This is a genomic window from Paraburkholderia kururiensis JCM 10599 = LMG 19447 (assembly GCF_003986935.1).
GTDB lineage: Bacteria > Pseudomonadota > Gammaproteobacteria > Burkholderiales > Burkholderiaceae > Paraburkholderia > Paraburkholderia kururiensis.
Genome location: NZ_RJZE01000002.1, coordinates 57,672 through 171,668, shown reverse-complemented (window position 1 = coordinate 171,668; position 113,997 = coordinate 57,672). Strand labels below are relative to the sequence as shown.

Annotated in this window: 103 protein-coding genes and 6 tRNA genes (2 of these 109 running past the window's edge); 82 read left to right on the top strand and 27 right to left on the bottom strand. The window is 65.0% G+C overall.

What is annotated here, in order from left to right; translation table 11 throughout:
• The 8 genes from PKKP23_RS02945 to PKKP23_RS02910 all read left to right on the top strand — a co-directional run.
• Positions 1–324, top strand: partial view of a 3',5'-nucleoside bisphosphate phosphatase gene (locus tag PKKP23_RS02945; protein ID WP_126875726.1) — the final stretch only. It extends 507 nt beyond the left edge of the window; the window shows 324 of its 831 coding nt (coding positions 508–831); the start codon falls outside the window, past its left edge; its stop codon occupies positions 322–324.
• A gap of 144 nt (positions 325–468) precedes the next feature.
• On the top strand, positions 469–1,104 hold the full coding sequence (locus PKKP23_RS02940) for an L-threonylcarbamoyladenylate synthase (protein ID WP_017778020.1): 636 nt from the start codon (positions 469–471) through the stop codon (positions 1,102–1,104).
• Positions 1,105–1,132: 28 nt separating this feature from the next.
• Complete coding sequence (locus tag PKKP23_RS02935; protein ID WP_126875725.1) at positions 1,133–1,798, top strand: site-2 protease family protein; 666 nt, start codon at positions 1,133–1,135, stop codon at positions 1,796–1,798.
• A gap of 4 nt (positions 1,799–1,802) precedes the next feature.
• On the top strand, positions 1,803–3,005 hold the full coding sequence (locus tag PKKP23_RS02930) for a tryptophan--tRNA ligase (protein ID WP_026122090.1): 1,203 nt from the start codon (positions 1,803–1,805) through the stop codon (positions 3,003–3,005).
• 3 nt (positions 3,006–3,008) lie between these two features.
• The gene (locus PKKP23_RS02925) at positions 3,009–3,659 is read left to right on the top strand and encodes a class I SAM-dependent methyltransferase (RefSeq protein WP_240658708.1); all 651 of its coding nucleotides are present in this window, start codon (positions 3,009–3,011) and stop codon (positions 3,657–3,659) included.
• A 44-nt stretch (positions 3,660–3,703) separates the two neighbouring features.
• Entirely contained in the window at positions 3,704–4,627 is a 924-nt protein-coding gene (dapA, locus tag PKKP23_RS02920; protein ID WP_126875724.1) for a 4-hydroxy-tetrahydrodipicolinate synthase, read from the top strand.
• Positions 4,628–4,754: 127 nt separating this feature from the next.
• A complete protein-coding gene (gene bamC / locus PKKP23_RS02915) occupies positions 4,755–5,894 on the top strand; it encodes an outer membrane protein assembly factor BamC (protein ID WP_026122092.1) in 1,140 nt (379 codons plus the stop codon).
• A gap of 8 nt (positions 5,895–5,902) precedes the next feature.
• Positions 5,903–6,676 carry an MBL fold metallo-hydrolase gene (locus tag PKKP23_RS02910; RefSeq protein WP_126875723.1) on the top strand — a complete coding sequence of 258 codons (774 nt, stop codon included), beginning with the start codon at positions 5,903–5,905 and terminating at the stop codon, positions 6,674–6,676.
• Positions 6,677–6,773: 97 nt separating this feature from the next.
• Here PKKP23_RS02910 and PKKP23_RS02905 read toward each other — a convergent pair whose 3' ends face one another.
• On the bottom strand, positions 6,774–7,472 hold the full coding sequence (locus PKKP23_RS02905) for a Bax inhibitor-1/YccA family protein (protein WP_017778027.1): 699 nt from the start codon (positions 7,470–7,472) through the stop codon (positions 6,774–6,776).
• Between the two features lie 272 nt (positions 7,473–7,744).
• Here PKKP23_RS02905 and ndk point away from each other — a divergent pair, with 272 nt between their 5' ends.
• From ndk to PKKP23_RS02820, 17 genes are all read left to right on the top strand, one after another.
• A complete protein-coding gene (gene ndk / locus PKKP23_RS02900; RefSeq protein WP_017778028.1) occupies positions 7,745–8,170 on the top strand; it encodes a nucleoside-diphosphate kinase in 426 nt (141 codons plus the stop codon).
• Between the two features lie 110 nt (positions 8,171–8,280).
• On the top strand, positions 8,281–9,438 hold the full coding sequence (gene rlmN / locus PKKP23_RS02895; protein ID WP_126875722.1) for a dual-specificity RNA methyltransferase RlmN: 1,158 nt from the start codon (positions 8,281–8,283) through the stop codon (positions 9,436–9,438).
• Between the two features lie 243 nt (positions 9,439–9,681).
• Positions 9,682–10,800, top strand: coding sequence for a RodZ domain-containing protein (locus PKKP23_RS02890; protein WP_126875721.1), 1,119 nt, complete (start codon positions 9,682–9,684; stop codon positions 10,798–10,800).
• An 88-nt stretch (positions 10,801–10,888) separates the two neighbouring features.
• Positions 10,889–12,205, top strand: coding sequence for a flavodoxin-dependent (E)-4-hydroxy-3-methylbut-2-enyl-diphosphate synthase (gene ispG, locus PKKP23_RS02885; protein WP_126875720.1), 1,317 nt, complete (start codon positions 10,889–10,891; stop codon positions 12,203–12,205).
• 20 nt (positions 12,206–12,225) lie between these two features.
• Complete coding sequence (hisS, locus tag PKKP23_RS02880) at positions 12,226–13,566, top strand: histidine--tRNA ligase (RefSeq protein WP_126875719.1); 1,341 nt, start codon at positions 12,226–12,228, stop codon at positions 13,564–13,566.
• A gap of 57 nt (positions 13,567–13,623) precedes the next feature.
• The gene (locus PKKP23_RS02875; protein WP_126875718.1) at positions 13,624–14,253 is read left to right on the top strand and encodes a tetratricopeptide repeat protein; all 630 of its coding nucleotides are present in this window, start codon (positions 13,624–13,626) and stop codon (positions 14,251–14,253) included.
• Between the two features lie 69 nt (positions 14,254–14,322).
• Positions 14,323–15,468: an outer membrane protein assembly factor BamB gene (gene bamB, locus PKKP23_RS02870; RefSeq protein ID WP_026122096.1), complete on the top strand. Its 1,146-nt coding sequence runs from the start codon at positions 14,323–14,325 to the stop codon at positions 15,466–15,468.
• Positions 15,469–15,826: 358 nt separating this feature from the next.
• Positions 15,827–17,164: a ribosome biogenesis GTPase Der gene (gene der / locus PKKP23_RS02865; RefSeq protein ID WP_017778035.1), complete on the top strand. Its 1,338-nt coding sequence runs from the start codon at positions 15,827–15,829 to the stop codon at positions 17,162–17,164.
• Between the two features lie 140 nt (positions 17,165–17,304).
• The gene (gene hfq, locus PKKP23_RS02860) at positions 17,305–17,541 is read left to right on the top strand and encodes an RNA chaperone Hfq (RefSeq protein ID WP_033352116.1); all 237 of its coding nucleotides are present in this window, start codon (positions 17,305–17,307) and stop codon (positions 17,539–17,541) included.
• Positions 17,542–17,599: 58 nt separating this feature from the next.
• On the top strand, positions 17,600–18,847 hold the full coding sequence (gene hflX / locus PKKP23_RS02855) for a GTPase HflX (RefSeq protein ID WP_126875717.1): 1,248 nt from the start codon (positions 17,600–17,602) through the stop codon (positions 18,845–18,847).
• Between the two features lie 60 nt (positions 18,848–18,907).
• Positions 18,908–20,278, top strand: coding sequence for an FtsH protease activity modulator HflK (gene hflK, locus PKKP23_RS02850; RefSeq protein WP_126875716.1), 1,371 nt, complete (start codon positions 18,908–18,910; stop codon positions 20,276–20,278).
• Positions 20,279–20,289: 11 nt separating this feature from the next.
• A complete protein-coding gene (gene hflC / locus PKKP23_RS02845; RefSeq protein WP_126875715.1) occupies positions 20,290–21,192 on the top strand; it encodes a protease modulator HflC in 903 nt (300 codons plus the stop codon).
• Between the two features lie 35 nt (positions 21,193–21,227).
• Positions 21,228–21,419, top strand: a complete 192-nt coding sequence (locus PKKP23_RS02840; RefSeq protein WP_017778040.1) for a DUF2065 domain-containing protein — start codon at positions 21,228–21,230, stop codon at positions 21,417–21,419.
• A 152-nt stretch (positions 21,420–21,571) separates the two neighbouring features.
• On the top strand, positions 21,572–22,723 hold the full coding sequence (locus PKKP23_RS02835) for an ATP phosphoribosyltransferase regulatory subunit (RefSeq protein ID WP_017778041.1): 1,152 nt from the start codon (positions 21,572–21,574) through the stop codon (positions 22,721–22,723).
• A 218-nt stretch (positions 22,724–22,941) separates the two neighbouring features.
• A complete protein-coding gene (locus PKKP23_RS02830; protein ID WP_126875714.1) occupies positions 22,942–24,288 on the top strand; it encodes an adenylosuccinate synthase in 1,347 nt (448 codons plus the stop codon).
• Positions 24,289–24,304: 16 nt separating this feature from the next.
• Positions 24,305–24,862 carry a phosphoribosyltransferase gene (locus PKKP23_RS02825; protein WP_017778043.1) on the top strand — a complete coding sequence of 186 codons (558 nt, stop codon included), beginning with the start codon at positions 24,305–24,307 and terminating at the stop codon, positions 24,860–24,862.
• Between the two features lie 359 nt (positions 24,863–25,221).
• Positions 25,222–27,108, top strand: coding sequence for a potassium transporter Kup (locus tag PKKP23_RS02820; RefSeq protein ID WP_017778044.1), 1,887 nt, complete (start codon positions 25,222–25,224; stop codon positions 27,106–27,108).
• A 153-nt stretch (positions 27,109–27,261) separates the two neighbouring features.
• Here the strand turns inward: PKKP23_RS02820 and PKKP23_RS02815 are convergent, their stop codons facing one another.
• Complete coding sequence (locus PKKP23_RS02815) at positions 27,262–29,610, bottom strand: Tex family protein (RefSeq protein WP_126875713.1); 2,349 nt, start codon at positions 29,608–29,610, stop codon at positions 27,262–27,264.
• A gap of 166 nt (positions 29,611–29,776) precedes the next feature.
• Between PKKP23_RS02815 and PKKP23_RS34395 the strand changes: the two genes are divergently transcribed.
• The 3 genes from PKKP23_RS34395 (at position 29,777) to PKKP23_RS02800 (ending at position 33,346) form a co-directional block, all read left to right on the top strand.
• Positions 29,777–30,688 (top strand): colicin transporter, encoded by a 912-nt coding sequence (locus PKKP23_RS34395; RefSeq protein ID WP_420873180.1) that lies wholly within the window; start codon positions 29,777–29,779, stop codon positions 30,686–30,688.
• A 110-nt stretch (positions 30,689–30,798) separates the two neighbouring features.
• Positions 30,799–31,032, top strand: coding sequence for a DUF465 domain-containing protein (locus PKKP23_RS02805; RefSeq protein ID WP_017778047.1), 234 nt, complete (start codon positions 30,799–30,801; stop codon positions 31,030–31,032).
• A gap of 61 nt (positions 31,033–31,093) precedes the next feature.
• Positions 31,094–33,346 (top strand): DNA repair helicase YoaA, encoded by a 2,253-nt coding sequence (locus PKKP23_RS02800; RefSeq protein WP_126875711.1) that lies wholly within the window; start codon positions 31,094–31,096, stop codon positions 33,344–33,346.
• A gap of 149 nt (positions 33,347–33,495) precedes the next feature.
• On the opposite strand, the gene PKKP23_RS33705 is transcribed toward PKKP23_RS02800, so the two are convergent.
• Complete coding sequence (locus PKKP23_RS33705) at positions 33,496–33,756, bottom strand: hypothetical protein (RefSeq protein ID WP_081601951.1); 261 nt, start codon at positions 33,754–33,756, stop codon at positions 33,496–33,498.
• A gap of 229 nt (positions 33,757–33,985) precedes the next feature.
• The gene (locus tag PKKP23_RS02785) at positions 33,986–35,224 is read right to left on the bottom strand and encodes a cupin domain-containing protein (protein WP_126875873.1); all 1,239 of its coding nucleotides are present in this window, start codon (positions 35,222–35,224) and stop codon (positions 33,986–33,988) included.
• Positions 35,225–35,256: 32 nt separating this feature from the next.
• Here PKKP23_RS02785 and PKKP23_RS02780 point away from each other — a divergent pair, with 32 nt between their 5' ends.
• Positions 35,257–35,802, top strand: a complete 546-nt coding sequence (locus PKKP23_RS02780) for an FKBP-type peptidyl-prolyl cis-trans isomerase (protein WP_126875710.1) — start codon at positions 35,257–35,259, stop codon at positions 35,800–35,802.
• 51 nt (positions 35,803–35,853) lie between these two features.
• Here the strand turns inward: PKKP23_RS02780 and PKKP23_RS02775 are convergent, their stop codons facing one another.
• From PKKP23_RS02775 to PKKP23_RS02760, 4 genes are all read right to left on the bottom strand, one after another.
• A complete protein-coding gene (locus PKKP23_RS02775; protein ID WP_420873187.1) occupies positions 35,854–37,134 on the bottom strand; it encodes a hypothetical protein in 1,281 nt (426 codons plus the stop codon).
• The gene (gene mutS, locus PKKP23_RS02770; RefSeq protein ID WP_126875708.1) at positions 37,121–39,841 is read right to left on the bottom strand and encodes a DNA mismatch repair protein MutS; all 2,721 of its coding nucleotides are present in this window, start codon (positions 39,839–39,841) and stop codon (positions 37,121–37,123) included. The genes PKKP23_RS02775 and mutS overlap by 14 nt, the downstream gene beginning before the upstream one ends.
• 422 nt (positions 39,842–40,263) lie before the next feature.
• Positions 40,264–41,562, bottom strand: coding sequence for a lysophospholipid transporter LplT (lplT, locus tag PKKP23_RS02765; RefSeq protein ID WP_017778053.1), 1,299 nt, complete (start codon positions 41,560–41,562; stop codon positions 40,264–40,266).
• A gap of 253 nt (positions 41,563–41,815) precedes the next feature.
• A complete protein-coding gene (locus tag PKKP23_RS02760) occupies positions 41,816–42,613 on the bottom strand; it encodes an inositol monophosphatase family protein (protein ID WP_126875707.1) in 798 nt (265 codons plus the stop codon).
• Between the two features lie 320 nt (positions 42,614–42,933).
• Here PKKP23_RS02760 and PKKP23_RS02755 point away from each other — a divergent pair, with 320 nt between their 5' ends.
• Positions 42,934–43,800: an RNA methyltransferase gene (locus tag PKKP23_RS02755; RefSeq protein ID WP_420873186.1), complete on the top strand. Its 867-nt coding sequence runs from the start codon at positions 42,934–42,936 to the stop codon at positions 43,798–43,800.
• A gap of 246 nt (positions 43,801–44,046) precedes the next feature.
• A complete protein-coding gene (cysE, locus tag PKKP23_RS02750; protein ID WP_126875706.1) occupies positions 44,047–44,925 on the top strand; it encodes a serine O-acetyltransferase in 879 nt (292 codons plus the stop codon).
• Positions 44,926–44,983: 58 nt separating this feature from the next.
• On the opposite strand, the gene PKKP23_RS02745 is transcribed toward cysE, so the two are convergent.
• The 4 genes from PKKP23_RS02745 to PKKP23_RS02730 form a co-directional block, all read right to left on the bottom strand.
• The gene (locus PKKP23_RS02745; protein WP_126875705.1) at positions 44,984–45,781 is read right to left on the bottom strand and encodes a UDP-2,3-diacylglucosamine diphosphatase; all 798 of its coding nucleotides are present in this window, start codon (positions 45,779–45,781) and stop codon (positions 44,984–44,986) included.
• A gap of 75 nt (positions 45,782–45,856) precedes the next feature.
• Positions 45,857–46,351, bottom strand: a complete 495-nt coding sequence (locus PKKP23_RS02740; protein ID WP_017778058.1) for a peptidylprolyl isomerase — start codon at positions 46,349–46,351, stop codon at positions 45,857–45,859.
• Positions 46,352–46,517: 166 nt separating this feature from the next.
• Positions 46,518–47,099, bottom strand: coding sequence for a peptidylprolyl isomerase (locus PKKP23_RS02735; RefSeq protein WP_026122101.1), 582 nt, complete (start codon positions 47,097–47,099; stop codon positions 46,518–46,520).
• 90 nt (positions 47,100–47,189) lie between these two features.
• Positions 47,190–47,888: a tetratricopeptide repeat protein gene (locus PKKP23_RS02730; protein ID WP_126875704.1), complete on the bottom strand. Its 699-nt coding sequence runs from the start codon at positions 47,886–47,888 to the stop codon at positions 47,190–47,192.
• Between the two features lie 225 nt (positions 47,889–48,113).
• Between PKKP23_RS02730 and cysS the strand changes: the two genes are divergently transcribed.
• From cysS to PKKP23_RS02600, 25 genes are all read left to right on the top strand, one after another.
• Positions 48,114–49,511, top strand: coding sequence for a cysteine--tRNA ligase (gene cysS / locus PKKP23_RS02720; protein WP_126875702.1), 1,398 nt, complete (start codon positions 48,114–48,116; stop codon positions 49,509–49,511).
• 45 nt (positions 49,512–49,556) lie between these two features.
• Complete coding sequence (locus tag PKKP23_RS02715) at positions 49,557–50,648, top strand: DNA-3-methyladenine glycosylase family protein (RefSeq protein WP_126875701.1); 1,092 nt, start codon at positions 49,557–49,559, stop codon at positions 50,646–50,648.
• 150 nt (positions 50,649–50,798) lie between these two features.
• Positions 50,799–51,770, top strand: coding sequence for an acetyl-CoA carboxylase carboxyltransferase subunit alpha (locus PKKP23_RS02710; protein WP_017778063.1), 972 nt, complete (start codon positions 50,799–50,801; stop codon positions 51,768–51,770).
• 55 nt (positions 51,771–51,825) lie between these two features.
• Positions 51,826–53,256 (top strand): tRNA lysidine(34) synthetase TilS, encoded by a 1,431-nt coding sequence (gene tilS, locus PKKP23_RS02705; protein ID WP_126875700.1) that lies wholly within the window; start codon positions 51,826–51,828, stop codon positions 53,254–53,256.
• 486 nt (positions 53,257–53,742) lie between these two features.
• Positions 53,743–54,993: an aspartate kinase gene (locus tag PKKP23_RS02700; RefSeq protein ID WP_017778065.1), complete on the top strand. Its 1,251-nt coding sequence runs from the start codon at positions 53,743–53,745 to the stop codon at positions 54,991–54,993.
• A gap of 226 nt (positions 54,994–55,219) precedes the next feature.
• Positions 55,220–55,313: transfer RNA gene (locus PKKP23_RS02695), tRNA-Ser, on the top strand.
• Between the two features lie 300 nt (positions 55,314–55,613).
• Complete coding sequence (locus PKKP23_RS02690) at positions 55,614–56,480, top strand: polysaccharide deacetylase family protein (protein WP_126875699.1); 867 nt, start codon at positions 55,614–55,616, stop codon at positions 56,478–56,480.
• A 537-nt stretch (positions 56,481–57,017) separates the two neighbouring features.
• Complete coding sequence (locus tag PKKP23_RS02685) at positions 57,018–57,746, top strand: beta-ketoacyl synthase chain length factor (RefSeq protein WP_126875698.1); 729 nt, start codon at positions 57,018–57,020, stop codon at positions 57,744–57,746.
• Positions 57,730–58,524, top strand: coding sequence for a lysophospholipid acyltransferase family protein (locus tag PKKP23_RS02680; protein ID WP_126875697.1), 795 nt, complete (start codon positions 57,730–57,732; stop codon positions 58,522–58,524). The genes PKKP23_RS02685 and PKKP23_RS02680 overlap by 17 nt, the downstream gene beginning before the upstream one ends.
• Positions 58,499–58,798 carry a phosphopantetheine-binding protein gene (locus tag PKKP23_RS02675; protein ID WP_017778069.1) on the top strand — a complete coding sequence of 100 codons (300 nt, stop codon included), beginning with the start codon at positions 58,499–58,501 and terminating at the stop codon, positions 58,796–58,798. The genes PKKP23_RS02680 and PKKP23_RS02675 overlap by 26 nt, the downstream gene beginning before the upstream one ends.
• Before the next feature lie 3 nt (positions 58,799–58,801).
• Complete coding sequence (locus tag PKKP23_RS02670; RefSeq protein WP_126875696.1) at positions 58,802–59,053, top strand: acyl carrier protein; 252 nt, start codon at positions 58,802–58,804, stop codon at positions 59,051–59,053.
• Entirely contained in the window at positions 59,053–59,754 is a 702-nt protein-coding gene (locus tag PKKP23_RS02665; RefSeq protein ID WP_126875695.1) for a COG4648 family protein, read from the top strand. The genes PKKP23_RS02670 and PKKP23_RS02665 overlap by 1 nt, the downstream gene beginning before the upstream one ends.
• Positions 59,751–61,511: an ApeI family dehydratase gene (locus PKKP23_RS02660; protein ID WP_126875871.1), complete on the top strand. Its 1,761-nt coding sequence runs from the start codon at positions 59,751–59,753 to the stop codon at positions 61,509–61,511. Before PKKP23_RS02665 ends, PKKP23_RS02660 begins: the two co-directional genes overlap by 4 nt.
• Positions 61,508–63,223, top strand: coding sequence for a glycosyltransferase family 2 protein (locus tag PKKP23_RS02655; protein WP_126875694.1), 1,716 nt, complete (start codon positions 61,508–61,510; stop codon positions 63,221–63,223). The genes PKKP23_RS02660 and PKKP23_RS02655 overlap by 4 nt, the downstream gene beginning before the upstream one ends.
• Complete coding sequence (locus PKKP23_RS02650) at positions 63,210–64,802, top strand: HAL/PAL/TAL family ammonia-lyase (RefSeq protein WP_126875693.1); 1,593 nt, start codon at positions 63,210–63,212, stop codon at positions 64,800–64,802. The genes PKKP23_RS02655 and PKKP23_RS02650 overlap by 14 nt, the downstream gene beginning before the upstream one ends.
• Positions 64,799–65,230, top strand: coding sequence for an acyl-CoA thioesterase (locus PKKP23_RS02645; protein ID WP_126875692.1), 432 nt, complete (start codon positions 64,799–64,801; stop codon positions 65,228–65,230). Before PKKP23_RS02650 ends, PKKP23_RS02645 begins: the two co-directional genes overlap by 4 nt.
• Positions 65,218–65,925, top strand: a complete 708-nt coding sequence (locus PKKP23_RS02640; RefSeq protein WP_126875691.1) for a LolA family protein — start codon at positions 65,218–65,220, stop codon at positions 65,923–65,925. The genes PKKP23_RS02645 and PKKP23_RS02640 overlap by 13 nt, the downstream gene beginning before the upstream one ends.
• The gene (locus PKKP23_RS02635; RefSeq protein ID WP_126875690.1) at positions 65,925–68,345 is read left to right on the top strand and encodes an MMPL family transporter; all 2,421 of its coding nucleotides are present in this window, start codon (positions 65,925–65,927) and stop codon (positions 68,343–68,345) included. The genes PKKP23_RS02640 and PKKP23_RS02635 overlap by 1 nt, the downstream gene beginning before the upstream one ends.
• Complete coding sequence (locus PKKP23_RS02630; RefSeq protein ID WP_126875689.1) at positions 68,342–69,541, top strand: beta-ketoacyl-[acyl-carrier-protein] synthase family protein; 1,200 nt, start codon at positions 68,342–68,344, stop codon at positions 69,539–69,541. Before PKKP23_RS02635 ends, PKKP23_RS02630 begins: the two co-directional genes overlap by 4 nt.
• An 8-nt stretch (positions 69,542–69,549) precedes the next feature.
• Positions 69,550–70,047 carry a hotdog family protein gene (locus PKKP23_RS02625; RefSeq protein WP_126875688.1) on the top strand — a complete coding sequence of 166 codons (498 nt, stop codon included), beginning with the start codon at positions 69,550–69,552 and terminating at the stop codon, positions 70,045–70,047.
• A complete protein-coding gene (locus tag PKKP23_RS02620) occupies positions 70,044–70,769 on the top strand; it encodes a 3-ketoacyl-ACP reductase FabG2 (protein WP_126875687.1) in 726 nt (241 codons plus the stop codon). The genes PKKP23_RS02625 and PKKP23_RS02620 overlap by 4 nt, the downstream gene beginning before the upstream one ends.
• Positions 70,769–71,995, top strand: coding sequence for a beta-ketoacyl-ACP synthase (locus PKKP23_RS02615; protein WP_126875686.1), 1,227 nt, complete (start codon positions 70,769–70,771; stop codon positions 71,993–71,995). Before PKKP23_RS02620 ends, PKKP23_RS02615 begins: the two co-directional genes overlap by 1 nt.
• Positions 71,992–73,293, top strand: coding sequence for a beta-ketoacyl synthase N-terminal-like domain-containing protein (locus PKKP23_RS02610; protein ID WP_126875685.1), 1,302 nt, complete (start codon positions 71,992–71,994; stop codon positions 73,291–73,293). The genes PKKP23_RS02615 and PKKP23_RS02610 overlap by 4 nt, the downstream gene beginning before the upstream one ends.
• Positions 73,290–73,748 carry a YbjQ family protein gene (locus PKKP23_RS02605; protein WP_126875684.1) on the top strand — a complete coding sequence of 153 codons (459 nt, stop codon included), beginning with the start codon at positions 73,290–73,292 and terminating at the stop codon, positions 73,746–73,748. Before PKKP23_RS02610 ends, PKKP23_RS02605 begins: the two co-directional genes overlap by 4 nt.
• Before the next feature lie 17 nt (positions 73,749–73,765).
• Positions 73,766–74,206, top strand: coding sequence for an excinuclease ABC subunit A (locus tag PKKP23_RS02600; RefSeq protein ID WP_017778084.1), 441 nt, complete (start codon positions 73,766–73,768; stop codon positions 74,204–74,206).
• Positions 74,207–74,287: 81 nt separating this feature from the next.
• Here the strand turns inward: PKKP23_RS02600 and PKKP23_RS02595 are convergent, their stop codons facing one another.
• Positions 74,288–75,025, bottom strand: coding sequence for a class I SAM-dependent methyltransferase (locus tag PKKP23_RS02595; protein WP_126875683.1), 738 nt, complete (start codon positions 75,023–75,025; stop codon positions 74,288–74,290).
• Between the two features lie 117 nt (positions 75,026–75,142).
• Here PKKP23_RS02595 and PKKP23_RS02590 point away from each other — a divergent pair, with 117 nt between their 5' ends.
• A complete protein-coding gene (locus PKKP23_RS02590; RefSeq protein ID WP_126875682.1) occupies positions 75,143–76,399 on the top strand; it encodes an NAD(P)/FAD-dependent oxidoreductase in 1,257 nt (418 codons plus the stop codon).
• Between the two features lie 60 nt (positions 76,400–76,459).
• Positions 76,460–77,062 carry a LysE family translocator gene (locus tag PKKP23_RS02585; protein ID WP_126875681.1) on the top strand — a complete coding sequence of 201 codons (603 nt, stop codon included), beginning with the start codon at positions 76,460–76,462 and terminating at the stop codon, positions 77,060–77,062.
• Between the two features lie 38 nt (positions 77,063–77,100).
• Here the strand turns inward: PKKP23_RS02585 and zwf are convergent, their stop codons facing one another.
• Entirely contained in the window at positions 77,101–78,576 is a 1,476-nt protein-coding gene (gene zwf / locus PKKP23_RS02580) for a glucose-6-phosphate dehydrogenase (protein ID WP_026122108.1), read from the bottom strand.
• 289 nt (positions 78,577–78,865) lie between these two features.
• Positions 78,866–79,717 (bottom strand): MipA/OmpV family protein, encoded by an 852-nt coding sequence (locus PKKP23_RS02575; RefSeq protein ID WP_017778089.1) that lies wholly within the window; start codon positions 79,715–79,717, stop codon positions 78,866–78,868.
• Positions 79,718–80,141: 424 nt separating this feature from the next.
• Here PKKP23_RS02575 and PKKP23_RS02570 point away from each other — a divergent pair, with 424 nt between their 5' ends.
• Positions 80,142–80,504: a hypothetical protein gene (locus tag PKKP23_RS02570; protein ID WP_026122109.1), complete on the top strand. Its 363-nt coding sequence runs from the start codon at positions 80,142–80,144 to the stop codon at positions 80,502–80,504.
• A gap of 208 nt (positions 80,505–80,712) precedes the next feature.
• Here the strand turns inward: PKKP23_RS02570 and fabI are convergent, their stop codons facing one another.
• The gene (fabI, locus tag PKKP23_RS02565) at positions 80,713–81,504 is read right to left on the bottom strand and encodes an enoyl-ACP reductase FabI (RefSeq protein WP_126875680.1); all 792 of its coding nucleotides are present in this window, start codon (positions 81,502–81,504) and stop codon (positions 80,713–80,715) included.
• 108 nt (positions 81,505–81,612) lie between these two features.
• Between fabI and PKKP23_RS02560 the strand changes: the two genes are divergently transcribed.
• The 5 genes from PKKP23_RS02560 (at position 81,613) to PKKP23_RS02540 (ending at position 88,251) form a co-directional block, all read left to right on the top strand.
• A complete protein-coding gene (locus PKKP23_RS02560; RefSeq protein WP_420873179.1) occupies positions 81,613–83,595 on the top strand; it encodes an extracellular solute-binding protein in 1,983 nt (660 codons plus the stop codon).
• Between the two features lie 78 nt (positions 83,596–83,673).
• A complete protein-coding gene (locus PKKP23_RS02555; protein ID WP_017778093.1) occupies positions 83,674–84,711 on the top strand; it encodes a microcin C ABC transporter permease YejB in 1,038 nt (345 codons plus the stop codon).
• 28 nt (positions 84,712–84,739) lie between these two features.
• The gene (locus PKKP23_RS02550) at positions 84,740–85,819 is read left to right on the top strand and encodes an ABC transporter permease (RefSeq protein ID WP_126875678.1); all 1,080 of its coding nucleotides are present in this window, start codon (positions 84,740–84,742) and stop codon (positions 85,817–85,819) included.
• Positions 85,816–87,462 (top strand): ABC transporter ATP-binding protein, encoded by a 1,647-nt coding sequence (locus tag PKKP23_RS02545; protein WP_126875677.1) that lies wholly within the window; start codon positions 85,816–85,818, stop codon positions 87,460–87,462. The genes PKKP23_RS02550 and PKKP23_RS02545 overlap by 4 nt, the downstream gene beginning before the upstream one ends.
• 114 nt (positions 87,463–87,576) lie before the next feature.
• On the top strand, positions 87,577–88,251 hold the full coding sequence (locus tag PKKP23_RS02540) for a C40 family peptidase (protein WP_026122110.1): 675 nt from the start codon (positions 87,577–87,579) through the stop codon (positions 88,249–88,251).
• 238 nt (positions 88,252–88,489) lie between these two features.
• Here the strand turns inward: PKKP23_RS02540 and PKKP23_RS02535 are convergent, their stop codons facing one another.
• A complete protein-coding gene (locus tag PKKP23_RS02535) occupies positions 88,490–89,575 on the bottom strand; it encodes a patatin-like phospholipase family protein (RefSeq protein ID WP_420873185.1) in 1,086 nt (361 codons plus the stop codon).
• 358 nt (positions 89,576–89,933) lie between these two features.
• Between PKKP23_RS02535 and gltX the strand changes: the two genes are divergently transcribed.
• The 7 genes from gltX to PKKP23_RS02500 all read left to right on the top strand — a co-directional run bounded on the left by gltX (position 89,934) and on the right by PKKP23_RS02500 (position 92,901).
• Complete coding sequence (gltX, locus tag PKKP23_RS02530) at positions 89,934–91,343, top strand: glutamate--tRNA ligase (protein WP_126875676.1); 1,410 nt, start codon at positions 89,934–89,936, stop codon at positions 91,341–91,343.
• Between the two features lie 106 nt (positions 91,344–91,449).
• Positions 91,450–91,525 (top strand) — tRNA-Ala (locus PKKP23_RS02525).
• A 181-nt stretch (positions 91,526–91,706) separates the two neighbouring features.
• Positions 91,707–91,782: transfer RNA gene (locus PKKP23_RS02520), tRNA-Glu, on the top strand.
• Positions 91,783–91,863: 81 nt separating this feature from the next.
• Positions 91,864–91,940, top strand: a tRNA-Asp gene (locus tag PKKP23_RS02515).
• 59 nt (positions 91,941–91,999) lie between these two features.
• Positions 92,000–92,075, top strand: a tRNA-Glu gene (locus PKKP23_RS02510).
• A gap of 86 nt (positions 92,076–92,161) precedes the next feature.
• Positions 92,162–92,238: transfer RNA gene (locus PKKP23_RS02505), tRNA-Asp, on the top strand.
• A gap of 198 nt (positions 92,239–92,436) precedes the next feature.
• Complete coding sequence (locus PKKP23_RS02500; RefSeq protein WP_026122111.1) at positions 92,437–92,901, top strand: GNAT family N-acetyltransferase; 465 nt, start codon at positions 92,437–92,439, stop codon at positions 92,899–92,901.
• Between the two features lie 101 nt (positions 92,902–93,002).
• Here PKKP23_RS02500 and PKKP23_RS02495 read toward each other — a convergent pair whose 3' ends face one another.
• Positions 93,003–93,902, bottom strand: coding sequence for an AraC family transcriptional regulator (locus tag PKKP23_RS02495; RefSeq protein WP_126875675.1), 900 nt, complete (start codon positions 93,900–93,902; stop codon positions 93,003–93,005).
• Positions 93,903–94,139: 237 nt separating this feature from the next.
• On the opposite strand from PKKP23_RS02495, the gene rraA reads away from it, so the two are divergent.
• Both rraA and PKKP23_RS02485 read left to right on the top strand, forming a co-directional pair.
• Entirely contained in the window at positions 94,140–94,631 is a 492-nt protein-coding gene (gene rraA, locus PKKP23_RS02490; RefSeq protein WP_017778103.1) for a ribonuclease E activity regulator RraA, read from the top strand.
• Between the two features lie 16 nt (positions 94,632–94,647).
• Positions 94,648–95,058, top strand: coding sequence for a gamma-glutamylcyclotransferase family protein (locus tag PKKP23_RS02485; protein ID WP_126875674.1), 411 nt, complete (start codon positions 94,648–94,650; stop codon positions 95,056–95,058).
• A 126-nt stretch (positions 95,059–95,184) separates the two neighbouring features.
• Here the strand turns inward: PKKP23_RS02485 and aceB are convergent, their stop codons facing one another.
• Positions 95,185–96,777 (bottom strand): malate synthase A, encoded by a 1,593-nt coding sequence (aceB, locus tag PKKP23_RS02480; protein ID WP_126875673.1) that lies wholly within the window; start codon positions 96,775–96,777, stop codon positions 95,185–95,187.
• Positions 96,778–96,871: 94 nt separating this feature from the next.
• Positions 96,872–97,672, bottom strand: a complete 801-nt coding sequence (locus PKKP23_RS02475) for a haloacid dehalogenase type II (protein WP_420873184.1) — start codon at positions 97,670–97,672, stop codon at positions 96,872–96,874.
• A gap of 143 nt (positions 97,673–97,815) precedes the next feature.
• On the opposite strand from PKKP23_RS02475, the gene PKKP23_RS02470 reads away from it, so the two are divergent.
• Together PKKP23_RS02470 and PKKP23_RS02465 are read left to right on the top strand one after the other, a co-directional pair.
• A complete protein-coding gene (locus tag PKKP23_RS02470; RefSeq protein WP_017778107.1) occupies positions 97,816–98,724 on the top strand; it encodes a LysR family transcriptional regulator in 909 nt (302 codons plus the stop codon).
• Between the two features lie 184 nt (positions 98,725–98,908).
• On the top strand, positions 98,909–99,343 hold the full coding sequence (locus PKKP23_RS02465) for a universal stress protein (protein ID WP_026122112.1): 435 nt from the start codon (positions 98,909–98,911) through the stop codon (positions 99,341–99,343).
• A gap of 302 nt (positions 99,344–99,645) precedes the next feature.
• On the opposite strand, the gene aceA is transcribed toward PKKP23_RS02465, so the two are convergent.
• From aceA to PKKP23_RS02450, 3 genes are all read right to left on the bottom strand, one after another.
• Positions 99,646–100,956, bottom strand: a complete 1,311-nt coding sequence (aceA, locus tag PKKP23_RS02460) for an isocitrate lyase (RefSeq protein WP_017778109.1) — start codon at positions 100,954–100,956, stop codon at positions 99,646–99,648.
• A gap of 418 nt (positions 100,957–101,374) precedes the next feature.
• A complete protein-coding gene (locus PKKP23_RS02455; protein WP_126875671.1) occupies positions 101,375–103,036 on the bottom strand; it encodes a DEAD/DEAH box helicase in 1,662 nt (553 codons plus the stop codon).
• 375 nt (positions 103,037–103,411) lie between these two features.
• Positions 103,412–103,681 (bottom strand): acyl-CoA-binding protein, encoded by a 270-nt coding sequence (locus PKKP23_RS02450; RefSeq protein WP_017778111.1) that lies wholly within the window; start codon positions 103,679–103,681, stop codon positions 103,412–103,414.
• Between the two features lie 139 nt (positions 103,682–103,820).
• On the opposite strand from PKKP23_RS02450, the gene tsaB reads away from it, so the two are divergent.
• Genes tsaB through PKKP23_RS02430 form a run of 4 tightly spaced genes read left to right on the top strand, consistent with a single transcriptional unit; the run spans position 103,821 to position 107,356 of the window.
• Complete coding sequence (gene tsaB, locus PKKP23_RS02445; RefSeq protein ID WP_126875670.1) at positions 103,821–104,663, top strand: tRNA (adenosine(37)-N6)-threonylcarbamoyltransferase complex dimerization subunit type 1 TsaB; 843 nt, start codon at positions 103,821–103,823, stop codon at positions 104,661–104,663.
• Complete coding sequence (gene rimI / locus PKKP23_RS02440) at positions 104,660–105,154, top strand: ribosomal protein S18-alanine N-acetyltransferase (RefSeq protein WP_126875669.1); 495 nt, start codon at positions 104,660–104,662, stop codon at positions 105,152–105,154. The genes tsaB and rimI overlap by 4 nt, the downstream gene beginning before the upstream one ends.
• Positions 105,141–106,178 carry a uracil-DNA glycosylase gene (locus tag PKKP23_RS02435; protein WP_126875668.1) on the top strand — a complete coding sequence of 346 codons (1,038 nt, stop codon included), beginning with the start codon at positions 105,141–105,143 and terminating at the stop codon, positions 106,176–106,178. The genes rimI and PKKP23_RS02435 overlap by 14 nt, the downstream gene beginning before the upstream one ends.
• Positions 106,175–107,356, top strand: coding sequence for a DUF1853 family protein (locus tag PKKP23_RS02430; protein ID WP_240658700.1), 1,182 nt, complete (start codon positions 106,175–106,177; stop codon positions 107,354–107,356). Before PKKP23_RS02435 ends, PKKP23_RS02430 begins: the two co-directional genes overlap by 4 nt.
• A gap of 21 nt (positions 107,357–107,377) precedes the next feature.
• Here the strand turns inward: PKKP23_RS02430 and thiD are convergent, their stop codons facing one another.
• Positions 107,378–108,184, bottom strand: coding sequence for a bifunctional hydroxymethylpyrimidine kinase/phosphomethylpyrimidine kinase (gene thiD, locus PKKP23_RS02425; RefSeq protein ID WP_126875667.1), 807 nt, complete (start codon positions 108,182–108,184; stop codon positions 107,378–107,380).
• A gap of 28 nt (positions 108,185–108,212) precedes the next feature.
• Positions 108,213–109,520: a lysophospholipid transporter LplT gene (gene lplT / locus PKKP23_RS02420; RefSeq protein ID WP_017778115.1), complete on the bottom strand. Its 1,308-nt coding sequence runs from the start codon at positions 109,518–109,520 to the stop codon at positions 108,213–108,215.
• A gap of 221 nt (positions 109,521–109,741) precedes the next feature.
• Between lplT (PKKP23_RS02420) and alr the strand changes: the two genes are divergently transcribed.
• The 3 genes from alr (at position 109,742) to PKKP23_RS02405 (ending at position 112,653) form a co-directional block, all read left to right on the top strand.
• Entirely contained in the window at positions 109,742–110,812 is a 1,071-nt protein-coding gene (alr, locus tag PKKP23_RS02415) for an alanine racemase (protein ID WP_126875666.1), read from the top strand.
• Between the two features lie 3 nt (positions 110,813–110,815).
• On the top strand, positions 110,816–112,192 hold the full coding sequence (radA, locus tag PKKP23_RS02410) for a DNA repair protein RadA (RefSeq protein WP_126875665.1): 1,377 nt from the start codon (positions 110,816–110,818) through the stop codon (positions 112,190–112,192).
• A 197-nt stretch (positions 112,193–112,389) separates the two neighbouring features.
• Positions 112,390–112,653, top strand: a complete 264-nt coding sequence (locus tag PKKP23_RS02405) for a DUF2866 domain-containing protein (RefSeq protein ID WP_026122114.1) — start codon at positions 112,390–112,392, stop codon at positions 112,651–112,653.
• 70 nt (positions 112,654–112,723) lie between these two features.
• Here PKKP23_RS02405 and PKKP23_RS02400 read toward each other — a convergent pair whose 3' ends face one another.
• Positions 112,724–113,863: a CaiB/BaiF CoA transferase family protein gene (locus PKKP23_RS02400; RefSeq protein WP_240658698.1), complete on the bottom strand. Its 1,140-nt coding sequence runs from the start codon at positions 113,861–113,863 to the stop codon at positions 112,724–112,726.
• A gap of 72 nt (positions 113,864–113,935) precedes the next feature.
• Positions 113,936–113,997, bottom strand: the final stretch of a protein-coding gene (locus PKKP23_RS02395; RefSeq protein WP_126875866.1) for an ATP-binding cassette domain-containing protein. 1,870 nt of this gene lie beyond the right edge of the window; 62 of the gene's 1,932 nt are visible here — the last part of the coding sequence; the start codon falls outside the window, past its right edge; the stop codon is at positions 113,936–113,938.

Genomic DNA, 113,997 nt, shown 5'->3' with positions numbered 1-113,997 from the left:
GCCAAACTCGAGGACGCCCTCCGGTGGATCAAAGGCGCGGGCGGTGAGGCCGTGATCGCGCACCCAGGCCGCTACGGCTATTCGCCGCTGGAGTTCGACGCGCTTTTCGGCGAATTCATCGACTTGGGCGGTAAGGCGATCGAAGTGGTGACCGGCAGCCACACGCCGGACCAGTACGCCGAATACGCCGCCGTGGCGCGTCGTTACGGTTTCGAAGCGTCGCGCGGGTCGGACTTCCACGCGCCGGGACCGGACAGCATCGAACTCGGCAGCCTGCCGCCGTTGCCCGACTACCTGACACCGGTCTGGGAACGCTGGCTGTGATGGCGTGCTGCGAACGGCGCGCCCGTTCGTCCGTCTTTGCCCATCTTTGCCTGTCTTCAGCCGGCGCGCTCGCCCATCGGTCCGGCCAACACCAGTCGGCACGGCTGGCCAGCGTCCCGCAGCGGACTTCCTGAACTCCGACCCATGTCCCAATACTTCCGGCTTCACCCCGACAATCCGCAGCCGCGGCTCGTCAAGCAGGCGGTGCAGATCATCAACGACGGCGGCCTCGTCGCGCTGCCTACCGATTCGAGCTACGCGCTCGCCTGCCATCTCGACGACAAGCAGGCCGTCGAGCGCCTGCGGCGCATTCGTGGACTCGACGAACGTCAGCTGCTTTCGCTGCTCGTGCGCGATCTCTCGGAACTCGCGAACTTCGCCATGGTGGACAACCGCCAGTACCGGCTGATCAAGTCGGTCACGCCGGGCCCGTATGTGTTCGTGCTGCAGGCGACGAAGGAAGTGCCGCGGCGGCTCTCGCATCCGTCGCGCAAGACCATCGGCCTGCGCGTGCCCGATCACGCGATTACGCTCGCGATCCTCGCAGAATTAGGCCAGCCGCTCATCGGCTCCACGCTGATTGTGCCGCCCGACACCGCGCCGCTCAACGATCCCGAGGAAATCCGCGAGCGGCTCGAAAAGCAGATCGATCTCGTCATCGACGGCGGCGCGTGTCCGTGCGAGCCGTCCACGGTGATCGATCTGACGGGCGAAACGCCGGTGCTCGTGCGCGCCGGTCGCGGCAGTCTCGCGCCGTTCGGGCTCGAAGAGACGGCATGAGGGCGCCGCCCGGATACAATAGCCCGCTATGGATTCTTCCTTGATACAGACCATCGTCGTCTACGCGCTGCCCGTCATCTTCGCCATCACGCTGCACGAGGCGGCCCACGGCTACGTCGCACGCCTGCTGGGCGACAACACCGCCTACATGATGGGCCGCGTGTCGTTCAACCCGATGCGGCACATCGATCCGCTCGGCACCATCGCGATCCCGCTCGTGCTGTATTTCCTGACCAGCGGCGCGTTCATGTTCGGCTATGCCAAGCCCGTGCCCGTCACGTTCCGCAATCTGCGCGATCCGCGCTGGGGTAGCCTGTGGGTCGCACTCGCGGGGCCCGCGTGCAACTTCATCCAGGCGCTCATCTGGGGCGTGTTCGGCGTGGTGCTCGCGGTGCTGGCCGTCGACGAGCCGTTCTTCACGCGCATGGCCGCGGCCGGCGTGGGCGTCAATCTCGTGCTCGGCGTGCTGAACCTGTTTCCGCTGCCGCCGCTCGACGGTGGCCGCGTGCTCGCCGCGCTGCTGCCGGCGCGCCAGTCGATTGCGCTTTCCCGCCTCGAGCCTTATGGCTTTTTCATCGTGATGGCGCTCGTGGTCACCGGCGTGCTGACGAGGTTCTGGCTTCAGCCGCTCGTCGCGCTCGGCTACGCCGCGATCACCGCAATTCTGACTCCCCTTGTTTCGCTCTTTTCATAACACCATGTTCCCAGACCGTATCTTCTCCGGCATGCGACCCACGGGGTCGCTGCACCTCGGCCACTACCACGGCGTGCTGAAAAACTGGGTTCGGCTGCAGTCCGAGTACCCGTGCTTCTTCTGCGTGGTCGACTGGCACGCGCTCACCACGCACTACGAAACGCCGGAGGTGATCGAGGGGAACGTCTGGGAAGTGCTGATCGACTGGCTCGCTTCGGGCATCGATCCGGCCCAGGCCACGCTCTTCATCCAGAGCCGCGTGCCCGAACACGCGGAACTCGCGCTGCTGCTCGGCATGAGCACGCCGCTCGGCTGGCTCGAACGCGTGCCGACCTACAAGGAGCAGATGGAGAAGCTCAAGGACAAGGACCTCTCGACCTACGGCTTTCTCGGCTATCCGGTGCTGATGGCGGCGGACATTCTGCTGTACCGCGCCTCGCTCGTGCCCGTGGGCGAGGACCAGGTGCCGCACGTCGAGATGACGCGCGAGATCGCGCGCCGCTTCAACTACATGTACGGCCGCGAGCCGGGCTTCGAGGAGAAGGCGCTCGAAGCGGCGAAGAAGCTCGGCGGCAAGCGCGCCAAGCTCTACCACGAACTGCGCAACGCGTACCAGCAGGAGGGTGACGACGAGGCGCTCGAACAGGCGCGCGCCATGCTGCAGGAGTCGCAGAGCCTCTCGATGAACGACCGCGAGCGGCTGTTCGGCTATCTGGAAGGCGCACGCAAGATCATCCTGCCCGAGCCGCAGGCGCTGCTCACCGAAGCGTCGCGCATGCCGGGTCTCGACGGCCAGAAGATGTCGAAGTCGTACGGCAACACCATCGGCCTGCGTGAAGATGCCGAAACGATCACGAAGAAAGTGCGCACCATGCCGACCGACCCGGCGCGCGTGCGTCGCACCGACCCGGGCGATCCGGACAAGTGCCCGGTCTGGCAACTGCATCAGGTCTACACGGACGAGACGACGCACGAATGGGTGCAGAAGGGCTGTCGCTCAGCGGGCATCGGTTGCCTGGAGTGCAAGCAGCCGGTGATCGAAGGCATTCTGCGTGAGCAGCAGCCGATGCTCGAGCGCGCGCAGAAGTACATGGACGACCCGTCGCTGCTGCGCGCGATTGTCGCCGACGGCTGCGACAAGGCCCGCAAGTTCGCCACCGAGACGATGCGCGACGTCCGCGAGGCCATGGGTCTCGCGTACAGCTGATAAATGGCTTCGATGTCCGGCTGTGGGGCGAATCCCAGTGGCGCGAGCGGCGGCCGCGCGTCTGGCGACGGCTCGCTGGCCGCAGCGCCCGAGCCGTCGCGCTGGGTGCGCCGCTGGGCGCATCTCGTGAGCCCCGGTGGCCCGGTGGTCGACGTTGCATGCGGCAGCGGACGGCACGCGCGCTGGTTCGCCTCGCGCGGCCATCCTGTCCTCGCCATCGACCGCGACGCCGCGGCGCTCGCCGCCTTGCGCGATGAGGCCGGCATTGTGACCGTGCAGGCCGACATCGAGAGCGGCCCATGGCCCCTCGACGATGGTCGCAAATTTGCCGCCGTGATCGTCACGAACTATCTGCACCGGCCGCTCTTCGCACGCTTGCTGGATTCGCTTGCGCCAGGCGGGGTGCTGCTCTACGAAACCTTCGTGCAGGGCAACGAGACGGTGGGCAAGCCGTCGAATCCCGCGTTTTTGCTCGCGCCGGGGGAACTGCTCGATGTGGTGCGGCCGCGTCTGCGCGTGGTCGCGTTTCAGGACGGTTTTCTCGCCACGCCTCGGCCGGCGTTCGTGCAGCGGATCTGCGCAGTTCTGGTGCCAGAACGGCACGCCGACTCCGCGGAATCCTTACCTCCCGCTCGTTACGATCTGGCTGGCTAATCCGTTACAATCCCGGTTTATCCGATTAATTTGACTGGCGTTTCATGGCTAACGGCACTCAGGACGGCATTATTTTCCGCGGCAGCATCCCCGCGATCGTCACCCCCATGCACGAAGACGGCAGCCTCGACCTGCCGGCGTTCCGCAAGCTGATCGACTGGCATGTGGAAGAGGGCACGGATGCGCTGGTAGTCGTGGGGACGAGCGGCGAATCCGCCACGCTGTCGGTCGAAGAACACATCCTGATGGTCAAGACCGCGGTGGAGCACACGGCGGGCCGCATTCCCGTGATCGCGGGCTCGGGCGGCAATTCGACGGCCGAGGCCATCGAGCTGACCGAGCGGGCCAAGGCCGTAGGCGCCGACGCCACGCTGCAGGTGGTGCCGTACTACAACAAGCCCACGCAGGAAGGCATCTATCGCCACTTCCGCAAGATTGCCGAGACGGTGGACCTGCCGGTCATCCTGTACAACGTGCCGGGGCGTACGGTGGCCGATATGTCGAACGAGACGATTCTGCGTCTCGCCGACGTGCCCGGCATCGTGGGGGTGAAGGACGCGACGGGCAATATCGACCGCGCGGCGCATCTCATCAAGGCCGCGCCGGCCGGTTTCTCGATTTTCAGTGGTGACGACCCCACCGCGATCGCGCTGATGCTGCTGGGCGGCCACGGCAATATTTCCGTAACGGCCAACGTGGCGCCGCGCGCCATGAGCGACCTGTGCAAGGCCGCGCTTGCCTGCGACGTCAAGACGGCACGCGCCATCCACCTGAAGCTGCTTTCGCTGCACAAGAACCTGTTCATCGAATCGAACCCGATTCCGGTGAAGTGGGCACTCGAGGCGCTGGGGCGCATCGAAGGCGGTATCCGGCTGCCGCTCACGCCGCTCGACGCCCGCTATCACGAGGTCGTGCTCGCCGCGCTGCGTGAGGCCGGACTTTCCGGCGTGTCCGGCGCATTGGCCTGAACCCGGCCGCAGGTAGCGTAGCCCAGGTTGCGTGGTATTCCCCGCCCGGCATTCCTCTAACCGACGTCGACACCGCTCTCGTTCCGTATCGAGCAAGGCACCGCGTTCCAGCATCACGAAGGACCCCATGAAACGTTCCGTATTTTCTCTGAACGCAGCCCGCATGGCGGCGCTGGCGCTCGCCCTTGGTTCGCTCGCTGGTTGCGAGTCGCTGAACGACTGGTTCGCGTCCGACCGCGTCAACTACAAGGACACGCCTAGCGCGCCCGCGCTCAGCGTGCCGAAGGACCTGTCGGCTGCGCAGCAGGATCAGCGCTACGTCGCGCCGCCCGCGAGCCTTGCGCTCGGCGGCGCACCGCAACGCGCCGTCACGGCGGCCGGCAACGCCACAGAAGGCACGCCGAACGCGCAGGATCCGCTCGGCATGCACGTGGAGCGCGACGGCGACCGCCGCTGGCTCGTGGTGGACGGGCGCACGCCGGAACAGCTGTGGCCGCAGCTTCAGGCGTTCTGGCAGGAGAACGGTTTCACGCTGACCACGGACGCGCCGGCCACCGGCATCATGTCGACCGACTGGGCGGAAAACCGCGCGAACATTCCCGACGACTGGTTCCGCCGCACGATTGGCCGCGTGATCGACTTCGCCTATTCGTCGGGCACGCGCGACCGTTTCCGCACCCTCGTGTCGCGCGGACCGAATGGCGCAACCGACATCTCCATTACGCACAGCTCGATGGAAGAAGTGCTGACGGGCCAGGACAAGACCTCGTCGCGCTGGGTGGAGCGTCCGCGGGATCCTGCACTCGAAGCCTCGTTCCTCTCGAAGCTGATGCAGAAGTTCGGTCTGACCGATGCACAGTCGAAGCAACTGCTGACGGACGCCCGCACCAGCACGGCGCCGGCGCAGCTCGACAAGAGCGCGGGTGCCGCGACGCTCGATCTGGCCGAATCGTTCGACCGCGCCTGGCTGCGCGTCGGCCTGGCGTTGGACCGCACCAACTTCACCGTGGACAACCGCGATCGCACGAAGGGCATCTACTACGTGCGCTATGCAGACTCGATGGAGGAACTCAAGGGCGAGGGTCTCCTCGGCAAGCTGTTCTACAGCGGATCGAAGTCGAGGAAGCCGGGCCAGGAGTTCATGGTCAACGTGCGAGCCAAGGGCGACGCGCTGACGCAAGTGGCCGTGGTGGACGCCAATGGCCAGGTCGACACGTCGTCGGAAGCGCAGCGCATCGTGTCGCTGCTTCACGCTCAACTCAATTAAGCCCGCCCGTGCGCTTCGCCAGTCTTGGAAGCGGCAGCGAGGGCAATGCACTGATCGTCGAGGCATCGAGCGGCGCGACCGTCACACGCGTGCTGCTCGATTGCGGTTTTTCGGCGCGCGAGATGGAGCGGCGCCTCGCGCGCGTCGGCTTCGAGGCCGGGCAGCTCGACGCCATTCTGATTACCCACGAGCATAGCGACCACATTGGCAGCGCCCTGACGCTTGCCCGCAAGTGGTCGATTCCGCTCTACACGAGTTGGGGCACCGCGCGCGCCGTGGGCGCCGACGAGGCCGACGTCGAGCTCAACGTGTTGTGGGGCGACGAGGCGGTGGCGATCGGCGACGTGCACGTCTTGCCATACACCGTTCCGCATGACGCGCGGGAGCCGTTGCAGTTCGTGTTCTCGGACGGTGCGAACCGGCTCGGCGTACTCACCGACGTCGGCACATCGACGCCGCACATCGGCACGGTGCTTAGCGGCTGCGACGCGCTCGTGCTGGAGTGCAATCACGACTTGCAGATGCTGGCAGCGAGTCGCTATCCGCCTTCGCTAAAGGCCCGCATAGGCGGCGCCCATGGGCATTTGAACAACGAGGCAGCGGCGGGGATCCTGGCGTCGCTCGACCGTTCCCGGCTTCGCCATCTGGTGGCCGCGCATCTGAGCCAGGAGAACAATACGGCGGAACTCGCGCGGACAGCGATGGCGACGGTGCTCGGCAACGCGGCGACGGAAATAGGTATCGCGACGCAGGCCGACGGCTTCGACTGGCTGACCCTGTAAGGGTTGGGTTCGCGCGCCGCCTCGCTGTTTAAGTCGCAAAAACAAAAACGCCCATGACCGGCAGGCCATGGGCGTTTCTATTACCGCTGAATGTTTCTTAATTGCGATTGCCGCCGAAGATGCCCAGCAGTGCCAGCAGGTTCGTAAAGACGTTATAGAGATCCAGATAGATCGCGAGCGTGGCAGTGATGTAATTCGTTTCCCCGCCGTTCACGACGCGTTGGACGTCGAACAGCATGTAGGCGGAGAAGATCACGATAGCCAGCACGGACACCGTCAGCATGAGCGCGGGCAGATGCAGGAACATGTTGGCGATGCCTGCCAGCAGGATCACGATGACGCCCATGAACAGCCACTTGCCGAGGCCCGAAAAGTCGCGCTTGCTGACCGTGGCGATGGTCGCCATGGCCGTGAAGATCACACCGGTGCCACCGAATGCGAGCATGATCAGCGACGGCCCGTTGGAAAAGCCGAGGATGAAGGCGAGCAGCCGCGACAGCATCAGGCCCATGAAGAACGTGAAACCGAGCAGCACGAACACGCCGGCGGCGCTGTTCTTGGTGCGCTCGATGGCGAACATGAAGCCGAACGCGATTGCGAAGAAGGCGAGCAGGCTCATGGCGGGGCTGGTGGCCGCGAACAGCGAGAAGCCGGTCGCCACACCCACCCACGCGCCGAGTACGGTGGGCACCATCGACAGCGCGAGCAGCCAGTAGGTGTTGCGCAGTACGCGGTTGCGGGTTTCGGCCGCTACAACGGTACCGCTGCGGCCGAAATTGTAGGGATATTCGTTCATGGTTTCTCCTTGCGTCAGACGCGGATGTTGCGCGGTGGTCCCGGTGAAAGGGCGGCGGCGGGCGGTTTTTGTGCGCCGCACGCCAGGTCACATTCCTAAGATAAGCGCGGCGCCCCGGAGTTTCAACGCGCTGCCCGGGCGCTGCGTTTCTTTGCGGATTAAATCCCCGGATCCTTTCGGATATGTAAGGGTTCAATCGCAATCATACATGGGATCATGCTACAATTGCAGATTCGTTTGAATTTGTAACCTCTTAATTTTCTGGAGTTTTTATGGCGATCGAACGCACCCTGTCGATTATCAAGCCGGACGCAGTGGCCAAGAACGTGATCGGTCAGATCTACAGCCGCTTTGAAAATGCCGGCCTGAAGATCGTCGCTGCCCGTATGGTCCAGCTGTCGCGCGCCGACGCTGAGAAATTCTACGCCGTGCACGCTGGCCGCCCGTTCTTCAAGGACCTCGTCGACTTCATGGTGTCCGGTCCGGTGATGGTACAGGCTCTGGAAGGCGAAAACGCCATCGCGAAGAACCGCGAGCTGATGGGCGCCACCGACCCGAAGAAGGCCGAGAAGGGCACGATCCGTGCGGACTTTGCCGACAGCATCGACGCCAATGCCGTCCACGGTTCGGATGCGGCCGAAACGGCGCGCGTGGAAATCGCGTTTTTCTTCCCGGAAGTCAACGTCTACTCGCGCTAAGCTTGTAGTCGTTCATCGGTAGCAATACGGTCGCGAACGGCGCGGTTTTCAGGCAGCACGGCAATGGTGTCGCCGGAAGGCCGCCTCGCACTGAAATGGCAGGATTCGACATGACGAGCAGTTCAACCGTCAACCTTCTCGATCTCGACGCCCAAGGCCTCGTCGCATACTGCGAGCGCCTCGGCGAGAAGCCGTTTCGCGCCAAACAGCTTCAACGCTGGATTCACCAGTACAACGCCGCCGACTTCGACGGCATGACGGATCTCGCCAAATCGTTGCGCGAGAAGCTGAAAGGCCGTGCCGTCATCAGCATGCCGCACATTCTGTCGGACCATGTTTCGGCCGACGGTACGAGAAAGTGGCTGATCGACGTCGGCAACGGCAATGCCGTCGAAACCGTGTACATCCCGGAAGAGACGCGCGGCACGCTCTGCGTGTCGTCGCAGGCGGGATGCGCGGTGAATTGCCGGTTCTGTTCCACTGGCAAGCAGGGTTTTTCGCGCAATCTCACCACGGGCGAGATCATTGGCCAGTTGCGCATGGCCGAGTTCGCGCTGCGCGCCTCGCGGGGCGCCGAAGCAGGCGGTCGCGCCGTGGGTGGCGAGGGCAAGGGCGAACGTGTCGTCACCAACGTGGTCATGATGGGCATGGGCGAGCCCTTGCTCAACTACGATGCGGTCGTGCCGGCCATGCGGCTGATGCTCGACGACAACGCCTACGGCCTGTCGCGCCGCCGCGTCACGTTGTCGACCTCGGGCGTCGTGCCGATGATGGATCGGCTCGGCGCCGATCTGCCGGTCGCGCTCGCGGTGTCGCTTCATGCTCCGAACGATCCCTTGCGCGACGAACTCGTGCCGCTGAACCGCAAGTATCCCTTGCGCGAGCTGATGGCCGCCTGCGAGCGCTACCTGAAGGTGGCGCCGCGCGATTTCATCACGTTCGAATACTGCATGCTGGACGGCGTCAACGATACTGAAGCACATGCACGCGAACTGCTGGCCGTGACGCGCGACGTGCCGTGCAAGTTCAACCTGATTCCGTTCAATCCGTTCCCCGAATCCGGGCTGATCCGTTCGAAGCCGGAACAGATCAAGCGGTTCGCTCAGGTGTTGATGGATGCGGGCGTCGTGACCACGGTGCGCAAAACGCGCGGCGACGATATCGACGCGGCCTGCGGCCAGCTCGCGGGCGCGGTGAAGGACCGCACGCGGCTTGCGGAGCGCACAGGCCGCGGTGCAGGAAAGGTGATCGAGGTACGTGCGGTTTGAAGGAAGCGGTAAAAGGCACGGCGACGCATGGCGTCGCGGCCGCCGATGTAGTCGGCCTGCGGGGAACGGGCCAGAGAGTTGCAGGAAAACAGGTGAAAAGCGGGCGGCGAGTCGAACACGATCTGTCGCGACACGTCGCAATTGCGATCGGATGCGGCACACCGGCCGCGCATTTTGTTATAAACGGTCTGCACATCCGGTACGGCCGGGTGGCATAAACAAGAATCGACGCAAGGATTTGGGATGAGCGAGCCGCAGCAGCCATACGGGTCAGACAGGAACATGGCGCGTCCGCTACCAGGCGCGACGCCAGAGCCGGCTCCGGCGCAGCCTGCGGTGCAGCCGGTGCCCGATTCCCTCGCAGCCTTGGGGGCGAGGCTCGCGCAACTGCGCGAAGCGAAGGGTTGGACCATTGACGATGTATCGGCCCGGCTCAAGGTTTCCGCGGCCAAGCTGCGAGCCCTGGAAGCCGGCGACGTCAGCCAGTTGCCCGATACGACCTTCGCGCTCGGCGTCGTGCGCAGCTACGCGAAGATGCTGGGCGCGGACCCCGCGCCATTCACCCAGGCGCTGCGGCGCGAAAAGGGCGTGCCGCAGCCTGATCTCAGCATGCCCGCGTCGGCAGGCGCTGATCTGCCGCGGGGACGCGTGTCGCTGTCGCTCGGCGGCAGCCAGTCGCGCCATCGTTCGTGGCTTTGGGGCATCGCGGCGCTGGTAGTCGCCGTGATTGCGCTCGCGATGTGGCACAACAACGGCGGCGAGTCGTCTGCGTGGCTCGCACGGCTGAAGGCAAGCGCCAACGGCGCGACGGCAGCCGGCCCGCAGGTGGCGTCGGCCACGGTCGCGCAAGGCGAAACGGCTGGGGCACAGCAGGCGTCCGGCGCGGAGGCGGCAGCGGCAACGTCGAACGATCAATCCGCCGCTGCGGGCAGCGACGCGCAAGCCGGGCAATCGCCGGGCGGTGCCTCGGCAGCTTTGCCGGCGGTCGCGTCGCCGGGTGTCCAGCCCGGCACGCCCGCCAGCGCAGCGCCCAGCACCGCGGTAGTGCAGACGGCAAGCGCCCCTGCAGTTACGACGGCATCCGGCGCCTCCGCGGCGGCCTCTCCGGCGGCCGGGCAGTCTACCGTCGCTGTGCGCGTGACGCAGGACAGCTGGTTCAGCGTCCGGCAGAAAGACGGCAAGGAAGTGTTTTCCGGTATCGTTCGCGCTGGCGAATCGCGTGAGATCGCCGGCGAGCCACCACTGAAGGTGACCATCGGCAACAAGGCCGGTCTCGAGTCGATCACGCTCGATGGCCAGCCGGTCGATACGGCCAAATATGCGGCGGCGCGGGGCAATGTGGCACGCTTCGTCCTGCCCTGATCCTGTCAAGGCATGCGCCGCGGTCGCTCGTGCCGCGACGCCTTTTCAATTCGCGCGTCCTGTCCATTGCGGGGCGCGTGCGGCGTAAATGGGTCTTTTGATGCAATCCGAACCGCAAGTCCAATCCTGCAGCCAGATTTCGTCGTCGGAACCGATCGTGGGCGGCCACGCGGCACGTCGTAAATCGCAGGCCGTGCACGTGCGCTGGGGCGGCCAGCTCGTGACGATCGGCGGCGATGCGCCGGTGCGCGTGCAGTCGATGACGAACACCGACACCGCCGATGCCATCGGCACGGCCATCCAGATCAAGGAACTCGCCCAGGCCGGTTCCGAACTCGTGCGCATCACGGTCAACACGCCGGAAGCAGCGGCGGCCGTGCCGGCCGTCCGCGAGCAGCTCGACCGCATGGGCGTGACTGTGCCGCTCGTGGGCGACTTCCATTACAACGGTCATCTGCTGCTGCGCGACTACCCCGGCTGCGCGGAGGCGCTGTCGAAGTACCGCATCAATCCGGGCAACGTCGGGCAGGGTGCCAAGCGCGACACCCAGTTCGCCCAGATGATCGAGGCAGCCGTCAAGTACGACAAGCCGGTGCGCATCGGCGTGAACTGGGGCAGCCTCGACCAGGATCTGCTCGCGCGAATGATGGACGAGAACGGCGCGCGCGCTGAGCCGTGGGACGCGCAGAGCGTGATGTACGAAGCGCTGATCCGGTCCGCCATCGGCTCGGCCGAGCGCGCAGTGGAACTCGGCTTAGGACGCGACCGCATCGTGCTGTCGTGCAAGGTGAGCGGCGTGCAGGACCTGATCGCCGTGTACCAGCAACTCGCACGCCGTTGCGATTTCGCGCTGCACCTCGGGCTGACCGAGGCGGGCATGGGTTCGAAGGGCATCGTCGCTTCCACGGCTGCGCTGTCGGTGCTGCTGCAACAGGGCATCGGCGACACGATCCGCATTTCGCTCACGCCGGAGCCGGGCGCCTCGCGCACGGGCGAAGTGGTGGTAGGCCAGGAAATCCTGCAGACCATGGGCCTGCGCTCGTTCACGCCGATGGTGATTGCATGCCCGGGCTGCGGTCGCACCACGAGCACGCTGTTCCAGGAACTGGCCTCGCAGATCCAGACGTACCTGCGCACGCAGATGCCGGTGTGGCGCGACAAATACCCCGGTGTCGAAGAAATGCACGTGGCCGTGATGGGCTGCATCGTGAACGGACCGGGCGAATCGAAGCACGCGAACATCGGCATCAGCCTGCCGGGTTCGGGCGAGAACCCGGCCGCGCCGGTGTTCATCGACGGCGAGAAGGTCAAGACGCTGCGCGGCGAACACATCGCGCAGGAGTTCCAGCAGATCGTGAGCGATTACGTCGAGCGCACCTATGGTCGTGCCGCCGCGCTCAACTGAATAAACGTCTACGCAGACAGATGACAGAACAGAAAAGAAAGCTCGAGAAGCTGGCCGGTGTGAAAGGCATGAACGACGTCTTGCCGCAGGACGCCGGTCTGTGGGAATTTTTCGAATCGACTGTGAAGTCGATGCTCCGCTCGTACGGATACCAGAACATCCGCACGCCGATCGTCGAGCATACGCAGCTCTTCACGCGCGGTATTGGCGAAGTGACGGATATCGTCGAAAAAGAGATGTACAGCTTCACCGACGCGCTCAACGGCGAGAACCTCACGCTGCGTCCCGAGAACACGGCCGCGGTCGTGCGTTCGGCCATCGAGCATAACCTGCTGTACGACGGTCCGAAGCGGCTGTGGTACATCGGGCCGATGTTCCGCCACGAGCGTCCGCAGCGTGGCCGCTATCGCCAGTTTCATCAGGTCGGCATTGAAGCGCTCGGTTTCGCGGGCCCCGATGCCGACGCTGAAATCATCCTCATGTGCCAGCGGCTGTGGGATGACCTCGGCCTTACCGGCATTCGCCTGGAACTCAATTCGCTGGGCCTCGCGCACGAGCGGGCCGCCCATCGCGTCGAGTTGATCGCGTACCTCGAACAGCACAAGGACGTGCTCGACGAAGACGCGAAACGGCGTCTCTATACGAATCCGCTGCGCGTGCTGGACACGAAGAATCCGGCACTGCAGGAAATCGCGCAGAACGCGCCGAAGCTGATCGATTTTCTCGGCGAGGAGTCGCGTGCGCATTTCGATGGGTTACAGCGCATCCTCAAGGCGAACAACATTCCGTTCACGATCAATCCGCGTCTCGTGCGCGGGCTCGATTACTACAATCTCACGGTTTTCGAGTGGATCACCGACAAGCTGGGCGCCCAAGGCACGGTTGCCGCGGGCGGCCGCTACGACCCGCTGATCGAGCAACTGGGCGGCAAGCCGACCGGTGCATGCGGCTGGGCGATGGGCGTCGAGCGGATTCTGGAGCTTCTCAAGGAAGAGGACCTCGTGCCCGAGGACGAAGGCTGTGACGTCTACGTCGTGCATCAGGGCGAAGCGGCGCGCGCGCAGGCGTTCGTCATTGCGGAGCGTCTGCGCGACACGGGTCTCGACGTCATCCTGCATTGCAGCGCCGACGGTCAGTCCGCGAGCTTCAAGTCGCAGATGAAACGGGCGGATGCCAGCGGTGCGGCGTTCGCCGTGATTCTCGGCGAAGACGAGATCGCAAACGGTACAGCCGGTGTCAAAGCGCTGCGCGCCGCGGCTCAGCAAGACGGTAAGGGAGAGCAGCAAACGGTGCCGGTCGAAGACTTGACCGAATTTCTAATCGGTGCCATGGTTGCAACCGCCGAAGACGGCGAGGACTGATCGCGGGATCGCGCGACAACAAAAGCACGCACGCAATAAAGAGGAAATCGCTTCGCGATGAGTTATCACGACGAACAGGAATCGATCGAAAGCCTGAAGGCATGGTGGGCGCAATGGGGTAATGCGACCACGTGGGTGGTGCTGGTGGTGCTGCTCGCCGCTGCGGCCTGGAACGGCTGGAATTTCTGGCAGCGTCGCGAGGCGGCTCAGGCCGCCGTGCTGTACGACCAGGTGCAGCAGGTGGTTCAGTCGGGCGACAAGGCGACGGTCGGCCGCATCGCTTCCGACATGGAGGACCGCTACGGCAGCACGGCCTACGCGCAGATGACAGCGCTGGAAGCAGCCAAGGCGCTCTACACGGCAGGCGACACAGCGGGCGCGAAGGCACAACTCCAGTGGACCATCGACCACGCGAAGGACGACGAATTCCGCCAGATCGCGAAGCTGCGTCTCGCGTCGCTGCTGCTCGACGAGAAAGCCTACGATCAGGGCCTCGCGTTGCTCGCAACACCGGAATCCGACGCATTCAAGGGCGTGGTGGCCGACGGCCGGGGCGACCTGCTCGCCGCCGCCGGCAAGCGTGACGATGCGCGGGCGGCGTACAGGCTCGCGCTCGACTCGCTGCCCCAGAGCGATACCTCGTCGCGTCAGCTGATCCAGTTCAAGCTGGACGCGCTTGGCGGCTGAGTTCGCGACACGAGAGCGGCGGTCAGAACCGCTTCATTTGATTAATTTCCATACATGTTTCGTCCACCGATGAATCTGCTGAAACGATACGCTGTGCCCGTTGCCTGCGCGATGACTGTCCTTACGATGGCGGCCTGCTCATCGACGAAAGACGAGCGCCGCGTGCCCACGCCACTCACGGACTTCAAGCCCGTGCTCGAAGTGCAACAGGCGTGGAAAGCAAGCGTCGGCAAGAGCGGACGTTACCTGTTCTCGCCGGTCGCGGTGGGTGACGCGGTCTATGCCGCGGGCACGAATGGCTCGGTTGCCAAGTTCGATGGCAAGACCGGCAAAGAAATCTGGCACACGAAGGTGGACAGCAACCTGTCCGCGGGCGTGGGCAGCGACGGCACGCTGACGGCTGTGGGCGCGCTGAAGGGCCAGGTCTACGTGCTCGGAGCGGAGGGCAAGCTGCTCTGGAAGGCGACCGCGCCGGGCGAAATCATTTCGCCGCCGCTCGTCGGCAACGGTTTCGTCGTGGTGCGCACGGTCGACGGCCAGATCACCGCGTTCAATGCCGAAACGGGCGAGCAGAAGTGGGTGTATCGCAACCGTGCCGTGCCGCTTAACCTGCGCGTGTCGGCCGGCATGACGTTCGCGGGCAATGCCGCGGTGCTGGCGGGCTTCCCGGGCGGCACGTTTGCGGCCATCAACCTGCAGACGGGCGACGCCTTCTGGGAAACGCCGGTTTCGTATCCGAAGGGCGTGACGGAAGTCGAACGCATCAACGACGTGACGGGCGCGCCGACGCTCGTGGGCGCGGCGACCTGCGCCGTGACGTTCCAGGGCCAGCTTGGTTGCTTCGATGCGAACTCCGGCCATCCAATCTGGGAAAAGCCGTTCTCGAGCACGAGCGGCATCGCGCAGGACGACCGCGTGGTCGTGGGCGGCGACGACTGGTCGGTGGTGGACGCGTTCGACGCATCGAGCGGCGCACTGCTGTGGCGCAGCGACAAGCTCAAGAACCGCGAGGTCAGCGTGCCGTACCTGCTCGGCCATGCGGCGGTGGTGGGCGACTACCAGGGCTACGTGCACTTCCTGTCGCGTGACGACGGCAGCCTGATCGCCCGCGTGAAGACGGACGGCAGCCCGATCACGGCGGCCCCGGTTCTCGCCGGCGACACGCTCGTCGTCCAGACGCACGACGGCGACCTGTACGGGTTCCGTCCGCGCTGATTCTCGAGTCTTTCGTGTCTTGCGCCCGCCCGCAACACACGTCTCTTCTCTTCAAGGCCGGCTGCCGACGAAGGCTGGAAACAAGAGCGGGGCGAGCGGTATCGACGAGACGATTGCCCTCGTCCTCAGGCGCCCCGACGTAAGCCGCGGTTTGCCGACATCGAAATGCGAACATGCGGGCCGGTCTCATACCGGCCCGGCGTGTTTTTCGTACTGCACGATCGGCGGTTTGCCGGGCAACGCCCGATCGCGCCCGGATCGTGATAATTTGCATCAAGTGCGGCCGCGCGGCTGCACAGCGTGACCTTGCCGTGCCGGTTCGGCGGCCGGTGCAGCGCTTCACCGTGAACGACATCAGATGAAACCCGTAATCGCCCTCGTTGGGCGCCCCAATGTGGGGAAATCCACCCTGTTCAACCGGCTCACGCGTTCGCGCGACGCACTTGTCGCGGACCTGCCGGGCCTCACGCGCGACCGTCACTACGGCGAAGGGCGGGCGGGCGATCGTCCGTACCTGGTCGTGGACACGGGCGGCTTCGAGCCGATCGCCAAGGACGGCATTCTCCACGAGATGGCCCGGCAAACGCGCCAGGCCGTGGAAGAGGCCGACGTCGTCGTGTTCATCGTGGACGGCCGCAATGGTCTCGCGCCGCAGGACAAGAACATCGCCGACTATTTGCGCAAGACCGGCCGGCCGATTTTCCTCGTCATCAACAAGGCCGAGGGTATGAAGTACAGCGCGGTGGCTGCTGACTTCTACGAACTGGGGCTCGGCGACCCGCGTGCCATCTCGGCGGCGCATGGTGACGGCGTGACGGAGATGATCAACGAGGCGCTCGGCGTCGCGTACGCGGGATACCCCGAAGAAACGGAAGAAGAGAAGGAAGCGCACGGCGTGAAGATCGCGATCGTCGGGCGCCCGAATGTGGGCAAGTCCACGCTCGTCAACACGCTGATCGGCGAAGATCGCGTGATTGCGTTCGACATGCCAGGCACGACACGCGACTCCATCTACGTCGACTTCGAACGGCAGGGCAAGAAGTACACGCTCATCGACACCGCTGGTTTGCGCCGTCGCGGCAAGGTGTTCGAGGCCATCGAAAAATTCTCGGTGGTGAAGACGTTGCAGTCCATCGCCGACGCCAACGTTGTGATCCTGTTGCTGGACGCGCGCCAGGACATCTCGGACCAGGACGCGCACATCGCAGGCTTCGTTGTGGAGCAGGGTCGCGCGCTCGTGGTGGGCGTGAACAAGTGGGACGGGCTCGACGAGCATGTGCGAGAGCGCACGAAGCACACCTTGCAGCGCAAGCTAAAATTTCTCGAGTTTGCGAAGTTCCACTTCATTTCGGCTACCGAGAATTTCGGCATCGGCGCATTGATGCGTTCTGTAGATGCTGCCTACGCGGCCGCGATGTCGAAGCTGCCCACACCGAAACTCACGCGTGCTCTCATCGACGCCGTGGAGTTCCAGCAGCCGCGCCGCCGCGGGCCGGTGCGTCCGAAACTGCGCTACGCACACCAGGGGGGACAGAACCCGCCCATCATCGTGATTCACGGCAACGCCCTCGACGCGGTCACCGATACGTACAAGCGGTACCTCGAAAATCGCTTCCGGGAAACTTTCGCGCTAACCGGGACTCCATTGCGCATAGAGTTCCGATCGTCCAAGAACCCGTACACCGACAAAGGCTGAGACCCATGTGTGGCACGGGTTTGGCCGGATGGCCAGGACTCGCGCCGAAATGAAAATCGGCTATAGTGTAGCGATTGGCGGCGAATTTCTTTTTCTTCGCCGTCAATCTGGACAACCTGCAAAAAAATACGGAGTTTGCTATGAGCAACAAAGGGCAATTGTTACAAGACCCGTTTTTGAACGCACTGCGTAAAGAGCATGTGCCGGTTTCGATCTATCTCGTCAACGGCATCAAGCTTCAAGGGAACATCGAATCGTTCGACCAGTACGTTGTGTTGCTCCGGAACACGGTGACCCAGATGGTGTACAAGCACGCCATCTCGACGGTCGTGCCTGCGCGCCCCGTGAATTTCCACCCGGATACCGAATCCACCTGATCCCCGTCACGGCCGGCGCAGCGTCGCCAGTCGGCGACACGAACCGGCCGTTTCTATTTTGACATCCTCCAATTTGATCAACGCAGCGCTCGTCGGCATCGACTTCGGCAAGATCGATTTCGAAGCCAGCCTCGAAGAACTCAGCCTGCTCGCGCAAAGCGCGGGCGCCCATCCCGCCGTTACACTCACCGGTCGCCGTTCCAGTCCCGATGCTGCCATGTTCGTCGGCAGCGGTAAGGCGGAAGAGTTGCGCCTCGCGTGCGAGGCGAACGACGTCGAAATCGTCATCTTCAATCACGCGCTCGCGCCTGCGCAGCAGCGTAATCTGGAGCGAACGCTTAACCGGCGTGTGGTGGACCGCACGAGCCTCATTCTCGACATCTTCGCGCAACGCGCCCGCAGCCACGAAGGCAAGCTGCAGGTCGAACTTGCACAGTTGCAGTATCTATCCACGCGGCTCATTCGAGCGTGGACCCACCTCGAGCGCCAGAAGGGCGGTATCGGTCTGCGCGGCCCCGGTGAGACGCAGCTCGAAACCGACCGTCGCCTCATCGGCGAGCGCATCAAGATGTTGCAGTCGCGTCTTGCGAAGCTGCGCCGTCAGCATGGCACGCAACGCCGGCAGCGAGAGCGCAACCGCACCATGTCGGTATCGCTCGTGGGCTACACGAACGCGGGCAAGTCGACATTGTTCAATGCGCTGACGAAGGCGCAGGCCTACGCGGCAAACCAGCTCTTTGCCACGCTCGACACCACCTCGCGCCGCGTCTATCTGGGCGACGAGGTGGGGCAGGTGGTGGTTTCCGACACGGTAGGGTTCATTCGCGAACTGCCTCACCAGCTCGTGGCGGCGTTTCGCGCCACGCTCGAAGAAACGGTTCACGCTGACTTGCTGCTTCACGTCGTCGACGCGTCGAGTGCTGTGCGGCTCGACCAGATCGAACAGGTGAACGGCGTGCTGCACGACATCGGTGCGGACTCCATCCGCCAGGTGCTCGTGTTCAACAAGATCGACGCGGTGCCTGAGCTGGCGGCCCGCGGCAGTGCGGTCGAGCGTGATGAGTATGGTAATATTTCGCGCGTCTTTTTGAGCGCGCGCACGGGCCAGGGGCTCGATGCATTGCGCGCCGCCATCGCAGAAATCGCTACTGCCGAATATCTTTCGGACGAAGTGCGTGACGTACGAGGCTTACATGACGTACTTGACGTACGTAATGGGCCACAAGACGGGCCACAAGACGGGCCGCAACACGAGTGGCCGGCGGCACCGCACGATTCCCGCAAGGTTCCGGAACACGGGCACTGACTCGCTCCCGTCCGCATGAACACGCAACGACCCGCTGTCTACACTGGCGAACGAACACAGGTGAACGATTACAAGAAGCGGATTGGCTGGCTGCGATCACGTGGCATTTTTTCGCTGAACGATCCCCGCTGGGGACGCGGCGAGGGCAATGGTGGCGGTCAGCGTTCGGACGAATCGCGCCGTCCGCAGAATGGCAAGAACGGCGGTGACGGCCCTCCCGATCTCGACGAAATGTGGCGCGACTTCAACCGGCGTCTGTCGGGGCTGTTCGGCCGTAAAGGATCCGGCGGACCCGGGCTGGGCGAGCGTCGGCCCGACAATGGCCGCGGCGCGCGCATTGGCGTGGGCATCGTCATCGGCGTGCTGCTTGCGGTGTACCTTGGCAGCGGCGTGTTCGTCGTGCAGGAAGGGCAGGCCGCCGTGGTGCTCCAGTTCGGCCAGTATCGCTACACGGCGCAGCAGGGCGTGCACTGGCGGCTTCCGTATCCGTTCGAAACGCACGAGACCGTCAACGTCGGGCAGATCCGTTCGGTCGAGATCGGCCGCAGCAATGTGGTGCGTCAGGCCAACGTCAAGGACGCGTCCATGCTTACCCGTGACGGCGACATCCTCGACTTGCGCTTCGTCGTCCAGTATCAGATCCGCCAACCCAACGACTATCTCTTCCAGAGCGCTGATCCCGATTTGAGCGTGACGCAGGCGGCGCAGGCCGCCGTGCGCGAAATCGTGGGCGCGCGCAGCACCAGCGACGTGCTCTATCAGGATCGCGAAGCGATTCGCCAGCAGCTGACCGATTCCATCCAGCGTTCGCTGGATGCGTACAAGACCGGTCTGGCAGTGGTCGGCGTGACGATCCAGGGTGTTCAGCCGCCGGAGCAGGTGCAGTCAGCGTTCGACGACGCCGCGAAGGCCCGTCAGGACCGCGAGCGCGCGAAGCGCGACGCGAAGGCCTACGCTGACCAACTGCTCCCGCGTGCCCAGGCTGACGCCGCACGCATGATCGACGATGCGAAGGCTTACAGCGACCGCGTCGTTGCCGAAGCGCAAGGCGACGCCGACCGTTTCACGCAGGTCTACGAACAGTACGCGAAGGCGCCTGCGGTGATTCGCGAACGTCTGTATCTGGACACCATGCAGCACATCTACTCGAACACGACAAAGGTGTTCGTCGACAGCAAATCGGGCAACAACGTGATCTATTTGCCGCTCGACAAGATCGTCGACGAAACGCGCCGCCGGGCGGCGGAAGCCGCGTCGGCTTCGTCCGGAGCCGCGGCGATGCAGGTCGCGCCGGCCCCTGCCGCGTCGGCTGCCTCTTCGGCCTCTGCACCTGCGCCGGCCAGCGCCGCCAATCCGGCGGCCGCGTCGGACGACGCACTGCGCTCGCGCGACGCGTTCCGCAGCCGCGGCCGCGAAGACGATCTGCAGTAAGGAGCGCCGACATGAACCGAATCATTGCGCTCGTCATCGCTATCGTCGTTGTATTGCTCGTGGCGTCGTCCACGGTGTTCGTGGTCGATCCGCGTCATGTGGTCGTGGTCTCGGGCCGTGGCGGCGGTGTGCCGGCCGTCGTCGGCGCGGGGCTGCATGTGAAGTTGCCACCTCCGTTGCAGACGGCGACGTGGATCGATACGCGCGTGCGCAGCTTCGATGCGCCGGATGCCGACAAATACACGACGTCCGACAAGACCGACCTGCTCGTGAATCCTGTCATCAAGTATCGCGTGAGCGAGCCGATCAAGCTGTTCGCCGCGACGAAGGGCGACACGCAGACGCTCACGGACCGTCTCGCTTCGCTGTCACGCGACGTGCTGGGCGACACGTTCTCGAAATACACGTTGACCGATGCACTCGCGAAGCAGCAGGACATCGCCGCCGCGGCGCGCGACGAATTGCAGAAGGCGGCCGCGCCGTTGGGCGTCGATGTGCTCGACATCACGCTCACGCGCGTCGACTTTCCAGCTGCCATGGCCGACACCGTCTATAAGCGCATGATCGCGGCGCGCGAGCAGCAGGCGAGCGACGAGCGCGCACAGGGTGCATCGGAGGCCGAGCAGATCAAGGCTGACGCCGAGCGTCAGCAACAGGCGGTCGTGGCCAACGCATATCGCGAGGCGCAGTCGATCAAGGGCGAGGGGGACGGCAAGGCTGCGGCGATTGCGGCACAGGCATTCAGCCGCGACCCGCAGTTCTATCAGTTCTATCAGAGCATGCAGGCGTACCGGGCGAGCTTCAAGCCGAACGACGTCGTGGTCGTCGATTCGTCGAGCGAGTTTTTCCGCTTCATGCGTGGTCCCGGTGGTACCAGCCCTTCGGATACCCCCGCTCCCCCGCGCAAACACTAACGAACGCCGCGCATTGCACGCGGCGCCTTGCCCCCATGGACATAGCCGGCTCGTTGTTGCTCGCGATCGCCCTCATGCTGATCATCGAGGGCATGTTCCCGTTCGTGTTTCCGTCGGCGTGGCGTGACACGTTTCGTAGAATAGCGGAGCGTCCGGTGCATCACATTCGCATCGGCGGCCTGATCGTGATGGGGCTCGGGCTCGTGCTGCTGCTGATCGCCACGTAGGCTGTGCGGCAGTCGGAACGAACGCCCGAAGGCACGCCCAACGCACGCGATACGTGCGGTGATGCCGGCAAGGTGCCAGAGTGCTCTCACTCCATTGCGCTCCCGTTTTAGCGGTACGCAAGCGCCGTTTTCAATGTTGTAGGACTCAACCGATGTCGACCTGGTTACTTCCCGAGAATATCGCCGACGTGCTGCCCGCCGAGGCGCGCAAGATCGAAGAGTTGCGGCGCCGCCTGCTGGACCGCTTCCGCTCGTATGGCTACGAGATGGTCATGCCGCCGCTGCTCGAATATATCGAGTCGCTTCTGACGGGCGCCGGCAGCGATCTGAACCTGCGCACGTTCAAGCTCGTGGACCAGTTGTCGGGCCGCACGCTGGGCCTGCGTGCCGACATGACGCCGCAGGTGGCACGCATTGATGCCCATTTGCTCAATCGCCAGGGCGTGACGCGGCTGTGCTACGCCGGAAACGTGCTGCATACGCGTCCCCGGGGGCTGCACGCCACGCGTGAGCAGATTCAGATCGGCGCGGAAATCTACGGTCATGGCGGCCTCGAGGCCGACGTCGAGATCCAGCAATTGATGCTGGACGCGCTGCGGCTTGCGGGCCTTGCGAAAGTGCGGCTCGACCTGTGCCATGCCGGTGTGCTCGCTGCGCTGATGGACGGCCAACCGGCCGTGACGGCACTCGGCGAGACTTTGTATGAAGCGCTTGCGGGCAAAGACGTCCCGCGGCTTGCGGAACTCACCGCGTCGCTGGAGCCCGTGACGCGCGACGCACTGCGCGCATTGCCCATGCTGTACGGTGACGCATCGGTGCTCGCCGAAGCCCGCGCACGGCTGCCGCAGCGGCCCGAGATCGGGCGCGCGCTCGACGACCTCGAGTTCCTCGCGGGCCAGGTCGAAGGCGCCGAAGTCATGATCGATCTCGCCGACCTGCGCGGCTACGCGTATCACAGCGGCGTGATGTTCTCCGCGTATGTCGATGGTGTGCCGAATGCGGTGGCTCGCGGTGGCCGCTACGACCAGATCGGTCAGGCCTACGGGCGTGCCCGCGCCGCAACCGGTTTTTCGCTGGACCTGCGCGAAGTCGCGCGTGTCTCGCCAGTCGAGGCGCGCAGCAGTGCGATTCTCGCGCCGTGGCAGCACGGCGATGCGTTGCGGGCGAGTGTCGCCGCGCTGCGCGACGCAGGCGAAGTCGTGATTCAGGCGCTGCCCGGACACGAGCACGATCTCGACGAGTTCGCGTGCGACCGCGTGTTGGTCGAGCGCAACGGCGCCTGGGTCGTTGAAGCACGGCCCTGAAGCACGGCCCTGAGGAGCGGCTCCGAACATTGTCTTCACGATCGGCGAAAGCTGGCGCTCGAAGTGGCGCGGGACGCTTTTGTCAGCGTCGAAGCGGGTTGTCCAATGGACAGTCGGATCGCGCCATATCGTTGAGCGCAAAAGGAAAATTCGGGAAAAAACTCGGAACCCTGCGCGAACCCAGGTAAAATACGTTTTTAACCAGCTTACGAAACACCATGTCTGCCAGCGCAGTGAATGTGAATCCCGGGCGCAACGTCGTTGTCGTAGGGACCCAGTGGGGAGATGAGGGCAAAGGCAAGATCGTCGACTGGCTGACGGACCACGCTCAGGGCGTCGTGCGTTTCCAGGGCGGCCACAACGCGGGCCACACGCTCATCATCGGCGGCAAGAAAACCATCCTGCGTCTGATCCCGTCGGGCATCATGCGTCCCGGCGTGGCGTGCTACATCGGCAATGGTGTCGTGCTGTCGCCCGAAGCCCTGTTCAAGGAAATCGACGAACTCGAAAGCGCTGGCATCGACGTCGTAAAGCGTCTCTTCATTTCTGAAGCGGCCACGCTGATTCTCCCGTATCACATCGCAATCGACCAGGCACGTGAAGCGCGCCGCGGCGCCGGCAAGATCGGCACGACGGGTCGCGGCATCGGGCCGGCCTACGAAGACAAGGTGGGCCGCCGGGGGCTGCGCGTGCAAGACCTGTTCGAGCCCAAGGCCTTCGCGGATCGTCTGCGCGAAAACCTCGACTTCCACAATTTCGTGTTGACCCAGTACCTGGGTGCGCCCGCAGTCGACTTCCAGCAGACGCTCGATACGATGCTGAGCTATGCCGACCGTCTCGCGCCCATGGTGACGGACGTGTCGCGCCGCCTCTACGACGAAAACCACGAGGGGCGCAATCTGCTGTTCGAAGGTGCGCAGGGTACGCTGCTCGACATCGATCACGGCACCTATCCGTTCGTCACTTCGAGCAACTGCGTGGCCGGTGCGGCCACTGCGGGTGCGGGCGTGGGTCCGCAAAAGCTGAACTACATTCTCGGCATCACGAAGGCGTATTGCACGCGTGTGGGTTCGGGCCCGTTCCCGAGCGAACTGTACGACGCCGACAATCCGGAGCGTCAGGAACAGGTGGGCGTGACGCTCGCCAACGTGGGCAAGGAATTCGGCTCGGTGACGGGTCGTCCGCGCCGTACGGGCTGGCTGGATGCCGCCGCGCTGCGCCGCTCCATCCAGATCAACGGCGTGTCCGGCCTGTGCATCACGAAGCTCGACGTGCTCGACGGGCTCGACGAGGTCAAACTGTGCGTCGGCTACAAGATGGACGGCAAGGACGCGGATATCCTGCCGCGCGGCGCGTCCGAAGTCGCGCGTTGCGAACCGGTCTACGAAACCTTCGGCGGCTGGAAGGAAAGCACGATCGGTATTACCGAGTGGAGCAGGCTGCCGGCCAACGCGCAGGCTTATCTGCAGCGCGTGCAGGAGGTGGCGGGCGTGCCAATCGACATGGTGTCCACCGGTCCCGATCGCGACGAAACGATCCTGCTGCGCCATCCGTTCAAGGTCTGACTGGCGAGGTACGGACATGATTCAGATGACGGATCCGCGCAACGACGACAGGAACCTGTGGGTCAACTGGGATGAGTACCACCGCCTGATCGAACTGCTGGCGCTCGCCGTCCACGACTCAGGCTGGAAGTTCGACAAGATCCTGTGTCTTGCGCGAGGCGGACTGCGCGTGGGTGATCAGCTGTCGCGCATCTACGATCTACCGCTCGCCATCCTCGCCACGAGTTCGTATCGCGAGGCGGCGGGCACACAGCAGGGCGACCTGGATATCGCCCAGTACATCACGATGACGCGTGGTGAGCTGTCGGGCAACGTGCTGCTGGTCGACGACCTCGTGGACTCCGGCGTGACGCTGGCACGCGTGCAGCAGCATCTGAAAGATCGCTATCCGGCGGTCGAGACGGTGCGTTCGGCGGTGCTCTGGTACAAGGCCTGCTCGAAGGTGAAGCCCGATTATTACGTGCAGCACCTGCCCACCAATCCGTGGATTCATCAGCCGTTCGAAGAGTGGGACACGGTCAGGCCGCACAACCTCGGCGCATGGATCAAGCGCGGCACGGGCAAGCAGCCGTAACGCCGCAAGTAGAGCGACACGTGAGCGACGGTCGCCAGGCTGACGATCGGCATGGCCGGCAAACTGCACGTGTCGCGAATCGAAACGGAGCCACTATCGGCTCCGTTTTTCATGCAAGCTACGCGTTCGTGCGAAACGCAGGCGTCGGCTGACGCCACCAGACTGCGAACGACCGGTCGTTTCGATGACGAACTAACCCATCGGGAAGTCGGCATGCCGCCACTGCCGTGGCGTCTGTAACAGTGCGGCGCCAGACTGTCCAGTCTGACCACGTGGTGCTGCCACAACGAGCACGGGGCCAGATTTGGAGGCCCGGTTTAGAATAGCGCACGTTTTTCGCCCCGACACGCAAACCGCTTATGAACGATAGCAATCACGCGGGCAAGCATTCGTTGCCGTCTCTCGCGCTCGCCGCCATCGGCGTCGTCTTCGGTGACATCGGCACCAGCCCGCTGTATGCGCTGAAAGAGGCGTTCAGTCCCTCCCACGGCATTCCGCTGAACGAAACGTCGATTCTCGGCGTCGCCTCGCTGCTGTTCTGGGCAATCATCATCGTGGTCAGCATCAAGTACGTGCTGTTCGTGATGCGGGCCGACAACAACGGCGAAGGCGGCGTACTCGCGTTGATGGCGCTCTCGCTGCGTCCGTTCGGCACGAAGACCAAAGCGGCGGGCGTGCTGATGATGCTCGGCATCTTCGGTTCCTGCATGTTCTATGGCGACGCGGTCATCACGCCGGCCATTTCGGTGATCTCGGCCGTCGAGGGTCTGGAAGTCGCCGCGCCCAAGCTGGCGCATCTGGTGGTGCCGCTCACCATCGTCATCCTTATCGCGCTGTTCTGGATCCAGCGACACGGCACGGCCGTGGTCGGCCGTCTTTTCGGGCCCATCATGCTGGTGTGGTTCGCCACCATCGGCGCGCTCGGCGTCTGGCACGTCGCGCAGTCGCCTGGCATCATCGCCGCGCTCAATCCGTGGTACGCCGTCGCGTTCATGTCCGCGCACATGCTGCAGGCCTACGTGGTGCTCGGTTCTGTTGTGCTGGTGCTCACGGGCGCCGAAGCGCTTTACGCAGACATGGGTCACTTCGGCGCGAAGCCGATTCGCGTGGCCTGGTATGTGCTCGTGATGCCGTCGCTCGTGCTCAATTACTTCGGGCAAGGTGCACTGCTCATGCACAACCCGAAGGCCATCGAGAATCCGTTTTTCCTGCTCGCGCCCGAATGGGCATTGCTGCCGCTCGTCGTGCTTTCGACGGTCGCCACGGTGATTGCGTCGCAGGCCGTGATTTCAGGCGCGTATTCGCTGACGAGCCAGGCGATCCAGCTCGGCTACGTGCCGCGCATGAAGGTTCTCCATACGTCCGAGCTTGCTATCGGCCAGATCTACGTCCCTGTCGTGAACTGGCTGCTGCTGGCCGTGATTCTGTGCATCGTCATCGGATTCAAGAGTTCGGACAATCTCGCTGCCGCATACGGCATTGCCGTGACCGCCACGATGGTCATTACCACCGTGCTCGCCTGTGTCGTCATGGTCAACGTGTGGAACTGGAACAAGGTGCTGGTCGCTGTCATCATCGCGGTCTTCATGACAGTGGACCTCGGCTTCTTCGGCGCTAATCTGCTGAAGGTCGAGGAGGGCGGCTGGCTGCCGCTTGGTGTCGGCGCACTGCTGTTCTTCCTGCTGATGACCTGGTACAAGGGGCGCATGATCGTCAAGGAACGCACGGCGGCCGACGGTATTCCGCTCATGCCGTTCCTGCAGGGCCTGCTCGCGCATCCGCCGCATCGCGTGTCGGGTACCGCGATCTATCTGACGGGCAGCGCGGCGCTCGTGCCGGTCAGCCTGCTGCACAACCTCAAGCACAACAAGGTGCTGCACGAGCGCACCATCTTTCTCACGTTCGTCACGCGCGATATTCCTTACGTGAAGGACGAGGAGCGCATGACGGTCAAAGACATTGGCGGCGGACTTTTTCTCGTGAAGGCGGACTATGGCTTCAACGAGACGCCTGACGTGAAGGCCGTGTTGCTCCATATGGGCGAGCAGCACAACATGACCTTCGACATGATGGACACGTCGTTCTTCCTCGCGCGCGAAACCGTGGTGCCGACACAGTTGCCCGGCATGTCGCTGTGGCGCGAGCGTGTGTTCGCCTGGATGCATCAGAACGCTGCGAAGCCGACCGACTTCTTTGCGATTCCCGCCAACCGTGTGGTCGAACTGGGTACGAAGATCGAGATCTGATCGGCGCAGGCAGCGTCATAGGAAAAACGGGGATCCCTTGGATCCCCGTTTTGTTTTGGCCTGCGCTCGTGTTCTGTGCGCGTGTTCCTCTGCGAAATCGAGCTATGCGGACGGCGCCGCTTTCGCACCGGCCGTCCTCGTGTACACCCGGCGTTAGCCGCGCTGCTTCAACTTCGCGAAGGCGGCCGCCATGGCGCCCACTGCTTCGGGCTCGCGCGAGCGCGGCTGCGGCCTTGCGCCGCCGCCGTTGCGTGGTTGCATGGCGCGTTCGTCCCGCGTGCCGCTGCGCTGCCCTGAGGCCGCGCCAGGAGCGACGTCGTCGTCCATCCGCATGGTGAGCGAGATGCGTTGGCGTTTCACGTCGACCTCGAGCACCTTGACCTTGACGATCTGGCCGGCTTTGACCACCTCGTGCGGGTCCTTGATGAACTTCGTCGACATGGCCGACACGTGCACGAGACCGTCCTGATGCACGCCGACGTCCACGAACGCGCCGAACGCCGCGACGTTGGTGACGACGCCTTCCAGCACCATGCCCGGCGAAAGATCGGAGATCTTCTCGACGCCTTCGCGGAACGTCGCCGTCTTGAATTCGGGACGCGGGTCGCGGCCGGGCTTTTCCAGCTCGGTGAGGATGTCGCGCACGGTGGGCAGGCCGAACCGGTCATCGACGAACTCGGTGGGCGAGAGTCCGGACAGCGCGTCGCGGTTACCCAGCACTTCGCCGATGCCGCGGCGAATCTTCGCCAGAATCCGTTCGACGACGGGATACGCTTCCGGGTGCACCGACGACCGGTCGAGCGGATTCTCGCCGCCATTGATGCGCAGGAAGCCGGCGGCCTGCTCGAAGGTCTTGTCGCCAAGGCGCGGCACCTTGCGCAGATGCTCGCGCGAGGGGAACGGACCGTTCGAGTCGCGGTAGTCGACGATATTGCGTGCAAGCGTAGCGTTGAGACCGGACACGCGCGCGAGCAGCGCGACCGACGCCGTGTTCGCATCCACGCCCACGGCGTTCACGCAGTCTTCGACCACCGCGTCGAGCGAGCGTGCCAGTTCGCGCTGATTTACGTCGTGCTGGTACTGTCCCACGCCGATCGCCTTCGGCTCGATCTTGACGAGTTCGGCGAGCGGGTCCTGCAGGCGTCGTGCGATCGATACCGCGCCGCGCAGCGAAACGTCCAGATCGGGGAATTCCTTCGCGGCGAGTTCCGAAGCCGAGTACACCGAGGCACCCGCTTCGGAGACCACGATCTTCTGCAACTTCAGTTCGGGATGGCGCGCGATCAGTTCGGTCGCGAGTCTGTCGGTTTCGCGCGAGGCCGTGCCGTTGCCGATGCTGACCAACTCTGCCTGCGTCTCGCGGGCAATGCGTGCGAGTTTCGCGAGCGAGCCATCCCAGTCGCGGCGCGGCTCGTGCGGGTAGATTGTGTCGGTGGCGAGCAGCTTGCCCGTGCGATCCACCACGGCGACCTTCACGCCGGTGCGCAGCCCCGGGTCAAGACCGATCACGGCGCGCGGACCCGCAGGCGCCGCGAGCAGCAGATCCTTGAGGTTGCGCGCGAACACGCGGATCGCTTCCGTTTCGGCCTGCTCGCGCAAATTCGTGAGCAACTCGTTTTCGATGTGCGGCTGCACCTTCACGCGCCAGCACCAGCGGCAGACATCGGCGAGCCATTTGTCGGCGGGATGGCCCTGATTCGCGATACCGAAGTGCCGCGCGATCATCGCCTCGCCGGGATGCGGCACCTGCGCGTCGAGTTCTTCGCCCAAGCCGAGCTTTACCAGCAGCACGCCGGCGTTGCGGCCGCGGAAGAGGGCGAGCGCGCGGTGCGACGGCACGGTTTTGATCGGTTCGTCGTAGTCGTAGTAGTCGCGGAATTTCTCGCCTTCTTCGCCCTCCTTGCCTTCGATCACGCTGGACGAGACCACGCCCTGGTTATAGAGGTAGTCGCGCAGCTTGCCGAGCAGCTCGGCGGTTTCGCCGAATTGCTCGGAGAGGATGTCGCGCGCACCGTCGAGCGCAGCCTTCACATCGGCCACGCCCTTTTCGGCATCGACGTACTTCGCCGCTTCCGTCTGCGGATCGAGCTGCGGATCGGCGAGCAGTGCGTCTGCGAGCGGTTGCAGTCCTGCTTCGCGCGCGATCTGGGCGCGTGTGCGGCGTTTCGGCTTATAGGGCAGATAAAGGTCTTCGAGCACCTGTTTGCTATCGGCGCCTTCGATCGCTGCACGCAGTTCGTCCGTGAGCTTGCCCTGTTCGTCGATGCTCGCGATGATCGCCGTACGGCGCTCTTCGAGCTCGCGCAGATAAAGGAGCCGCTCTTCGAGCGTACGTAGCTGCGTATCGTCCAGGTTCCCCGTCACTTCCTTGCGGTAGCGGGCGATGAACGGAACGGTCGATCCCTCGTCGAGGAGTTGTACGGCGGCTGCCACCTGACGTGGCTGGACCGACAGTTCGTTGGCGATGCGCTGTACGATCTTGAGTGCTACGGTGTCCGTCATAAGCTGTTCGATGCTCCTGCGAGGCCCGCGCCGCGGCGCGGAAAGCCGCGCGCCGGCGGGCCGGGCGCCTTGCGCGGCGGATTGCTGAAGCGGGGCATTTTGCCATAAATGCCCGAGCGCTCAAGCTCAGGGTGATAGAATTTCGGGCATGTTCCGTTGCCCTGTGATGACGTTGATAAACTTGCGTTTTTTCCCCGTTTTGCCCGGTATGGGCAGGGCTACCTCGGCACGGGATGTCGCGCCTGGCGCTGCACTTGTGATGGCTGCGTCGATCGCGATTTTTTCCGCGTCACCTGTTGCTGCGCAGACGCAGCCGGCGGGGCCTGCGGCCGGTGCCTTCGCTCCTGTTTCCAACGGTTCCGATACCGCCCCCGCGGCGCAAAGCGACTTCGACGTACGGCAAAAGGAGCTCGACCGGCGTGGGGCGGAGAACAACTATCGTTATGCCGTGGCGCAGCACAATTGCTACAGCACCTTCTTCGTCAATCACTGCCTTGGCAAGGCGCGCGATCAGATGCGCGCGGTCCAGGCGGATATCCGCAAGGAACAGCTCGCGCTCGACGACGAACAGCGTGCCGTGCGGGCGCAGCAGCGCGACCAGCAGGCGGCGCTCAGGCGTGCCCAGGACGAAGCCGACGCGCCGCAGCGGGCCGCAGACGAAGCACGCAATCAAGAGACCTACGAGGAAAAGCAGCGCCAGCATGCGCTGGACGAAGCCCAGCGCGCCGCCGAAGCGCCGCAGCGCGCGGCGAATGCCGCAGCGTTCGAGCAGAAGCAGCAGCAACACGCAGTCGATCAGGCGCGCCGTGGTCCGGACGCGGCACAAAAGGCAGCAAACCAGGCCGCGTACGACCAGAAACAGGCCGACTTCCAGCGGCAACTCGACGAGGCGCGTCACGAAGGCCAGCAGAAGGCCGTGGAGCGGCAGCAGAAGGCTCAGCGTTTCGAGCAGAAACAGGAAGACGCAACAAAGCATAAGGCTGACGTGGAAGAGCGCCAGCGCCAGGCGGCCGAAAAGGCGCAGCAGAAGCAGCAGGACCAGTTGAAGCAACAGCAGGGCCAGCAGCAGTCGCAGTAAGGCAGGAAGAGCGGCAGCAGCACCTGCGCTGCCGCTTGTCAGTCGGACGGCAACCTCAGGCGGAACCGCGCACGCGGCGCGGCGTTCGCCGCATCGGTGAGGAGGCGAGCATGCGCGATCAACATCATGTCAAGACCGAGGTCATTCGCGACCGCATTCTGCAACTGGAATCGGAGCACGGTGATCTGGACCGTTTGATCGAGAGGATGTCGGACGACCCCGGCTCCGATGACCTGGAGCTGCAGCGTCTCAAGAAGCGCAAGCTGAAGGTCAAGGACAACATCATCCTGTTGCAGCTGCAACTGGAACCCGATTCATTGAGTACATCCGACAGGCGCGTGTAACCGCGCCCTGGCAGGCGCCGGGGCCTATGCGCACGCCGGACTTTGCAGGAAACCGCTTGCCTTGAATTCATCGCCTGTTTCTCTTTCCGGTGCAGCGCCCGACGGCGACGCACCGGTGTCCGCTTTGCGCCCCAACGCCGGCGCGCCTGTGCTGAACGCCCGGCGCGTGTTGGAGCTCGACGCCATCTTCGCGGCCGACGGCGTGCTTGCGCGCGAAATCGAGGGCTACCGGCCTCGTGCCTCGCAGATCGAGATGGCGCGGGCCGTAGCGGCTGCCATGGAAGCCTCGGGGCGTGCTATGCCCGATCCGGACATGTTCGAGACGCAGAAACGCCCGGCGCGGCGCCTGCAAGGCGCGAGCACGTCCGGTGCGGATAACGGCATGGCCAGCTCCGGTGACGGCGAGCAGGCGGGTATCGATGGCGGCGAGAACACGCTGATCGTGGAAGCCGGCACGGGCACGGGCAAGACGTACGCCTACCTCGTGCCCGCCATGCTCTGGGGCGGCAAGGTGGTCGTGTCGACCGGCACCAAGCATCTTCAGGACCAGCTGTTTCAGCGCGACATTCCGACCGTGCGCGATGCGTTGGCCGTGCCGGTTTCGGTCGCGATGCTCAAGGGGCGCGCGAACTACCTTTGCCACTACTACCTCCAGCGCACCGCCGACAACGGACGCCTGCCGTCGCGCCAGGAAACGGCGTGGCTTCAGGAGATCGTGCGGTTCGCGAAAATAACGAAGTCGGGCGACAAGGCTGAACTCGCGAGCGTGCCGGAAACAGCTGCCGTATGGTCGATGGTGACCTCGACGCGCGAGAACTGCCTCGGCCAGGAATGTCCGAATTACAAGGACTGCTTCGTGATGCAGGCGCGCCGCGAAGCACAGCAGGCCGACATCGTGGTGGTCAATCACCATCTCTTCTTCGCTGACATCATGCTGCGCGACACGGGCATGGCGGAGTTGCTGCCCACGGCCAACACGATCATCTTCGACGAAGCACACCAGTTGCCCGAGACCGCGACGCTTTTCTTCGGCGAGACGCTTTCCACCGCGCAACTGCTCGAACTGGCGCGAGACTGTGTTGCCGAAGGGCTCAGTCATGCGCGTGATGCTGTCGAATGGGTGAAGCTCGGCGCGGCGCTCGAGCGCGCAGCGCGCGATGTGCGGCTGGCGTTCAAGGAAGACTCGGTGCGACTGTCGGTGGCGCAACTGCCGGAGGACCATCCGCTTTTTCCTGCGCTCGTTGCGGTCGAAACAGAACTTGCGGCACTCGCCACCGCCCTGGCCGGTCAAGCCGAACGGGCGGAGTCATTGGGTGCCTGCCTGCGCCGCGCACGCGAGTTGCAGGACACGCTTGCAGGATGGACCGTGCCCGAACCCGCGAACGCATCTTCGAAGCCGCAGGAGACGGCGCAGAACCCATCGGGTACGCAGGCCGCAACGGATCCTGAAGAGAAGGTCCGCTGGGTCGAGGTGTTTTCGCACACGGTTCAACTGCACGAGACGCCGTTGTCGGTGGCGCCCATCTTCGCGAAGCAGCGCGCTGGCGTACCGCGTGCGTGGGTTTTCACATCGGCGACACTGTCGGTGCGCGGCGACTTCACGCACTATGCCGCGCAGATGGGACTGAACGCGCGCCGTTCGATGACGCTGCCCAGTCCGTTCGATTATCCGACGCAAGGCTTGTTATACGTGCCGCGCAATTTGCCGCAGCCATCGTCGCCGGCATTCACGGACGCGGTGTTCGACGCGGCGCTGCCCGCCATCGAGGCTTCCGGCGGTGGCGTGTTCATGCTCTGTACGACGCTGCGTGCCGTGGACCGCATCGCGGCGAAATTGCGCGACACCATTGACGCTCGTGGATGGAATACACCGTTGCTCGTGCAAGGCGATGCGAGCCGCACGGAACTGCTGGAGCGATTCCGCGCCTACGGCAACGCCATTCTCGTGGGCAGCCAGAGCTTCTGGGAAGGGGTGGACGTGCGCGGCGATGCGCTGTCGCTCGTCGTCATCGACAAGCTGCCGTTCGCGCCGCCCGACGATCCGGTTCTGGCTGCGCGCCTCGACGCACTGGCCAGGAAGGGGCTGAGCCCGTTTGCGGTCCATCAGTTACCGCAGGCTGTCATCACGCTCAAGCAGGGGGCGGGGCGGCTCATTCGCGCAGAGACGGACCGCGGCGTGCTGATGATCTGCGACACACGACTCGTGGATAAGCCATATGGACGTCGGATCTGGCAGAGCTTGCCGCCGTTCAAGCGCACACGCGAGATCGAAGTCGTTCGGGAGTTTTTCGGCGAGCGAAAGCAGACCGGCTGATTGCCGGCATCAGAGACACCGTGCAAAACAAAACGCCACGAAGCGAACTTCGTGGCGTTTTGTTTTTGCCTGCCGGAAGCCGGACTTGCGTGTAGCACATCTGGCTTCTGGCAGACGTTCGCCCGAAGGCGAACTCGCGCAACAACGACTTACTGGCTTGCGCCCGAAGCCGGAGCAGCAGCCGAAGCGGCAGCGCCTGCGTCCGAAGCACCCGTCGTAGCCGAAGCAGCACCCGTGTCGCTCGCAGCGGCGGCGCTCGAAGCAGCACCCGTGTCGCTTGCAGCAGCAGCCGGTGCCGAAGCAGCCGACGTGTCGCTAGCGGCCGGGGCAGCGGCTTGATCGCTGCTCTTGTTGCAAGCAGCCAGTGCAACGGCTGCCAACAGGGATGCTACGAGGAGGGATTTCTTCATGATCACGTCCTTTTATGGTTAAAGGTAAGCAACAGCGCAAAATAATACCGGTAATGTGCTCCAACACCGACCCGGGCCGCTGGTGGAGACGCACTTCATGAGCGTGAATCTTCCCTACGGCTTGGGCGGAAATTATATGCACTTTCGTACCGACCGTCGACAAATGCGGGGTCAATACGTTGTCTTTCTCATACAGACGTTTCCGTAACGGTATAGCAGCTGGAAGGGCTTATGCAAGCCCGCCCAACTCTATCCAGCCCGCACAATACCACTCGTGCAGTAGTGCTGTCACCGACGAATCGTGTGAGAGTGTTACAAAGCGTTTCGCACTCAGCGCGCGACAATTCGCGAGATCGAGGAGCCATTTTTTGCTGGATGGAAGAGAGTTTTCCTCGCCATTCAGGAAATATGAGTGAATATCGTATAGCAGAACTGTTTTGCGGTGCAGGCGTACGCCGTCGTGTGAAGCGCGGTTCACAAACGCGGCTTCGTTGAGCGGACGCGCGGGCGGCTCGAACACCACATTCGACTTCGGTTCGCTTAGCCAGGCACCGAGAAATCCGGACACGTCGGCCTGGTTCCAGCGGATCTTCGTAAGGATCGCGCCGACTCGTTCCACCAGCGCTGCCGGCAATTGGGCAGGCTCGCTCACGGCGGGCTGTTTCGGATCGCTGTAGAGCGCGTCCTGCCCGCGGTGGGCGCCACCGCGTTCGGCCAGGTAGTAGAGGAACTGCGCGGCGAGTTCGCTTGCCGACGGCGCCCTGAAGCCGATCGAGCAAGTCATGCATTCACCGATCGCGATGCCGTCGTGTGCAATATGCGGCGGCAAATAAAGCATGTCGCCTGGTTCCAGGATCCATTCCTCTTCGGGCTCGAAGTGCGCGAGTACTTTCAATGGCAGGTCTTCGCGCAACGACAGATCGCGTTGTGCGCCGATACGCCAATGTCGCTTGCCATGTACCTGCAGCAAAAACACGTCGTATGAATCAAAGTGTGGCCCGACACCGCCGCCATCAGTCGCGTAAGAGATCATCAGATCGTCGAGCCGGGCGTCCGGCACGAAGCGGAACCTGTCGAGCAGCGCTCGGGCTCGGTCGTCGTGCAGGTCCACGCCCTGGACGAGTAACGTCCAGTCGCGTTGAGCGGTGCGCGGCAACGCAGTAGTGTCGAAGGGACCGTGGTCCAGTTTCCAGCGCCGCCGAAAATGCGTGACGAGACGGGACTCGACGTCGTCGTTCCCGGCCAGCTTGAACAGCTCATCGCGTGTAACCGGCGACGCAATGCCGGGCACTGCCTGACGGATCAGGAACGGCTTTTTCTGCCAGTACCGGCGCATGAATTGCGTCGGAGTGAGGCCGCCGAGCAATGGCGTGGGCTGGTCGGGGGAAGGCAGGCCGGAAGCCGGGGCTGACATGCGCGATGGGGTCGCGCGTTGGCCGGCCGGATGGTCGGAGGGCCGCTTGGGCATCGTATAATGTGATTTGTATTCTGGAGAATCGAATGAAAATCGCAAAGGACACTGTCGTTTCGGTCGCTTATAAGCTGTCGGATGCGCAGGGCAATCTGATTGAGGAAAGCGACGAGCCGATGGTCTATCTGCACGGCGGCTATGATGGCACGTTCCCCAAGATCGAGGAAGTGCTTGATGGGCAGGAGCCTGGCTTCGAAACCCAGATTCAACTTGAGCCGCAAGACGCGTTCGGCGAGTACGATCCCGACTTGGTGAAGATTGAACCGCGCAACCGCTTTCCCGAGCCGCTCGAAGTCGGCATGCAATTCGAGGGCACCCCCGAAGAGGGCGACGAAGACCTGGACACGCTCATCTACACAGTGACGGATGTTGCGGAAGACAAGGTCGTCCTCGATGGCAACCACCCGCTCGCTGGCATGGCCTTGCGGTTCGCGCTGACCGTCACGGAGGTGCGTCAGGCCACGGACGACGAGATCCAGCACGAGCACGCACACGGTGCGAATGGCCTCGAAGTTGTCGACGAAGATGAAGACGATGACGAGGGCGAAGGGGATTCAAAACCCACGTTGCACTGAGCCCTGCGGTATGCCGGCGTCGCCTGACGCCGGCTCAAGGTTCAAGAAGGCTCAAGGCGCAGTGCCCGTGCCACCCGGCGGCGGAACGGCATAACCTGGATGAGTCGTATTGTTGCCGTTACCTGTGCCGGAGTCGAGCGGCTGACTCGCAGGCTCGGCGAATGCCGACGAAGGAGCAGGTACATCGGGCGCGGACGATACTTCGGGCACAGTGGGCATGGCCGGAACCGGCGGCGCGCTGTCCCCTCCGGGTACGAGGGTCGGCGGCTGCGGCAGGGGCAAATCTTTCGGTACATCACGCACGCTGACGCGAAACGGCGGGTGCCGTGCCATGTCCGCATCGACCTCTATCCACTGCATAAGCTTGTTTCGCGGCGCAAATGCGATGCGCGTCAGATTGGCGACTCGCGCGCCTTTGTCGTTGCGTAGCGGCTGGTCGATCTGAAAACCGCCGGCTGGCCGGCCGTCGTCTTCGTGGATCACCACAACGGGGCCGCGAAATGTTTCGGCAAGTTTGACCAGACTCCGCTTGAACTCCAGATACCCGTCGCGCCGTTCGTGGCGTGCAAAGCGCAGCCATGCGAAGCGGTCCGGCCGCTCGTAGCGCTCAGGGTCCGGGTCGCCTTGAATGAATATCACGATTGCGCGCGCGCCATGGCGCCGCGCGTACTCGCCTGCATGTTCGAGCCAGAAGGCATTGGCGATCGTGCGATCCTCGAATTCACCATTGCGGCCGCCGGCGGTCAGGTAATGATTGTTGCCACCCGGCACGTTGAGTCCGATGAAGATGGTGTCATCCACCTGCCAGCGCACGTTTTCCCGGTACGGCCTGAAGCGCGACACCTCGCTTTCGCGAGTGAGTGGTAGACGCGTCTGTCCCATCGAGGTGGGGTCCGCAAACAGCGTTTGCCGCAACCGGTCGAGCCGCTCCACCGGATCGAAGTCACCCGCGTCGTGCGCTGAGCAGCCGACCCAGTCGTATTGGCCGGGTACGAATATCAGCGCCGGCCGCGCTGTTTCAAGCACCGCCTCGCGACGCTCGTAAAGCGCATCGCTGCAGGCTTCAGTGGGACCCTTGAGATTGCCGTCATAGACGATGAACGCCACGTTCCTGTTCAGTCCAGCGGCTTCGATCAGTCGCTGTGTAGCGGCTTCGTCGGCCGGGCCTCGTATTGCCCCTGAAACGACGGCAAACGAATAGCGCTGCCCCGCTGCTCGAGCCGGGACGCAGACAAGCCCAAGCACCGTGGCGACGAAGGCCGCCGCTGCGAGTGCTCTACGACACGCACGCCCGTGTGGCACAGCGTGCGCAGAACACTCAGCGTTTCTCATGCGGCGCCATCGCGAGCCCGTGCAATTCATAGAGCAGATCGAGTGCCTCGCGTGGCCGCAGTCCATCCGGGTCGATGGAACGAAGCCGTTCAGCAAGCGCTTCTGAGGCCGGATCGATCGATGATGCTTCGCGATACTGATCGTCTTCGTCCCGCACTTCATGGAGTGGCGCCGTTTCGTCGTCGACTTCTGCCATTGGTGGCGGAGCGAACAGATCGAGCTGTGGCGTTGGCTGTGCTGCCGACTGTTGCTCCAGCAGCGCGAGGTGCTTGCGTGCCGCACGGATGACGGCAGACGGTACGCCGGCAAGCTGCGCCACCTGAAGGCCGTAACTCTGGCTCGCCGGACCTTCGTTGACCGCGTGCAGGAACACGATCACATGCCCGTGCTCCACGGCCGACAGATGGACGTTGGCCGCCTGAGGAAACTCCGCGGGCAACTGCGTGAGTTCGAAGTAATGGGTGGCAAAGAGCGTATAGCAACTGTTGTGCGACAGCAGATGACGGGCAATGGCCCACGCGAGCGCCAGTCCATCGAAAGTCGAAGTGCCGCGACCGATTTCGTCCATCAGCACAAGACTTTGCGACGTCGCGTCGTTGAGGATCGCGGCGGCCTCGGTCATTTCCACCATGAACGTGGAGCGGCCCCCCGCGAGGTCGTCGGCGGCGCCGATGCGCGTGAAGATACGGTCGATCGGACCGAAGCGCGCGCGTCGCGCCGGCACGTAGCTGCCCACGTATGCCAGCAGCGCGATGAGCGCCGTCTGGCGCATGAATGTCGACTTGCCGCCCATGTTCGGGCCGGTGATGAGCAGCAGCTTGCGTTCGGCGTCGAGCCGGCAGTCGTTTGCGATGAACTGCTCGACCTGGGCTTCGACGACGGGATGCCGTCCCTGTTCGATCTCGATGCCCGCGCTTTGGTCGAACGCAGGCGCGACCCAATCGAGCGCTCGCGCGCGTTCCGCGAAGGTGGCGAGTACGTCCAGTTCCGCGAGCGCGGCCGCAACACGCTGGCAGTCGGGAATGAACGGGAGCAGCGATTGCAGGAGCGCGTCGTAGAGCGCGCGCTCACGCGCGAGCGCGCGTTCCTGGGCCGACAGTGCCTTGTCTTCGAATGTCTTCAGCTCGGGCGTGATGTAGCGCTCGGCATTCTTGAGTGTTTGACGCCGCCGATAGTCGTCGGGCACCTTGTCGGTTTGCCCGCGCGTCACTTCGATATAGAACCCGTGAACCTTGTTGTACTCGACCCGCAGATTGTTGATGCCGGTGCGCTCGCGTTCGCGCGTTTCGAGTTCGAGCAGAAACTGGCCGCAGTTTTCCGAGATGTCGCGCAACTCGTCGAGTTCGGCGTCGTAGCCGCGCGCGATGACGCCGCCGTCGCGCACCATGGCTGCGGGCTCCGGCGCGACCGCGCGAGTCAACAACTCCACGCAGGGAGCAGGCGGCTCCAGCATCGCTTCGATGTGGGAAAGCATAGGTGAGGCGCTGCTGACAGCAGCCATCTGCTCGCGCAGCGACGGCAATGCGATGAACGTGTCGCGCAAGCTCGAAAGGTCACGCGGACGTGCCGAGAGCAGGGCGAGCCGCCCCGTAATCCGCTCGACGTCCGCGATCTGGCGCAGTGCGGTACGCAGGGCATCCAGACTGGCTGGCGGCGGCGCCTCCAGGAGCGCGCCGATGGCCTGCTGACGCGCGCCGGCAATCGACGCGTCGCGCGGCGGATGATGCAGCCAGTGACGCAGCAGCCGGCTCCCCATCGTCGTACTGCACGTGTCGAGTAATGAGCACAGCGTCGGCGATTCGGTGCCGCGCAGCGTTTCCGTGAGTTCGAGGTTACGACGCGTGGCGGGATCGAGCCCGATGTACTCGGACTCGTATTCGACCTTGAGACTGCGCACGTGCCGCAATTGCTGGCCTTGCGTAGCGGCAGCGTAAAGCAGCAGGGCGCCCGCGGCGCCGCATGCGCTCGTCATCGTCTGAGCACTGAAGCCGTCCAGACTGGCCACTTCCATTTGTTCGCAGAGCCGCTGCGTGCCAGCTGCCACATCGAAGTGCCACGCCGGAACACGCGTCAACGCACCGGAGCCGGGTGGCGGCGACCACGCGTTTGCGTCAGCGGGAGCATCGGCGACCAGGATTTCGGCGGGACGAATGCGCTCGAAGGCAGCCGCCACCTGGTCGGGTGCCACTTCCGCAAGGCGCAGTGCACCGCTCGCGAGATTGAGCCACGCGAGCCCCACGTTGACGACCACGCCGCGCCGGTTGTGTCCGGCGCACACGGCCATCAGGTAGACGTCGCTCTTGTCGGCGAGCAGTGCCGCGTCGGTGAGCGTCCCGGGAGTAACCACGCGAACCACCTTGCGCTCCACCGGTCCTTTCGAGGTAGCTGGGTCGCCGATCTGTTCGCAAATGGCCACGGACTCGCCGAGCTTCACGAGCTTCGCGAGATATTGCTCGACAGCGTGATGCGGCACGCCAGCCATCTTGATGGGGATACCGGCCGAAGCGCCACGCTGCGTCAGCGTGAGATCGAGCAGGCGTGCGGCTTTTTCGGCGTCGTCGTAGAAGAGCTCGTAGAAGTCACCCATCCGGTAGAACACGAGTGTGCCGGGATGCTCAGCCTTGATGCGCAAGTACTGCTGCATCATCGGAGTATGGGCAGCGAAGCTCTGCTCGGGCACGGTTTCGACGCTGGTTTCTGTTTTCATTCAATCGATTGCTGAAAGGCGTGTTCGGACATTTGCGGACATTCGGTCCCGTTTAGGCCGTGTCCTCATTGTTGACAGGGCGCGAACGGGGACCTGCAGCTTCGGTTCGACGACTATACTTCGCGCCCCATCGCAGGGCTATAGGCCAGCCGGCCAAAGCGTTCCGCACTGAGAGTCCGACGGTTAATCGCGCGTCCCGCCTGCCGGAGGCCAGCACACGCTTCGGTGAACGGGAGCCGTATGGCCGAACCTCGACCCGGCGGCGGTGGGACGGGCAGTCGCCTGAAACACAGCGAAAGGCCGTCGAGGTCAATGCGAAGCGGGCTTGGGTAGCTAAGGCGAATGTCGAAAACAAGCCCTACATTCTAGGGGATTCGAAGCGTGGCACACGTGTCCCGCTACGATGCAGCGGCGCGCCCGCCTCATTCCTCCACCAGTGCCCGCATGTCGACTTCGCGGCTGTTCGCCGCGCTGCGTCGTTTCGCAAGCCAGATCAGCAACGTGACGAATGATCCGAACACGACGATGATCCATTGCACCGGCAATTTCGCAATGAGCAGCAGGGCATAGGCGCCCAGCATCAGCAGCACCGCCAGGTTCTGGTTGAAGTTCTGCACGGCGATGGAGTGGCCCGCCGAGAGCAAAGCGGCGCCCCGGTGCTGGAGGACCGCGTTCATCGGCACGATGAAAAAGCCCGCCAATGCGCCGAGCCCGATCATCAGCGGCCACGCGAAGAGCATGTAGAGCGGCACCGTGAAATTCGCGAAGCGGATGCCGGCGCCCGCCGGGAAAAGTCCCTTGCTGTAGAACGCCATGGCGACTGTGACGATGCCGGTCAGCATGCCGATCGGCAGTACGCGAAGGGACGTGCGCAGCGAAATCCACGCAGCCGCCGCAGCGGCGCCCAACGCGACGCCAAGTCCTGTCACGCCCTGCATGACGGCGGCCTTCGAAAGCGATAGCCCAAGGTTCGCATCGGCCCACTTGAGTACGAGCAATTGCAGCGTCACCGCAGCGCCCCACATCAACGTGGTCACCCACAGCGCGATCTGCGCGAGCTTGTCGGCCCACAGCACGTGGAAGCAATGCAGAAAATCGCCGGTCAGCTTTGCCGGCTGCATGAGCCGATTGGGATAGCGCGCGCCGGTATCCGGTATGCCGATGTTGATGATCGCCGCGGCCGCGTAGACCAGCATCACGGCGAACATGGCGAGGTCTGCGGCGGTGCGGATGACCGGCAGATCAAGGTGTGCCACCAGTTTCCCCGCATAGGCGCTCACGAGCGCGCCGCCCAGCATCGTGCCGACGATGGTCGAGAGCACTGTGGCCGACTCGAGCCACGCGTTCGCCGCGACGAGCCGCTCGGCCGGCAGCAGTTCGGTGAGAATGCCGTACTTGGCGGGCGAATAGGCCGCCGCGCCGAAGCCGACCACGCCATAAGCAACGATGGGATGCACGCCCACGAGCATCAGCAGACAGCCGCCGGCCTTGAGCGCGTTGGAGATGAACATCACGTGGCGCTTTTGCAGCGCATCCGCGAAGGCGCCGACGAACGGCGCGAGCAGCACGTACGAAATCGTGAAGAATATCTGCAGCAGCGGCGTGATCCACGACGGCGAACGGATGACCGCGAGAAGAGCGATGGCGGCGATGAGCAGCGCATTGTCCGCAAGCGACGAGACGAACTGCGCGGCAATGATCGTGTAGAAGCCTTTTTTCATGGAGCGGGCGGAGAAACCGTCGGATACGTGCACTGCTGGCAAGCCATCACGTGGCTAGCGCGAGAACACCAGAACATTGGGCTCGCGAGACAGGGCGCGGCTCGCGAGCTTGCAGGCAGGCCATGCAATCGCCGCGCCAAACAAAAAAAGCGGCCGAAGCCGCTTTGCGATCATAGCGCGTGCGCGAAAGGCGCGTCACGAAGCGCCCAGCACGCAGCGCGGCGCGGTGTGCCGCGCCGGCGTGTGCGTCCGGTCAGGCCGTTTTGGTGTGGCTGTACTTCGAGAGGATCGGCACCATCTGCGCGTAGATCTTCGGGTTGGCCGCCACGATCTCGCCGAGATTCAGGAAGTTCGAGTCGCCCGTGTAGTTGCCCACCAGTCCGCCCGCTTCGGTCACGAGCAGGCTGCCCGCGGCCATGTCCCACGCGCTGATGCCTTGCTCGAAGAAACCGTCGACGCGGCCCGCAGCAACGTTGGCGAGGTCGAGCGCGGCGGCGCCGGGCCGGCGCAGGCCGGCGCAGGCGTTCGTCATTTCGGCGAACAGGCGGCAGTAAGCGTCGAGCGTGTCCTTTTCGCGGAACGGGAAGCCGGTGCCGATCAGGCCGTCTGCCAGGCGGTCGCGCCGGCCGACGCGAATGCGGCGGTCGTTGAGGAACGCGCCGCGTCCGCGCGACGCCGTGAAGAGGTCGTTGCGCGTCGGATCGTAGACCACGGCCTGGGTGACGATGCCGCGATGCGCGAGCGCGATCGACACGCAGTAGTACTGGAAGCCGTGAATGAAGTTGGTGGTGCCGTCGAGCGGATCGATGATCCACTGGTACTCCGACTCGTTCTCCGAACGGCCGGACTCTTCGGCGAGGATCGCGTGATCGGGATAGGCGGTTTTCAGCGTGTCGATGATGGCGGCTTCGGAGGCCTTGTCGACTTCGGTGACGAAGTCGTTGTGCTGCTTCTTGCTCACCTGGATGAGGTCCAGATCGAGCGATGCGCGGTTGATGATCTGTCCGGCGCGGCGAGCGGCCTTGACAGCGATGTTGAGCATGGGATGCATGAGACAGGATCCTTATGCCGGCGCCACGGGAGCGGTCCGCCGGATGTAACGAAAGTGGGCGATACAGCTTGAAGCGGCCGGCCCGGCGCGCCTCGCAGCCGTCCTGCCAACGACACACGAATTGAAGAAGAGCGATGCGCACCGGCAATGGCGCGCGCGAAACAGCGTGATTTTACCCGAGTCGGCGTGCGTGTTGGAGGATGGAGCGTTTGAGGTCTGCCGCGGATGGCTGTGCGAGGAGTTTGCGGGAAGGTCGTCGCTGTTGGCCACCTGGCCAGAGCGCGTCCCGCCTGGCCTCGCGCTACCATACCCTTTTTCGCATGGTAGGTAGCCAGCCGATCGTGGTTTCGTCTCGAACATCTTCTTCTGTAGCAACGCCGGAGGCCGCAGCCGAAGGCATCAGTCCCGTGCGCGGCGGTTTTACCTCGACACGCTTCGTGCTCGTGGAGCCCAGCCATCCGGGCAATGTCGGTGCGGCGGCGCGCGCGCTCAAGACTATGGGTTTTTCGCGCCTCGTGCTGGTCGCGCCGCGCGTCGCGCAGGTGCAGACTGATCCGGAAGCCATTGCCATGGCGAGCGGGGCCGACGACGTGCTCGCCAACGCGCATGTCGTGCCGACACTTGCCGAGGCGCTGGCCGGCGTGCATTGGTCGCTTGCGCTTACCGCTCGGTCGCGGGAATACGGTCCGCCGCCCGGGGCGCCGCGCGCCATGGCCGGCGAGGCCTGCCGGCTCGCCGCCACGGGCGACATCGCGCTGGTTTTCGGCAACGAGCGAACGGGGCTGTCGAACGAAGACGTCGAACGCTGCACCGCGTTGGCGCACATTCCGGCCAATCCGGCCTACAGTTCGCTCAACCTGGCGCAGGCGGTCCAGGTGCTGTCGTACGAATTGAGGATGGCCTACCTCGATGCGGGCGGCGAGACTGCGTCAGCGCCGGGGCAACCGGCGCAAACCGTGGGGACGCTCGCCGCGAACGATGAAATCGAGCGGATGTACGTGCACCTGGAGAACGCGCTCATCGCGCTGGAGTTCCTCGATCCCGCGAACCCCAAGAAACTGATGTCACGCCTGCGGCGCCTCTTCAGCCGCTCGGGGCTGGAGCGCGAAGAGGTCAATATCATTCGAGGTATCGCGAAGCGCATCCTGTTGCTCAAGTCGCGGGAACCGGGCGAAGGGCCGTCGTGACCTGTTGTGACGGGCAACCCCGCAGCGAAAGGGGTTACCCGACGGGCGGCGGCCGATCGCCTACAATCCATGAACCGTTCGAAGTAAAGCAGGAAAAATGCGTTGGCGGCAGTCGTTGCTGCGGTTGCCGCCCGCGGTTGTCGTTGCAGCTGTCCTTGCTGTCATCGAATCCGTTGTTGCCGCCGTTCGCCGCTGCGCGTTGCCCGCCGTGCGCAGCCGTTGCCCACCTGTCCGAGCGTCACTGCCATGTTCACGAGACTTCGCGAAGATATCGCCACGATCCGCGAGCGCGATCCCGCTGCACGCAGCGCTTGGGAAGTGCTCACGTGCTATCCGGGACTCCACGCGCTCGTATTGCATCGTGTCGCGCACGCATGCTGGCGCGCAAAGCGACGTTGGATGGCCCGTTTCGTTTCACAGATGGCGCGCTTTCTGACCGGCATCGAGATTCATCCGGGCGCGACTATCGGCCGGCGCGTGTTCATCGACCACGGCATGGGCGTTGTGATCGGCGAAACGGCCGAGGTCGGTGACGACTGCACGATCTACCAGGGCGTGACGCTCGGCGGCACGTCGCTCACGCGTGGTGCGAAGCGCCATCCCACGCTCGAGCGCGGCGTGATCGTGGGCGCGGGGGCAAAGGTGCTTGGCGGCTTCACCATCGGCGCGGAAGCCAAGATCGGCTCGAACGCGGTCGTGATCAAGCCCGTACCGGCGGGCGGTACGGCCGTGGGCAATCCCGCGCGCGTGATCCTGCCGGCGAAAACCGAGCCCGCGCGCGGTAAACCCCACGGCCAGGCCGGCACACGCCCGGGCTTTTGCGCCTACGGCATTACACCCAACGCAGACGATCCGGTCTCGCTCGCCATTCACGGACTCATTGACCACGCGGCGACGCAGACGCAGCGCGTCGACGAAATCGTCGCGGCGCTGGAACGGCTCGGCGCAAAGCTGGAGGCCCTGCATGGTGCCGATGCGGCGCTCGTGGACCTGCGGCGGCTGTCCGCCGTGATCGAAGGAAGCGAAAGTGGCGAGCGTGCGAAGCGCAGCAGTCAGCAGGCCGATCAGGCTGATAGCACCGCAGCCGAGCATGCCGAAGTTGCGGCAACGGCGCCCCGCGACTGACGGTGGGCTCGCCCGGCTCCGGGCGAGCGGAGCAAGCTGACCGCCGGCGAACCCTTCGTCAATCGAGCGGCATCATCTTGAAGCCTTCGGCGTCGACGCGCAGGTAGCCGCCACGCGGTGCGCCGTGGTCGAGTTCCCAGTCGGGCAGCACCCAGCGTGTGCCCGCCGACTCGCGATGTTTCGCGGGCCGGTGTGTGTGCCCGTGAACGAGCACGGCCGCGCTGCTCAGCTTGAAGAGCGCATCCACACCTTTTTTCGTGACGTCATAGCGCGGCAACGGCGGACGCTCGCGTCCCGCCTCGCTCGACCGGCGCATGCGTTCGGCCAGTGCCTGACGCCAGCTGAACGGCCACGCGAGGAACAGTAGTTGCAGCAGACGGTTGCGTGCGAAGCGCCTGAAGATCTGATAGCCGCGGTCGGCCGTGCATAAGGCGTCGCCGTGCGCGAGCGCGATGCGTGTGCCGAAGGCGGTAATGGCGATGGGGTCCGGCAGCCAGATCGCGCCGGCCGCCTTCATAAAACGCTTGCCCAGCAGGAAATCGCGATTGCCGTGCATCACGTAAAGCGCGATGCCGCGCTCGGAGAGGGTGTGCATCAGTTCGACCATGCGCTTCACGAACGGGTCGGCGAGCATGTCGTCGCCCACCCAGTACTCGAACAGATCGCCGAGGATGAACACGGAGTCGGCCTGATCCGCGGTGACGCGGATGAAATGCTCGAAGGCGGCGACCGTGCGCGGAATCGCGTCGCTCAGATGCAGATCCGAGGCGAACAGAAACGGGCGTGCCGCGTGTGGGCGTTTGCCCTCGCCGGGCACGCCCGCAGCGGCGTTTCGTAATGATTTTTCCTGCAGCATGGGGCGTCAGTCGGTACCCGGTTGGCGCCTCATCGAATGCGGGTCGACGAGGCGCTATCGACGCGCGTTGAACGCTTATTCGACAATGACGGCCTTTTCGATCACGACGTCGTCGACCGGCACGTCCTGGTGAAAGCCCTTCGAGCCGGTCTTCACCTTCCTGATCTTCTCGACCACGTCGAGTCCGTCCACCACCTTGCCGAACACGGCGTAGCCCCAGCCTTGCGGCGTCGGCGACGAGTGGTTCAGGAAGTCGTTGTCGTTCACGTTGATGAAGAACTGGGCCGTGGCCGAGTGCGGATCGTTCGTGCGCGCCATCGCGATGGAGCCGTTCACGTTCTTCAGGCCGTTGTTGGCTTCGTTGTCGATCGGCGCGTCGGTGGGCTTTTGCTTCATGCCGGGCTCGAAGCCGCCGCCCTGGATCATGAAGCCGTCGATCACGCGGTGAAAGATCGTGTTGTCGTATTGACCCTTGCGGACATAGTTCAGGAAATTCTCGACCGTCTTCGGCGCCTTTTCGGCGTCCAGTTCGAGCTTGATGACGCCGTGGTTCGTATGCAGTTCGACCATGATGGGATCCTTGCGAGGGGAGGGGTGAAAGAGCGGTGCGGCACCGCGGCGTGAAAGCTGCCGGGCAGTGCCACACCGGGTGCGGGGGTGGTCTGGATGGCGCAGGCCGTTTGCTCTGGTGAAGGGCGGGCGGCCTGCCGCTTCCTGCGTGCTGCTTGCTCGCTTCTTACTTGCCGACGACCGTGGCCGATTCGATCACGATGGGCTTTTGCGGCACGTCGCCCATCGGACCGCGTGTGGTGGTGGGCGAGGCTTCGATCTTCTTCACGACGTCCATGCCCGACGTCACCTTGCCGAATACAGCATAGCCGTTGCCATCCGGATTCGGATAGTCGAGACCGGCGTTGTCCACGGTGTTGATGAAGAACTGCGCCGTGGCCGAGTTCGGGTCGCTCGTGCGTGCCATCGCGATCGTGCCCGTCACGTTCTTCAGGCCGTTCTGGCTTTCGAGCGGGATGGGGGCGCGAGTCGGCTTCTCAGCAAAGCTTGTCGTGTAGCCGCCGCCCTGGATCATGAAGCCGCGAATCACGCGATGGAAGATCGTGCCGCTGTACTGGCCGGACTTCACGTAGTCGAGAAAGTTCGCGACCGTTTTCGGCGCCTTCTCGGGATAGAGTTCGACGCGGATGTCGCCGTCAGACGTGTGCAGCAGGACCTGCGGATGGGCCGCCGTCTGCGCGGATTGCGCGAAGGCGGGAGCGTTCGCAATCAGGGCGGCGCTGCCGAGCGCCAGCATCAACCATTTCATGAAGATCCTCGGAGGGGGATGCGTTGAAAAAAACAGGTTGGAAAAAGCGGGTTGGAAAAGCGCGTCACGGACGTTGGCGTCGTGCGCCGCTCATTGCGACGGCGCCATGTACGGCGGCACGGCGAGCGAACCGGTGGGACCGCCGAAGGTGAAGGCGGGATTGTTCGTCAGATCGGACGACGCGCGGTTCGTATAGTCTTCGACGGGAATCTTCTTCGCACGCCGCGGCGTGGCAGGCGGCGAGACGATCTTCTGCAGGTCGGCAAGACGCTGCTGCGTCACCGCGCTCGCACGTCCCAGCGATTGCGCGCGGCGATACGATGCGTCGGCAAGACGCAGGTACAGGTCGCCGAGATTTTCGTAGGCGAGGCCATAGGACGGATTGGTCTTCACCGCCGTTTCGAGCGCGACACGCGCCTCGTCGTAACGACCGTGCTTCGCGTAAAGCGCCGCGAGATTGTTGTACGGCTCGGGCAGCTCGGGGTACATCTGCGTGAGTTCGGTGAAGGCGGTGATGGCTTCGTCGTCGCGATTCAGACGCGCGAGCACGGTGGCTCGCTTGAATCGTGCCTGCGCATCGCGAGGATTCGATGCAATGCGCGCGTCGAGGTCCTTGAGCGCGCCCGCCCAGTCTTTCTGCGCGATGGCCGCGTCGATCTGCGGCGTACCGTCGGTCACGGCCCTCGTCTGTGCATGGACGGTCGTGCTGCCAAGCGCGAACGCGAAGCCCGCGAAGGCCGTCGCGGCGAGGGTTGCAGCGTATCGCGCGCGGCCGCTGGAAGATTTCATAGGGATAGGTCGGGGTGTTATACTCCGAGCCATTCTAACAAAAGGTCTGCGCGTTTTCGCCTAACCGCAGACTCATTGTTCGTCACCCTCGGTCGTCTCCGCCTGATCGCAATCCCGCACAACACCGGCTGTACCAGTTTGCGGTGTTTGTCCCCGGCGCCGTCGCACGGCCCGCGGCTTGCATGATTTGCCACGCGGACGTCTTTCGGCCCACGCATCGTCTCTATGGAATCACTGCGCATCTACAACACGCTTGCCCGTGACAAGCAACCTTTCGTGCCGCTTCAGGAAGGCTCCGTGCGGATGTACGTCTGCGGCATGACGGTGTACGACTATTGTCACGTGGGTCACGCGCGCGTAATGGTGGTGTTCGATATCGTCCAGCGGTGGCTGCGTACGCTCGGCTACAAGGTCACGTATGTGCGCAACATCACCGACATCGACGACAAGATCATTCGTCGCGCCGTCGAAAACGGCGAGACGATCAAGTCGCTCACGAGCCGCTTCATCGATGCGATGCACGAAGACGCCGACGCGCTCGGCGTCGCGCGGCCCGACATCGAGCCGCGCGCAACCGACTTTATCCCGCAGATGCTCGGCATGATCGAGACGCTCGAAGCGAACGGCTACGCGTATCGCGCCGCGGACGGCGACGTGAATTACGCGGTGCGGCGTTTTGCGGGCTACGGCAAGCTCTCGGGCAAATCACTTGAAGACCTGCGCGCGGGCGAGCGCGTGGCCGCGAACGACGCGAAGCAGGATCCGCTCGACTTCGTGCTCTGGAAACAGTCGAAGCCCGACGAGCCCGCCGACACCGGATGGGATTCGAAGTACGGGCGCGGGCGTCCCGGCTGGCATATCGAATGCTCGGCGATGGGTTGCACGCTGCTCGGCGAACACTTCGACATTCACGGCGGTGGACAGGACCTGCAGTTTCCGCACCACGAGAACGAAATCGCGCAGAGCGAGGGTGCAACGGGCCAAACGTTCGTCAATTACTGGATGCACAACGGCTACGTGCAGATCGACAACGAGAAGATGTCGAAGTCGCTCGGCAACTTCTTCACGATCCGCGAGGTGCTCGCGAAGTACGACGCCGAAGTCGTGCGTTTTTTCATCGCGCGTGCGCACTATCGCTCGCCGCTCAACTACAGTGACGTTCATATCGACGACGCGCGCAATGCGCTCACGCGTCTTTACACGGCGTTGAAAGACGTGGCGCCGGACGCGGGCGAACTCGACTGGAACGAAACGTATGCCGCGCGTTTTCGTGCGGCGATGAACGACGACTTCAATACGCCGGTGGCGGTCGCGGTGCTGTTCGAACTGGCCACCGAGGTGAACCGCACGCGCGACGCAGCGCTTGCGCGGCAGCTCAAGCAGCTTGCTGCCATCGTCGGTCTGCTGGGTCGCGATCCGCGTGCGTATCTGCAGCAGGCAGCGGGCGCGTCGGAGGCTGGCGGTCTCGATGCAGCCGCGATCGAAGCAAAGATCGCCGAGCGTGCGGCAGCCAAGAAGGCGAAGCATTACGCCGAAGCGGACCGGATCCGGGCGGAACTGCTCGAAGCCGGTGTCGCACTCGAAGACAAACCGGGCGGGTTGACCGAGTGGCGCCGCGTTTAAGCGCCGTCGACTACCCATTGATCGACTCGCCAGGCAGGAGGCAGGATGGCAACGGCCACGAAGGCGGCGGCTAAACGAGCCGCGTCGCAGAGCGCTCAGGCCGCAGGGAAGGCGGCGCGGGCAACGCGTGCAGCGCGCACGGCAGGCAGTACCGCCGCGAAGACCTCGATGAAGGCCGCGGCGAAGGTCGCATTGAAAAAGACCGCAAAAACGGCTGCGGGCGCGGCGAACGGCGAGGCGCCAGGCGCTCCGTCGAAGCGCAGGCTCAACGGCTCCGCAGGTGCGCCGCACGTCGCGAAGCCGACGCAAAAGGAAACGCGCGTATCGAGCACCGCGGGAAAGACCGCCCGCCCGAAGGCGAATGGCGCACTCGGCGTTCAGCACGTCGACAACGATCGCCTGACCAGTCAGCTCGTCGTCGATACCGCTCACGAGGGCGAGATTGTCCGCAAGAGCCGCGCATCCACCGCAACGGAAGCTGCGGTGCCCGTGCAGATCGGCAGCCTCGCGCCCGAGGTCACGCGGCCCGCGTATTGGGACAAGGCCTGCGCCGATCTCGTGAAGCGCGATCGCATTCTCAAAAAACTGATTCCGAAATTCGGCCCCGTCCATCTGCTTTCACGCGGCGATCCGTTCGTTACGCTCGCGCGTTCGGTGGTGGGGCAGCAGATTTCCGTCGCCGCGGCCCAGGCCGTCTGGCAGCGTATCGAAGACGCCTGCGCGAAGCTCGTGCCGCAGCAGTTCATCAAGCTGGGACACGAACGCCTCACGGCGTGCGGGCTCTCCAAACGCAAGACCGAATACATCCTGGATCTCGCGCAGCACTTCGTGTCGGGTGCGCTGCACGTGGGCAAGTGGGCGTCGATGGACGACGAGCACGTGATTGCCGAGCTGACGCAGATTCGCGGTATCGGCCGCTGGACGGCCGAGATGTTCCTCATCTTCAACCTCTCGCGTCCCAACGTGCTGCCGCTCGACGATCTCGGGCTCATTCGCGCCATCAGCGTCAACTACTTCAGCGGCGAGCCGGTCACGCGCAGCGAGGCGCGCGAGGTCGCGGCGAACTGGGAACCGTGGCGTACGGTCGCGACCTGGTACATGTGGCGCAGTCTCGAGGCGTTGCCCGCCGGGGCGTGAGTCGCGCCGGGCAAGGCGCGCTCGCCTTTGATGTGGCGCCGTTTTCCATCGACGCTATTGGGTGATGGGATTTAATAGTTGCGAGCCGATTTTGATGGCGTTGGGCGCGGTTAGAATACGCGCTGCCGGTAAGTCCAAGGATTACAACCAATGAAGACCACGTTTCTGGATTTCGAACAGCCGATCGCGGAGCTCGAAGCAAAGATCGAAGAACTGCGCTTCGTCCAGGACGATTCGGCCGTCGATATTTCGGAAGAGATCGAGCGGCTGTCGAAGAAGAGCCAGCAGCTCACCAAGGATCTATACGCCAATCTGACGCCGTGGCAGGTTTCGCAGATTGCGCGTCATCCGCAGCGTCCCTACACGCTCGATTACGTCAACGAACTCTTCACCGATTTCCACGAATTGCACGGCGACCGCTCATTCGCCGACGACCTGTCGATCGTAGGCGGCCTTGCCCGCTTCAACGGTCAACCCTGCATGATCATCGGTCACCAGAAGGGCCGCGATACGAAGGAACGCGCCGCGCGCAACTTCGGCATGCCGCGTCCTGAGGGTTATCGCAAGGCTGAGCGCCTCATGCGCCTTGCCGAGAAGTTCGGCCTGCCCATCTTCACGTTCATCGACACGCCCGGCGCCTATCCCGGCATCGGCGCGGAAGAGCGGGGCCAGTCCGAGGCAATCGGGCACAACCTCTATGTGATGGCCGAGCTGAAGACCCCGATCATCGCCACCGTGATCGGCGAAGGCGGCTCGGGCGGTGCGCTCGCCGTCGCCGTGGCCGATAGCGTGCTGATGCTCCAGTTCTCGACCTATTCGGTGATCTCGCCGGAAGGGTGCGCGTCGATTCTCTGGAAGAGCGCGGCGAAAGCCCCCGAGGCCGCCGAAGCGCTGGGGCTGACGGCTCACCGCCTGAAGGCGCTCGGCCTCATCGACAAGATCATCAACGAGCCGCTCGGCGGCGCCCACCGCGACCCGAAGGGCATGGCCGCGCTGCTGCGCCGCGCGCTGGCCGATACGCTGCGGCAGTTCCAGGGCATGAGCATCGCGGACCTGCGCGAGCGCCGCTTCGACCGGCTGATGTCCTACGGCAAGTACAAGCAGACCACGCCGGGCGCGTGAGTTTGACGCCGGCCCGGATCGTTCTTCCTGAGAGGCGCGCCAGCGCCGCCCAATCGTGGTGAAACCCGCTGAATCGAGTGCCGACCGCGTCGTTCTCGACGCGGTCCGCGCCGCGCTTGCGGCGCTGCCGTCCCACGCGTGCGTGGGCATCGCTTTCAGCGGCGGCCTCGATTCCACCGTTTTGCTCGATGCCGCCGTGCGCGTGGCGGGCGCCTCGCGTTGCGTCGCGCTTCATGTGCATCACGGACTCAGCGCCAACGCCGATCAGTGGCTCGCTCATTGCGAGGCGTTCGCGAAATCGCAGGGCGTGCGCTTCGATGTCCGTCACGTCGACGTGCCGCGCGAGGCGGGCGTCAGCATCGAGGCGCGCGCGCGCGAACTGCGCTACGAAGCACTCGACGAGATGTGCGCCCAGCATCGCGTGAACGCACTCTGGCTCGCGCAGCACGCTGACGATCAGGCCGAGACGGTGCTGCTGCAGTTGCTGCGCGGCGCGGGTCTCGCGGGGCTTTCGGCCATGGCGCCGTCCCGCGAGGGTGCACAGGGGCCCGTGCGTGTGCGCCCGTTGCTGCACCTGCTGCGAGCCCAACTGGAGCAGTACGCCGAGGCGCGCGCCTTGCAGTGGATCGACGACGAATCGAACGCGGACACGCGCTATGCGCGCAATGCGCTGCGCCACGAAGTTCTGCCGGCGCTCGCCGTCCGCTTTCCGGGCTTTCGCGACGCGCTTGCGCGCACTGCCGCACACGCCGCTTCCGCCCAGCGGCTGCTCGACGAACTCGCCCGCATCGACCTGCGCGACGCGGCTCGCGACGAGGGTCGCGCGCTGGCACGCGAAGCCCTGCTCGCACTCGACGACGACCGCGCCTCGAACCTGCTGCGCTACTGGATGCGCACGTTGGGCATGCCGGCGGCGTCGGCTGCGCGTCTTGCCGATGCATTGCGGCAACTGTGCACCGTAGATGGCGACCATCAACTGCGCGTGGACCATGCGGGCCAGACGCTGCGCAGCTATCGCGGTCTCGTGTTCTGGGAAGCGGGCGACAGCGCCGAACCTGCCGACGAAACGTCGTTGTCCGGGCGCGCGCCTGCGGTGCTCGTGTGGCGCGGCGAGGCCATCTGGCGTCTGCCGCAATGGCGCGGGACATTCGTGTTCGTACCGGCCGCCGAGGGCGAGGCCGATACAATACCGGAAGCTGCGCTGCTGCACGCGCCGTTATCGGCGCGTTCGCGTGCGGGCGGCGAGCGTATGCGCACGAGCCCGGACGGCCCGAGCCGTACGCTGAAAAATCTCTTCCAGGAGCGCGGCGTGCCGGCATGGAAGCGCGACGTGCCGTTGATCTTCTCCGGCGATACGCTGCTCTTCGTGCCGTGGCTCGGGGTGAATCACACTGCGCTCAAACGTGCGGCTGCGAGCGACCGCGACCGCACGCGTTCGACTCGCCACTTTCGTATCGAGTGGCGCGTGGATCTTCTGATCGCGTGAACGGCGCATGCGGCGCAGCGCCGCATGGCATGTGCTGGGGTCGCGCGTGATTTTCGCCTCATCGCGGTCTCTCGCCGCGTTCTGCCGCTTTATGAGGCGAGGCCGCAAATCATTGCCACATAAGCGTTTTCGGCCGTGCGCGCGGTCCGTTTGGCTTGTTTTTTTGCTACCGATCGGGTAGGGTAATGCGTTTGCCCAACCCGCTTTTGTCGCCACGAGCGTCGGCTGCGGACCTGTGCCTGGCAGCATCCGGCAGGCGTCAGGGCCGTCACGCGGGCAGGGCACGCGGCGCCGGAACGGCTGCGCCGCGTGCAAGGGCAAAATCCGCGCGTGCTGCACGCGCTGCATTTACGCCGCCGGTCGTGCGGCGTCATCAGCACCAAAGTGTGACACGCGCCGCTTGCCGCGCTTGGGTGCCGATCACGCCGGCTCCCGCGGCACTTCCACAGTGCGCCAGCGCGGTTATCTCTCCAGTTCAGAACGACAATGGCACTCATCGTACATAAATACGGCGGCACTTCGATGGGCTCGACCGAGCGCATCAAGAACGTCGCGAAGCGCGTCGCGAAATGGCACAAGGCCGGCCACCGCATGGTCGTCGTGCCGTCGGCGATGTCCGGCGAAACCAACCGGCTGCTGGGTCTCGCCAAGGAAATTTCGGCTCGTCCGAGCCCGCGCGAACTCGACATGATCGCCGCCACCGGCGAGCAGGTGAGTGTGGGGCTGCTTGCGATTGCGCTCCAGGAAGAAGGGGTGGAGGCGGTCAGCTATACGGGCTGGCAAGTGCCCGTCAAAACGGACAGCGCGTTCACGAAGGCGCGCATCAGCGACATCGAGAGCGAACGCGTAACGGCGGATCTCGATGCCGGCAAGGTGGTTGTGATCACGGGCTTTCAAGGCATCGACCCGGACGGCCATATCACGACGCTGGGCCGCGGCGGTTCGGACACGTCCGCGGTCGCAGTGGCCGCTGCGCTGAAGGCCGACGAATGCCTGATCTACACCGACGTGGACGGCGTGTACACGACGGACCCGCGTGTAGTGGAAGAGGCGCGCCGGCTCGACCGGATCACCTTCGAGGAAATGCTGGAAATGGCGAGTCTCGGCTCCAAGGTGCTGCAGATCCGCTCGGTCGAATTCGCCGGCAAATATCAGGTGAAGACGCGGGTGCTGTCGAGCCTGACCGATCCGCTCATGCCGCTCGAAGATGAAATGACCTCGGGCACCCTGATTACTTTTGAAGAAGACGAGACCATGGAAAAAGCAGTCATCTCGGGTATCGCGTTCCAGCGCGACGAGGCCCGCATCGCCGTGATGGGTGTGCCCGACAAGCCGGGCATCGCGTATCAGATTCTCGGCCCGGTGGCGGACGCGAACATCGACGTCGACATGATCATCCAGAACCAGAGCGTGCAGGGCAAGACCGACTTCACGTTCACGGTGGGCCGCGGCGATTACCAGCGCGCAATGGACATCCTCACCAACCAGGTGAAGGGTCACGTGAACGCGGAGCAGGTGCTTGGGGATCCGAAGGTTTCGAAGGTCTCGGTGGTGGGCGTCGGCATGCGTTCACACGTGGGTATCGCGAGCAAGATGTTCCGCACGCTGTCGGAAGAGGGCATCAACATCCAGATGATTTCGACCTCGGAAATCAAGATCTCCGTGCTCATCGACGAGAAGTACATGGAGCTTGCGGTACGTGCGCTGCACAAGGTGTTCGAGCTCGATCAGGCGTGATGTGACGTGTCCGCTGTGCCAACCACAGCGGGTTCTCACGGAGCGCCGCTTCACGCCACGATTGCCGCGTAGAACGGAACGGCGTGCGAATGGCGCAAATGAGAATGGGCATGACAGGTTGGTGACGCGCACGCAAAAACCGTGCGCAACAAATTGACCTGTGAGCACGGAACCGCTATCATCTTGGCTTCGTCGCGCTGCCTCCCTGGCGTGAGCGAAGGGTTCGGGAGACGTGGCCGAGAGGTCGAAGGCACTCCCCTGCTAAGGGAGCATCTGGGCCAAAACCTGGATCGAGGGTTCGAATCCCTCCGTCTCCGCCAAAAGCGGTGACAAAGCCCCGTGAGTTTGACGACTCACGGGGCTTTTTCTTTTGCTGGAATATTGCTGGCGCACGAGACGGGAATATCGCCGAACGACAATGCGTAGGTCTCGTTGTGCGTGGCCCCGCGGTTCCGCCGCTCGTGCCCTTTGTCCCTGCGAATGAGCTCGGTGCAATTGAAGCGCTGGCTCGGGAGCGAACGTGGCGTGGCCGCCGCTGCATGACCTGTCGTCGATTTTGTATCTTCACGCAACTTTGCTACTCTTCGCGGTTCTCTTTACGTTGTGGCTCGAGAAGTCCGATGCCTGAACCCCATTCGCCTGCGAGACTGAAGCTGGGCGCCGCGCACGAGCGTCCGCGTTCGCGCTCCTTCCTGGAGCAGCCGCCCGCACTGACGCTCTCGGCCGCCTGGCATGCGGTCGCCGTGACTGGATGCGCGCTCGATCCGGCTGCCTGGCCATGGTGGCTCGCCGGCACGTTCGCGAATCACGCCATTGTCACGGCGGCGGGTTTGTGGCCGCGCTCGTCGATACTGGGTCCGAACTGGACGCGGTTGCCGGCGGCCGCAAGCAAACGCCGCGAGATCGCATTGACGATCGACGACGGCCCGGACCCGCAAGTCACACCGCAGGTGCTCGATCTCCTCGACCGTCATGGCGTGCGCGCCACGTTCTTCTGTATCGGCGAGCACGCACGCCGGTATCCGGCGCTCACGCGCGAGATCGTGGCACGCGGCCACGCCGTGGAAAACCACTCGCAAAGGCATCGACACACCTTCTCGGTCAGCGGGCCCGGCGTGCTGGCTCGTGAGATCGAAGCGGCCCAGCAGACGCTTGCCGACCTGACCGGAGAGTGGCCGCGATTCTTCCGGGCGCCGGCGGGCCTGCGCAATGTGTTTCTCGAACCGGTTTTGCAGCGCTTCGACCTGCGCCTCGCGTCATGGACGAGGCGGGGTTTCGATACGCGCGAGACTCGCGCTGATGTCGTCGCGCAACGTCTCGTCCATCAGCTTGCCGCGGGCGATATACTGCTTGCCCACGACGGCAACGCCGCGAACGGGGTGGACGGCTTGCCCGTTATCCTCTCCACGCTTCCGCAGGTATTCGTCGCGGCCCAAAGCGAGCAATTGCATTTCATTACGTTGCGCGAAGCATTGCTCGCGGCGTAGGTATTTGGTCGATCGCGTGGGCGCGTTCTGGCCGATGTTTGGCGATACCAGTTCACGTCATCACGAATTGACTAAGCGCGCGAACCTGGTTTAGCCATTCAAATTCGTTACCGTTTTTGTGGATTATTTTGACAAGATTTGACAGATTTTCAGGGTGGTCCGGCAGATAATCGGCCGCTTATTGCTGGTCATTAGATGGGATGGGCGAGAGCTGGACGCGAACATGCCCCGTAGCAAGCGGGTTTGCGCAAAGCACGGCGTGGCGGCCAACAAAGCATGCGCTCTGAATTGAAGGAGACGATACCGCGCAGTAGACGCTGCACTGATTCTTTCAAACCTTTCGTCAAAAAAGAAGTTGGCGATGCTTAACGTGCACTGCCGCCGCTTTTGATTTTGATCTAAATAATCCGCGCCAGATGCCGTTAATGGGCTGTAAGAGAAGGCCCCGTTGCGCCGACGTGCGCGGGTGAAAACGCTTCCATGCGTCGTTTCGGTGTGTAGCCTGGACGATGCGGCTACCCCACACCGAATGTCGATATGCCCGATTTGTCGTGGACCTTGCCGGTGGCCCGGTGGTCTTTCTGGTCTCCTGCCGTTGCAGAAACAGCTGAAGTCGCCTTCATCGATCCGATGATGCGCCGCCGGCTGAGTTCGCTTTCCCGGATGGCGTTGAAGGTCGCCCACGATTGCGTGCAGAACGTGCCGCAAGCGCGGGTGGTATTCGCATCGAGGCACGGCGAACTACGGCGTACCACCGACATCCTGCACGGCATCGAGGCCGACAAACCGGTCCTGCCGAATGCCTTCAGCCTCTCGGTGCTCAACGCCATGTCGGGACTCTTCGGTATCGCGCGGCAGGACCGCTCGCCCGCGAACGCCATTTCAGCCGGCCCCGAAACGCTCGGTTACGCGTTGCTCGAAGCGTATGCGCAGTACACCGAAGAACCCACTGTGCCGGTGCTTCTCGTCTATGCGGACGAACCGGCCGACGGCGCATACGGCCACGTCGATCACGAAGTGCAGCAGGGCGCCCTCGCGCTGCTGCTCGACGCGGGACAGGTCGCGCAAGGACATCTCGCGTGTACCGTCTACGAAATCGAGCACGAGACCGAACACGAAATCGAACATGAAGCAGGCAAGGCAGGCGTGACGCATTTCGCGACGCAAAGCGCAGCGCTGCATCACTGTCTCGATACGCAATCGGCCGCCGCGTGGCAACACGCCGGCGCGATCTGGCAGTGGGGGTGGCATGTCAGTGCGGTCTAGTCGTGGCGGGCGTCTTTTCGCTACCGGCCTCAGCTTCACGGTGTTCGGGCTGAGCGGCCTGCTTTTCTCTGTTCTCGTTTTTCCGTTCGCGAGCCTGTGGCCACATCGCGCCTCGCGCCAACGCGCGGTCACGACCGTGATCCACTGGTTCTTTCGCGCGCTCGTCGACGCCTTGAAGCGCATGGGCGTGATGGAACTCGACGTGGCGGGCGCCGACGCTTTGCGTTCGGGCGCGCCGGCCATCGTCGTGGCGAACCATCCGACTTATCTCGATGTCGTGGTGCTGCTTTCGCTCATGCCGCGTGCCTGCTGCGTCGTGAAGAACGCCCATTGGGGCAACCCATGCTTCTGGGGTATCGTGCGGGCTGCCGAATATGTGAGCAACGTCGATCCCGCCGGTTTCGTGAAGGATTGCCGGCAGCAGATCGCCGCGGGCTACACGATGATCATTTTTCCCGAGGGGTCGCGCAGCCCGGCGCCCAACCGGCTGCGCGCCTTCTCGCGCGGCTTTGCGTATATCGCGCTCGAAGCCGGCGCGCCGATCGTCCCCGTTCTCATGCATTGCGATCCACCCGCCTTCACGAAGCAGATGCGCTGGTATCACGTACCGGAGCGTCCTTTCCGCATCACCGTGAACGTGCTCGATCCCATGGGCGTCGGGCAGCTCGCGTCGCACGAAATGCCGCCGGCGCTCGCCGCGCGCAGCGTCACCCGCGCCGTTGAGGCACACATTACCCAGCACCTGTTCGATCATGGATTCTTTAAAACTGGAAATTAAGCAGCTTCTGATCGAAGCGTTCGATCTGGAACACCTGACGCCCGACGATATCGACGACGACGCGCCGTTGTTCGACACCAACGGAGTCGGGCTCGACTCGATCGACGCGCTCGAGATCGGCATCGTGCTGCGCCAGCGCTACAAGCTCACCATCGCCGCCGACGACGCGCGCGTGCGCGAGTATTTTCGTTCCGTCAACACGCTCGCCGAGCTGGTTGCGTCTCAGCGTAAAGACGCGGCGGTGCTGGAAGAAACTGCAGGCAAGGGGGATTGAATCGTGACCGAGGCAGACATTCTCGAGCGCATCCGCGCCATCTTCCACGAAAACTTCGCGATCGATCCGGTGCGCGTGACGCCGGAGGCGCATCTGTTCGAAGAACTGGATCTGGACAGCATCGACGCCGTCGATCTCGCCATCAAGCTGCAGGAAATGACCGGCCGGCGCATCAAGCCGGAAGAGTTCAAGTCGGTTCGCACGGTGGGCGACGTGATCGCCGCTGTGGAATCGCTGCTCGCGGCTCAGGCTTGATGCCATCCACGCCTTCGTGCGACGCGCGGGCAGCGGGCGACCCGGCCACGCGCCGCATGACAGACGCGAGTCACGCAGTGCCCGCCGCGACCGAAGCACCGCCCGCATACGGTCGCGCGCGCCGCATGGTGCGCCTCGCGGCGAACCTGGCCTACCCGGTCGTGATTCTGTGCGCCTGGCGTTGGGACTCGCCGCGCTACGTGGGCTGCATGCTGCTCGCGCTGCTGTGGCTGCAACGCGTGGCGGGCACGGGTGCATTCGCGGCCTCGCTGCGCAAGCTGAGCCTCGTGGACTGGGCGGTGGCAGGCGCGCTCAACTGTGCGTCGGTGGCGATCGTCGCGACCAACAGTGAGCTGCTGCTGCGCCTCTATCCGTCGCTTGTGAATGTCGGGCTGCTCGTGGCGTTCGGTGCGACACTGGCAAACGGACCGTCGATGATCGAACGGTTCGCGCGCTTCACGTATCCGGATCCGCCTGATCACGTGGTGCGCTACACGCGTCGCGTCACGCAGCTGTGGACGGCATTCTTCGCCGCGAACGGCATCTTCTCCGCCTACACGGCGCTGTGCTGGTCGCGCGAGTCGTGGTCGCTCTACAACGGCGCCATCGCGTATGGCGTGGTGGGCGCGCTGCTGGTTGCCGAGGTGGTGTGGCGCAAGTACATCATGCTGCCGAGGGCGCAGCGCACGGGGGCATTGTGATCGCGCTGCACGAGCTCTTTGCCGCACCGCGCGCGGCGGTTGATACGCAGACAGTCGTCGCGGTATGTCGCGACGGCGCCGATACGATCCGCTTTCCCGCATTCCGTACGCGTGTGCTGGCCATTGCCGCCCGCCTGAACCCACGCGCGGAGCAGCGCTTCGCGCTGTGTGCCGACGATCCCTATACGTTCGCGTGCGCGCTCTTCGGCCTCTTCATTGCCGGCAAGGAGCCGGTGATTCCGGCGAGTTCCGCGCCGGGCTATCTCGCGGACCTGAGCGAGGCGTACGACGCGGTGCTGACCGACGCCGACATCGTCGCCATGTCGATTGACGCACCGGCCACCGCACCGACCACCGCAACGACCACCGCAACGACCACCGCAACGACCACCGCACCGGCCACCACAACGGCCACCTGCACCATCGACCCGAACGCGCCGCTGACGCTCTACACATCCGGCAGCAGCGGCGTGCCGAAGCCCGTACGCAAGACGCTCGCCCAGTTCAACGCCGAAGTGCACACGCTTGAAGCGCAGTGGGGCGCGCTCGCCGGCGATGCAACGGTGCTCGCGAGCGTGCCGCATCATCACATCTACGGCCTGCTGTTTCGCGTGTTCTGGCCGCTCGCGGCGGGCCGCGCGTTCGACCGCTCCACCTGCGTCGACCCGCAGCAGTTGCAGGCGCGCATCGCGCAGTGCGGGGCGACGGTGGTCGTTTCCACGCCCGCGCAGTTGTCGCGCTGGCCCGATCTGCCCGGCTTCGATGCATTCGATCCCGCGCCTCGCGCGTTCTTCTCGTCGGGCGGGCCGCTCGCGTTCGACACGGCCCGGCGCTTCGCTGCCGTGCTCGGCCACGCGCCGCTCGAGATCTACGGCAGCACGGAAACGGGTGGCATTGCGTGGCGGATGCAGACCGGCTCCGATGCGTGGCGTCCCATGCCGGGCATCGACGTGCGCCGCGCGGACGACGGTGCACTGGAACTGCGTTCGCCGCATCTGGAGCACGACGGCTGGCATCGCACCGACGACGCCGTGGCGTTCGACACGCGCGGCGGTTTCAACCTGCTGGGTCGGCTCGACCGCGTCGTCAAGCTGGACGGCAAGCGCGTGGCGCTGGCGGAACTCGAAGGCCGCCTGCGGCTGCATCCGTTCGTGGCCGAGGCCGCGACCACGGTGCTCGACGGTGCCTCGCGCAAGCGCGTCGGCGCGCTCGTGGTGCTGTCGGGCGAAGGCAACGCCGCGCTGCGCCGCGAGGGCCGCGTGCAGCTCGTGAAGACGCTGCGGCGCCATCTCGCCGGCTATTTCGACATGACGGTGCTGCCGCGTCACTGGCGCTTTCGCAAGGCGTTGCCGTTCGATGCGCGCGGCAAGCTGCAGGCAGCGGCCATTGCACGCGCGTTCGGGGCCCACGAAGACGGCTTCGAACTACTTGCCGAAGCAGGGGACGCCAACGAGCGGTTCTACGAGCTGCACGTGCCGCCCACGCTCGTGCATTTCGCGGGCCACTTTCCCGGCCTGCCGATTTTGCCCGGCGTCGTGCAGATCGATTGGGTTGTGCGGCTCGCGAGCGAGTACGTGCCCGGCGTGCGCACGCTCACGTCCATCGACAAGCTGAAGTTCATGGCCCCCGTGCCGCCCGGCGCTGTGCTCAAGCTCGTGCTGACGCACGACGCGTCGCGCCGCCGCCTGCAATTCGCGTATCACCTGGGCGAACGCGACTGCGCGTCGGGCGTCGTCGTCTACGGGGAGCCTGCATGAGCATGGCTGCCTGTGTCGTCATTCCGATCTACAACCACAAGGATGCGATTGGCGCAACCGTCGCGAACCTGATTCCGCACGGGTTGCCGCTCTTCGTGGTCGACGACGGCAGCGACGAGCCGACCCAGGCCGTACTGGCCGCACTCGCTCGGCGTTACGCCGGCCAGCTCACACTGCTGCGCCTGCCCGCGAACGGCGGCAAAGGCGCAGCGGTGATGGCCGGTCTGCGCGCCGCACGCGCAGCGGGCTTCACGCACGCCCTGCAGATCGACGCCGACGGGCAGCACGACACAGCCGACGTGCCGCGCTTTCTCGACGCTGCGCATGCGAAGCCGCACGCGGTGATTCTCGGTCGGCCGGTGTACGACGCGAGCGTGCCGAAATCGCGGCTGTATGGACGCTATCTGACGCACGTGTGGGTCTGGATCGAAACGCTTTCGTTCACCATTCGCGATTCGATGTGCGGCTTCCGCCTGTATCCGCTCGACCTGGCTTGCGATCTGATCGACGGCGTGAAGCTGCCCACGCGCATGGACTTCGACATCGAGATTCTCGTGCGGCTCTCTTGGCGGCGCGTCGAGTTCGTCTCGATTCCCACCGCGGTTCGATACGCGACGGACGGTGTCTCGCACTTCGACGTGCTGTGGGACAACGTGCGCATCAGCCGCAGCCACACGCGACTCGTGGCGGGCATGCTGATGCGCTCGCCGTTGCTGCTCGCGCACAAGTTCATGCCGCGCCGCGCAGCGCAAGGGCAGGGTGAACGCACGACGCCATGGTGGCGAATGGCTGAGCGCGGCAGCCGCCTCGGCATGGCGCTGCTCGCGCTGGGCTGCCGCACAATCGGGCCCCGCCTCACGTCGCTGTGGCTGTACCCGATCGTTGCGTATTTCCTGCTGACGGGACGTGCCGCGCGCGGCGCCTCCACGCGCTACTTCGCGCAGCTCCAGCGCTTTAGACCCAACGAGCCGACGCCGCGGCCGGGTTGGCTCACGGCGTATCGGCACATGCTCACGTTCGCGCAATCGGGCTTCGACAAGCTCGTCGCCTGGTCCGGCCAGCTCGATTTCGCCAACGTGAAGTTCGACGATGCCGGCACGCTCGACGCCTTGCTTGCCAGCGGGCGCGGCGCGCTCGTCATCGGTTCGCATCTCGGCAATCTGGAGATGGCGCGCGCGCTCGCCGTGCGCAGCGCGCAGACCAGGGTGACGGCGATCGTCTACACCGAACACGCGCGCCGCTTCAACAGCGTGCTGGCCGCCGCGCACCATGACTTCGCGCAGCATCTCGTCGAGGTCAGCGACTTCGGGCCGGAGACCGCGCTGATGATGCAGGAGCGCATCGAGCGCGGCGAGTTGCTCGTGATCGTCGGCGACCGTACGCCGGCGCGCGAAGCGGGCCGCACCACGCACGTGCCGTTTCTCGGTGCGAGCGCGCCGTTTGCGCAGGGGCCGTACGTGCTCGCGCACGCGCTGGCGTGCCCCGTCTATCTGTTCTTCTGCCTCAAGGAACGCGGCGCTTACCGGCTCTACTTCGAGTCGTTCGCCGAACGCATCGAACTGCCGCGGCGCGACCGTGCCCGACATCTGGCCGTCTGGGCCCAGCGTTACGCCGCGCGTCTCGAACACTATTGCTGCAAGGCGCCGTATCAATGGTTCAATTTCTACGACTTCTGGGCGCGCCCCAGCGGAGGCGCAAATGGCCGAACATGATTTGAAGGACGCAGCGGCTCATACGAACGACGCGGCGGCGCCGTGTGTCGTGATCGGCGGCCGGCGGCTCACCATCGAAGATGTGGTGGCCGTGGCGCATCGGCGTGCCGCCGTATCGCTCAACAGCGATCCCGCCTGGCGTGCCCGCATCCAGCGCGGCGCAGATTTCCTGCAGCAGCATCTGGCTTCGGGCGCAACGGTCTACGGCGTCAACACGGGCTATGGCGACGCGTGTGTCGTCGAGGTGCCGATGCATCTGGTCGAAGCCCTGCCGTTGCAGCTCACGCGCTATCACGGCTGCGGCATGGGCGACCATCTGGACGACGAAGAAACGCTCGCCGTGATCGCCGTGCGGCTCAATTCGCTCGCCTACGGATTCTCCGGCGTGCGACCCATGCTGCTGGAGCGCGTCGCCGATCTCATCAACCATCGCGTGCTGCCGCGCATTCCTTCGGAAGGATCGGTGGGGGCGAGCGGCGACCTCACGCCGCTCTCGTATGTGGCAGCCGCGCTGGTGGGCGAGCGCGACGTGATGTTTCGCGGCGCGTTGTGCTCCGCGCGCGAAGCCTGGCGCGCGCTCGGACACGAGCCGCTGACGCTCGCGCCGAAGGAAGGTCTTGCGCTGATGAACGGCACGGCCGTGATGACGGGCCTCGCGTGTCTCGCGTTCGCGCGCGCCGCGCAGCTGGCGCGCCTCGCGGCCAGTCTCACGGCGTTATCCACGGTTGCACTCGACGGCCGCGCCGCGCATTTCGATCCGTTGATCTTCGAGGCGAAGCCCCACGCGGGCCAGGCCGAAGCCGCTGCCTGGATTCGCGCCGATCTCGCGGGACGCACCGATACGTCGGGCCATCGTCTACAGGACCGCTATTCGATCCGCTGTGCGCCGCACGTGATTGGCGTGGCCTGCGATGCACTCAGCTGGGTGCGCCGCGACGTCGAGAACGAGTTGAACAGCGCGAACGACAACCCGCTCGTGGACCCCGACAGCGGTCGCGTGCTGCACGGCGGCAACTTCTACGGCGGCCACATCGCCTTCGCCATGGATTCGCTGAAGACCGCGGTGGCCAATCTCGCCGATCTGATGGACCGGCAACTGGCGCTCCTCGTCGACGACAAGTTCAACAACGGTCTGCCGCGCAACCTCACGGGTGCGGTGCCGGCGCGCGCGCCCATCAACCATGGCTTCAAGGCGGTGCAGATCTCGTCGTCGGCCTGGACCGCGGAGGCGCTCAAGCACACCATGCCTGCAAGCGTGTTCTCGCGCTCCACGGAGGCGCACAACCAGGACAAGGTGAGCATGGGTACGATTGCCGCGCGCGATTGCCTGCGCGTGCTGCAACTCACCGAACAGGTCGCGGCGGCGCACACGCTCGCAACGGTGCAGGCCGTGCAACTGCGCCTGAAGATGAACGGCGCGACGATGATCCCCGCACCGCTGCAACGCTTCATGAGCGAGGTGACGGCGCTGTCGTCGTTCGTCGACGAAGACCGCCCGCTCGAACATGACCTGCGCGCCGTGACGGCGAGCATTGCGGCGGGCGGGCTCATTGAACGCACGGAAGGAGCCACGGCATGAGCGGCACGCGTGCGGTTCTGAGCGCAAGTGCGGACGTCGAAGTGCCGTTCCACGACGTCGATGCCATGAACGTGTGCTGGCACGGCCACTACCTCAAGTACTTCGAGATCGGCCGCGCCGCACTGCTGCGCAAGTTCGACTACGACTACCGCGAAATGCAGGCGTCGGGCTATCTCTGGCCGGTGGTCGAGGTTCATTTGAAGTACGTGCGGCCCGCGGTCTACGGTCAGCGCCTGGAAGTGCGGGCGCAACTGCTCGAACACGAGAACCGCTTGAAGATCGGCTACGAGATCGTCGACGCCGTCTCGGGCGAGCGGCTCACGAAGGGCTACACGATCCAGGTCGCGGTGCACGCCGGGACGAAAGAACTGCAATTCGTCTCGCCGACCGTGGTGTTCGAGAAGCTGGAGCGGGCATGGGAACGCTGAATCTGCGCGTGTCGGCCTCGGTGGCCGCAATGGCGCTGATCGTGGCGCCGGTACTTTGCGGGGCCGCTTCGGTGGCCGGCGCGCCCGCGCAGGCTTCCGCCGGAACCGCTGCGCCCATCGCGTCGCCTGCTTCGAACGACATGGCGCTCGTCTCGCAAATCGCCTCGCATCTCGCGAAAGCGAAGGGCGTTCGTGCACGTTTCACGCAGACGCAGACGCTCGCGGCGATGAAAGCGCCGCTCGTCAGCACGGGCTCGCTGCTGTTCTTGCGCGAACGCGGCGCGATCTGGCACATCGACACGCCCTACAAAGCCACGTGGGTCATGACCGACGCCGGCATCGTTACGGTAGACGCCGCGGGCACGCAGACGGCAAGTCGCAGCGCCCAGGGCGCTCGCGCTGCGGCCGGCATCTCGAAGATGATGCGCGCCATGCTCGCGGGCGACCTGAGCGCGCTCTATTCGCAGTTCGACGTCGAGGCAACGGGCACGCCCGCACGCTGGCAGATGCGGCTCGTGCCGAATCAGCCGCAAATCGCGCAGTCCATTGCCTCGTTGCAGATGAGCGGCGGCGACTATCTGCGCACGCTGCGCATCGCACACGCGAACGGTGACGTGACGCAACTCGACTTCGAAGGCAGCGCAGCGGTGAGCGAACTCGCGCCTGCCGAACTCGCGTTGTTCGGGGCCCGGTAGTGGAGGCGCAACGCACGTTCGCCGTGTCCCGGACGGGGTGCCTGCGCGCCGCGTGGCTGGTACTCGCGCTTGCTGCGGCACTTTATTGCGCGTGGCGCTTTGCGGGGCCATCGCCGCTGCAAACCAATCTTCTGGCTTTGCTGCCCGCAACCGAGGCGGATCCCGTCGCGGAAGAAGCCGTAGACCGCCTCGCAGGCGCGCTCGGCAATCGCGCCGTCTTCGTGGTGTCGAGCGACGATGGCGCGCACGCCAAGGCGGCCGCGCGACAACTCGGCGTGGCGCTCACAGCGAGCGGCGCGTTCGCGTCGGTGACGGCGCAATTGCCGCCGTTCGACCTGTCGCGAATCGCGCGCTTCTATCTGCCGTATCGCTTCAATCTGCTCACGCCTCGCGATCGCCAGAGCATCGCCGGTGGCGCCGCGGCACTGCACGATGCGCTGCTGCAGCGTCTCTACGGGCTGCCGGCCGCCGGTCTCACTGCGTCGCTCGCGGACGACCCGTTCGGCTGGCTCCAGCATTGGTTGGGTGGCCTGCCGCTCGCCACCTCGAACCTGACGATAGAAGACGGGCTGCTGGTTTCGCATCGCGACCGGTCGACCGGCGTGCTCGTGGTCGCGACACTGCGCGGCTCGGCCTACGAGACCGACATCCAGCGCGCGGTGCTGGCCGCCGTCGCGCAAGGTGAAGCGGGGCTCAAGGCCGCATTCCCCGACGTCACGCTCGCGCGCACGGGCGCCGTCTTTTATGCCGAGGCGGCGCGCCGTGCCTCGGAGCGCGAGATGCACGCCATCGGTATCGGCTCGCTGGTCGGCATTGCGTTGCTGATGTTATGGATCTTTCGCTCGCCGCGGCTCATCGCGCTGGGCTTCGTCTCCACCGCGCTCGGCATTCTCTGCGCGCTCGCGGCCACCTTGCTCGTATTCGGAAAGCTGCATCTGCTGACGCTCGTGTTCGGCGCGAGCCTGATCGGCGAGGCGGTCGATTATTCGATTCAGTATTTCGTCGTCTATCTCGGCGCCGGGCAGAACTGGGAGCCGCGGCGCGGCGCGCGCGAAGTCGCGCCGGCCCTGACGGTCGCGCTCGCCACGAGTCTGCTGGGCTACGCGATCCTCACCTTCGCGCCGTTCCCCGCGCTCAAGCAGATTGCGTGTTTCGCGATGGTGGGCATCGCGACCGCCTTCGCGTCGGTGCTGTGGCTGCTGCCGAGCCTGCTCGCGCGGCCCGCGCGGCATGCGCCGCGCACGCTGTTCGCCGTGGCCGCCGCGATGCTGACGAGATGGCATGCATTGCTCGCAGGGCGCAGCACGTTGCGGGTCGGGCTCGTTGCTGCCGCGGTGGTCCTCGTCGCGGTGCCCGGCTGGCTCCGGCTTGCCAGCGACGACGACATCCATCTGCTGATCCAGCGCGATCCGTCGCTCGTCGTCCAGGAGCGTGTGGTGACCCAGGCCGTGGGCGTCGACAACAGCTCGCAGTTCTTCGTGGTGAGCGGCGAGTCGCCGGAGCGCGTGCTCGAACGTGCCGAGGCGCTCGCGACGAAGCTCGGTGCGCTCACGGACGCATCGGGCGCGCCGCGCGTGAGCGGCTGGCAATCGGCAGCATCGTTCGTGCCGTCTGAAAAGCAGCAGCGGGCCGATCATGCGCTCATCGCTACGCACGTGTTCCGCGACCCCGCGGCGTTGCGCGCCATGCTGACCGAAGCCGGTTTTCGCGACGAAGTGGCGAACACGTGGCTCGCGGCCTACGGGAAATCGAACGGGGCCACGCTGCACGTCGACGACTGGCTGGCCGAACCGTGGTCGCAGCCGTTTCGCCATCTCTGGCTCGGACGCTCGAAGAGCGCGCCCGACGCATTCGCGGCCGTCGTCATTCCTCAGGGCGTTTCGGCGGCGAACGAAGCGGCGTTGGTCGCAACGGCGCACACGGTGCCTGGGGTGAGCTTTGTCGACAAGGCCGCGAGCGTCTCGCGGCTTTTCGGCGCCTGGCGGCTTGACAGCGCCATCTGGCTCGCGGGCGCGCTGTTGCTCGTATTCGTGCTGCTGATGCTGCGCTATGGCCTGCGCGGCGGCATCGCGACCGGGCTGCCGGTGCTCGTCGCGATAGGCGTCACGCTTGCCGTGTTCGGTTATGCCCACGTGCGCTTCACGCTCTTCAACTCGCTCGCGCTGATGCTCGTGCTCGGCGTGGGCGCGAACTACGCGGTGTTCCTGCGTGAAGGCGCCTTGCGCGCCCCCGCGCAACTCGGCGCCGTCTGGACCGGCGTGCTGCTGTCCGCGGCGACCACCTTGCTGTCGTTCGGTCTGCTCGGCATGAGTTCGATGCCGGCGCTCAAGAGCTTCGGCGCGACGCTTTCGCTCGGCATCCTCGTGTCCGTGCTGCTCGCGCCGCTCGGCATCCCTGCTACTCAACGGAGGGCCGCGTGAACGCGCCTGTCTATCTGCACGCGCCCGGCATGATCAATGCGCTCGGCGACGACGTGGACACCATCGTCGCGTCGCTCGCGAACGGCCGCGCACCCGGTATGGGACCGATCGAGACGCGTATCGGCACGATGTTCGCCGGCCGCGTGACGGCGTCGCTCGATTTCGTACCGCCCTCAGCGTTCGCAGCGCCCGCAGCGCTCGCCGCCTACGACTGCCGCAACAACCGTCTGCTGCTCGCCGCGCTCGCGCAGATCGCGCCGGCTATCGAGGCCGCGCGCGAGCGCTACGGCGCGCAGCGTATCGGCGTGGTGCTCGGCACCAGCACTTCGGGCATCGGCGCGGCCGAAGCGGCGCTGCGCGAGCGTTCCGCTACCGGCACGATGCCGTCCACGTTCGACTACCGGCAAATGGAGATCGGCACGGCCGCGCCGTTCGCGGCCGCGGCGCTGGGCCTGCGCGGGCCGGCGTTCACGATCTCGACGGCGTGCACGTCGAGCGCCAAGGCTTTCGTGTCTGCGCGCCGTCTGCTGCGGCTCAAGCTGTGCGACGCGGTAGTGGTGGGCGGCGTGGATTCGCTGTGCGAGCTGACGCTGCAAGGCTTCGCCTCGCTCGATTCAACCAGCCCCGTGCGCATGAACCCGATGAGCGCGCAGCGCCGCGGCATCAACATCGGCGAGGGCGCGGCGGTGTTCCTCATGAGCCGCGACGAAGGGCCGGTACGGCTCGCGGGCGCGGGCGAATCGAGCGACGCGCATCACATCTCGGCGCCCGATCCGCAGGGCGTGGGTGGCGAACTGGCTTTGCGCGCGGCGCTCGGCGATGCGGGCATCGCGCCGTCGGCGGTGGGCTACGTGAACCTGCACGCCACGGCGACCATCAAGAACGACGAGATGGAAGCGCACCTGATGACGCGCGTTTTTCCGCAAGGCGTGGCGGCGAGCGGCACGAAGCCGCTCACGGGACACCTGCTCGGCGCGGCGGGCGCGACTGAACTCGGCTTCGCATGGCTCACGCTCGCGCGCAGCGACGTCGCATTGCCGCGTCACTTCTGGGATGGCGAGGCCGATCCCGCACTGCCCACGCTCGATCTCGTCGAAGACGAGCGCCATTTGCCGCGCGATGGCGGCACGCCATACGTGATGAGCAATTCGTTTGCGTTCGGCGGCAGCAATGTCAGCCTGATTCTTGCCCGGTGAGGCCTGCGATGACGCTATCCACTCCGCCCCATGCCTTCGAAGGCAACACGGCACTGCCGCCCATCGAGCAACTCCTGCCGCATCGGGGCACGATGCTGTTGCTCGACTCGGTGAGCGCATTCGGCGACGAATCGTTGACGGCGCATGCGAGCGTGCGCGGCGACGCCTGGTACGCCGACCGCGCGGGCGCCATGCCGGCGTGGATCGGCGTCGAGCTGATGGCGCAGGCCATTGCGGCGCATGTCGGTTTGCTCGCCATGCGTGCCGGCGAAAGCGTGAAGCCCGGCGTGCTGCTCGGCACGCGCCGCTATGAGGCGCGCATGCCGGCGTTCCCGTGCGGTGCGCAGTTGCACATCACCATCAACGAAGTGCTGCGCAGCGAGGAAGGCCACGGCGCCTACGCGTGTACGATCGGCCACGAAGACGCCGTGTGCGCCGAGGCCATCGTCAAGGTCTATCAGCCGCGCAATTTCCAGACTTTTATCGAGGAGGCTTTCAAGCCATGAGCCGCCGTGTTCTCGTTACCGGCGCGAGCCGCGGCATCGGCCGCGCCATCGCCTACCAGCTTGCCGCGGACGGCTTCGCCGTCTCGGTGCATTGCCGCAGCGGTCGTCAGGAAGCCGAAGCAGTCGCGGCCGGCATCACGGCGCAAGGCGGCACGGCCACCGTGCTGCAGTTCGACGTGCGCGAGCGCGCCGCGTGCCGCACCGTGCTCGAAGCCGACGTCGAAGCGCACGGCGCGTACTACGGCATCGTCTGCTGCGCCGGTGTAACGCGCGACGCGGCGTTCCCCGCGCTCACCGACGAAGACTGGGACGTCGTGATCGAAACCGGTCTCGATGCGTTCTACAACGTCGTGCATCCGTTGACGATGCCGATGGTGCGCGCGCGCAAAGGCGGGCGCATCGTGACGGTGGCCTCGGTGTCGGGTGTGACCGGCAACCGCGGGCAGGTCAATTACAGCGCGGCGAAGGCGGGCTTGATCGGTGCGACGAAGGCGCTCGCGGTGGAACTCGCGTCGCGCAACATCACGGTCAACAGCGTGGCGCCGGGGCTCATCGACACCGGCATGCTCGACAGCGTGCCGCTCGACCAGGCGCTCAAGGCGGTGCCGATGAACCGCGTCGGGCAGCCGGCCGAAGTGGCGTCAGTGGTGGGCTTTCTGATGTCCGATGCGGCGTCGTACGTGACGCGCCAGGTGATCGGTGTGAACGGCGGGATGGTGTGATGAAGCGCGTCGTCATTACGGGAATGGGCGGTGTCACGGCGCTCGGCAACAAGTGGGACGAGATCGAAACCGCGTTGAAACTCGGCCGCAACGCAGTGCGGCGCATCCCGGCGTGGGACTATTTCGAGTCGCTGCATACGCGGCTCGCCTGCCCGATTCCCGAACTACCCGTGCCCGCGCACTATCCGCGCAAGAAGACGCGTTCGATGGGGCCCGTGTCGGTCTACGCCGTGCGCGCGAGCGAACTGGCGCTGGCCGATGCGGGGCTGCTCGACGATCCCTCGATCAAGGACGGCCGCATGGGCGTGGCCTACGGTTCGTCGTCCGGTTCCGTGGAGCCCATTCGCGCGTTCGGCAAGATGCTCGACACGGGCTCGATGAGCGACGTCACGTCGAACAGCTACGTGCAGATGATGCCGCACACGACCGCCGTGAACGTGAGTCTCTTCTGGGACCTGAAGGGGCGCATCGTGCCCACCTCGTGCGCGTGCGCATCGGGCAGCCAGGCAATCGGCTACGCCTACGAGACGATCGCTTACGGCAAACAGACGCTGATGCTGGCGGGCGGCGCGGAGGAACTCTCGGGGCCTGCCGTGGCCGTGTTCGACACGCTCTACGCGACGAGCACGCGCAACGACGACCCGCAACTCACGCCGCGTCCGTTCGATGTGGCCCGCGACGGACTCGTGGTGGGCGAGGGCGCCGCCACGCTCGTGCTCGAAGAGTACGAGCACGCCGTGGCGCGCGGCGCGCGCATTCACGCCGAGGTGGTGGGCTTCGGCTGCAATTCGGACGGCGCGCATATCACGCAGCCCACGGCCGACACGATGGCCCTCGCGATGCAACTCGCGCTGCGCGACGCGAACCTGCCGGCGGACGCCATCGGCTACGTCAACGCGCACGGCACCTCGACCGACCGCGGCGATGTCGCTGAAAGCCACGCCACGGCGCAGACCTTCGGCGAGCGCATGCCGATCAGCTCGCTCAAGAGCTATATCGGCCATACGCTGGGCGCGTGCGGCGCCATCGAAGCCTGGTGGACCATCGAGATGATGAAGCGCAACGGGTATGTGCCCACGCTCAATCTCGACGACGTGGACCCGGCCTGCGCGAGCCTCGACTACATCGTGAAGGCGCCGCGCACGATCGACACCGAATACGTGATGAGCAACAACTTTGCGTTCGGCGGCGTGAATACATCGCTCGTGTTCAGGCGCGCCGGATGAGCGAGCCGTCTCTCGTGACCTCGACCGGCATGCGACGGGTGGTCGTCACCGGCATGGGCATCGTGTCGTGCCTCGGCAATACGCTCGATGAGGTGTCCGCGCGGCTGCGCGCGGGCCGTGGCGGCATCGTGCGGGTCGAAGCCTGGCGCGAGCGCGGCTTCGCGAGTCAGGTTGCCGGTGTGGCGTCGGTGGCGCACGAGCCGCCTTTCGAGCGCAAGCTCGAACGCTTCATGGGCGATACCGCGCGCTTCGCGTGCCACGCGGCGCGCAGCGCAATCGCCGATGCGGGCCTTGACGTGGCCGCGTTGCGCACGCCTGCGGCGGGCGCCGTGATCGGCTCGGGCGTGGGCGCCATGTCGGCCTACGACAGTGCGCTCGCCATCGGCGAGGCGCGCGGGCTCGACCGCGTGCCGCCTTATACGGTGCCGCAGGCGATGAGCAGCACGACCTCGGCCAATGTCGCGCACGTGTTCGGTGTGGAGGGCGTGACGTACTCGCCTTCGTCGGCCTGTACGACGTCGGCGCTTGCCATCGGCCAGGCGATGCAGCTGATTCAGACCGGGCGCCAGGCACTCGTGCTCGCGGGCGGCAGCGAGGCGCTGCACGACAACATGACGCTGCTGTTCGACGCGATGGGCGCGCTTTCGCGTGGCTTCAATGCGACCCCGGAGCGGGCCTCGCGGCCGTACGACACCGGCCGCGACGGCTTCGTGATCGCGTCGGGCGCGGGCGTGCTGGTGCTCGAATCGCTCGAACATGCACTCGCGCGCGGCGCGCGCATCTACGCGGAGCTGACGGGCTTCGGCCATTGCACCGACGGCGCGGGCATGGTGGCGCCCCACGCGAGCGGCATTGTGCGCGCCATGCGCGCGGCACTCGACGAAGCCGGCGTGCGGCCCGACTACATCAATACGCACGCGCCCGCCACGCCGCGCGGAGACGTGGAGGAGCTGGACGCGCTCGCCGCCGTGTACGGCGAATCGATTCCGCCGTTCTCGTCGACGAAGGGCCTGACGGGCCACCCGCCAGGCGCGTGCGGTGCGCACGAAGCCATTTACACGCTGCTGATGATGCGCGAGGGCTACATGGCGGGCACAGCGGGCATCGAATCGCTCGACGCGCGCGCGGCCGGCCTGCCGCTCGTGCGAGCGGCGCGCGACGCCGCCATCGATCATGCAATGTCCGTTTCATTCGGGTTCGGCGGCAGTTGCGCGAGCCTGATGTTTAGCGCCTGGAAGTCGTGCCTGGAAGACAGCAGGACGCCACAGGCGATCTTGATCTCACGAGGAGAAAAATGAAGAAGAACTCCCTTACGCGACGCTCGGTGGCCGGTGTGGGTGCCGTGGCTGTTGTCACGCTTGTTACCCTCACGCAGGCCGGTTGCGCGACCCAGGTGAAGTCGCTGCCGCTCGCGCCCGTGTCCGCGGCTTCGTCGCAAGGCGCCGACGTGGCGCTGTATTTCGGCGCGCAGGCTCATCCGGCGGTGCAGCGCCAGCTCGGCCGCGTCTGGTACTCGGTGCGCATCGCGCGCACCACCGACGGCCCCGAAGCATCATGCAACAAGGCGCTGGCACAAGCGCTGCAGAAAGTGCGGGTCGACGCGCGCGAGCACGGCGCCAACGCCGTCGTCAACGTGAAAACGCGTTTCCACTCCACGGAAACGGCATCGGCCACGGACTACACCTGTGGCGTGAGCCCGAGCGCGGCGGCGATTGCAGTGGAGGGCGAACGCGTCGTCCTCCAGGCCAACTGAACCCAGTGAGGATTGCGATGAAAAAGCCTTTGATGCTGGCCGCGCTGTGCGCGGCGCTCGCGACCTCGCACGCGTTCGCGCGCGACACGGTGTCGAGCTACCCCGTCGACGAAGCGCTGCGCAGCGAGCCCGGCAAGGTGACTGACGACGTCACGCTGTACTTCGCCGGCCAGAAGCATCCGGCTGTGCTGAAGTCGTTCGGTCAGTTCGCCACCAACAAGAAGACGAACGCCTTCAACAAGACCGACGAAGCGGCTTGCCAGCACGTGTTCCTGTCGGCCGTGATCGAGTTGCAGGACCGCGCGCGCAAGGAAGGCGGCAATGCGGTCATCAACATCAAGAGCAACTACCGGAACCAGTTGACGGAGAGCCCCACGCAGTTCACATGCGGGGCGGGGGCGTTCATTGCGGGCGTTGCGCTGGTGGGCGATGTGGTGACGCTGAAGGGCGGGAAGTAGGCGGGAAGTAGGCGGGATGGCGGAGGGTGGCGTCGGCGGCGGCCCGATTGGTGCGAGCGCCGCCGCTGTGCGCCTGGAGGCTCAGGACGCTTTGACGGCCGCGACGTTGACGAGCGTTTCACGCCGCTTGCCGGGCTTCGGATGATGGAGGCCGAGTCGCTCGAAGAGGCCGAAGTCGGCGGCGCGGCTCCACCACAGGTACGGTAGCGACACGTTCTGCGGCCCGAAGCGGAACCCTGCCTGCCGGATCATGTCGAGATAGCCGTCGGCACTTTTCTGGACCTGCATGGGGTGACGGAACAGCAGCCGGATCACCCACGACTTGATGTAGGCCTCGGTGGATTCGGCAAAGAGCAGCACCCCGCCCGGTTTCAGCACGCGATGGAATTCGGCGAGCGCGCGCTCCTGCTCGACGAGGTGATGGAAGGTTTGATGGCAGAACACGATGTCGGCGCTGGCCGATGCCTGCGGCAGATTCGCGCAATCGCCGCGCAGCAGTTCGATGTCGAGCGGCGCGGCGGCTTGAGCGCGACACGCTTCGCCCGATTGCTCCGCGAGCGCGAGCGACTCGGCGTGATAATCGATGCCGACGATGCGCTGCGGACTAAACGCGTTGGCGAGCAGGCGGAACGACTTGCCCTGACCGCAGCCCACGTCGACAATGACCGGCGCTGCCGGCAGAGGCGTATCGATGAGCCGTTTGAGGTCGTTGATCGCCACACGTAGCACGTGGTGTTCCCACGTGTGGGTGCGCAGGAACCAGACACCGAATGCCGTCTCCGGCACGAAATGCACACTGGATGTTTCGGACGGCGACATGGTTTATTCCCCGCGCATGTTGGGTGAGTAGAACGGCTGCGCGACATTGTAATGGCAAGCGCGACCCAGGCACGACCTGAGCACGATGAACACACGACGAAGAAACGAGAGGAAGCCGTGAGCACTATTTCATCCCATAGGAAGGCGGTAGACGTGGCGATCATTGGCGCCGGTCCTGCGGGCGCAGTTGCGGCTGCGTTGCTCAGAAAGACCGGGCGTTCGGTGCTCGTGCTGGAACGTCAGCACTTTCCCCGCTTTTCGATTGGCGAGAGCCTGCTGCCCCAGAGCATGGCGTATCTGGAAGAAGCCGGCATGCTGCAGACGCTTGTGGAAGCCGGTTTCCAGTACAAGAACGGCGCGCATTTCGTGTGGCGCGACCAGTCGTCATCGTTCGATTTTCGCGACAAGCACACGCCCGGTTGGGGCACGACCTGGCAGGTGGAGCGCGCGCAGTTCGACGACCTGCTGATTCGCTGCGCCGCGCAGCAGGGCGCCGAGGTGCGCTTCGGCCACACGGTGCGTGCGATCGAAACGGGTAGCGCGCCGGTGCTTCAGGTCGCCGACGAAGACGGTCAGAGCTACGAAGTGCACGCGCGCTTCGTGTTCGACGCGAGCGGCTTTGGCCGCGTGCTGCCGCGCCTCTTGAACCTCGAAGCGCCCACGGGGCTGCCCACGCGCTCGGCCATCTTCAGCCACGTGCGCGATGGTTTGCCGCTCGATGCGACCGACCGCAACAAGATCTGCATCGCCACTCATCCCGAGCGGCGCGACGTCTGGTTCTGGATGATTCCGCTCGCGGGCGGTCGTTCCTCGGTGGGGTGCGTGGCGGATGCGGCGTTCCTGAACGTCGAGGCATCGGCACGCGAAGCCAGACTGCGGGCGCTGATTCGCGAGGAGCCCACGCTCAACCGTCTCATCGGCGATGCGCCGTTCCTGATGCCGGTGAACCAGATCGGCGGTTATTCGGCGAACGTCGAGCGTCTGCATGGACCGGGCTACGCGCTGCTCGGCAATGCGGGCGAGTTTCTCGACCCGGTGTTCTCGTCGGGCGTCACCATTGCGCTGCGCTCCGCGCATCTCGCCGTGAAGGCGGTGGAGCGCCAGTTGAGCGGCGAGACAGTCGACTGGCATGGCGATTACGACGTGCCGCTGCGCAAGGGCATCGATACGTTTCGCGCGTTCGTCGAGCGCTGGTACACGGGCGAGTTGCAGGACATCATTTACTACCCGCAACAGACGCCCGGCATTCGCCGCATGATCAGCGCCGTGCTGGCGGGATATGCGTGGGACGAATCGAACCCTTATGTCGCGGACCCGGTGCGCCGGCTCGACGCGCTGCACGATGCGTGCACCGTGTTTCGGCCTGCGCAATGAGCACGGTCCTCTGCATGCGCGGGACGCAAGCGTGATGAACCAGGTGAGCCAGAAAGTGCGATGCCGAATCTCGACACATTGCTGAAGATGTCGCTGTACGTGGCGCTCGTGCTCGTCATGCCGGGCCCCACGAACACGCTGTTGCTCTCGTCAGGGCTCAAGGTGGGACTGCGCGGGACGTGGCCGCTTCTGATCGCCGAGGCGCTCGGTTACTTCGTGGGCATTGCCGCGTGGGGATTCTTCCTGAGCGCGCTCGCCGTGGGCCGGCCGTGGCTGCCGGTGGCGGTCAAGCTAGTGAGCGCGGCCTATATCCTCTGGCTCGCGGTGAAGATGTGGGGGACGAGCCGCGCGTTGCACGACGTGCCGGGTGGCCCTGTCACGTTTCGCGATCTCTTCGTGACGACGCTGCTCAATCCGAAGGCGCTGCTGTTTGCGAGCACGCTGTTTCCGCTGGAAGCGTTTCAGTCGATCCGTTATTTCGTCACGACCATCGCCGCGTTTTGGATCGTGCTGATCCCGGTGGGCATCGGCTGGTCGAGCCTCGGCGGCCTGCTCATGGCGCGGCGCAGGTGGGCGCGGCACACGTCGACGCTGTTGCGCGGCGCCTCGGTCGTGCTGGTCGCGTTCTCGGGTTCGCTGCTGTATTCGGTGTTCAATCGATAGCGGGCACGACAGGACGTGCCCGCCATTCGCGCCGACGTTCAGGCTTCTTCGGCCCAGGCCATGTTCTCGCGCGCCATCAGCGCCGACGACGCAGCCGGCCCGTAGGTGCCCGCCGTGTAGCTGCGCGGCCGGTCGCCCAGTTCCTTCCAGCCGTTCAGGATCGGCTCCACCCACGCCCAAGCCGCCTCGAGTTCGTCGCGGCGCATGAAGTGGGTGAGACGTCCGCGGATCACGTCGATCAGAAGCCGCTCGTAAGCCTCCGCGCGGCGCCCCGTGAAGGCCTGCTGGAGGTCGAGATTCAGATTGACGGGCAGCATGTGCAGGCCGCTGCCGGGCTCCTTCGCGAGCATCTGCAGCTGGATGGATTCCTCGGGCTGGAGCTGGATCACGAGACGATTGCCGTACTTGCGCGGACCGCTCGGGATGATCGAGAACGGCAGGTCGGCGAAGTCGATCACGATCTCCGAGCGACGCTTCGGCATGCGCTTGCCCGTGCGCAGGAAGAACGGCACGTTGGCCCAGCGCCAGTTGTTGATCTGCGCGCGCAGTGCGACGAACGTTTCGGCGTGGCTGTCGGCCGGCACGTTGTCTTCTTCCAGATAGCCCTTCACCGGCTCGCCCGACACGGCGCCTGCCGTGTACTGACCGCGCACGGTATCGCGCGCGATTTCGGCCATGGTCATGGGGCGCAGCGAGCGCAGCACCTTCAGCTTCTCGTCACGCACGGCGTCGGGGTCGAGCGAGACGGGCGGCTCCATCGCGACGATACACAGCAACTGGAGCAGGTGGTTTTGCACCATGTCGCGCATGGCGCCCGTCTGGTCGTAGAAGCCCGCGCGGCTGCCCACGCCCACCGTTTCGGCCACCGTGATTTGCACGCTCTTGATGTAGGGCGCCTGCCAGAGCGGTCCGAAGATCGCGTTGCCGAAGCGCAGCACCATGAGGTTCTGCACCGTCTCCTTGCCGAGGTAGTGGTCGATCCGGTAGATCTGCTGCTCGGGAAAGTGCTGGCCCACCGAGGCATTGATCGCGCGCGCCGATTCGAGGTCGTGGCCGAGCGGCTTTTCCAGTACCACGCGCGCGTGGTCGTCCACAAGACCGCAGGCCGTGAGGTTGTCGCAGATGGTCGTGAAAAGCTCGGGCGAAGTCGCGAGATAGAACACGCGCTGCGCACTGCGGCGCGCGGCTGCGCACAGGCGGCTGTAGTCGCCCTGGGCGCCCACATCGATGCGCACGTAGTCGAAGAGCGCGAGGAATCTGTCCCACGCGAGCGCGTCGAGCGCCTTGCTGTCGACGAACGGGCGCGAGTGTTCTTCCATGAAGGACAGATACTGCTCGCGCGTCCAGTCGCGGCGGCCGATGGCGATGATGCGCGTGTCGGCCGGCAGGTTGCCGTGCAGGTGGGCCATGTAGAGCGCCGGCAGCAGCTTGCGCGCGGACAGGTCTCCGGCGCCGCCGAAGATGATCATGTCGAGCGGGCGGTCTGACGCAGCGGTTGGGGCCTGAGTGGTCATGGTGCGTTTGGAGGTGGACGGTTAGGGGCCGGGTTGGGACGGGTCGAGCGGGTCGGCACCGGGCGAGATCGATCGGGATAGACCCGGACCGATCCGGACCGCGGGCGCCCGCATGCGGGCACGCGTCGGGCGTCTTCCCGCAGGTATCTGCGGTGCACGCTATGGTGCCCGTTTATCGGCGTTCGTGCAGGAGGGCGTTGCGCGGAAGAGATGCAGGCCGCACAGGCCGGCGCACGGCCGCCTGTGCGTAATCTTAGGGGATATTCAGGGGATATCTGGCAGCCGGCCGTCAGAACTGGTAGGTCACCGTCATGTCGAGCACCGCGCCGGTCGCGCGCTGCGTGATCGGGCTGTGGACGGCGTCCCCGACCAGCTGCTGGATCGCGGCGTCGCCGCTCGCGAGCCAGTGCTTGTTGATGATCCAGGTCGCGCTCACGCCGAAGCCGAACGACTTGACGCCCGCACCCGCACGGTAGGCGGGATGGCCCGAGCGGGCCGCCTCGTTCGGCGTCACGCCGAACCAGCTGTTCATATAGCGCGAATCGGCGAAGGTGACGCCGGGGCCCGCGAACCAGACGAACTTTCGGGAGCTGCCCGGCATCGGCATATAGGCGCCGAGGTCCGCGACCCAGCCGTTCGAGCCGCCGAAGTAGCGCCTCACGTCCGCACGCAGCACGAGCGGGAACGACTTCGAGATCACGTACTCCCCGGCGAGTTTGACTGCCGGGGCCGGGTTGATGTTGTCCATGCCGCCGAGCCGGCTGGAGTCGTCGCGCGCGCGGCGGCCCAGGTCGTAGGCCGCGCCGAGCGAGACCCGCCAGTTCGGCCCGGACAGCACGTTCATGCCGATGCCTTCGCCGGTGGAGAGGAAGAACAGGTCGCGGTAGCGGATGTCGATGCTGGGGCCGGCCACCATGTGATAGCGGTCCGAGCCGTCGTAAAGGGGCCGGAAGCTCGCAGCGGGACCGACGCGGATACGCCATGTCGGCAGCGACGGCTGCATGAGTTTTTCGAGCGGAATGCCCGCCGTGTACTGCCATTCGGCGAGCGGCGACGGCGTCTGTGCCGAGGCGGGGGTGGCCACTGCTGCTGCGAGCGTGGCAATGACCGATGCCGCTGCGGCGGTCGTACGCTTATGCATGAATGAGCTCCTGTAGACGGCCCGTTGCGATTCCGGCGACCGGTCCCGCGCCGCGACACGCCACCGCCCGCCGGTGGCGCATGTCGCCGCCGAGGCCATGGCCTTGCAATGGGGCGCAATCACCCGGGTAAGCAAGAGCCGTTCCGAAGCGCCGTGATGGGACCGCGTCGCTGCCGTTTCGGCCTTGCGCCGGTTCGTGCGCGGCCTTGATGCACGGCGCGCGCAGCGGGTCCACTCCGTGCGGGCACGGTTCACGAGCCTGCGCTTTCGGGCACGACAACCTTATGTTACGGGACGTAACCGTGCGGGCTTTCGTGCGATCTTATGCAGCAGTTATTACAAAGCTGAAATACGCGAAAAGCGAGCCTGCGGTATAGTCCGCGCAACCATCAGGTCGTAAGCACATCAGCAAAAAGGGTGAATCATGAAGTTCGCGCGTGTTGTTGCATGGGTGGCAGGAGGACTGGCAATCGGTGTGTCCGGTGCGGCGATGGCCGGCGTGAGCGTGGGGGTGAACATCGGCATTCCGGCCCCCGTGTATGTCGCGCCGGCTCCCGTTTATGCGCCGCCGCCTCCGCCAGTTGTCTATCAGCCGGCGCCCATCTATCCCGCGCCCGTGTACCCGGCGCCGGCCATCGTGATTGGCTGGCACGGCGATCGCTATTGGGACGGCCGCCGCTACTGGAATCGCGACGAGTGGTACCGCTATCACCGCGGGTGGGACCGCGGCCGCCACGGCGGCTGGGATCATGACCACGGCGGCGGTCACGACGGGTGGCGCCATTGAGGGCGACGGCTGGGCGCTTTTGTGGTCAATGGCGCCCGGAAGGCCGGTAGGTGCAGGGCATAAAAAAACCGCTCGGAAGAGCGGTTTTTTTATGAGGCGAGAAGAAGAGGTGAAGCCCGGATGTGAAGCCGGATGTGAAGCCAGATGTGAAGCGCCGACATCAAACCGGTCGCTGAGCCTCGGGACAATCAGCGCCTGTTGTCACCGCTCATTCTTCCGTGGGCGCCATGCCACCGACCACGGCATTGAAGCCGCTATCCACGTGGACGATTTCCGCGGTGATGCCCGAAGCCAGTTCGGAGAGCAGGAACGCCGCCGTGTTGCCGACCTGCTCGATCGTCACGTTGCGCTTGAGCGGCGCGTTGTGTTCCACGAAGTCGAGAATCTTGCCGAAGCTCTTGATGCCGCTCGCGGCGAGCGTCTTGATCGGGCCGGCGGAGATGCCGTTCACCCGCACGCCCTTGCCGCCGAGCGAAACCGCCATATAACGCACGCTCGCCTCGAGCGCGGCCTTTGCAAGCCCCATCGTGTTGTAGTTCGGGATGGCCCGCTCGGCGCCGAGGTACGACAGCGTGAGCAGTGACGCGTCCTGCGAAAGCAGCGGCAGCGCGGCCTTGGCGAGGGCGGGGAAGCTGTACGCCGAGATATCGTGAGCGATGCGGAAGTTCTCGCGCGTCATACCTTCGAGGAAGTCGCCCGAGATTGCCTCGCGCGGCGCGAAGCCGATGGAGTGCACGAGCCCGTCGAGGCTGTCCCAGTGCTGCCCGAGCGAGACGAACAGCGCTTCGATCTGGGCGTCGTCGGCCACGTCGCACGGGAAGACGAGGTCACTGCCGAATTCCGCGGCGAATTCGGAGATGCGGTCCTTGAAGCGTTCGCCCACGTACGTGAAGGCGAGTTCGGCGCCTTCGCGCCGGCACGCCTGAGCAATGCCGTAGGCGATGGAGCGGTTCGACAGAAGACCCGTCAACAGGATGCGTTTGCCAGCCAGAAAGCCCATGAATTCTCCTAATGTGGGGCAGCGCGCCGCTGTCTATGGTGCGCGGCGTCGCGCAGGTTGGGTAGAATTCTCTCACACTGCAACCGCCAACTGGATAAACAAGCCCTTATGACAACTGGCTCGCCGACTGGCTCGCGACGGGGCGGGGCATCGCTCGAAAGAGGCCGTCATGCGGTCGTTATATATGTCCGGAGTGCTGCCCGTAGTGTCGCCCGTGGTGCCTGGCGGACGTGGCGCAACACAGGGCGTGCCGCAGTGGCGTTATCGGCTGCAACGGTGCTCGTCGCCTTCGCCGCGATGCAGCCGGCCTGGGGCGCCTATGCCATTGCACAGTATGGCGAACCGAAGTACCCGCCCGGGTTTAGCCATTTCGATTACGTGAACCCGGCGGCGCCGAAAGGCGGCACGCTCGTGCTCGCGAACCCCGACCGGCTCACGAGCTTCGACAAGTTCAACCCGTTCACGATGCGCGGCAACGCGGCGCCTGGTCTCGGGCTGCTGCTGGAGAGCCTGACCACGGGAAGCTCCGACGAAGTGGCATCGGCGTACGGGCTTCTCGCCGACGACATTCGCGTCGCGCCCGACGGCATGTCCGTCACGTTCCATATCAACCCGCGCGCGCACTTCTCGAACGGCGACCCCGTTACGGCCGAAGACGTGAAGTTCTCGCTCGACATGCTCAAGAGCCGGCAGGCCGCGCCGCCCGTCGTTTTGTCGTATGCCGACATCACGCGCGCCGTGGTGGTCGATTCGTCCACCGTGCGCTTCGAGTTTCGCGCGCGCAACCGCGAACTGCCGTTGATGGCAGGCAGCATGCCGGTGTTCTCGCACAAATGGGGATTGCGGCCCGACGGCACCCGCATTCCGTTCGACCAGCTCGCGTTCGAAAAGCCCATCGGCAGCGGTCCGTATCTGATCGAGAGCTACTCGAACGCACGCACGATCACCTATCGCCGCGACCCGAACTACTGGGGTGCCAATCTGCCGGTGCGTGCCGGCATGTACAACTTCGAGCGCATCGTCTACAAGCTCTACGCCGACGACGTCGCCCGTCTCGAAGCATTCAAGGCCGGCGAATACGACGCGCTCGTCGAGTACGTCGCACGCAACTGGGTGCGACGCGACGTGGGCAAGCGCTTCGACAGCGGGGAGCTGCAAAAGCGCGAGTTCGAGCAGCACAACGGCGCCGGCATGCAGGGTTTCATCATGAACCTGCGCCGCCCGCTCTTTCAGGACGTGCGCGTGCGCGAGGCGCTCGATCTCGCGCTCGACTTCCAGTGGCTGAACCGGCAGCTGTTCTACAGCCAGTACCGGCGCATCGACAGCTTCTTCGTGAATACGGACCTGCAGGCGAAAGGGTTGCCTTCGCCGGGCGAACTGGCGCTGCTCGATCCCTGGCGCTCGAAGCTCGATCCCGCAGTCTTCGGGCCGCCGCCTGTGCAGCCCGATACCGATCCGCCCGGGTCGCTGCGCGCCAATCTGCTCAAGGCGCGCGCGCTGCTCGCGCAGGCCGGCTGGACCTATCGGGACGGGGCGTTGCGCGACGCGCAAGGCAAACCTTTCGAATTCGAAGTGCTCGACGACACGAGCGGGTCGGCGCGCTGGGAGCCCATCATGGCGCAGTATCAGCGCAGCCTTCAGAAGCTCGGCATCAAGGTCAGCTATCGCGCCGTGGACTTCGCGCTCTATCAGAAGCGCCTCGACGCGTTCGACTTCGACATGACGACGATCCGCTATCCCGACGTCCAGGTGCCGGGCACGGAGCAACTGGACCGCTTCGGCAGCAAGGCGGCGGACGAGGAGGGCTCGGGCAATCTGATCGGCCTGAAGTCGCCGGTGGTGGATGCGCTGTTGCGCGCCATCGTCGCGGCACAGACGCGCGAGGCGCTTGTCGACGCGGTGCATGCGCTCGACCGGGTGTTGATGCATGGCTATTATGTGGTGCCGCAGTGGTATAGCGCGGTGCATCGCGTGGCGTTCAAGAACACGCTCGCGCGGCCGCGCACGCTGCCGCTGTACTATTCCGCGAGCGACTGGATCATCTCGACGTGGTGGTTCAAGACACCGCCTGCGGCAGCGGCGAGCCACTAGCGCAGCGGTTTGCGCGAGAGTGGACCCGTCACGCGCCGCTCACACGCGCCGTCCCGTTCAAACATCCGGATTCCGCCTATGTCGAGCTATATCCTCAAGCGCCTGCTACTGATGATCCCGACGCTCCTCGGCGTACTGACGCTGACCTTCGTCGTGATCCAGTTCGTGCCGGGTGGGCCGGTGGAGCAGGCGCTGCATGATCTGCGCAAAGGCGCGGAGCAGGGCTTGCCGTTCGGCATGCGCGCCCACACGGGCGTGGACGCCCAGCAGATCGCTCAACTCAAGGCGCTGTACGGCTTCGACAAGCCGCCGCTCGAACGCTACTTCATGATGCTGGGCCGCTTCGCGCGCTTCGATCTGGGCGATAGCTATTTCCGGCATCAAAGCGTGTGGTCGCTGATCGTCTCGAAGCTGCCGGTGTCGATCAGCATCGGCCTGTGGACCTTCTTTCTCACCTACCTCATATCGGTGCCGCTCGGTATCGCAAAGGCCGTGCGCAACGGCTCGCGCTTCGATCTGGTCACGAGCCTTTTCGTACTCGTCGGCTACGCGATTCCGGGCTTCGTACTGGGCGTGCTGCTGCTCGTGCTGTTCGGCGGCGGCTCGTTTTTGCAGCTCTTTCCGCTGCGCAATCTCGTCTCGGACAACTGGGATTCGCTGTCGCTCGGTGGCAAGATTCTGGACTATCTCTGGCACATCACGCTGCCCGTCGTTGCGTCGGTGGTGGGCAGCTTCGCCGTCGTCACAATGCTCACAAAGAATGCGTTCCTCGACGAAGTGCGCAAACAGTACGTGCTGACCGCACGCGCGAAGGGCCTCTCCGAGCGCACGGTGTTGTGGAAGCACGTGTTTCGCAATGCCTTGCTGCCGCTCATCGTGGGCTTTCCGGCCGCGTTCATCGGCGCCTTCTTCACGGGCAGCCTGCTGATCGAGACGCTCTTTTCGCTCGACGGGCTCGGCCTGCTCTCCTACGAGTCCGTGATCCGGCGCGACTACCCCGTCGTGCTGGGCACGCTCTATCTGTTCACGCTGATCGGCCTCGTGACGAAACTGATCTCCGACCTCTGCTACGTGCTGGTCGACCCCCGCATTCAATTCGAGCATCTGGAGCACTGAGTTGAGCCGAGCCCGCGTTGGCCCTGAGATGTCCTCCTCCGCGCAGCCGGTGCGCGCATTCGTGTCGCCGTCGCCGGCGCGGCGCATCTGGCAGCGCTTCAGGCAGCAGCGCCTCGGTTACTGGAGCCTCGTCGTCTTCGTGTTCGCCTTCGCGGCGAGCCTTGCGGCGCCGCTGTGGTGCAACGACAAGCCGCTCGTCGTGCGCTACGAGGGGCAGTTGTATTTCCCGCTCTTCAAGGACTATCCGGAGACCGCGTTCGGCGGCGACTTCCCGACGCCCGCCGACTATCTCGATCCGTACATCCGGCATCGCTTCGACGAGCCGGGCAACTTCGCGATCTACCCGCCCAATCCGTACTACTACGACACACTCAACTATTTCTCGAAAGTCCCGAATCCGGCGCCGCCTTCGAGCGCGAACTGGCTGGGTACCGACGACCGCGGTCGCGACCTGTTCGCGCGGCTCGTCTACGGCTTTCGCGTTTCGGTGGAGTTCGCGCTCGTGCTCACGGCCATCGGCACGTTGCTCGGCATGCTGGCGGGTGCGGTGCAGGGCTACTTCGGCGGCAAGGTCGACATTGTCGGCCAGCGCCTGATCGAGATCTGGAGCGCGTTGCCCGAACTGTATCTGCTCATCATCTTCTCCTCGATCTTCGAGCCGGGCTTCATCCTGCTGATCGTGCTGCTCTCGCTGTTCGGCTGGATCGGCCTCTCCGATTACGTGCGCGCCGAGTTTCTGCGCAATCGCAATCAGGACTACGTGCGCGCAGCGCGAGCGATGGGGCTCTCCAACTGGCAGATTATCTGGCGACACGTGCTACCCAACAGCCTCACGCCGGTCATCACGTTCCTGCCGTTTCGTATGAGCGGTGCGATTCTCGCGCTCACGAGCCTCGACTTTCTCGGCCTGGGCGTGCCGGCGCCCACACCGAGCCTTGGCGAACTGCTCGCCCAGGGCAAAGCCAATCTCGACGCGTGGTGGATTTCGATGTCGACGTTCGGCGTGCTCGTCGTGACGCTGCTGCTGCTCACGTTCATGGGTGACGCGCTGCGCAACGCGCTCGATACGCGCATTGCCGACGCCATGCGCGCGGGAGGCAACCAGTGAGCGCCGCCGTCAGCGAAAAGGCCGCGCCCGCGGCCGGTACGCCGCTGCTCTCGCTCGAGCGGCTGCGGGTGGCGTTCGGCGATACGGTGGCCGTCAACGACGTGACGCTCTCCATTGCGCGCGGCGAGCGCGTGGCGCTGGTGGGCGAATCGGGTTCGGGCAAGACCGTCACGGCGCTTTCCGTACTGCGTCTGCTCGCGGACGCTCAGGTGAGCGGCGCGATCCGCTTCAACGGAGAGGACCTGCTCGCGAAGAGCGAACGCGAGATGCGCGCCCTGCGCGGCAACGACATCGCGATGATCTTCCAGGAGCCTATGACGGCCCTGAATCCGCTCTTCACGGTGGGCGAGCAGATCGCGGAAACCATCATGCTGCACGATGGCCTGACGAAGCCGCAGGCGTACCGTCAGGCCGCGGCGCTGCTCGCGCGCACGGGCATCGCCGAGCCGGAGCGGCGCGTGGCGAGCTATCCGCATCAGCTTTCGGGTGGGCAGCGACAGCGCGCGATGATCGCGATGGCGCTCGCGTGCCGGCCGCAGTTGCTGCTCGCCGACGAGCCCACCACGGCGCTCGACGTCACCATTCGCGCGCAGATCGTCGATCTGCTGCTGGAGCTTCAGCGCGACGAAGCGCAGAAGCGCGGCATGGCCGTGCTGCTCATCACGCACGACCTGAACCTCGTGCGCCGCTTTGCGCAACGCGTGGCCGTGATGGAGCGTGGCGTACTGGTGGAGAGCGGGCCTGTCGAGACGATCTTCGAGTCGCCGCAGCATCCGTACACGCAGCGGCTGCTTCACAGCCGGCCTGAGCGCACCGTCGTGCCCGTGCTGCCGATTTCTCCCGTGCTGCTGGATGCGCGCGGCGTAAGCGTCGATTTCCCCACCCCGTTGCCGGGCATTCGTGGCTGGTTTCGCACGGGGCGCTTTCGCGCGGTGGACGACGCCACCGTGTCGGTGCGACAGGGCGAGACGCTCGGCATCGTCGGGGAATCGGGTTCCGGTAAATCGACGCTTGCGATGGCGCTGCTCGGGCTGCAGCGCACTGCGCACGGCGAAATCGAGTTCCAGGGACGCTCGCTTGCGAGCTATCGCGGCCGCGAGCAGACCCAATTGCGCTCGAACATGCAGGTGGTGTTCCAGGATCCGTTCAGCTCGCTCTCGCCGCGGCACACCATCGAGCGGATTGTGGGCGAGGGGCTCGCGCTGCATCGGCCGCAACTCGATGCGAAGGCGCGGCGCGACAAGGTCGTCGCGGTGCTGCGCGAAGTGGGGCTCGACCGCACGGTGCTTTATCGCTATCCGCACGAGTTTTCGGGAGGGCAGCGGCAGCGCATCGCGATCGCGCGGTCGCTCGTGCTGGAGCCGCGCATCCTGATTCTCGACGAGCCGACGAGCGCGCTCGACGTGTCGATCCAGCAGCAGGTGCTCAAGCTGCTGGCCGGATTGCAGCGCAAGTACAACCTCGGCTACGTCTTCATCAGCCACGACCTCGAGGTGATCGGCGCCATGGCGCACCGGGTGGTGGTGATGCAAAACGGTGCCATTGTGGAGACCGGCGAGGTGGGCAAGATATTCGCCGAGCCGACCCATCCTTATACGCGAAAGCTGCTCCAGGCGGCCCTCGGCGGGCATATTCCCCAATGAGGTGCGTGTGATGATTGTTTTTTTCTATTTGTTTTGACACGCGAATACTTACTGGCTAGTATCGTCCAAAGTTTTCTTCTAACCCCCTGATTTTCGGGCAAATTCTACCGACCGATGCACCACAGACATTTGACCCAGGCTTGCGCACGCGCCGTCGCCGGGATGTTCATCGGCGTCCTGATGGCAGCAAGTTCCGGCGCGTTCGCCGACGAAGCAAGCAGTTTTAGTCAGAATGCCTCAAATTCGTCGCAATTCTCGACGAATTCGCAGTCTCCCTCCCTCACCAGCAACACCCAGGCTCCCGCAGCGAGCGACAGCACGAGCGGTACCCGGTCCTTTCTGTCCGGCATGGCGGGCAAGGCCGGCGACGTGGTCGTGGGCGCGCTGAACATGATCGGCGTGCGCTATCGCTGGGGTGGTACCACGCCGGATTCGGGCCTCGATTGCAGCGGCTTCGTGCGCTACGTATTCCAGGACACGCTGGGACTTGCGCTGCCGCGCCGTGCCGAAGAAATGAGCCGGGTGGGCGAGAAGGTACGCCTCTCGGAGCTGAAGCCGGGCGACCTCGTCTTCTTCAACACGATGCGCCGCACGTTCTCGCACGTTGGCATCTACATCGGCGACAACAAGTTCGTGCATTCGCCTTCCACGGGCAGCACGATCCGCGTCGACGATATGGATGACGGCTACTGGGAAAAGCGTTTCACGGGCGCACGCCGCGTCGAGACCACCTATCCGCAGCAGCAGGACCTGAAGCAGCGCGTGAGCGCGACCATCGGCGGCAACTGAGCGAAGTTGCTTCGCTGGGGCGTTTCCTTTCCCTGGGTCTTCGGAAATTCGACAGAAAGCTCGCTTCGTTTGAAGCGGGCTTTTTGTGCTTGTGGGGCTCAATCGCCCCCCAGTAAACCATCGAGCACGTGGCGCTCGTGCTGTCGGGGCGAGCAGTGCGGCAAATGCCGGCGCGGGACGAATTCCAGTTTGGGAAGACTCGCCCGGCCGCAGTCCTGCCGTCTGATCGAAGTGCGCCTTACGCGACCGTGGCCCGGCTCTGCGCGAGCTTGCGTTCGAGATCAGGCATGATCCGCGCCACGGCTTCTTCGCCGGCGAGAATCGCCGCATTGCGCTGACCGAAGTCGCTGCTGCTCATGGCGGACAGATTCGGCCGGATCACGAAGTCCGCATATTTGTCGAGCTCATAGGCCTTGATGGTTTGGCCCATGATGGTGAACGTCTGCATCAGGACATCGAACGAACTTTGCGTGAGTCCCGTTTCCGGGCGGGCGGAGATGTCCACGGCGATCACGAAATCGGCGCCCATCTTGTGCGCGAACGCGGCCGGCACTGGGCTCACCAGCCCCCCGTCCACATACTCGTGGCCGCCGATTTTCACGGGCTCGAAGATCGACGGCACGCTGCACGACGCCCGCACCGCGATGCCCGTGTTGCCGCGCTGGAACAGGATCGGCTCGCCGGTCCTCAGATCGGTGGCGACAACGCCGAGTGGCTTCGCCATTTTTTCGATGGGGCGGTTGTTCAGCGTCGTGTTCAGGTAGTTCTGCAGCGCGACGCCCTGCAGCAGGCCGCGCGCGCGAAACGGCATGGCCCAGTCGCTGATGGATGCCTGATCCATCGTCAAGGCAAGCTTGTTGATCGCGATGCCGTTCATGCCCGAAGCGTAGAGCGCGGCAACCACGGAGCCCGCGCTCGTGCCGCATACCAGATCGATCTGCACATTGCGTGCTTCGAGCGCCTTGATCACGCCGATGTGCGCAAAGCCGCGCGCAGCGCCGCCGCCGAGCGCGAGCCCGACCCGCAGCGGACGCGTTGGCTTGCTGACGGGTGGCGTGGCCGCGGCATTCGGCGTGTTGGGGGTGTTGTGGGTCTGTGTGCCAGCGGTGCCGCAGGCGGTGAGCACGGCCGAGGCCGCAGCGAGCGAAAACGCGCGGCGGCCCATGGATGGCGAGGAAGGCTTCAACGATTTCTCCAACTGCGGCAACGCGCGGCCGGCCGGTAGCCGGGGCGTATGCCGCGGATCATGCAACGCGCGCGGCGCGAAGGCTGTGGCGTATCGTGCGGCGCGCACCGCGTCGGCAACGGGCGCCGGCGCGGGCACATCATAAAGCAAACGGGCAGCAGTGGACGGATACACGAACCGAGCGGACATGCTAGTTCCGGCGGGACGCCAAACGTCCTGCCAGGGACATGCGGCATGCCCGGATGCCGCGCCTGGAAGGCAGCAAGCGCTGCACACCTGGCCTCGTTTGCGCGCGAGCCGCGTGGCACGCCCGGTCCACCGAAGCCTCGGCGGGTATAATCGCAGGTCGAATTTTTCATTCGCGTCGCGCGGGCAAAACGCCGCAGGGCATCATCGGCCGGCATCTTGCACTGCCGCTCGGGCAACTGCGGCGAGTCCTTCACGAGACCGAGGCAGCCTTGCCCGCACGCGCGACGCCGTCTCCGAGCTCATCCATATGACCACCTCTGTCCGTACCCGCTTCGCACCGAGTCCCACCGGTTTCATCCATCTCGGCAACATTCGCTCCGCGCTTTACCCGTGGGCGTTCGCGCGCCATCACAAAGGGATCTTCGTGCTGCGCATCGAGGACACGGACCTGGAACGCTCGACGTCGGAGTCGGTCGACGCCATTCTCGAAGGCATGGCGTGGCTCGGTCTCGATTACGACGAGGGCCCGTTCTACCAGATGCAGCGCATGGACCGCTATCGCGAGGTGCTGGCGCAGATGGCGGAGCAGGGCCTCGTGTACCCCTGCTACATGTCGACGGAAGAACTGGACGCGCTGCGTGAAAGACAGCGCGCCGAGGGCCTCAAGCCGCGTTACGACGGCACGTGGCGGCCCGAGCCCGGCAAGACGCTGCCCACGCCCCCGGAAGGCGTGAAGCCGGTGCTGCGCTTCCGGAATCCGCTGACCGGCGTTGTGGCATGGGACGACGCCGTGAAAGGACGGGTGGAAATCTCCAACGAGGAACTCGACGATCTCGTGATCGCGCGTCCCGACGGCACGCCCACCTACAACTTCTGCGTCGTGGTGGACGACCTCGACATGCGCATCACGCACGTGATTCGCGGCGACGACCACGTGAACAACACGCCGCGCCAGATCAACATCCTGCGTGCGCTCGGTGCGCAGCCGCCGGTCTACGCGCATCTGCCCACGGTGCTCAACGAACAGGGCGAGAAGATGAGCAAGCGTCATGGCGCCATGAGCGTGATGGGCTATCGCGACGAGGGCTATCTGCCCGAGGCCGTGCTCAACTATCTCGCGCGGCTCGGCTGGTCACATGGCGACGCCGAGATTTTCTCGCGTGAGCAGTTCGTCGAATGGTTCGACCTCGAGCACCTCGGCAAGTCGCCCGCGCAGTACGACCACAACAAGTTGAACTGGCTCAACAATCACTACATCAAAGAGACCGACAGCGCGCGTCTTGCCGAACTGGCCAAGCCGTTCTTCGCGACGCTTGGCATCGAAGCGGCGATGATCGAGGCAGGCCCGTCACTGGACGGTGTGATCGCGTTGCTCAAGGATCGGGCGTCGACCGTCAGAGAGATCGCGGAAAACGCTGTCATGTTCTACCGCGAGCCGCAGCCTGAACCTGAAGCGCTGGCGCAGCACGTAACCGATGTCGTGCGTGGCGCACTCGCGGATCTTGCCACGGCGTTGCGCAGCGCCGAGTGGACGAAGGAGGGCATCGCGGCCGCGCTGAAGGCCACGCTCGCTGCTCACAAGCTCAAGATGCCGCAGCTCGCGATGCCTGTTCGTCTGCTGGTGGTGGGCACCACGCACACGCCCTCGATCGATAGCGTACTTTCGCTCTTCTCGCGCGAGGTAGTGGTGGAGCGCATCAGCAAGGCGCTGGCATAAGCGGGGTCGCTGCGGGTTCGTTGCGAGCGAAAAAGTTGCGTGTGAAAGCTCAAAGGGTATTTACAAACCGCAATTCGGTCTCTACAATCTCGCTTCTGTTCTGCAAGGGGGTATAGCTCAGCTGGGAGAGCGCTTGCATGGCATGCAAGAGGTCAGCGGTTCGATCCCGCTTACCTCCACCATCAGAACATCGTGAATGCCCTTTCTACCCAGCCGGGTGTTTGTAGAAAAAAGGCTTCACAAGCAGCGGTAGGGCAGTTAATATAGCGGTCTTCGCTGTTGCAGGTAGTTAGCAGTAAGTTGCGGGCAATAAGCAGCGCAATGAGCAATACGCTGCAGAAGCGGTCAATCTGCAAAGATTATGTCCCCTTCGTCTAGAGGCCTAGGACATCACCCTTTCACGGTGAGTACAGGGGTTCGAATCCCCTAGGGGACGCCAGGACATTAGCGGCGCCAAGCAGTAACCGGCGAAGCAGCATGCGGGAACTAACCGACGCCCGTAAGCCATGATGTAAAGACTGGAGCGGTAGTTCAGTCGGTTAGAATACCGGCCTGTCACGCCGGGGGTCGCGGGTTCGAGTCCCGTCCGCTCCGCCAGACAAAGCCCGTTCAGGCGCACTTGAGCGGGCTTTTTTATTAAGGTGTAAGCCTGTGTTGTCCCCTTCGTCTAGAGGCCTAGGACATCACCCTTTCACGGTGAGTACAGGGGTTCGAATCCCCTAGGGGACGCCAAAGACACACAGGGTAGCAGCGCCGTGCAGCATGAGGCGATGCAGCGTACCCGGCCACAAGGCGATGTGCGCGAAGCTGTAGAGTTTGGAGCGGTAGTTCAGTCGGTTAGAATACCGGCCTGTCACGCCGGGGGTCGCGGGTTCGAGTCCCGTCCGCTCCGCCAGAAACGAGAAGCCCGCTGGGAGTACCCAGCTGGCTTTTTTGTTGTTTGGTCCCTTGGGCGCCGAGCGTTCGCGCTTGCCTTGAACTTGCCGGATCGAAACGCCAGTCCGTCGTTCGCCGCCGCTTCGGGAAAAACAGCCATTGCCAGCACACGCGGCCTGCCTTACCGTTGTGCAGGTTCTTCTCTCGCCGGTGTGCCATGTTTGCCCCGAACGACGTTCCATCCCGCTTCCACCTGCGCGGCGCCACCATGGAAGACTTCGAGTTCGCCGAAGCGCTTACGCGCACGAACATGGACGGCTATTATCGGCGGCACCATCTCGTCTGGCGCGGCGACCTGTTTCTCGCGAGCTGGCGCGAATCCGAGAACTTCATTCTGGAAGCTGAGGGCGAAGCGATCGGCGTACTGCGGGTGACTGAAGAAAACGACTCGCTGCATATCCGGGACGTACAGATCGCCGAAGGCCACCGACATCAGGGCGCAGGCACCTTCCTGCTCGGCATCTCGCATCAGTGGGCGCGCGAACGCGGTCTGAAGGAGCTTCAGCTACGTGTGTTCGTCGACAACCCGGCGGCAAAACTTTATCAGCGCATGGGATATCGGCCCGCGGGCCCCCGGCTGGCCCGGCTCGGCTCCATCCGGCACATGGCGCGCAAGGTGTAATGCGATGGATCCCATCGCTTTCGTCAGTCTCTAAACCCGTTCTTCTGCGCCCGCCAACCCGCTTCAGCAATTGCGTGGTACCGCAGTTTATCCACCGCAGATTACGTGCGCACAGGTGGCGCGGTGTCGGCCTCAACGTCAGACGACAACAGCTCGTCTGGGGTGGCGAGCGTGGTCCCGTTGTCCTCGCGATGCGCGATGTCGCGTGCGATGAACGCGCGCGGACTCTGCCCGAAGGCCCGTCGGAACATCGCCGAAAACGCGCTCTGGCTCTGGTAGCCGAGTTCCTCCGCGACGAGCGACATGGGCCGCCCCTGGTTCAGCAAGGGAATCGCACGAGCGAGGATGGCCTGCTGGCGCCACTGCGAGAAGCTCATGCCCAGTTCCTGGCGGAACAGCCGGGCGATGGTGCGCGTGCTCGCGCCGATGCTGGCCGCCCAGTGTTCCAGCGACACCGAGCCGGCCGGATCGGCAATCAGCGCTTCGCAGAGCGTGCGCAGCCGCTTTTCCGCGGGCATCGGCACCGAGAGCGGCAACGGCTCGGAGCGCGTGATCTCGTCGAGGGCCAGCGTGCCGAGCAGCCGCTCACGATACGAAGGCAGCCCTTGCGTGTCGAGTGCCGCGATCACCTCGCGCAGCAGCCCCGATACCTCCACCACGCGGCACGCATCCAGTCCCTCGGGCACTACCGTCTCGTCCACATAGAGCGTGCGCAGGAACGCGTCTTCCACGATGACGACTTCGTGCGTCACATGCGGCGGCACCCAGATCGCGCGCGAGGGCGGCACCATCCAGGTCGTCCCGGTGGTGGCCACGCGCAGCACGCCGCGCGATGCGTAGGCAACCTGCGCCCAACCGTGTGTGTGCCGCGCGATGCGCACGCCAGCCGGCATGGGCCGCGAACGCACGCGGATGGGATGAACCGGCGTAGGCGCGAAGTCCGGCGGAATGTCGGCGAAATGGACCTGGTCAGAAGATGGCGAGGTGGCGTCGAGTGGCATGGTGGGCGCGGCTCCGGGACGGCGGCGGCTCCGACATTGTAGGCGGGCGAAGCACACGCTGCAGGCTCGCTCCTCGCGTCTGCGAGGCTCGCATGGCCGCCGGGGCACAACCCCATGCGGAGCCCCGTCGGCCGATGGCCGCCGCCTTTTCTTCCCTGCCTCATATGCGGGCATAATGCGTGCGATTTCGACGACGTCGAACCCATTGCCAAACCCAAACCATTGGGAGGAAGCTCCATGACCCAGGCCACTGCAGATCTCTGCGACGCGCACGAGGACCAGCTCGCCGCCGGCACGCTGCGCGTGCTCGATCCGGTCTTTCGTTTCTTCGGCCGCACGCCGGCCTTTTGCGGTCCGGCCGCCACGCTGAAGGTCTTCGAAGACAACACGCTCGTGCGTGCCGCGCTCGAACAACCCGGCGAGGGCCGCGTGCTCGTGGTGGACGGCGGAGGTAGTCTGCGATGCGCGCTGGTCGGGGGCAACCTCGGCAAGCTCGGAGAGACCAACGGCTGGGCGGGCATCGTGGTGTACGGCTGCGTGCGCGACACGGTCGAGCTCAACGAATGCGAAATCGGCATTGCCGCGCTGGCCACGAATCCGCAGCGCAGCCAGAAACGCGGCGGCGGCGAGCGCGACGTGCCGGTGCGCTTGCCCGGCACCACCGTGCGGCCTGGCGAATGGGTCTACGCCGATGCGGACGGCGTGCTGGTTGCCAACGTGCCGCTCTGAAGTCGGGAGACGCTTGATGCAGTACGTGTTCGTCTACGGCACCTTGCGGGCGGGAGAGATCAACGACATCAATGCAGCCGCGGCGCGCTACGACATCGCGGCGCCGGTGCTCGTGGGCGAGGCCTGTGTGCCGGGGAGGCTGTTCGACTTCGGCGCGTATCCGGGCCTGGTGGTGGAGCAGGTGGGCGATCGCGCGTTGCCTGTGAAGGGCGACGTCTACGAGATCGACGATGCGCTCGTCGCCGTGCTCGATGAGATCGAAGAGGTGTATCCGGGCGTGGAAGGGTTGTTTCTCGCCCGCCACACGCAGGTCGAGCTGCACGGCGTGGCATTCACCTGCCGGTTCTATCCCGTCGCGCTGGAGTCGACGAGAGGATTGCCGGAGATCAGGAACGGAGACTGGGTGGCGCATCGTCGCACGCGCTGAGCGACGTCTGAGGTCGCCCGAGATTTTCTCAACCCGCGTGCGCTACGCCGCCACCCACTCCACGCGCCGCCGCGAGCCGGCCCGCCTTTCACAGCCGGGCCGGCCCCGCAATAGCAGTCACGATACTCAGATTTCCTCGTACAGCGGCAGCGTGAGGAATTCCGTGAACTGCTCTGCCGTGGACATCTGCTCGAAGATTTCAGCCGCGCGCTCGTACGGCGCCGTATCGCCCCCCACCACGTTCTTCACCTTCACGAGTTCCTCTTTCGCGAGGGCGCGCACGAGTTCGGCCGTGACCTTGCGGCCGTCCTCCAGCGTGCCCTTCGGCGAGCGGATCCACTGCCATACCTGGGAGCGCGAAATTTCTGCTGTGGCGGCGTCTTCCATCAGGTTGTGGATCGGCACGCAGCCGTTACCGGTGAGCCACGAGCCCAGGTAGTGGATGCCCACGTTGATGTTGTTGCGCAGACCCGTTTCGGTGATCGGCGCTTCCGGACGGAAGTCGAGCAGATCCTTCGCTGTCACCTGCACATCGTCGCGCTGCTTGCCGATCTGGTTCGGCTTGTCGCCAAGCACTTTGACGAACTCTTCCATCGCCACGGGCACGAGGCCCGGGTGCGCGACCCAGCCGCCGTCGTAGCCGTCGCCTGCGTCGCGCGCCTTGTCCGAACGCACGCCGCCCATTGCCTTGTCGTTGGCGGCCGGATCGTTCTTGATCGGAATGAGCGCGCTCATGCCGCCGATAGCGGGCGCATTGCGGCGGTGACACGTCTTGAGCAGCTGCAGTGCATAGGCGCGCATGAACGGCACGGTCATCGTGATCTGCGAGCGGTCCGCGAGGCAGAAGTCCTTGTCGTTCTTGAACTTCTTGATGGCCGAAAAGATGTAGTCCCAGCGGCCTGCGTTGAGGCCCGAGCTGTGCTCGCGCAGTTCATAGAGAATCTCGTCCATCTCGAACGCAGCGAGGATCGTTTCGATCAGCACGGTGGCGCGGATCGTGCCGCGGGCAATGCCGACAGCTTCCTGGGCGGCGACGAAGACGTCGTTCCACAGGCGCGCTTCGAGGTGGCTCTCCATCTTCGGCAGATAGAAGTACGGGCCGCTGCCGCGCGCGATCAATTCCTTCGCGTTGTGGAACAGGTACAGCGCGAAGTCGAAGATGCCGCCCGAGACGCGCTGGCCGTCCACGGTCACGTGCTTTTCGTCGAGGTGCCAGCCGCGCGGACGCACGATCAGCGTCGCGATCTTGTCGTTGAGGCGATACGACTTGCCGTTCTGCTCGAGCGAAATGGTGCGGCGGACAGCGTCCTTGAGATTGATATGACCGGTGATCTGGTTGTTCCAGTTCGGGGTGTTCGAGTCCTCGAAGTCGGTCATGTACGAGTCCGCGCCCGAGTTCAGCGCGTTGATGATCATCTTGCGCTCGACCGGGCCCGTGATTTCCACGCGGCGGCATGCCAGGTCTTGCGGCAGCGGGGCAATGGTCCAGTCGCCATCGCGCACGCTCTTCGTTTCAGCGAGGAAGTCGGGGCGCTCGCCGGCGTCGAGGCGCTTCGTGCGCTCAGCGCGTGCCTTGAGCAGTTCCTGGCGGCGCGGCTCGAACGCGCGATGCAGTTGCGCGACGAGCGCCAGCGCCTCTGGCGTGAGGATCGTTTCGAAGCCCGGCGCGATCTCGCCGGTAATCTGCATGCCCTGCGGTGTCTGCAACGAATTGGCCATGATGGCTGCTCCCTGGTCGGTCAGATGTGAGTCGGATGTGAATCGGATGTGAAAGCGGTTACTGCGTACGCCGTCCACGCGGAACGGCGGCCCTTCATGCGCCGGGGCTGTGGCGCACGCGGGCCGCGCTCCGGTCGGGCGGCGCATGGGTTTCGAGAAATGCGGCGAGTTCCGCCATGCCGCTGCCTGTGCCGTCGGGCCGCACGCCGAGTTCCTCCGCGGGCGCGCCCTGGCGGTTGATCCAGAACGTGGTGTAGCCGAACCAGCCGGCGCCCGCGGCGTCCCAACCGTTCGACGAAACGAACACGATGTCGCGCGGGGCAGCACCGAAAGCCTGCGTGCCGAGTGCATAGGCTGCGGGCGAGGGCTTGTAGGCGCGCACGGCGTCCACGGAAAGCACGTGATCGAAGAGCCCGGTCATGCCGGCGCTCTTGATGGCGATGTCGAGCATCTGCGGATTGCCGTTCGAGAGAATGGCGAGGCCCGGCGCGCGCCCTGCGCTATTGCTGCTATCGCGGGCGCGCAACTGCCGCAGCACGGGCAGCACGTCGGGAAAAGCCGAGAGACACGCGTATTCGTCCATCAGCCGCTTTTCACCGGTGGCGGTGAGCGGCAGGCCCAGCTTGCGGGCGGAGAAGCGCAAGGCGTCGAGCGTGACGTTCCAGAACGGCTGGTAGCGCGCGCCGCCTTCGGGGTCGGAGAGCGTGCGCAGCTGCGTGTATTCGATCTGCTTTTGCCGCCACAGCTGCGACAGCGCGATTCCGTGGCCCGCGAACAACTGCTCGGCTGCGGCGATGACCGAATGCACGTCGAAGAGCGTGCCGTACGCGTCGAAAATCACTGCTTTGGGAAAGGGTGTCGTTGTGGCCGACATAGCCGTGCGCTCCGTTATCAGAGGTCAACGACGATTCTATTCGTGATGGTAAAAGCAAAGAAAGCCCTGAATCGTCACTTGATCTTTTACTTCCATCTACCTAATCTGTCGCTCACTGCTCGGAAACTCATTTTTCCGACGCTCGAACCGCTTACGGTGACGCGATGGACCGCTTCAAACAGATCGAAACCTTCGTTGCCGTGGCGGCGAAGGGCAGCCTTTCGGCCGCGGCACAGGCCGAGGGCGTGGCGCCCGCCATCATCGGGCGGCGCATCGACGCCCTCGAAGAGCGCCTCGGCGTGAAACTGCTCGTGCGCACCACGCGGCGCATCACGCTCACGTTCGAAGGCTCTGCGTTTCTCGAAGACTGCCAGCGCGTGCTGCATGAGATGCAGAACGCCGAAGCGAGCGTGTCGGCGGGCGGGGTCAAGGCAAGCGGCCACCTGCGCGTCTCGGCGCCGGCGGGTTTCGGACGGCGCCACGTGGCGCCGCTCGTGCCCGCGTTCACCGTGGCGCATCCCGACGTCTCGGTCACGCTCGATCTCTCGGACCGCATGGTGGACCTCGTGAACGAAGGCTTCGACTGCGCCGTGCGTCTCGGCGAATTGCCGGATTCGTCGCTCGTGTCGTTGCGGCTGGGCGAGAACCGGCGGCTCTGCGTGGCTTCGCCGGGCTACCTCGCACGCCGCGGCGCGCCGGCCACGCTCGCCGATCTCGCCCATCACAATTGCCTTGCGCTGGCGGCGAGCGCCAACCAGCAGCGTGGCTGGACGTTCCAGCAGGACGACAAGGTGGTCTCGATCCGCGTCTCGGGCACCATGGAATGCTCGGACGGTGCGGTCCTGCACGAATGGTGTCTCGAAGGGCACGGGCTCGCGTGGCGCTCCTGGTGGGAGGTCGGCACCGACGTGCTGGCCGGACGGCTCGTGAGCGTGCTCGACGCTTTTGCCGCGCCGCCCATCGGCATTCACGCCGTGTTTCCGCAGCGCCGCCATTTGCCGCTGCGCGTGCGGCTCTTTCTCGATTTCCTCAAACATACCTACGAGCAGCCCGGGTACTGGGGCGAAGGTTGACGCCGCGCCTTGCGCCGCGCTGCGCGCGGGTTTCCGATATGGGTACAGACCCGCACCCGTGTGCTGGGGCGTTTTTCGGCGCACTAGAATCGAAGCAAGAGGTCCGCGATGCGAGACCATTCCGACACCACCGCCGCAGTCCGGCGCTGTGCAGATCGCGCCGCTGCCCACCACGGAGGGCGCCATGTTCAGGCACATCCTCGTTCCAACCGACGGATCGGAACTGTCGAAGAAGGCGATCGACGGCGCCATCGATCTCGCCCGAGCCGTGGGGGCGCGCGTGACGGCGTATGCGTGCCTGCCGCAATATCCGTACTCGCCGTTTTCCGAAGTCGTGATCGAGCCGCCCGTCGATTTCCAGCAGCGCAGCGAACGTGAAGCGCAGGTGCATCTGCAGGAGGTCGAGCAAGCCGCGCGCAGCGCGGGCGTGGCCTGCGACTGCCAGACGAGCGTGCACCCGTCACCGTATCTCGGGATCATCGAAGCCGCGGAGCAGGGCGGTTGTGACGTGATCTTCATGGCCTCGCACGGACGGCGTGGCCTGGGCAGCCTGCTGATCGGCAGCGAGACGCAGCGCGTGCTGACCCATACGAAGATTCCTGTGATCGTGTATCGATAGCGACAAGCGAGGCCGTCAAAAACGCGGCCCGCAGCGAAATCGCGCCGGTGGTCCGGCGCGTTCCGTTCTTTTGCGTGCTGTCGCGGTTGTGCCGCGTTGGCATTTTTTCCAGGCTTGCAGTCCGTCGTATGGGGTCGACCATACTGGCCTGCGAACGCGCGTACCTCAACGCGCAGCCTGGTGTGGGGGCGGGTGGTACCTGAGGTATCCACCCGCCGCGCCTCCTCCCTGATTTGTTTTTCGAAGCCGGGATTATTCGGGCCCGGGGACCGGACCCGGCAATCCGCCGGCAACCCGCTGGGTCAGGCGACCTTCTTGTCGAAGAACTGCTCGTCTTCCGTCGAACCGTGCAGCGCCGTGGTGGAGGCGTCGCGCTCCACCGTCTGCGTGACGGCGTCGAAGTAGCCCGTGCCCACCTCGCGCTGGTGCTTGACTGCGGTGAAGCCCTTCTCGGCCGCGGCGAACTCGGCCTGCTGGAGTTCGACGAACGCGCTCATCTGCTGGCGCGCGTAGCCGTGCGCGAGATTGAACATCGAGTAGTTGAGCGCGTGGAAGCCGGCGAGCGTAATGAACTGGAACTTGTAGCCCATCGCGCCGAGTTCCTTCTGGAACTTCGCGATCGTTGCGTCATCGAGGTTCTTCTTCCAGTTGAACGACGGCGAGCAGTTGTAGGAGAGCAGCTTGCCCGGGAACTGCTTATGGATCGCCTCGGCGAACTTCTTCGCGTATTCCAGATCCGGCTTGCCCGTTTCGCACCAGATCAGGTCGGCATACGGCGCGTAGGCGAGACCGCGCGACACGGCCTGCTCGAGGCCCGGCTTCGTGCGGAAGAAGCCTTCCACCGTGCGTTCGCCCGTGAGGAACGGCTTGTCGTTGTCGTCGACGTCGGACGTGATGAGGTCGGCAGCTTCGGCGTCGGTACGCGCGACGAGCACGGTCGGCGTGCCGCAGACGTCGGCGGCGAGGCGCGCGGCGACGAGCTTGGCCACGTTTTCGCGGGTCGGCACGAGCACCTTGCCGCCCATGTGACCGCACTTCTTCACCGAGGCGAGCTGGTCTTCGAAGTGCACGCCCGAGGCGCCGGCCTCGATCATGGCCTTCATCAGTTCGAATGCGTTGAGCACACCGCCGAAGCCGGCTTCGGCGTCGGCCACGATGGGTGCGAAGAAGTCGACGTAGCCTTCGTCGCCTTCGTTCTTGCCCTCGGACCACTGGATCTGGTCGGCGCGCGTAAGCGTGTTGTTGATGCGCTTCACGACGAGCGGCACCGAGTTCGCCGGATACAGCGACTGGTCGGGGTACATTTCGCCGGCCACGTTGGCGTCGCCCGCTACTTGCCAACCCGAGAGGTAGATCGCCTTGAGGCCGGCCTTGACCTGCTGCATGGCCTGGTTACCGGTCAGGGCGCCGAGCGCGTTCACGAACGGCTCGTTGTTCACGAGTTGCCACAGCTTTTCGGCGCCGCGCTTCGCGAGCGTGTGCTCGACCTGCAGCGAGCCGCGCAGGCGCACGACGTCCTCGGCGCTATAGCCGCGCTTGATGCCTTTCCAGCGCGGATCGGTTTCCCATTGCTGCTGCAGTTCCTGAGCCTGTTGTTGACGCGTCGTGGTCATGATGTGCTCTCCTTAGATTGCCTTGAAGTGAATCGATGGACTGGCTGTCTTCGCGAAACGGCGACCCTGGGAGGGGAGCGGGGCGATTCGTTTCGTGAAGTCTTATATAAGAGTCTAGGCAAAAGCAGACGGCTGCAACAGGGCGGGAGTCAGGTTTTTGAGAGATTTATTATTGTTTAAAATCAAATATTTGGTGGATTCGTTCCATGATGAGAAATGTCGTTTTCCATCCTGGAACGCGGTAGCTTGTGCCACGCAGCACGAAATTTTACGACTCAAAAGATTTTTTCATATCGTGAAATTTGGCGAGGCATAAAAAAAGACCGGTGCCAGGGGCACCGGTCTTTAGAACCTTTGCGGCGGCACAAGAGGCCGCCGGTCGGGAAATCAGGCGTGTTGCGTTTGACGCGAACGGGGATTAGTCGCCGCGGCGCGAGGTGCGCGGACCATCCTGCCGGCGGCCGCTGTAGCCACCTTCGCGGGAACCACCAAAGCCACGCGAGTCGCCGGAGCCGCTGCGCTGACCGCCGGGGCGGCCGTCGCGCGCGCCGTAGCCATCGCGGGACTGGCCGCCGCTCGGCGCGCCGTAACCGCTGCGAGAAGCACCGTCCGCAGACTTGTTGGCCCAGCCGCCAGTGCGTTGACCGCCCTGGCCGTAGCCACCGCCCGGCTTGCCGTTACCGAAACGGCGCCCGCTGTTACCGCCGCCGTTGCCGCCACCGGGACGGCCACGGCCAAAGCCGCGATTGGCCGGCGCCGTTTTGCGCGGCTCGAAGCCTTCGACCACGTTGACGGGTAACGTGGTGTGCACGAAGCGTTCGATGCGCTTGAGCGCGCCTTGCTCGGCGTGATGCACGAGGCTCACCGCGATACCCGAGCGGCCCGCACGACCCGTACGGCCGATGCGGTGCACGTAGTCTTCGGCGAACTTCGGCAGGTCGTAGTTGAACACGTGCGTGATGCCCGGAATGTCGATGCCGCGCGCAGCCACGTCGGTTGCCACGAGTACGCGAACGCGGCGCTCGCGCAGCGCGCGGATGGTCCGGTTACGGGCGCCCTGGGGCAGGTCGCCATGCAGCGCGGCCGTTTCGAAACCGGCGTCGGCAAGACGCCCGGCCAGCTGGTCAGCGTCCATCTTGGTCGCCGTGAACACGATGGCCTGGTCGAGGCCGGTGTCGCGCAGCAGATGGTCGAGCAGACGGTTCTTATGGTCACGGTCGTCGACGTAGTGCACCGTCTGGGCGATGTTCGTGCGCGATTCCATGCGTTGCACGATCTCGATACGCTCGGGATTCTTCAGCAGGCGGCCCGTGAGCGAGCCGATCTTGCCGTCCAGCGTGGCCGAGAACAGCATGGTCTGACGCGTGGCCGGCGTGGCGGCGACGATCGTTTCGATGTCGTCGATGAAGCCCATGTCGAGCATGCGGTCGGCTTCGTCGAGCACGAGCATCTGGAGTTCGGACAGGTCGATGCGGCCACGCTCGAGGTGATCGAGCAGACGGCCCGGCGTCGCAACGAGAATCTCGGGGTTCTTCGCGAGCAGCATCAACTGCTGGCCATAGGCGACGCCGCCCAGAATGCTCAGCGTGCGCAGGCGGCGCAGATGCTTGCCGTAGGTCGACGCGGCGGTGGTTACCTGCATGGCGAGTTCGCGCGTGGGCGTGAGCACGAGGAGGCCGGGGCGCGCGACGGGTTGCGGACGGCGGCCGCGGCGGTCGCCTTGTCCATCGGCCGAACGCGGCTCGCGCGGCTGGCTGGCTTGTGCCTTCTGCAGTTGGGCGAAGCGCTCGATGGCGGGCAGCATGAACGCTGCGGTCTTGCCGGAGCCTGTGGGGCTCGAAACGAGCAGGTCGCGGCCCGCGATGGCGGCGGGAATGGCGCGCTCCTGCACCGGCGTCGGAGCCTTGTAGCCCGCTGCGGTGAGCGCCGAGACGATTTCGGGCGAGAGGCCGAGCGACGCGAACGTCGGGCCTTCCGGCGTGGCAGCGGCGTCGTGCGCAGGCGCGGCGTGCTGTTCGTCGGTACTGAACACGTCGTTGGCGAGGGCAGTCAGCGGGCTGGGGGTGTTACTCGAAGTCATGTAAATCCTTGGAACGCAGGAAATGGAACGTCGGCGCCAATCGACACAACCCTGGTCGTCGGATTCAGCGGGCATGAAGCCGCGAGCAAATCGAAAAACGGGGGCAACTCGCAATTGTGAGCGAGTTTCTAGTTAGAAGCTGTTTCGGATGCGGCGCACCGGGATGGTAAGCCGCCAGCCTGATCTTTGACGGCCCGAACAGGGCCAAGGCAGAGGGGGACAGGTTCTAAACTGGATTGGAGCATAACGCTACGAAGCGCTGTGCCGCGAAACCGGTTTGCACCGAGGCCAAGGCAAAACGCAGCCCGCATTATAAAGAGATTTGTTGCGCTGCGCCACATTCATTTCGGTTTTTTGCGCCCGGCCTCGCGAGCGTCAGGAAGCCGTGCCGTTTTTCAGCGACTCCACGAGTTCGACGTACTGCTGGCGCGCCGTTTCCTGCGGCGTACCCTTGAGCGCGGCCCAGGCGTCGTGCTTGTATTTGCCGACGATATCGGCGAAACCGGGTTTGTCGCCGTGGACGTCGCCTTCGGTTGCCTGCTTGAAGAGCGCGTACAGACGCAGCAGCGTCAGATTGCCGGGCCGTTCGGGCAGCTGTTTCACGTCTTCCTGGGCTTGTGCGAACAGGGCATCGACATCGCTCATCGTTTTCTCCATGGCAGTAGCGGGAATGGGCGTCGATGGTAACAGCCGCGCTGCCCGTGACGCTGGAGCAACCCTTCCAAACGGCGCGCAGGCCGACCACCGCCCGTGGGGGCAAGGGCGGGGCATTACAATAGCGGGCATGACTCAGACCGTGCTGCTTGCCATCGATACATCGACCGAATTCTGCTCGGTCGCCTTGCTTTGCTCCGCCGGCGATACGTCCGGCGCTACCGCACCCGCCGCGCCGCGCATCTGGATGCGCCACGAGGCCACCGGCGCGGTGTCCAGCACCCGTCTTCTACCCGCGATTCGCGAACTGTTCGACGAGGCGGGCTTCGTCCTCGCCGACTGCGGCGCGATTGCATTCGGCGCCGGACCGGGCTCGTTCACCGGCTTGCGCACCGCAACGGGCGTCGCCCAGGGGCTCGCATTCGGACTCGGGGTGCCGGTCGTGCCGGTCGGCACGCTGCTCGCATGCGCCGAGGCGGCGCGGCTTGCCGACCCGTCGGTCACGCGGGTGCTCGCGGCGCTCGATGCCCGCATGGACGAGGTCTACTGGGCGGACTTCGCATGGGACGGTGAGCTGCAAGAATGGCGCACGATTCAGGCAGCGTCGCTGGATGCGCCTGCGCAACTTTCAATTCCCGATGTGCCGTTCACGCTCGCCGGCAATGCCGCGGCGGCGTTCGGCGAGCGCCTGCCCGCAGCGGCACATGCCCAGCGCGTGGATGGCAATGCCGTACCGCATGCCCGCGCGGTCGCGACCGCGGCGCTGCGTGCACTGCGCGCCGGCCGCACCGTGCGCCCCGACGAAGCCGCGCCCGAGTACGTGCGCAACAAGGTTGCGCAAACGGTAGCCGAGCGCCTCGCGACCAGGTCGGCACAAGCCCATGCCGGCACCGCGGCCGCATCGGCCTCTCGCGAGGCGCGCGGCGGCGAGGGGGGCGCCGTTGCCCACGATGGTTCCGAGGGCACGCGATGAGTGGCGTGTTGCTGGCCGACCGCTATCTGTCTCCGATGACGGAAAGCGATCTCGACGAAGTCGTATCGATCGAGAGGGTCGCCTACGAATTCCCGTGGACGCGCGGCAACTTCGAGGACTCGCTGCGCAATGGCTACTTCGGCATCTGCATGCGGCACGTGACGGGCACGCTGCTCGGCTATTGCGTGCTGATGCCGGTGGTCGACGAGCTGCACGTGCTCAATCTCTGCGTGGCGCCCAGCGCGCAGGGCGCGGGCGCCGGGCTCGCGCTGCTGCGCGAGGCGGTACGCACGGCGCGCAATCAACGGCTCGAGGGACTGCTGCTCGAGGTGCGACCGTCGAATCATCGGGCGATCCGGCTGTACGAGCGTTTCGGGTTCAAGTCGATCGGGCGGCGCAAGAATTACTATCCGGCGCGCCATCGCAGCCGGGAGGACGCGATCGTGATGCGTTTTTCGTTTGCAGAGGAGGGCGCGCATGACGCTCCATGAGACCGTGCTGGAAGAACTGGGCCTCGCGCCTTTGTGGGTACGCCGTGGTGCGGAAGACCAGGGGCCTGCCGACGCGAGCGCCGAATCTCGTGCGGATCTGCCGCCGGTAGCGGTGGCGGCGGGGGATCGTGATGCGGACGTTGCGCCTGGCGCCGCGGTGCCTGCCGCACGGCACGAGGCGCACGCTTCGGGCGTTCTCGCCCCGGCAGTGGCCGTATCGCCCGCGGTGGCTCGAACGTCGGGCAGCGCTACGGCCGTCGCGAACGCTCCGACAGCTAAAGCGTCCGGGGGAGCCGACGCCGACACGGTGGTCCCGCCTTCGGCCACCACCGCTCCGTTCGTCGACGAACCGCCGCCCGCCGAAGACGACTTCGCTTGGTTCGATGCTCCGTCGTCCGCGCCGGTGCAGGAAGCGCCAGCAGCTCAGGATGCGCCCGACGCGCCGTCCGTCTCGACGCTCGATTGGGACGCACTCGCCGCCCGCGTGGCCGACTGCCACCGCTGCCGCCTCTGCGAAAAACGCACCAACACGGTGTTCGGCGTGGGCGACCGCGAGGCCGAATGGATGCTGGTCGGCGAGGCGCCCGGCGAGAACGAAGACCGGCAGGGCGAGCCGTTCGTCGGCCAGGCGGGCAAGCTGCTCGACAACATGCTGCGTGCGCTCGCGCTTGCGCGGGGCAACAACGTCTACATCGCGAACGTCATCAAGTGCCGCCCGCCCGGCAACCGCAATCCCGAGCCCGACGAGGTCGCGCGCTGCGAGCCTTACCTCCAGCGCCAGGTCGCGCTCGTGAAGCCGAAGATTATCGTTGCGCTCGGCCGCTTCGCCGCGCAGAGCCTGCTCAAGACCGACGCCAGCATCTCATCGCTGCGCGGCCGCGTGCATGAGTACGAAGGCGTGCCCGTGATCGTCACGTATCACCCCGCGTACCTGCTGCGCAGTCTCCACGACAAGGCGAAGGCGTGGACCGACCTTTGCCTTGCGCGCGACACGTGGCGCAAGGGCGGGGGCGGCGAGAAATGAAGACCGGCGTGCCGGGCGAGTCCGACGTCACCGTGCCGGACGAGCCGGCACTGCCGGCCCGGTCGCAGACGTCGGTGCACGCGGGCGCGCACGTTGGGTCGCCCTCGCAGGCTCAGCCCGACCCGACAGCCGAACGGCCAACCGACGTTCGACCTGACAGGCCATCCAATATCGTTTGGGACTCGCGGTCGCAGCCCAGCGAACACGCCCATGACGATGCCCGTCTTGATGCGCTGCGCGATACCGCCGTGCGAGACCTCGCGTGGCTGCTTTTCAGTCCTGGCCTGTTGTGCGCGCAGCCGCTTGCCGACCTGCTCGCGAATCCGTTCGAATCGGCCAACGAGCGCGCCGCCACCATCGACTGGCTCGCTGCGCTCGATCGCGACGCGCTCGCGCTGCACAGCGCCATCGCGGCGGCGCGCGTGACGCGTCTTGGCCGTTATGCCGAATGTCTGCTTGGCTGGTTTCTCCAGCACGGTCCCGCCGCACGGCTCGTGGCAGCGAACGTCGCGCTACGCCGCGCGGGCGTCACGCTCGGCGAATGCGATTTCCTCGTGGAGACTCACAGCGGTCGCCGCCTGCATTGGGAACTGGCTGTGAAGTGCTACCTGCATGCGGGCGAGGGGCACGCGCGCCTCGCGGATTACGTTGGCCCGAATCTGCAGGATCGCTTCGACATCAAGTTGTCCCACCTGCTCGATCATCAGTTGCCGCTCAGCGGACGTGAGGAGTTCGCGACGCTCGGGCATCGCGGGCCGTGGGAGGCGCGGATGTTCATCAAAGGCTGGTTGTTCTATCAGGCGGAGAACCTGCCCGCCGACGCTGCGGGCCACGCGGAGGCGCTTGTGCCCGAACTCGCACCCGAACTCGCGCCCGATCATGCACGCGGCTGGTGGACGACGCGCGCCGACTGGCCTCGCTTTGCGTCGGGCCACGCCACGGCCTGGCGTGTGCTGTCCCGTCTCGAATGGCTGGCGCCGCGCCGGCATCATGACGACGAAGGGCAGATGCCATTCGTCGTCAGCCACACACTGACCCAACAACTTGAAGACAAAGCCGGTCCGGCAATGGTGGCCGCGTTCGCGCGCGACGCGAGCGGCACCTACACGGAGCGCTCACGCGGTTTTATCGTGCCGGACGAGTGGCCGCGCCACGCCCACGCATTCGCGCGCCGGTGACGTGCTACGCGCTTTCGCGCGTCACCACCAGCGATAGAAGTGATGAACGGGTCCCACGCCGTGGCCGACATCGAGCCGGCTGCTCGCTTCGATGGCACCCGTCAGATATTGCTTGGCGTCGGCTACCGCTGCGGCCACGCTGTCGCGCTGCGGCGCGAGTGCCGCAATTGCCGACGAAAGGGTGCAGCCCGTTCCGTGCGTGTTCCTGACCGGCACGCGTGCACCGCCCAGGCGCAGCGTGCCGCTCTCCTGCACGAACCAGTCGGGACTCTGGTCAGTACCCAGATGCCCGCCCTTCACCAGCACAGCGCGTGCGCCCAGCGCCCGCAGGGCTTCGCCCTGGCGCACCATGCCGGCTTCGTCGGTCACCGTCGCTTCACCAAGCAGCGCGGCCGCCTCGGGCAGGTTCGGCGTCACCACGTCGGCGAGCGGCAGCAGTTCGTCGCGCAATGCGGCGACCGCGTCGGCCGTGAGCAAGGCGTGATTGCTCTTCGAGATCATCACCGTGTCGAGCACGATGCAGGGCGGCCGATAGCGTGCAAGTGCGGCCGCGACCGCGCGCACGATAGCCGCGTTCGCCAGCATGCCGATCTTGACTGCGTCGATGCGGATGTCGTCGAACACGGCATCGAGCTGGGCCGTGACGAACGCCGGCTCCGGCGCGTGGACGCCCGTCACGCCGCGCGTGTTCTGCGCAGTGAGCGCCGTAATCACGCTTGCTCCGTACGCGCCGAGCGCGGAGAAGGTTTTCAGGTCGGCCTGGATGCCGGCGCCGCCGCCGGAGTCGGACCCGGCGATGGTGAGCACATTGGGAATGGGATGATTCATGACAGCGAGAGGGCGTGGGATTGCCCGATCAGTGCTTCACTTCGCCGATGAGCGCGACCGAATCGAACGCGCGCTGGTTTGCCTGGTGGCGCCGCATCACGAGCCACATCATGAGGCACACGAAGGTGCCGAACAGCACGATGACGAGCGCGACCGGCACGTCGAGCCAGACGAGCACGGCATAGAGGCAGAGCATCACGAGCACGGAGAGGTTTTCGTTGAAGTTCTGCACGGCGATCGAATGGCCGGCCGAGAGCAGCACGTGCCCGCGATGCTGGAGCAGCGCGTTCATCGGCACCACGAAAAAGCCGGAGAGGCTGCCCACGAACATCAAGAATACGTAGGCGATCAGCAGATAGACCGGCACGTGCAGCCGCCCGACGGAGATGTTCCAGTGCGGCGGAAAGAAGTCGCGCGTGTAGAACGCCATCAGCATGACCGCGATGCCCATGATGATGCCTACGGGCAGCACCGACAGCGACTTCTTGAGCGGGATGCGCGCTGCGGCGATCATCGCGCCGGCCGCCACGCCGACCGCCACCACGGCCTGCAGGAGAGCCCCTTCGGAGAGCGACATGCCGAGCGAGACCTCGGCCCACTTGAGCACGATGAATTGCAGCGTGGCGCCCGCGCCCCAGAAAAGCGTGGTGACCGCCAGCGAGATCTGGCCCAGCTTGTCGCGCCAGAGCACGAGGAAGCAGTCGGCGAAATCGGTGACGAGCTTGATGGGCCCGCGCTCCTGCTTCGGATAACGGGCGCCGGTGTCGGGAATGCGCAGATTGAAGAGCGCCGCGATGACGTAGATCGACATGATCACGAACATCGCCGCTTCGGCGGGCGTGTTGATGGAAGGCGGCGTGTAGCGGATGACGTGCGAGGCGATGTGCGGGCTGATCAGCGCGCCGCCCAGCACCGTGCCGAGAATGATGGAGCCGACCGTGGTGCCCTCGATCCAGCCATTCGCGGCGACGAGCCGGTCAGGCGGCAACAGTTCGGTGAGAATGCCGTACTTGGCGGGCGAGTAGGCCGCTGCGCCGAAGCCCACCACGCCATAGGCGAAGAGCGGATGCGTGCCGAACAGCATCATCAGGCAGCCCACGACCTTGATCGTGTTCGTGATGAACATGACGCGGCCCTTGGGCCGGGAATCGGCAAACGCTCCCACGAACGCAGCAAGGACGACGTACGACAGCACGAAGAACAGCTTCAGCAGCGGCGTCATCCAGTTTGGAGCGTGGAGATCTTTGAGCAGAGCAATGGCAGCGATCAGAAGCGCGTTGTCGGCCAGCGAAGAAAAAAACTGCGCGGCCATGATGGTGTAAAAGCCTTTTCTCATCTGATGATGCGATGCTGTCCTCTCTGCCGTCCGTCCGCCCCGGACGGCTGTAAGGCATCCGGGCTTATTACGATCGAAATGGGTTGTGCGCACGGCTTTATATCACGAAAATAGCGGCATTCGGACTAGCAGATACCTCAGCCGCACCATCCGGCGGACTTCCAGGCGCTGAAAACGCATTGTAAGCTCCTGATTTGAAAGCGTCTTTACGAAAACTTCCCATGCCGCGTCCCCTCTCAGCCACGATTCACACCGCCGCTCTTGCCAACAATCTCGCCGTCGTGCGCCGCTGCGCGCCCAAGTCGAAAATCTGGGCTGTCGTGAAAGCCAACGCCTACGGTCACGGGCTCGCGCGTGCGTTCCCGGGGCTTCGCGCAACCGATGGCTTTGGATTGCTCGACCTGGAAGAAGCGGTGAAGTTGCGTGAGCTGGGCTGGGCTGGGCCTATTTTGTTGCTCGAGGGCTTCTTTCGTCCGACGGATATCGACGTCATCGATCGCTATAGCCTCACCACCGCCATTCACTCGGACGAGCAGATGCGCATGCTCGAAATGGCGCGTTTGTCGAAGCCGGTCAATATCCAGCTGAAAATGAATAGCGGCATGAACCGTTTGGGTTATACGCCCGAGCGTTTCCGTGCGGCATGGGAGCGCGCGCGTGCCTGCGCGGGCATCGGCCAGATCACGTTGATGACCCATTTCTCCGACGCCGACAGCGAGCGCGGCATCGGCTACCAGATGGAGGCGTTCGAGCGCGGCGCCGAAGGCATCGCGGGTGCGCGCAGCCTCGCGAATTCGGCGGCCACGCTCTGGCACCCGTCGGCGCACTTCGACTGGGTGCGCCCCGGCATCATTCTGTACGGGGCATCGCCATCGGGCGTGAACGCGGCGATCGACGGCGTGGGCCTGCAGCCGGCCATGACGTTCGCTTCCGAACTCATCGCCGTGCAGACCGTGGCAAAAGGGCAGACCGTGGGCTACGGCTCGACCTTCAAGGCGCGCGAGACCATGCGCATCGGCGTGGTCGCCTGCGGCTACGCGGACGGCTATCCGCGCATCGCGCCGGAAGGCACGCCCATTATTGTGGACGGCGTGCGCACGCGGGTGGTGGGCCGCGTCTCCATGGACATGCTCACTGTCGATCTCACCTCGTGCCCGAACGCGAACGTGGGCACGCGCGTCGAGCTGTGGGGCAATGCCTTGCCCATCGACGACGTGGCGCAAGCGTGCGGCACGATCGGTTACGAGCTGATGTGCGCGATCGCGCCGCGTGTGCCGGTGCGGGCGGAATAACGCGTGGCCCGACCGAAGACGCTGTACACCTGCACCGAGTGCGGCGGGCAGGCGCCGAAGTGGCAAGGGCAATGCCCCGCCTGCGGCGCGTGGAACACGCTCGTCGAAACCGTCGCTGAGCCGGCCGGCACAAGGCGCTTCCAGTCGCTCGCGAAGACTGCGACGGTGCAGCGGCTCGCCGATATCGAAGCCTCCGATGTGCCGCGTTTCACCACCGGCGTGGGCGAGTTCGACCGCGTGCTGGGCGGCGGTCTCGTGGCAGGCGGCGTGGTGCTGATCGGTGGCGACCCGGGTATCGGCAAATCGACGTTGCTGCTGCAATCGCTCGCGCAGATTGCAAGCGAGCGCCGCGCGCTGTACGTGAGCGGCGAGGAATCCGGCGCACAGATCGCCTTGCGCGCCCAACGGCTCGCGCTGCTGGAGCCGGGGGCGAAGGCGAGCGACCTTCAGTTGCTCGCCGAAATCCAGCTCGAAAAAATTCAGGCCGTCATCGAGGCCGAACGGCCCGACGTGGCCGTGATCGATTCGATTCAGACCATCTATTCCGAGGCGCTTTCGTCGGCGCCGGGATCCGTCGCACAGGTGCGCGAATGTGCCGCGCAACTCACGCGCTTAGCCAAGCAGTCGGGTACCGCGATCATCATGGTCGGGCACGTCACGAAAGAGGGCAATCTGGCGGGGCCGCGTGTGCTGGAGCACATCGTCGACACGGTGCTGTACTTCGAAGGCGACACGCATTCGTCGTTTCGCCTTGTGCGCGCATTCAAGAACCGCTTCGGCGCGGTCAACGAACTGGGCGTGTTCGCCATGACCGAGCGCGGCTTACGCGGGGTCGCGAATCCTTCCGCCCTGTTTCTTTCGCAGCACGAGCAAACCGTGCCGGGCTCGTGCGTGCTCGTCACGCAAGAGGGGTCGCGGCCGCTGCTCGTGGAAATCCAGGCGCTCGTGGATACGGCGCACGTGCCCAATCCGCGGCGGCTCGCGGTCGGCCTCGAACAGAACCGGCTCGCGCTGCTGCTCGCGGTACTGCATCGGCATGCGGGCATTGCGTGTTTCGATCAGGACGTTTTTCTCAACGCGGTGGGCGGCGTGAAGATTACCGAGCCCGCCGCCGACCTTGCCGTGTTGCTCGCCATTCATTCGTCGATGCGCAACAAGCCGTTGCCGAAGGGCCTCATCGTGTTCGGCGAAGTGGGGCTGGCGGGCGAGATCCGGCCGTCGCCCCGCGGGCAGGAGCGGCTCAAGGAAGCAGCGAAGCTTGGTTTTTCGCGCGCGCTCATTCCGAAGGCCAATGCACCGAAGCAGCCGATCGACGGCCTTCAGGTCATCGCGGTCGAGCGCATCGAGCAGGCTATCGACCGCGTGCGCGAGTTCGAATAGCGGATCGCTAGGCGCGATCGGGCCGTGTTCGGCTGCGAGCCGTTTTGAGTCGAGCGCTATGTTGTCCCTCGCCTTGCGGACGCTTTGTGGCCGTAATCGGCTGTAACGGACGCCGTGGACGCTGTAACCCATGAGACATCTCTTTTCCCTATGCTCGATTCGGTCTGCATTCCGTTTCGAGCGGGAAGGGTGGTGCCTTGAAACAGTCTCATGAATCCGTGGGCCAATGCGCCGTCGTGGTGCGCGGCTGCCGCGTGTCCGATCCGATCCGTCAGCCGTGGGGCGGTGCATGCCGCATCGTCGAGTGGATTGACAGCGATGGTCAGATTTCCCGGCGCGTCGTCGCGGAACACGTGACGGCTGCAGAAGTGCGCAGCACCATCGCGCGCCACGTGGAAGGGCGTAAGCATCGGCTCTACGACGACGAGCGCGAACCACGGCAGACCTTGCCACGGCGTTGAGGCCTGAGCGCGGAACACGCCTCTGGGTGTCACCGAGTTCGCCGGTTCAGGCACCACACTTGACGCCTGTTCAATACTTGTCTTGCCGTTGCGGCCCTGCGAGCGGCGTTCGTATGTTGGTCGTCTTTTCCTGCTGTGCCGCGGTGCGCGCTTCTGGGGCTTTCTCTGCATCCGGCTGTTCCGCCGTCGCGCTCGTGAAGAGCGGATGCCGTGCGGCTTCCGCCGGTGTGAGCACCGGCGAGACGCAGCAGTCGAGCGGCTCCAGCAGCTTCGACCAGTCCTCGAGTGTCCGGCTGGCAATCACGCCGGCCAGTTCGCGCGTGAGCGCGGCGGCGTCGGCACCGCCAACGGCCTGCCCGAGACTCCAGTGCCGCGTGCCCCATTCGGGCCGATCGATCGCCGCGCACAGCGTCTCCCAGAACTTCAGCTCCAGCGCGCCGACCGCAAGCCAACGTCCATCGAGCGTTCGATACAGGTTGTAGCAGGGCACCCCGCCGTTGAGCAGGCTGCCGCCCGCGTTCGGACCTTCGTCGTCGTCGTTGGCGAGCGCGATTTGCGCGACGATGTTGTGGGCGTAGGTGGCGTGCGTCATCGATACGTCGAGGAAACGGCCTTCGCCGCCGCGCGATACGTGCCAGAGCGCCGCGAGAATTTGCGTCACCGCGCTGAGCGCGCCGCCCAGCAGATCGGCAATCTGGAAGTTGGGCAGTACGGGCGTGCCGTCGCTCGAGGCAAGCTGGTCCAGTACGCCGGCATAGGACACGTAGTTGAGATCATGGCCGGCGCGACGTGCGAACGGCCCGCTCGAACCGTAGCCCGTGATGGCGCAATAGACGAGTTTCGGATTGACCTCGCGCAGCGTGTCGTAGCCAAGGCCGAGCCGTGCCATCACGCCGGGGCGAAAACTTTCCACGAGCACGTCCGCGTCGCGAGCCAGCGCCTTCAGCACGTTGCGACCGCTTTCCGACTTCAGGTCGAGCCGCGTTTCCCGCTTGCCACGATTGACGATGCGGTAGAACGCGCCGGGGCGGCCCGCTACCCGGTCTGCGGCGCTCTGCATCATCACCCGGGCGTCGTCGCCGGCACCCGGGGCCTCGATTTTCAGCACGTCCGCACCCAGTTCCGCGAGCCGTAACGTGGCGACGGGGCCGGGCAGCAGGCGCGTCAGATCGAGCACGCGCAAGCCTTGTAGTACAGCGGGAGATGGCACTCTCAATCTCCTTGTCGACGACGATGGGGCGTGCTCCGGGCGCCATATGACGCGGCCGGCTCGCGCCGTTCGTTAACCGATCTGCTCCAGTTCCTCGTGCGCATCGAGCCATTGCGCTTCCAGTGCTTCGATCT

Excerpts from the sequence above, each read along its gene's own strand:
- ispG (WP_126875720.1), top strand. The coding sequence starts at position 10,889 with ATGGGTCTTTTGATGCAATCCGAACCGCAAGTCCAATCCTGCAGCCAG.
- PKKP23_RS02710 (WP_017778063.1), top strand. The coding sequence starts at position 50,799 with ATGAAGACCACGTTTCTGGATTTCGAACAGCCGATCGCGGAGCTCGAA.
- rlmN (WP_126875722.1), top strand. The coding sequence starts at position 8,281 with ATGACGAGCAGTTCAACCGTCAACCTTCTCGATCTCGACGCCCAAGGC.
- PKKP23_RS02500 (WP_026122111.1), top strand. The coding sequence starts at position 92,437 with ATGTTTGCCCCGAACGACGTTCCATCCCGCTTCCACCTGCGCGGCGCC.
- PKKP23_RS02540 (WP_026122110.1), top strand. The coding sequence starts at position 87,577 with ATGCACCACAGACATTTGACCCAGGCTTGCGCACGCGCCGTCGCCGGG.
- PKKP23_RS02595 (WP_126875683.1), bottom strand. The coding sequence starts at position 75,025 with ATGTCGCCGTCCGAAACATCCAGTGTGCATTTCGTGCCGGAGACGGCA.
- der (WP_017778035.1), top strand. The coding sequence starts at position 15,827 with ATGAAACCCGTAATCGCCCTCGTTGGGCGCCCCAATGTGGGGAAATCC.
- PKKP23_RS02665 (WP_126875695.1), top strand. The coding sequence starts at position 59,053 with ATGCCATCCACGCCTTCGTGCGACGCGCGGGCAGCGGGCGACCCGGCC.
- aceA (WP_017778109.1), bottom strand. The coding sequence starts at position 100,956 with ATGACCACGACGCGTCAACAACAGGCTCAGGAACTGCAGCAGCAATGG.
- PKKP23_RS02675 (WP_017778069.1), top strand. The coding sequence starts at position 58,499 with ATGGATTCTTTAAAACTGGAAATTAAGCAGCTTCTGATCGAAGCGTTC.
- gltX (WP_126875676.1), top strand. The coding sequence starts at position 89,934 with ATGACCACCTCTGTCCGTACCCGCTTCGCACCGAGTCCCACCGGTTTC.
- PKKP23_RS02640 (WP_126875691.1), top strand. The coding sequence starts at position 65,218 with ATGGGAACGCTGAATCTGCGCGTGTCGGCCTCGGTGGCCGCAATGGCG.
- bamC (WP_026122092.1), top strand. The coding sequence starts at position 4,755 with ATGAAACGTTCCGTATTTTCTCTGAACGCAGCCCGCATGGCGGCGCTG.
- fabI (WP_126875680.1), bottom strand. The coding sequence starts at position 81,504 with ATGGGCTTTCTGGCTGGCAAACGCATCCTGTTGACGGGTCTTCTGTCG.
- PKKP23_RS02560 (WP_420873179.1), top strand. The coding sequence starts at position 81,613 with ATGACAACTGGCTCGCCGACTGGCTCGCGACGGGGCGGGGCATCGCTC.
- PKKP23_RS02645 (WP_126875692.1), top strand. The coding sequence starts at position 64,799 with ATGAGCGGCACGCGTGCGGTTCTGAGCGCAAGTGCGGACGTCGAAGTG.
- hflC (WP_126875715.1), top strand. The coding sequence starts at position 20,290 with ATGAACCGAATCATTGCGCTCGTCATCGCTATCGTCGTTGTATTGCTC.
- lplT (WP_017778115.1), bottom strand. The coding sequence starts at position 109,520 with ATGAGAAAAGGCTTTTACACCATCATGGCCGCGCAGTTTTTTTCTTCG.
- aceB (WP_126875673.1), bottom strand. The coding sequence starts at position 96,777 with ATGGCCAATTCGTTGCAGACACCGCAGGGCATGCAGATTACCGGCGAG.
- alr (WP_126875666.1), top strand. The coding sequence starts at position 109,742 with ATGCCGCGTCCCCTCTCAGCCACGATTCACACCGCCGCTCTTGCCAAC.
- rimI (WP_126875669.1), top strand. The coding sequence starts at position 104,660 with ATGAGTGGCGTGTTGCTGGCCGACCGCTATCTGTCTCCGATGACGGAA.
- PKKP23_RS02485 (WP_126875674.1), top strand. The coding sequence starts at position 94,648 with ATGCAGTACGTGTTCGTCTACGGCACCTTGCGGGCGGGAGAGATCAAC.
- PKKP23_RS02905 (WP_017778027.1), bottom strand. The coding sequence starts at position 7,472 with ATGAACGAATATCCCTACAATTTCGGCCGCAGCGGTACCGTTGTAGCG.
- hisS (WP_126875719.1), top strand. The coding sequence starts at position 12,226 with ATGACAGAACAGAAAAGAAAGCTCGAGAAGCTGGCCGGTGTGAAAGGC.
- PKKP23_RS02450 (WP_017778111.1), bottom strand. The coding sequence starts at position 103,681 with ATGAGCGATGTCGATGCCCTGTTCGCACAAGCCCAGGAAGACGTGAAA.
- rraA (WP_017778103.1), top strand. The coding sequence starts at position 94,140 with ATGACCCAGGCCACTGCAGATCTCTGCGACGCGCACGAGGACCAGCTC.
- tsaB (WP_126875670.1), top strand. The coding sequence starts at position 103,821 with ATGACTCAGACCGTGCTGCTTGCCATCGATACATCGACCGAATTCTGC.
- hfq (WP_033352116.1), top strand. The coding sequence starts at position 17,305 with ATGAGCAACAAAGGGCAATTGTTACAAGACCCGTTTTTGAACGCACTG.
- PKKP23_RS02730 (WP_126875704.1), bottom strand. The coding sequence starts at position 47,888 with ATGAAATCTTCCAGCGGCCGCGCGCGATACGCTGCAACCCTCGCCGCG.
- PKKP23_RS02930 (WP_026122090.1), top strand. The coding sequence starts at position 1,803 with ATGTTCCCAGACCGTATCTTCTCCGGCATGCGACCCACGGGGTCGCTG.
- PKKP23_RS02600 (WP_017778084.1), top strand. The coding sequence starts at position 73,766 with ATGAAAAAGCCTTTGATGCTGGCCGCGCTGTGCGCGGCGCTCGCGACC.
- PKKP23_RS02735 (WP_026122101.1), bottom strand. The coding sequence starts at position 47,099 with ATGAAATGGTTGATGCTGGCGCTCGGCAGCGCCGCCCTGATTGCGAAC.
- cysS (WP_126875702.1), top strand. The coding sequence starts at position 48,114 with ATGGAATCACTGCGCATCTACAACACGCTTGCCCGTGACAAGCAACCT.
- lplT (WP_017778053.1), bottom strand. The coding sequence starts at position 41,562 with ATGAAAAAAGGCTTCTACACGATCATTGCCGCGCAGTTCGTCTCGTCG.
- PKKP23_RS02430 (WP_240658700.1), top strand. The coding sequence starts at position 106,175 with ATGAAGACCGGCGTGCCGGGCGAGTCCGACGTCACCGTGCCGGACGAG.
- PKKP23_RS02890 (WP_126875721.1), top strand. The coding sequence starts at position 9,682 with ATGAGCGAGCCGCAGCAGCCATACGGGTCAGACAGGAACATGGCGCGT.
- PKKP23_RS02805 (WP_017778047.1), top strand. The coding sequence starts at position 30,799 with ATGCGCGATCAACATCATGTCAAGACCGAGGTCATTCGCGACCGCATT.
- PKKP23_RS02700 (WP_017778065.1), top strand. The coding sequence starts at position 53,743 with ATGGCACTCATCGTACATAAATACGGCGGCACTTCGATGGGCTCGACC.
- PKKP23_RS02745 (WP_126875705.1), bottom strand. The coding sequence starts at position 45,781 with ATGCTGCAGGAAAAATCATTACGAAACGCCGCTGCGGGCGTGCCCGGC.
- PKKP23_RS33705 (WP_081601951.1), bottom strand. The coding sequence starts at position 33,756 with ATGAAGAAATCCCTCCTCGTAGCATCCCTGTTGGCAGCCGTTGCACTG.
- PKKP23_RS02465 (WP_026122112.1), top strand. The coding sequence starts at position 98,909 with ATGTTCAGGCACATCCTCGTTCCAACCGACGGATCGGAACTGTCGAAG.
- mutS (WP_126875708.1), bottom strand. The coding sequence starts at position 39,841 with ATGAAAACAGAAACCAGCGTCGAAACCGTGCCCGAGCAGAGCTTCGCT.
- PKKP23_RS02935 (WP_126875725.1), top strand. The coding sequence starts at position 1,133 with ATGGATTCTTCCTTGATACAGACCATCGTCGTCTACGCGCTGCCCGTC.
- thiD (WP_126875667.1), bottom strand. The coding sequence starts at position 108,184 with ATGAATCATCCCATTCCCAATGTGCTCACCATCGCCGGGTCCGACTCC.
- ndk (WP_017778028.1), top strand. The coding sequence starts at position 7,745 with ATGGCGATCGAACGCACCCTGTCGATTATCAAGCCGGACGCAGTGGCC.
- PKKP23_RS02755 (WP_420873186.1), top strand. The coding sequence starts at position 42,934 with ATGGTAGGTAGCCAGCCGATCGTGGTTTCGTCTCGAACATCTTCTTCT.
- PKKP23_RS02925 (WP_240658708.1), top strand. The coding sequence starts at position 3,009 with ATGGCTTCGATGTCCGGCTGTGGGGCGAATCCCAGTGGCGCGAGCGGC.
- PKKP23_RS02585 (WP_126875681.1), top strand. The coding sequence starts at position 76,460 with ATGCCGAATCTCGACACATTGCTGAAGATGTCGCTGTACGTGGCGCTC.
- PKKP23_RS02685 (WP_126875698.1), top strand. The coding sequence starts at position 57,018 with ATGCCCGATTTGTCGTGGACCTTGCCGGTGGCCCGGTGGTCTTTCTGG.
- PKKP23_RS02615 (WP_126875686.1), top strand. The coding sequence starts at position 70,769 with ATGAAGCGCGTCGTCATTACGGGAATGGGCGGTGTCACGGCGCTCGGC.
- PKKP23_RS02605 (WP_126875684.1), top strand. The coding sequence starts at position 73,290 with ATGAAGAAGAACTCCCTTACGCGACGCTCGGTGGCCGGTGTGGGTGCC.
- PKKP23_RS02760 (WP_126875707.1), bottom strand. The coding sequence starts at position 42,613 with ATGCATCCCATGCTCAACATCGCTGTCAAGGCCGCTCGCCGCGCCGGA.
- PKKP23_RS02620 (WP_126875687.1), top strand. The coding sequence starts at position 70,044 with ATGAGCCGCCGTGTTCTCGTTACCGGCGCGAGCCGCGGCATCGGCCGC.
- PKKP23_RS02570 (WP_026122109.1), top strand. The coding sequence starts at position 80,142 with ATGAAGTTCGCGCGTGTTGTTGCATGGGTGGCAGGAGGACTGGCAATC.
- cysE (WP_126875706.1), top strand. The coding sequence starts at position 44,047 with ATGTTCACGAGACTTCGCGAAGATATCGCCACGATCCGCGAGCGCGAT.
- PKKP23_RS02555 (WP_017778093.1), top strand. The coding sequence starts at position 83,674 with ATGTCGAGCTATATCCTCAAGCGCCTGCTACTGATGATCCCGACGCTC.
- PKKP23_RS02820 (WP_017778044.1), top strand. The coding sequence starts at position 25,222 with ATGAACGATAGCAATCACGCGGGCAAGCATTCGTTGCCGTCTCTCGCG.
- PKKP23_RS02680 (WP_126875697.1), top strand. The coding sequence starts at position 57,730 with ATGTCAGTGCGGTCTAGTCGTGGCGGGCGTCTTTTCGCTACCGGCCTC.
- PKKP23_RS02495 (WP_126875675.1), bottom strand. The coding sequence starts at position 93,902 with ATGCCACTCGACGCCACCTCGCCATCTTCTGACCAGGTCCATTTCGCC.
- PKKP23_RS02740 (WP_017778058.1), bottom strand. The coding sequence starts at position 46,351 with ATGGTCGAACTGCATACGAACCACGGCGTCATCAAGCTCGAACTGGAC.
- PKKP23_RS02840 (WP_017778040.1), top strand. The coding sequence starts at position 21,228 with ATGGACATAGCCGGCTCGTTGTTGCTCGCGATCGCCCTCATGCTGATC.
- PKKP23_RS02815 (WP_126875713.1), bottom strand. The coding sequence starts at position 29,610 with ATGACGGACACCGTAGCACTCAAGATCGTACAGCGCATCGCCAACGAA.
- PKKP23_RS02825 (WP_017778043.1), top strand. The coding sequence starts at position 24,305 with ATGATTCAGATGACGGATCCGCGCAACGACGACAGGAACCTGTGGGTC.
- bamB (WP_026122096.1), top strand. The coding sequence starts at position 14,323 with ATGAATCTGCTGAAACGATACGCTGTGCCCGTTGCCTGCGCGATGACT.
- PKKP23_RS02625 (WP_126875688.1), top strand. The coding sequence starts at position 69,550 with ATGACGCTATCCACTCCGCCCCATGCCTTCGAAGGCAACACGGCACTG.
- PKKP23_RS02610 (WP_126875685.1), top strand. The coding sequence starts at position 71,992 with ATGAGCGAGCCGTCTCTCGTGACCTCGACCGGCATGCGACGGGTGGTC.
- PKKP23_RS02690 (WP_126875699.1), top strand. The coding sequence starts at position 55,614 with ATGCCTGAACCCCATTCGCCTGCGAGACTGAAGCTGGGCGCCGCGCAC.
- PKKP23_RS02785 (WP_126875873.1), bottom strand. The coding sequence starts at position 35,224 with ATGCCCAAGCGGCCCTCCGACCATCCGGCCGGCCAACGCGCGACCCCA.
- PKKP23_RS02775 (WP_420873187.1), bottom strand. The coding sequence starts at position 37,134 with ATGAGAAACGCTGAGTGTTCTGCGCACGCTGTGCCACACGGGCGTGCG.
- PKKP23_RS02835 (WP_017778041.1), top strand. The coding sequence starts at position 21,572 with ATGTCGACCTGGTTACTTCCCGAGAATATCGCCGACGTGCTGCCCGCC.
- PKKP23_RS02715 (WP_126875701.1), top strand. The coding sequence starts at position 49,557 with ATGGCAACGGCCACGAAGGCGGCGGCTAAACGAGCCGCGTCGCAGAGC.
- PKKP23_RS02875 (WP_126875718.1), top strand. The coding sequence starts at position 13,624 with ATGAGTTATCACGACGAACAGGAATCGATCGAAAGCCTGAAGGCATGG.
- PKKP23_RS34395 (WP_420873180.1), top strand. The coding sequence starts at position 29,777 with ATGACGTTGATAAACTTGCGTTTTTTCCCCGTTTTGCCCGGTATGGGC.
- PKKP23_RS02650 (WP_126875693.1), top strand. The coding sequence starts at position 63,210 with ATGGCCGAACATGATTTGAAGGACGCAGCGGCTCATACGAACGACGCG.
- PKKP23_RS02455 (WP_126875671.1), bottom strand. The coding sequence starts at position 103,036 with ATGACTTCGAGTAACACCCCCAGCCCGCTGACTGCCCTCGCCAACGAC.
- dapA (WP_126875724.1), top strand. The coding sequence starts at position 3,704 with ATGGCTAACGGCACTCAGGACGGCATTATTTTCCGCGGCAGCATCCCC.
- PKKP23_RS02780 (WP_126875710.1), top strand. The coding sequence starts at position 35,257 with ATGAAAATCGCAAAGGACACTGTCGTTTCGGTCGCTTATAAGCTGTCG.
- PKKP23_RS02435 (WP_126875668.1), top strand. The coding sequence starts at position 105,141 with ATGACGCTCCATGAGACCGTGCTGGAAGAACTGGGCCTCGCGCCTTTG.
- PKKP23_RS02470 (WP_017778107.1), top strand. The coding sequence starts at position 97,816 with ATGGACCGCTTCAAACAGATCGAAACCTTCGTTGCCGTGGCGGCGAAG.
- zwf (WP_026122108.1), bottom strand. The coding sequence starts at position 78,576 with ATGACCACTCAGGCCCCAACCGCTGCGTCAGACCGCCCGCTCGACATG.
- PKKP23_RS02655 (WP_126875694.1), top strand. The coding sequence starts at position 61,508 with ATGAGCATGGCTGCCTGTGTCGTCATTCCGATCTACAACCACAAGGAT.
- PKKP23_RS02830 (WP_126875714.1), top strand. The coding sequence starts at position 22,942 with ATGTCTGCCAGCGCAGTGAATGTGAATCCCGGGCGCAACGTCGTTGTC.
- PKKP23_RS02575 (WP_017778089.1), bottom strand. The coding sequence starts at position 79,717 with ATGCATAAGCGTACGACCGCCGCAGCGGCATCGGTCATTGCCACGCTC.
- PKKP23_RS02550 (WP_126875678.1), top strand. The coding sequence starts at position 84,740 with ATGTCCTCCTCCGCGCAGCCGGTGCGCGCATTCGTGTCGCCGTCGCCG.
- PKKP23_RS02940 (WP_017778020.1), top strand. The coding sequence starts at position 469 with ATGTCCCAATACTTCCGGCTTCACCCCGACAATCCGCAGCCGCGGCTC.